Genomic DNA, 110,219 nt, shown 5'->3' on the forward strand with positions numbered 1-110,219 from the left:
GAGGGGGACGCGGTGACGAAGGGGCAAAAGATCGCCGAGATGGGTAACAGCGATGCCGACCGCGTGATGCTGCATTTCGAGGTTCGCCGGCAGGGTAAACCTGTCGATCCGCTGAAGTATTTGCCGCCTCAATAACCGAGACGACCATGCCGAAATCGAAGCGCCACGAGCCGCAAGCCGAGTCTGAGAAGATCAGTCGTGCCACGCAAGCATCGGCGGAGCGAGCTGGCGCTTCGACGGACGACGAAGACGACGTCGCGGAAAACGAACGTGATCTCGAGGCGCGCGACGCCGAAGCGGACGGCGACGACGAGCGCGAAGGCCGTGCGGAAGCCGCGCCCGACGTCGACGATTTCCGCGCATTGCTGCAGGCCGAACTCACGGCCGACACGATCCAGCATTACCTGAATCGCATCAGCGTGAAGCCGCTCCTGACCGTCGAGGAGGAGCAGCGCTATTCGCGTCTTGCGAAGGCTGGCGAATTCGAGGCGCGGCAGGTGATGATCGAGCGCAACCTGCGTCTCGTCGTCAGCATCGCGAAGGGTTACCTGAACCGCGGCGTGCCGTTGCTCGACCTGATCGAGGAAGGCAACCTCGGCCTGATGCACGCGATCGAGAAATTCGACCCGACGCGCGGCTTTCGTTTCTCGACCTACGCGACGTGGTGGATCCGCCAGAGCATCGAACGTGCGATCATGAACCAGGCTCGCACCGTGCGCCTGCCCGTGCACGTGATCCGCGAACTGAACCAGGTGCTGCGTGCGAAGCGCCACCTCGAAAAGAATTCGATGTCGACGGGCGAGGCGGCCGAGCGCCGCGAAGCCAGCATCGACGACATCGCCTATCTCACCGGCAAGACCGCCGAGGAAGTCACCGACATCCTCGCGCTCAACGAGCACACCGCGTCGCTCGACGCACCGCTCGATCTCGATCCCGCGAGCAGCCTGCTCGACCTGCTGCCCGACGACCAGAGCCAGTCGCCCGACGCCGAGGTGCAGCACCGCGAACTCGAGACGCTCACGCGTGCGTGGCTGTCGCGGCTGTCCGACAAGCATCGGCACGTGATCGAGCGCCGCTTCGGCCTGAACCACATCGAACCGGCCACGCTCGAGGAGCTGGCCGACGAGATGGGGCTCACGCGCGAGCGCGTGCGGCAGATCCAGCAGGAAGCGCTGGTGCGCCTCAAGCGGTTCTTTGCCTCCAACGGCGTGCGCAAGGACGCCGTTCTGTAACCGATGACTCCGATTCTCGTTTTTGACATCGAGACCATTCCCGATGTCGACGGCATTCGCCGTCTGGAAGACCTGCCCGCGACGCTCGACGATGCCGCGGTGGCCGAACATGCATTCGCCGCGCGTCGCGAGAAGACCGGCAGCGATTTCCTGCCGCATCACCTGCAGCGCATCGCGGCGATCTCCTGCGTGTTCCGCGACAACAACGGTTTTCGCGTGCGCTCGCTGGGCACGCCCCAGGACAACGAGGCGACGCTGGTCCAGTCGTTCTACCGCGTGATCGAGAAATACACGCCGCAGCTCGTGTCGTGGAACGGCGGCGGATTCGATCTGCCGGTGCTCCATTACCGTGCGCTCGTGCACGGGATCCCCGCGACGCGCTACTGGGATCTGGGCGAGGATGACCGCGACTTCAAGTGGAATAACTACATCTCGCGCTATCACTCGCGACACACTGATCTGATGGACGTGCTCGCGATGTATCAGGCGCGCGCGAACGCGCCGCTCGACGCGCTTGCGAAGCTGTGCGGTTTTCCGGGCAAGCTCGGGATGGACGGCAGCCAAGTGTGGCCCGCGTTCCAGGACGGCCAGATCGAGGAAATCCGCAACTATTGCGAAACCGACGTCGTCAATACTTACCTGCTGTATTGCCGGTTCCAGCTGATGCGCGGCGGCCTGACGTCGAGCGAATATGCTGACGAGATCCTGCTCGTGAAGAACGCGCTGGCACAGGAGCCCGCGTCGCATTGGACCGAATACCTAGCCGGTTTCGACGTGTGATGCGGGCGGCTCGCGCCGCGGCAGCGATCAATCGAGTTCGAGCACGACCGGTTGGTGATCCGACGCGCGCAGGTCACCGTTGATCTCGCAGCGCGTGACGCGTGGCAGCAGCGTATCGGTCACGAACACGAAATCACATGCGAGCGGTCCTTCCGACCATTGTGCCGTGTCATAGACGCCGGCAGTCGGCGGCGGCGTGCAGCCCGGGTGGCGGGCAATCCACGCATCGACGAACGGCGGCGCGTCGGCGATCGGCGCCAGCATCCGCCGGTACGCATCGCTGTCGAACGCGCTGTTGAAATCGCCGCAGATGATCGCGTCGCGCGGCTGGCCGGTCGCGCTGAACGGCCCCGTCGCATTTTCCGCCGGCGCGGGCCGGTCCGCGTGGCCGCAGGCCTCGCGATGCCGATCACGCAACGCATCGACCTGCGCGAGTCGCTGGCGCGCCGAATAGAATTCGAGGTGCGTCGTGACGACCCGCAGCGGGCCCGACCGGGTCACCAGCTCGACGTCCAGCGCGACACGCGGCATTGACGGCGCGACCGCGTCGGCCGGCCACGGCAGCAGGTGGCGCAGCACGCGCCGGACGGGTAGCCGGGACGCGATCGCATTGCCGAACTGGCGGCGCGGCGCGCCGGGTTCGAGCGCCGGCAAGTCGGCGCCGATCGCGTCGACGATCGTATAGCCGGGCAGCAACGCCGCCAGCTCGGCGAACTGGTCGGGGCCCGGCCGGCCGGGCAGGGCGCCGAAGCCGCGCGTCACTTCCTGCAGACAGAACACGTCGAAGTCGACGAGCCCGCGGGCGGCGGCGATGGTGCGGGGGAGGTCGACGACGCTGTCCGCGTCCCGACCCCATTGAACGTTCCAGTCGATCAGTCGCATGGTCGAGTCTCCTGAGTCTTCCGCGAGCAGAACCTGTGCCGCCCATGGCCTGGCTCGAGACGCGGCGCATGCGGGCCGGCGGCAGGCCGTTCCTGCATGACGCGGCGCGGTAGACGCATCCATCTCGACGCTTGCGCCACGAAAGCAGGCGATGCGGGCTTTCGTCGTCTACAATCTCGCCTTCTTCAACGTTTTGTCAGGAAAAGCTGGTGTCCGAAGCCGTCCCCACTTCTGCGCGCAAGTCGAAAAATGCGCCCGTCGCGCCCGGGCCTGCCCCGGTTCTCGAGATCGAATCGCTCGACATGGAAGCGCGCGGTGTCGGCCGCACGACGACCGAAGACGGCTCGCCGGGCAAGGTCATCTTCGTCGAGGGCGCGCTGCCCGGCGAGCGCGTGACCTATTCGAGCTATCGTCGCAAGCCGAGCTACGAGCAGGCGACCGTTGTCGATATTCTGCGCCCGAGCGTGCTGCGCACGCAGCCGAAGTGCAAATTCTTCGGCACCTGCGGCGGCTGCTCGATGCAGCACCTCGACATGCGTGCGCAGGTGGCGATCAAGCAGCGCGTGCTCGAGGACAACCTGTGGCACCTGTCGAAGCTGCGCGCCGAGACGGTGTTCGCGCCGATCCACGGTCCGTCGTGGGGCTACCGCTACCGTGCGCGCCTGACCGTGCGCAACGTCGCGAAGAAGGGCGGCGTGCTGGTCGGATTCCATGAAAAGAAGAGCAGCTATGTCGCCGACATGACGAGCTGCGAAGTGTTGCCGCCGCACGTGTCGGCGATGCTCGTGCCGCTGCGTCGGCTGGTGGAGGGACTGTCGATCCGTGACCGGATGCCGCAGATCGAGCTCGCGGTCGGTTCGCAAGTCACGGCGCTGGTGCTGCGCGTGCTGGAGCCGATCAATGCGGATGACGAAGCGCTGCTGCGCGCGTTCGCGGACGAGCACAAGGTGCAGTTCTGGCTTCAGCCGAAGGGCCCGGACACGGTCACGCCGTTCTATCCGCTCGACGTGCCGCTCGACTACACGCTGCCGGAGTTCGGTATCCGCATGCCGTTCAAGCCGACCGACTTCACGCAGGTCAACCATCAGATCAACCGCGTGCTGGTGGGCCGCGCACTGCGCCTGCTTGCGCCGTCGCGCGACGATCGCGTGCTCGACCTGTTCTGCGGGATCGGCAACTTCACGCTGCCGCTGGCGCGGCTGTCGCGCGAGGTGATGGGCATCGAAGGCAGCGAGACGCTGACGACGCGTGCGCTGGCGAATGCGCGCGAGAACGGTGTCGACGGCCACACGACGTTCGCGTGCCGGAACCTGTTCGAGGTCACGGGTGACGACCTCCGTGCGCTCGGCGCGTTCGACAAGTTCCTGATCGATCCGCCGCGCGAAGGCGCGCTCGCGGTGTCGAAGGCGCTGGCCGAAATCGCGCAGAGCGGCGAAGGCCCGCTGCCGAAGCGCATCGTCTACGTGTCGTGCAACCCGTCGACGCTCGCGCGCGACGCGGGCCTGCTCGTGCACGAGGCCGGCTATCGGCTGAAGGGTGCCGGGGTCGTGAACATGTTCCCGAATACGTCGCACGTCGAATCGATCGCGTTGTTCGAGCGCGATTGAGCGGGCGGGCGGCGGACGTAAAAAACCGGCCTCGAGGGCCGGTTTTTTTTATGGTGTACAGCGACCGTCAGTTGCGGTTGCCGCCGAAGATGCCCAGCAGCGCGAGCAGGTTCGTGAACACGTTGTACAGATCGAGGTAGATCGCAAGCGTAGCCGAGATGTAGTTCGTCTCGCCACCGTTCACGACGCGCTGGACGTCGAACAGCATGTAGGCCGAGAAGATCGCGATCGCGAGCACGGACACGGTGAGCATCAGCGCCGGCAGTTGCAGGAAGATGTTCGCGACCGAGGCAAGCAGGATCACGATCACGCCCATGAACAGCCACTTGCCGAGCCCCGAGAAGTCACGCTTGCTGACCGTGGCGATCGTCGCCATCGCGGCGAAGATGATGCCGGTGCCGCCGAACGCGAGCATGATCAGCGACGGGCCGTTCGAGAAGCCGAGGATGAAGCTCAGCAGGCGCGACAGCATCAGGCCCATGAAGAACGTGAAGCCGAGCAGCACGAACACGCCGGCCGCGCTGTTTTTCGTCCGCTCGATCGCGAACATGAAGCCGAACGCGATCGCGAAGAACGCGAGCAGGCTCATCATCGGGCTCGTGGCCGCGAACAGCGAGAAGCCCGTCGCGACGCCGACCCATGCGCCCAGCACCGTCGGCACCATCGACAGCGCGAGCAGCCAGTATGTGTTCCGCAGCACGCGATTGCGAACCTCCGCGGTGCTGACGGAGCCGCCGCGGCCGAAATTGTACGGATAGTCGTTCATGGTTTCTCCTAACATTGAACGCGTGGGCGTCCCGGGCCGGTTCGGCGCACGCGGTGTGCGGCGCAGCAAACCGGAGCAGCTATGGCTAAGATACGTTCCGCGCCGCGAGGTTTCAATGGCCGGGCGGCGCAAAAACATATGGATTCTGAACCTTTCACTCGTGTAAGGGTTCAATCGCAATGATACACGGGATCGTGCTACAATAGCGGATTCATTTGAACCTGTAACTTCTTAATTTCTTGGAGTTTTTATGGCAATCGAGCGCACCCTGTCGATCATCAAGCCGGATGCGGTGGCAAAGAACGTGATCGGCCAGATCTACAGCCGTTTCGAAGGCGCCGGCCTGAAGATCGTCGCATCGCGCATGGCACACCTGTCGCGTGCGGACGCAGAGAAGTTCTACGCAGTTCACGCAGCACGTCCGTTCTTCAAGGATCTCGTCGATTTCATGATCTCGGGCCCGGTGATGATCCAGGTTCTGGAAGGTGAAGGCGCGATCCTGAAGAACCGCGACCTGATGGGCGCGACGGATCCGAAGAAGGCGGAAAAGGGCACGATCCGCGCCGACTTCGCCGACAGCATCGACGCGAACGCCGTGCACGGCTCGGACGCTGCCGAAACGGCCGCGGTCGAAATCGCGTTCTTCTTCCCGGAAATGAACGTCTACTCGCGCTAAGCCCTGGCTGGCAACAAGTAGGCAGGATTCAGCGCACGCGGCAAGGCAGCACATCATGACGAGCGAAACTTCCGTCAATCTTCTCGACTTCGATGCCGAGGGTCTTGTCGCGTACTGCGGCAGCCTCGGCGAGAAGCCGTTCCGCGCCAAGCAGTTGCAGCGCTGGATCCATCAGTACAACGCCGGCGATTTCGACGGCATGACCGACCTTGCGAAGTCCCTGAGAGAAAAGCTCAAGGGCCGCGCGTCGATTGTGATGCCCGATATCGTCAGCGATCACGTTTCCACCGACGGCACGCGCAAGTGGCTGATCGACGTCGGAAACGGCAATGCGGTCGAAACCGTTTTCATCCCGGAAGAGACGCGCGGCACGCTGTGTGTGTCGTCGCAGGCCGGGTGTGCGGTCAACTGCCGCTTCTGCTCGACGGGCAAGCAGGGTTTCTCCCGCAATCTGTCGACAGCCGAAATCATCGGTCAGCTCCGGATGGCCGAATTTGCATTGCGTGCGTCGCTTGGTCGCGCGCCCGGTCCGAACGGCAAGGCCGAACGGGTCGTCACCAACGTGGTGATGATGGGCATGGGCGAGCCGCTGCTGAACTACAGCGCGGTCGTGCCCGCGATGCGGCTGATGCTCGACGACAACGCTTACGGCCTGTCGCGCCGCCGCGTCACGTTGTCGACGTCCGGCGTGGTGCCGATGATGGACCGCCTCGGCGCCGAACTGCCGGTCGCGCTCGCCGTTTCGCTGCACGCGCCGAACGACGCGCTGCGCGACGAGCTGGTGCCGCTCAACAAGAAGCATCCGCTTCGCGAGCTGATGGCCGCGTGCCAGCGTTATCTCAAAGTTGCGCCACGCGACTTCATTACTTTCGAATACTGCATGCTCGACGGCGTCAACGACACCGAAGCACATGCGCGCGAACTGCTGGCCGTCACGCGCGACGTGCCCTGCAAGTTCAATCTGATCCCGTTCAATCCGTTTCCGGAATCGGGCCTCATCCGCTCGAAACCGGAGCAGATCAAGCGTTTCGCACAGGTCCTCATCGACGCGGGTGTCGTCACGACCGTGCGCAAGACGCGCGGCGACGACATTGACGCCGCGTGCGGCCAGCTGGCCGGCGCCGTGAAGGATCGCACGCGATTGGCGGAGCGAACGGGCGCAGCAGCAAAAATCATCGAAGTTCGGGCGGTTTGACGGGGATGCCCGAACCTTTTGGCGGTACAACACGCGAATAGCGATCGGTCGCGGCGCCTCGGCGCCGCGCATGATATGGACGGTTGCGGGGGCCGGCGGCGCCCGCCAGTGAAGAAGAATCGACGCGAGGACAAGGATGAGTGAGCCGCAGCCGACAAACGGCGCAGAGACGAATGCCGCGAAGCCGGCGCAGGCAGGGCTTGAAACGCTGGCAGCCGTCGGCGGCCGGCTGGCGCAGCTCCGGGAAGCCAAGGGTTGGACGGTCGATGACGTGTCGGCGCGGCTCAAGGTCGCCCCGCAGAAGCTGCGTGCGCTCGAGGCAGGCGACATCAGCCATTTGCCCGGCGTGACGTTCGCGCTCGGCGTCGTGCGCAGCTACGCGAAGATGCTTGGTGTCGATCCCGAGCCGTTTGCGCAGGCATTGCGCCGCGAGCGGGGCGTGCCGGAGGTCGATCTGTCGATGCCTGCGTCGTCGGGGACGGATCTGCCGCGTGGTCGCGTGTCGATTCCGCTCGGTGGCTCGTCGCGCCATCATCCGTGGCTGTGGGGAACGGCGATCGTTGTCGTCGCGGTGATCGCGGTGCTCATGTGGCACACTGGCGGCGATTCGTCGAGCTGGCTCGCGCGCTTCAAGGGCGGCGGCGACACCGAACATGCGTCGGCGGCGAGCGCGCCGGCGGCGTCTTCCGCCGAAGAGGCGGCCGCGGGCGGCGCGTCGACGGCAGTCGGCAACGACGTCCCGGCCCAGGTTGCAGCATCCGCCGCGGCACCGCAGGTCGTTGCGTCGGCTGCTCCGGTTGCTTCAGCCCCGGCGCCGACGGCCGTCGTGCCTGCGTCGCAACCGATCGTCGCGACGGCAGCGGCGAGCAGCGCGGCCGTGCCGGTGCAGCCCGCGAGCGTCGTGGTGGCGGCAGGCCAGTCGATGGTCGAACTGAAGGTCAAGCAGGATTGCTGGTTCAGCGTGCGCGACAAGAGCGGCAAGGAGCTGTTCTCGGCGCTGGTGCGGGCCGGCGAGACGAAGCAGGTCGCCGGCGACGGGCCGTTCAAGGTGACGATCGGCAACAAGGCAGGTCTTGATACGGTCGCGTTCGACGGAAAACCTGTCGATCCGGCGAAATATTCGGCAGCGCGGGGTAACGTGGCGCGGTTCACGCTGCCCTGACGTCAAGCGCCGTGACGCAGGTCTGTCCTGGACAGGCCGCGAGGGCACGGCGCTTTTTCAATTCATGCGCCGCCTCGCGGCGCATTCCGCGTAAATGGATCTATCGATGCAATCCGAAGCTCAATCCCCACGCAGCAGTCAGATTTGTTCAACCGAGCCGGTGTTCGGCGGGCATCAGCCGCGTCGCGTGTCGCATGCGGTGGATGTTCGTTGGGGCGGGCAGCTCGTGACGATCGGCGGCGATGCGCCGGTGCGCGTGCAGTCGATGACGAATACCGACACGGCCGACGCAATCGGCACGGCGATCCAGATCAAGGAGCTTGCGAACGCGGGCTCCGAACTGGTGCGCATCACGGTCAATACGCCGGAGGCCGCGGCCGCCGTGCCGGCGATTCGCGAACAGCTCGACCGGATGGGCGTGACCGTCCCGCTCGTCGGGGATTTCCACTACAACGGCCACCTGTTGCTGCGCGACTACCCGGGCTGCGCGGAGTCGCTGTCGAAGTACCGGATCAACCCGGGTAACGTCGGTCAGGGCGCGAAGCGCGACACGCAGTTCGCGCAGATGATCGAAGCCGCGGCGAAGTACGACAAGCCGGTGCGGATCGGCGTGAACTGGGGCAGCCTCGATCAGGACCTGCTCGCGCGCATGATGGACGAGAACGGCGCGCGTTCGCAGCCGTGGGATGCGCAAAGCGTGATGTATGAAGCGCTGATCCAGTCGGCGATCGGCTCGGCCGAGCGCGCGGTCGAGCTGGGTCTCGGCCGCGACCGCATCGTGCTGTCGTGCAAGGTCAGCGGCGTGCAGGACCTGATCGCCGTGTACCGTGAGCTCGGCCGCCGCTGCGGCTTCGCGCTGCACCTCGGTCTGACCGAGGCCGGCATGGGCTCGAAGGGCATCGTCGCTTCGACGGCCGCGCTCGGCGTGCTGCTGCAGGAAGGGATCGGCGACACGATCCGCATTTCGCTGACGCCGGAGCCGGGCGCGTCGCGCACGGGCGAAGTGATCGTCGGCCAGGAAATCCTGCAGACGATGGGCCTGCGCTCGTTCGCGCCGATGGTGATCGCGTGTCCGGGCTGCGGCCGCACGACGAGCACGCTGTTCCAGGAACTCGCGATGCAGATCCAGACCTATCTGCGCGAGCAGATGCCGGTCTGGCGCAAGGAATATCCGGGTGTCGAGAAGATGAACGTCGCGGTGATGGGCTGCATCGTCAACGGCCCGGGCGAGTCGAAGCACGCGAACATCGGCATCAGCCTGCCGGGTTCGGGCGAAAACCCGGCCGCGCCCGTCTTCATCGACGGCGAGAAGGTCAAGACGCTGCGCGGTGAGCGGATCGCCGAGGAATTCCAGCAGATCGTCAGCGACTACGTCGCACGCAATTACGGCCGCACCGAGGCCCTGAACTAAATTCGTCCACACACACGAACGATGACTGAACAGAAACGCAAGATCGAGAAGCTCACCGGCGTCAAGGGCATGAACGACATCCTCCCGCAGGATGCCGGCCTCTGGGAGTTCTTCGAAGCTACCGTGAAATCGCTGCTGCGCGCGTACGGCTATCAGAACATCCGCACGCCGATCGTCGAACATACGCAGCTCTTCACGCGCGGCATCGGCGAAGTCACGGACATCGTCGAGAAGGAGATGTACAGCTTCATCGACGCGCTGAACGGCGAGAACCTGACGATGCGCCCGGAAAACACCGCGGCCGTCGTGCGCGCGTCGATCGAGCACAACATGCTGTATGACGGCCCGAAGCGCCTGTGGTACATCGGCCCGATGTTCCGTCACGAGCGTCCGCAGCGCGGCCGCTACCGCCAGTTCCACCAGGTCGGCGTCGAGGCGCTCGGCTTCGCTGGCCCGGATGCAGATGCCGAGATCATCATGATGTGCCAGCGCCTGTGGGACGACCTCGGCCTGACCGGCATCAAGCTCGAGATCAATTCGCTCGGCCTCGCCGAAGAGCGTGCCGCGCACCGCGTCGAACTGATCAAGTATCTCGAGCAGTTCGCCGATGTCCTGGACGAGGACGCGAAGCGTCGCCTGTATACGAACCCGTTGCGCGTGCTCGACACGAAGAACCCCGCGCTGCAGGAAATCGCGCAGAACGCGCCGAAGCTGATCGACTTCCTGGGCGACGAGTCGCGTGCCCACTTCGAAGGGCTGCAGCGCCTGCTGCTCGCGAACAACATCCCGTTCAAGATCAACCCGCGTCTCGTGCGCGGCCTCGACTACTACAATCTGACCGTGTTCGAGTGGGTGACCGACAAGCTCGGCGCGCAGGGCACGGTCGCGGCCGGCGGCCGCTACGATCCGCTGATCGAGCAGCTCGGCGGCAAGCCGACCGCCGCGTGCGGCTGGGCGATGGGCATCGAGCGCATTCTCGAGCTGCTGAAGGAAGAGGATCTCGCGCCCGAGCAGGAGGGTGTCGACGTGTACGTGGTGCACCAGGGCGAGACGGCGCGCGAACAGGCGTTCATCGCGGCCGAACGTCTGCGCGATACGGGCCTCGACGTGATTTTCCACTGCAGCGCCGATGGCGGCCCGGCAAGCTTCAAGTCGCAGATGAAGCGGGCCGATGCGAGCGGTGCCGCGTTCGCGGTGATCTTCGGCGAAGAAGAGGTCGCGAACGGCACGGTCGGCGTGAAAGCGTTGCGCGGTGCGGGCGAGGACGGGGAAAAGAACGTTCAGCAGACCGTACCGGTCGAAAGCTTGACCGAATTCCTAATCAATGCGATGGTTGCATCCGCCGAAGACGGCGACGACTGATCGCGCTGGCATTCGCTCGACAAGAAAAGCCTGAAAAGGAAGGAATCGCTCGCCGATGAGTTATCACGACGAACAAGAATCGATTGAAAGTCTCAAGGCGTGGTGGGCCCGCTGGGGCAACCTCACCACGTGGATCGTGCTCGCGGCGCTGGTCGTCGCGGCCGGTTTCAACGGCTGGAATTACTGGCAGCGCCGTCAGGCCGCCGAGGCTTCCGGGTTGTACGAGCAGGTGCAGAAGGCCGCCGCCGCGAATGACAAGGCGACGATGGCCCGCGCGGCCGCCGACATGGAAAGCAAGTTCGGCAGCACGCCGTATGCGCAGATGACCGCACTGTCGGCGGCGAAGACGTTGTACGCGGCCGGCGACGCCGCAGGCGCGAAGGCGCAGCTTCAATGGGCCGTCGATCACGCCAAGGACGACGAGTACAAGCAGATCGCGAAACTGCGTCTCGCATCGCTGCTGCTCGACGAGAAGGCGTACGATGCGGGCCTCGCGCTGCTGTCCGGCACGCCGGTCGATGCATTCAAGGGCCTCGTGGCCGATCGCCGTGGCGATCTGCTTGCGGCGCAAGGCAAGACCGACGATGCGCGCGCCGCGTACAAGCTCGCGCTCGCCGGCCTGTCGCAGGACGACCAGTCCGCGCGTCAGCTCGTGCAGTTCAAGCTAGATGCGCTCGGCGGCTGATCCCGGCCCCCTCAACCCCTTAACTCTGCTTCGCTAACCGATGAATTTGCTGAAACGTTACGCTGTGCCCGTAGCCTGCGCGGCGGCTGTCCTGGCATTGGCGGCCTGCTCGTCGTCGAAGGACGCGCGCCGCGTGCCGACGCCGCTCACCGAGTTCAAGCCCGTCATGGACGTGCAACAGGTCTGGAAGGCGAGCGTCGGCAAGGGCGGGCGCTATCTGTTCTCGCCGGTGGCCGTTGGCGACGCCGTCTACGCGGCGGGCGAGAACGGTTCGGTCGAGAAGATCGACGCGAAGACGGGCCAGACGCTGTGGCGCGCGAAGGTCGGTTCGGACCTGTCGGCCGGGGTCGGCAGTGATGGCAACCTGACCGCGGTTGGTGCGTTGAAGGGCGGCGTGTTCGTGCTGGGCCCCGACGGCAAGCAGCTGTGGAAGACGAGCGTGCAGGGCGAGATCTTCTCGCCGCCGCTGGTCGGCAACGGTCTCGTGATCGTGCGCACGATCGACGGCCAAGTGATCGCGTTCAACGCGCAGACGGGCGAACAGAAGTGGAACTACCGCAACCGCGCGGTGCCGCTGAACCTGCGCGTGTCGGCCGGCATGACGTTCGCGGGCGATGCGGCCGTGCTGGCGGGCTTCCCCGGCGGCGGTCTCGTCGCGATTAACCTGCAGACGGGCGAGCCGTTCTGGCAGACGCCCGTGTCGTTCCCGAAGGGTGTGACCGAAGTGGAGCGCATCAACGACGTCAGCGGTCCGCCGACGCTCGTGGGTGCCGAAGCGTGCGCGGTCACGTTCCAGGGCCAGCTCGGCTGCTTCGACGCGAACTCGGGCCGTCCGCTGTGGGAAAAGGCGTTCTCGAGCCGCAGCGGTCTCGCGCAGGATGATTCGGTCGTCGCCGGCGGCGACGACTGGTCGGTCGTGACGGCTTACGACGCGGCGAGCGGCAATCAGCTCTGGCGTAACGACAAGCTGAAGAGCCGCGACGTCGGCGTGCCCTACCTGCTTGGTCATGCGGTCGTGGTGGGCGACTACCAGGGCTTCGTGCACTTCCTGTCGCGCGAGGACGGCAGTTTCATCGCCCGAATGAAGACCGACGGCAGCGCGATTACCGCGGCGCCGGTCCTGGCGGGCAATACGCTCGTCGTGCAGACGAAGGACGGCGGCCTGTACGGGTTCCGTCCGCGCTGACGCGCACGTAACAGGCGCGAACGCGGCGCGGCGGGCTCGTCCCGCGCGCCGCGGTCGCGCGACATGAAGGCGGCCGGTGTCCCCGGCCGCTCGGTATTTGAAAGGCAGTTCGAAACGAAAGACGACGGCGCGCAACGCGCGCCCGGCGCGCGCATCCGGCGCGGCGCGAATTCGTGATATTTTCATTCAGCGCAGCCGCCCGCAGCAGCGGGCCTCCCGCTGCTGCGCATCACCGTAGAAAACACAGATGAAACCGGTCATTGCCCTCGTTGGGCGCCCCAATGTGGGGAAATCCACGCTGTTCAACCGGCTCACGCGTTCGCGCGATGCGCTGGTCGCCGACTTGCCGGGCCTGACGCGCGATCGCCATTATGGCGAAGGGCGGGTCGGCGCACGGCCGTATCTGGTCGTCGATACCGGCGGCTTCGAGCCCGTCGCGAAGGACGGCATCCTGCACGAGATGGCACGTCAGACGCGGCAGGCCGTCGAGGAAGCCGACGTCGTCGTGTTCATCGTCGACGGCCGTAACGGCCTCGCGCCGCAGGACAAGTCGATCGCCGACTACCTGCGCAAGACCGGCCGGCCGATCTTCCTGGTCGTCAACAAGGCCGAGGGGATGAAGTACACGGCGGTCGCGACGGACTTCTACGAGCTCGGGCTCGGCGATCCGCGCGCGATCTCGGCCGCGCACGGCGACGGCGTGACCGACATGATCAACGAGGCGCTGGAAGTCGCATACGCGGGCCAGCCCGAGGAAGCGGACGAGGACGATCCGTCGCGCGGCATCAAGATCGCGATCGTCGGCCGGCCGAACGTCGGCAAGTCGACGCTCGTGAACGCGCTGATCGGCGAGGACCGCGTGATCGCGTTCGACATGCCGGGGACGACGCGCGATTCGATCTACGTCGACTTCGAGCGCAACGGCAAGAAATATACGTTGATCGACACAGCGGGCCTGCGACGCCGCGGCAAGGTGTTCGAGGCGATCGAGAAATTCTCGGTCGTGAAGACGCTGCAATCGATCTCGGACGCGAACGTCGTCATTCTTCTGCTGGATGCGCAGCAGGACATTTCCGACCAGGACGCGCACATCGCCGGCTTCGTCGTCGAACAAGGCCGCGCGCTCGTGATCGGCGTCAACAAGTGGGACGGTCTCGACGATCACGCACGCGATCGCGCGAAAGCGGATTTGACCCGCAAGCTGAAATTCCTCGACTTCGCGAAATCGCACTACATTTCGGCCGCGAAGAAGACCGGCATCGGCGCGCTGATGCGCTCGGTCGACGACGCGTACGCGGCGGCGATGGCGAAACTGCCGACGCCGAAGCTCACGCGCGCGCTGATCGAGGCGGTCGAGTTCCAGCAGCCGCGGCGTCGCGGTCCGGTGCGTCCGAAGCTGCGCTACGCGCACCAGGGCGGCCAGAATCCGCCGCTGATCGTCATCCACGGCAACGCGCTCGACGCCGTGACGGAAACCTACAAGCGTTACCTCGAAAACCGATTCCGCGAAACTTTCTCACTGACCGGGACTCCATTGCGCATAGAGTTCCGTTCGTCGAACAACCCGTACGCGGACAAGGGCTGAAGCATGTCCTGCAAGGGATAGGCCGCATGGCCTACGCCCGGGCGGGGCATGCAAAATCGGCTATAGTGTAGCGATTGGCGCCGGATCTCTTTTTCTTCGTCGCCAATCCAGATCAACCTGCAAAAAAAGATGGAGTACGCCATGAGCAACAAAGGGCAATTGTTACAAGACCCGTTTTTGAACGCACTGCGCAAAGAGCACGTTCCCGTTTCGATCTATCTCGTCAACGGCATCAAGCTGCAAGGGAACATTGAATCGTTCGACCAGTACGTCGTGTTGCTCCGTAATACGGTGACCCAGATGGTCTACAAGCACGCCATCTCGACGGTCGTGCCGGCGCGCCCGGTGAATTTCCACCCGGACGCGGAAGCCTCGTCCTAACCCATCGCAGCGGCCGGCGTCCGGTCGCCGCGAGCGACCGATGCCAGCCGCCTTATCTTGACACCCGATAATTTGATCAACGCAGCGCTCGTCGGCATCGACTTCGGCAAGACCGATTTCGAAGCCAGCCTCGAAGAACTCAGTCTTCTCGCATCCAGTGCGGGGGCCCGTCCCGCCGTCACCCTCACCGGTCGTCGCGCCAGTCCCGATGCCAAGATGTTCATCGGCAGCGGCAAAGCCGAAGAATTGCGGCTTGCCTGCGACACGCACAACGTCGAAATCGTCATCTTCAACCACGCACTGGCACCGGCCCAGCAACGCAATCTGGAGCAGGCGCTTAACAGGCGGGTGGTCGATCGCACGAGCCTCATCCTCGATATCTTCGCGCAGCGTGCCCGCAGTCATGAAGGCAAGCTGCAGGTCGAACTCGCGCAGCTGCAATACCTGTCGACCCGCCTGATTCGCGCGTGGACCCACCTGGAGCGGCAAAAGGGCGGTATTGGCCTGCGCGGCCCCGGGGAAACCCAGCTCGAAACCGACCGTCGGTTGATCGGCGAGCGCATCAAGATGCTGAAGTCGCGGCTCGACCGGTTGCGCAGGCAGCACAGCACGCAGCGTCGTCAGCGCGCGCGCAGCGGCACGATGTCGGTGTCGCTCGTCGGCTATACGAACGCGGGCAAGTCGACGCTGTTCAATGCGCTGACGAAAGCGCAGGCCTATGCGGCCGACCAGCTGTTCGCCACGCTCGATACGACGTCGCGGCGCGTGTACCTCGGCGACGAGGCGGGTCAAATTGTCGTATCCGATACGGTAGGGTTCATTCGCGAATTGCCTCACCAGTTGGTTGCCGCGTTTCGCGCGACCCTCGAGGAAACGATTCATGCGGATCTGCTGCTGCACGTCGTCGACGCGTCGAGCGCGGTGCGGCTCGAACAGATCGAGCAGGTGAACGGCGTGCTGCACGAGATCGGTGCGGACACGATCCGGCAGGTGCTGGTGTTCAACAAGATCGACGCCGTGCCCGAGCTGGCGGCCCGCGGCGACGCGGTCGAGCGGGACGAGTATGGTAATATTTCGCGCGTCTTTTTGAGCGCACGCACCGGTCAGGGTCTTGATGCGTTGCGTGCCGCCATCGCCGAGATCGCCTCTGCGGAACACCTTTCCGGCGCGACGTTACCCAACGGCGCGCTCGACGGCGCACCCGCTGAACCACACGAAGACCACACGATTTCCGAACACGGGCGCTAACCGGTCCCGGCCGGTTCGCCGGCGTCTAATCTGGTGAACAAACTCTGGTGAACGAATACAACGAGCGGAGTACCTGGCGGCGGATGCGCGCCTTGCTGTCGATCAACGATCCCCGCTGGGGGCGCGGCGAAGGCAAGGGCAACGACGGATCCCGTCCGCGTGCGAATGAATCGAAGCGTCCGCCCGGTGGCGACGGTGACGGTCCGCCCGATCTCGACGAGATGTGGCGCAACTTCAACCGGCGTCTGAGCGGCCTGTTCGGCGGCAAGGGCGGCAACGGCTTCCGGCCCGACAATGGCCGGGCCGCGCGCGTCGGCGTCGGCATCGTGATCGGCGTGCTGGTCGCAGTCTACGCGGGCAGCGGGTTGTTTGTCGTGCAGGACGGCCAGACGGGCGTCGTGCTGCAGTTCGGCAAGCTGTCCGGCACGGTTGGCCAGGGCGTGCACTGGCGCGCACCGTATCCGTTCGCGTCGCACGAGATCGTCGACACGTCGCAGGTCCGTTCGATCGAGATCGGCCGCAACAACGTCGTGCGTCTCGCGAACGTGAAGGAAGCGGCGATGCTGACGCGCGACGCCGACATCGTCGACGTGCGTTTCATCGTCCAGTATCGGATTCGTTCGGCAACCGACTACCTGTTCCGCAGCGTCGATCCGGAGCGCAGTGTGTCGCAGGCCGCCCAGGCCGCGGTGCGCGCGATCGTCGGCACGCGCAGCGCGGCCGACATGCTGAACCAGGATCGCGATGCACTGCGCGAGCAATTGTCCGCCGCGATCCAGCGCGATCTCGATCGCTACCAGTCGGGCCTTGAGATCACGGCCGTCACGATGCAGAGCGTCGCGGCGCCCGAGCAGACGCAGGCCGCGTACGCCGAAGTCGCGAAGGCGCGCGAAGATCGCGAGGCCGCGAAGCGTGCTGCGCAGGCCTATGCGAACGACCTGCTGCCGAAGGCGCAGGGCAATGCCGCGAAACTCGCCGACGAAGCGAAGGCGTATGCCGATCGCGTGGTCACGGAGGCAGAGGGCGACGCCGACCGGTTCAAGCAGGTCTATGCACAGTATTCGAAGGCGCCCGCGGTGATCCGCGAGCGGATGTACCTCGAGACGATGCAGGAAATCTATTCGAACGCGACGAAAGTATTCGTCGGCAACAAGGGTGGCAACAGCGTCGTGTATCTGCCGCTCGACAAGCTTGTCGAGCAGGGGCGACAAGATGCCGCGAATGCCGCGACGCCTGCCGGTGCATCCGCGCCCGTCGCAGCGTCGGCCCCGGCCGCCGCTGCGTCGAGCGCACCCGCGAGCGCGGCTTCGGGCGCAGCGGCGCCCGCACCGGGCAGCGACGTGCTGCGGTCGCGCGAAGCGTTCCGCAGCCGCTCGCGTGAAGACGATACGAAGTAACGGAGAGCGCAGAACATGAACCGAATCATTGCGCTCGTCGTCGCAATCGTGATCGCCGCCTTCGCGGCGTCGTCGACCGTCCTGACCGTCGACCCGCGCCACACTGCCGTGCTGTCGGGCCGCGACGGCGCGCAACCCGAACTCGCGGGCCCCGGCATCCATTTCAAGCTGCCGCCGCCGCTGCAAACGGCGACGCTGATCGACACACGCGTGCAATCGCTCGAGTCGTCGGATCCGCTGCAACTGGCGACCGAAGACAAGCACGACCTGCTCGTCGCGTATGCGGTCAAGTACCGGATCAGCGATCCGATGAAATATTTCACGGCGACGGGCGGCGACCCGGTGGCCGCCACCGAGCGGCTGGCCGGCGCGCTGAAGAGCGCACTCGGCGACGCGTTCGGCAAGCGCGCGCTCGACGACGCGCTCGGCGGCCAGCGCGACATCGCCAATGCGGCGCGCGAGGCGGTGCGCGCGAAGGCGTCGGGCTTCGGCGTCGACGTGGTCGACGTGCAGTTGACGCGCGTCGACTTGCCGGCTGCGCAGACGGATGCCGTCTATCAGCGGATGATTGCCGCGCTGCGCGACCAGGCCGCACGGGTGCGCGCGGATGGCGCCGCCGATGTCGAGCAGATCAAGGCCGACGCGGAACGCGAACAGCAGGCGGTGCTCGCAAATGCGTACAAGTCCGCGCAGACGATCAAGGGCGAGGGCGACGCGAAGGCCGCGTCGATCGCCGCCGATGCGTTCGGCCGCGATCCGCAGTTCTACCAGTTCTACGCGAGCCTGCAGGCTTACCGGAATACCTTCAAGCGCAACGACATCATCGTCGTCGACCCCGACAGCGAGTTTTTCCGTTTCATGCGCAGCCCGACGGGCGGTGCCGCACCGGCGGCACCCGCTCCCCGCAAACACTGACCTTGGGGCGCCGCGTCGAGCGGCGCCGTCGCTCGCATGGATTTGGCTGGCTCGTTGTTGCTCGCGGTAGCACTGATGCTGATCATCGAGGGGGCGTTCCCCTTCGTGTTTCCCGTCGCCTGGCGCGACACGTTTCGTAGAATAGCGGAGCGGCCGCCGCATCATATCCGGATCGGCGGGCTCATCGTGATGGCGCTCGGGCTCGTCCTGCTGCTGCTGGCCACCTGATCCGGACGGCGCACCCGCCGTTCGTTCCGCCCGATTTCCGATTTCCGATTCATCTCGCGGCGCGCGTGTCGCGCCCTGTTTCCTGTCGTAGGACCGTAACGATGTCGACCTGGTTACTTCCCGAGAATATCGCCGACGTACTGCCGTCGGAAGCGCGCAAGATCGAGGAGCTGCGCCGCAGGCTGCTCGATCGCTTCCGTTCGTACGGCTACGAAATGGTGATGCCGCCGCTGCTCGAATATCTCGAGTCGCTGCTGACGAGCGGCGGCGCCGACCTGCGCTTGCGTACTTTCAAGCTGGTCGATCAGCTGTCGGGCCGCACGCTCGGCCTGCGCGCGGACATCACGCCGCAGGTTGCGCGTATCGACGCGCATCTGCTGAACCGCCAGGGCGTGACGCGTCTCTGTTATGCGGGCCACGTGATGCATACGCGTCCGCGCGGCCTGCATGCGACGCGCGAGCAGATCCAGATCGGCGCCGAAATCTACGGACATGCCGGACTGGAAGCCGATCTCGAGATCCAGCAGCTGATGCTCGACGCGCTGCACCTCGCGGGGCTGTCGCGGATCCGTCTGGATCTGTGTCACGCGGGCGTGCTCGCGGCGCTGCTCGCACGCGACCCGCAAGCCGCCGAGCGCGGCGAGGCGCTCTACGACGCACTGTCGGGCAAGGACGTGCCGCTGCTGAACGAACTCACCGACGATCTCGGCGCCGATACGCGCGCGGCGCTGCGGACGCTGCCGCATCTGTACGGTGACGCGAGCGTGCTCGACGAGGCACGTGCACGCCTGCCGGTGCTGCCCGAGATCACGCGCGCGCTCGACGATCTCGCGCAGCTCGCCGCGCAGGCGAAGGGTGTCGAGGTGGCGATCGATCTCGCCGACCTGCGTGGCTACGCGTACCACAGCGGCGCGATGTTCACGGCGTACATCGACGGCGTGCCGAACGCGATCGCGCGCGGCGGCCGTTACGACCACGTGGGCCAGGCCTACGGTCGCGCCCGCCCGGCGACGGGCTTCTCGCTCGACCTGCGCGAGCTTGCGCGGATTTCGCCGATCGAGGCGCGCGGTACCGCGATTCTCGCGCCGTGGGCACAGGACGACGCGCTGAGCGCGGCCGTTGCGGCGCTGCGCGATGCGGGCGAGGTCGTGATCCAGGCGTTGCCGGGGCACGACCACGTGCTCGACGAGTTCGCCTGCGACCGTTCGCTTGTCGAGCGTAATGGCGCATGGGTGGTCGAACCCCGTTAAACAGGCGTTCGCGGGCCGTCGTTCGACGTGCATATCGTTGAAGCGAAACGGAAAAATTCGGAATCGCCCGCGAACATAGGTAGAATACGTTTTTAACCAGCTAACGAATCAACATGTCTGCCAGCGCAGTGAACGTGACTCCCGGGCGCAATGTCGTCGTCGTGGGAACGCAATGGGGTGATGAAGGCAAGGGCAAGATCGTCGACTGGCTGACGGACCACGCTCAGGGCGTCGTGCGTTTCCAGGGCGGTCACAACGCCGGCCACACCCTCATCATCGGCGGCAAGAAAACCATCTTGCGCCTCATTCCGTCGGGCATCATGCGTGAAGGCGTCGCCTGCTACATCGGCAACGGCGTCGTCCTGTCCCCCGAGGCACTGTTCAAGGAAATCGGCGAGCTGGAAGAGGCCGGCGTGAACGTGCGCGATCGCCTGTTCATCTCCGAAGCCACGACGCTGATCCTGCCGTACCACATCGCAATCGACCAGGCGCGCGAAGCGCGCAAGGGCGCCGGCAAGATCGGTACGACCGGCCGCGGCATCGGCCCCGCGTACGAAGACAAGGTCGGCCGCCGCGCGCTGCGCGTGCAGGACCTGTTCGACGCGAAGACCTTCGCCGACCGCCTGCGCGAAAACCTCGATTTCCACAACTTCGTGCTGACCCAGTACCTGGGTGGCGCGGCCGTCGATTTCCAGGCCACGCTCGACACGATGCTCGGCTATGCCGATCGCCTGAAGCCGATGGTGGCCGACGTGTCGCGCCGCCTGTACGACGCGAACAACGCCGGTCAGAACCTGCTGTTCGAAGGCGCGCAAGGCACGCTGCTCGACATCGACCACGGCACCTATCCGTTCGTCACGTCGAGCAACTGCGTCGCGGGTGCGGCATCGGCCGGCGCCGGCGTCGGTCCGCAGAAGTTGAACTACATCCTCGGCATCACGAAGGCGTACTGCACGCGTGTCGGCTCGGGCCCGTTCCCGAGCGAGTTGTACGACGCGGACAATCCGCAGCGCCAAGACCAGATCGGCGTTACGCTGGCGAACGTCGGCAAGGAATTCGGCTCGGTCACCGGCCGTCCGCGCCGCACCGGCTGGCTCGACGCAGCGGCGCTGCGCCGCTCGATCCAGATCAACGGCGTGTCGGGCCTGTGCATGACGAAGCTCGACGTGCTCGACGGCCTCGATGAAGTCAAGCTGTGCGTCGGCTACAAGATCGACGGCAAGGACGTGGACATCCTGCCGCGCGGTGCCGCCGACGTCGCGCGCTGCGAGCCCGTGTACGAAACGTTCGCCGGCTGGAAGGAAAGCACCGTCGGCATCAACACGTGGGACGCGCTGCCGGCGAATGCTCAGGCATACCTGACCCGTGTCCAGGAAGTGGCCGGCGTGCCGGTCGACATGGTTTCGACGGGGCCGGATCGCGACGAGACGATTCTGCTTCGCCATCCGTTCAAGGTGTAATTCTCAGCATGACGCAGCAAATCACGATGACGGCGGCAGACTTGATGACCGATCCGCGCAACGACGACAAGAACCTGTGGGTAGGCTGGGACGAATACCATCGTCTGATCGAGCTGCTTGCGCTCCAGGTGCATGCATCGGGCTGGAAGTTCGACCAGATCCTGTGCCTCGCGCGCGGCGGTCTGCGCGTCGGCGATCAACTTTCGCGCATCTACGACGTCCCGCTCGCGATCCTCGCGACGAGTTCGTATCGCGAAGCGGCCGGCACCGAGCAGGGCGAGCTCGACATCGCGCAGTACATCACGATGACACGTGGCAACCTCGAGGGCAACGTGCTGCTGGTCGACGATCTCGTCGATTCGGGCGTTACGCTCGCGCGCGTGCAGGAGCACCTGAAGGAGCGCTATCCGGCGGTCAAGGCCGTGCGCTCGGCGGTGCTCTGGTACAAGGGTTGCTCGAAGGTCAAGCCTGACTATCACACGCAGTATCTGCCGACGAATCCGTGGATTCATCAGCCGTTCGAAGAGTGGGACACGGTTCGTCCTCACAATCTCGAGGCGTGGATCAAGCGCGGTCGCGCGCAGCGCGACGGCTCGGGCGCGTAAGCGGCCGGTCGATCGAAGGAAAGCCTTGTACGGCGCCGCTTGCGGCGCCGTTTTTTATTGCGGCGGCGGGCCGGTGGGCGCCACAATCGGTGTTCGCGGTAGGCAGACGGCGCGTCCCCGGCTATGATGGCAGCCCTGCCACAGCTTGCGCGGGATTGCATGCGCGGCGTGGATCACGTGGCTTCAGGGCAACAGGGCAGCACGGTTTTTCAGGGGGGCGCGAGTAGAATAGCGCTCGTTTTGTCCGAACCGGACCCGATTATTAAGCTTCATATGAACGACACGATCCAGGCGACCGACGCAGCCCATGCGCATTCGACGCACCAACACTCGATGCGGGCGCTTGCGATAGCGGCCATCGGCGTCGTGTTCGGCGATATCGGCACGAGCCCGCTGTATTCGCTGAAGGAGGCATTCAGCCCCGCACACGGCATTCCGCTCACCGAAGGTTCGATTCTTGGGGTGATCTCGCTGCTGTTCTGGGCGATCATCCTGGTGGTCGGCATCAAGTATTTGCTGTTCGTGATGCGGGCCGACAACAACGGCGAAGGCGGCGTGCTCGCGCTGATGGCGCTGTCGCTGCGGCCGCTCGACTCGAAAACCCGCGTCGCGGGCGCGCTGATGGCGCTCGGGATCTTCGGCGCGTGCATGTTCTACGGCGACGCCGTGATCACGCCGGCGATTTCCGTGATGTCGGCGGTCGAAGGTCTGGAGATCGCGACGCCGCACCTGTCCCATCTCGTGATGCCGATCACGATCGTGATTCTGATCGCGCTGTTCTGGATCCAGCGTCACGGTACCGCGATGGTCGGCAAGCTGTTCGGGCCGATCATGGTGCTGTGGTTCATCGCGATCGCGGCGCTCGGCGTGTATCACATCGTGCGCGTGCCGGGCATCATCGCGGCGATCAATCCGTATTACGCGGCGTCGTTCATGTCGGAGCATGTGCTGCAGGCCTATGTCGTGCTCGGTTCGGTCGTGCTGGTGCTGACCGGCGCGGAAGCGCTCTACGCGGACATGGGCCACTTCGGTGCGAAGCCGATTCGCCTCGCCGCATACGGGCTCGTGATGCCGTCGCTCGTGCTGAACTACTTCGGCCAGGGCGCGCTGCTGATCCAGAACCCGAAGGCGATCGAGAACCCGTTCTTCCTGTTGGCGCCGGAATGGGCGCTGCTGCCGCTCGTCGTGCTGTCGACGGTCGCGACCGTGATTGCTTCGCAGGCCGTGATCTCGGGCGCGTATTCTCTGACGTCGCAGGCGATCCAGCTCGGCTACGTGCCGCGCATGAAGGTGCTGCATACGTCCGAATTGGCGATCGGCCAGATCTACGTGCCGGTCGTGAACTGGCTGCTGCTGTTCGTGATCCTCTGCATCGTGATCGGCTTCAAGAGCTCCGACAACCTCGCCGCAGCGTACGGTATCGCAGTGACGGCGACGATGGTGATCACGACCGTGCTCGCGGCCGTCGTGATGGTGAAGGTGTGGAAGTGGAACAGGCTGCTCGTCGGCGCGATCATCGCGGTGTTCCTTGCGGTCGACCTGGGCTTTTTCGGCGCGAACCTGCTCAAGGTCGCGCAGGGCGGCTGGCTGCCGCTCGGCATCGGCGCGCTGTTGTTCTTCCTGCTGATGACCTGGTACACGGGCCGCCACATCGTCAAGGAGCGTACGGCTGCCGACGGTATCCCGCTCGAGCCGTTCTTGCAGGGGCTGCTCGCGCATCCGCCGCACCGTGTGTCGGGCACCGCGATCTACCTGACCGGTAACGACAAGCTCGTCCCCGTCAGCCTGCTGCACAACCTGAAGCACAACAAGGTGCTGCACGAGCGGACCATTTTCCTGACGTTCGTCACGCGCGACATCCCGTATGTGCGCGACGACAAGCGCCTGAGTGCGCGCGACGCGGGCGGCGGTCTGTACATCGTCAAGGCCGAATACGGCTTCAACGAGACGCCGGACGTGAAGGCCGTGCTCGAGGAATTCGGCCGCACGCACGACATGACGTTCGAACTGATGGACACGTCGTTTTTCCTCGCGCGTGAAACGGTCGTGCCGACGCATCTGCCCGGCATGTCGATCTGGCGCGAACGCGTGTTCGCATGGATGCATCAGAACGCGGCGAAGCCCACCGACTTCTTCTCGATCCCGGCGAACCGCGTGGTCGAGCTCGGCACCAAGATCGAAATCTGACCCGCACGCGGGCCGCATATGCGGCCCATGCCGGTCCGGCCGCGCTTGCCGAGGCCATGAAAAAGCCCGCCTTCCGGCGGGCTTTTTTTCGTGCGTCGACAGCCTTCGCGTGCTCAGCGCTTCAGCTTCGCGAACGCCGCGGCCATCGCGCCGGCCGGTTCCGGCTCGCGCGAACGCTGGGGGCGGGCCGCGCCGCGGCCGGCATTGCCGCGATCCTGACCGGCGCGCGGCGCCAGGCCCGGTGTGGCCGCTTCGTCGTCCAGACGCATCGTCAACGAAATGCGCTGACGCTTCACGTCGACGTCGAGCACCTTGACCTCGACGACTTGGCCGGCCTTCACGACTTCGTGCGGATCCTTGATGAACTTCGTCGACATCGCGGACACGTGGACGAGGCCGTCCTGGTGCACGCCGACATCCACGAATGCGCCGAACGCCGCGACGTTCGTCACGACACCTTCAAGCAGCATGCCCGGCATCAGGTCGGACACCTTTTCGACGCCGTCACGGAACGTTGCGGTCTTGAATTCGGGGCGCGGGTCGCGACCCGGTTTTTCGAGTTCGGACAGGATGTCGCGCACGGTCGGCAGGCCGAAACGTTCGTCGACGAATTCGGCGGGCGACAGGCCGGACAGCGCATCGCGGCTGCCGAGCACGTCGTCGATCCGCTTGCTGATCTTCGCGAGGATCCGTTCGACGACCGGATAAGCCTCCGGGTGGACCGACGAGCGATCGAGCGGATTCTCGCCGCCGTTGATGCGCAGGAAGCCGGCTGCCTGCTCGAAGGTCTTGTCGCCGAGGCGCGGCACCTTGCGCAGGTGATCGCGCGACGGGAACGGCCCGTTCGCGTCGCGGTAGTCGACGATGTTGCGCGCGAGCGTGGCGTTCAGGCCAGAGACACGCGCGAGCAGCGCGACCGACGCGGTGTTCGCGTCGACGCCGACCGCGTTCACGCAATCCTCGACCACCGCATCGAGCGAGCGGGCGAGTTCGCGCTGGTTCACGTCGTGCTGGTACTGGCCGACGCCGATCGCCTTCGGCTCGATCTTCACGAGCTCGGCGAGCGGGTCCTGCAGGCGGCGGGCGATCGACACGGCGCCGCGCAGCGACACGTCGAGCTCCGGGAATTCCTTCGCGGCCAGCTCGGACGCCGAGTAGACCGACGCGCCGGCTTCCGACACGACGATCTTCTGCAGCCGCAGTTCCGGATGCTTCGAGATCAGCTCGCTCGCGAGCTTGTCGGTTTCACGGGACGCGGTGCCGTTGCCGATGCTGATCAGCTCGGCCTGCGTCTGCGCGGCGATGCGCGCGAGCTTCGCGAGCGAGCCGTCCCAGTCGCGGCGCGGCTCGTGCGGGTAGATCGTATCGGTCGCGAGCAGCTTGCCGGTGCGGTCGACCACGGCAACCTTCACGCCCGTGCGCAGGCCGGGGTCGAGACCGATCACGGCCTTCGGGCCGGCCGGCGCGGCCAGCAGCAGATCCTTCAGGTTGCGGGCGAACACGCGGATCGCTTCGGCTTCCGCCGTTTCGCGCAGTTGCGTGAGCAGTTCGTTCTCGATGTGCGGCTGCACCTTCACGCGCCAGCACCAGCGGCACACGTCCGACAGCCACTTGTCCGCCGGGCGGCTCTGGTTCGCGATCCCGAAATGGCGCGCGATCATCGCTTCGCCGGGATGCGGGACTTGCGCGTCGAGCTCCTCGCCGAGCCCGAGCTTGACGGTCAGCACGCCGGCATTGCGACCGCGGAACAGAGCCAGCGCGCGGTGCGACGGGACCGTCCGGATCGTTTCCGCGTAGTCGTAGTAATCGCGGAACTTCTCGCCTTCCTCGTTTTCCTTGCCTTCGACGACCGCAGAGGATACGACGCCCTGGCTGTGCAGGTAGTCGCGCAGCTTGCCGAGCAGTTCGGCCGTTTCGCCGAATTGTTCGGACAGGATGTCGCGCGCGCCGTCGAGCGCGGCCTTCACGTCGGCGACACCCTTGTCGGCATCGACGTACGCGGCGGCTTCCGTCTGCGGGTCGAGCAGCGGATTCGCGAGCAGCGCCTGCGCGAGCGGCTCGAGGCCGGCTTCGCGCGCGATCTGCGCGCGCGTGCGGCGCTTCGGCTTGTACGGCAGATAAAGGTCTTCGAGCACCTGCTTGCTGTCGGCCGCGTCGATCGCGGCGCGCAGTTCGTCGGTCAGCTTGCCCTGTTCGTCGATGCTCGACAGGATCGCCGCGCGGCGGTCCTCGAGCTCGCGCAGATACAGGAGGCGTTCCTCGAGCTGGCGCAGCTGCGTGTCGTCCAGGTTGCCGGTCACTTCCTTGCGGTACCGGGCAATGAACGGAACGGTCGAGCCTTCGTCGAGGAGTTGCACTGCCGCCGCGACCTGGCGCGGCTGGACGGACAGTTCGGTGGCGATGCGCTGTACGATCTTGAGTGCTACGGTTTCCGTCATGTCGTGGATGATCTGCCTGCTGAAATCGCGGCGCGGGCCGGCAGGCCGCGCGGCGCGGGCTGCTAGACGGGCCCGCCGGACCAGATGCCGCGGGTGAGTGAAGCGGGGCATTTTGCCATAAATGGCGGAGCGTCCAGCCGGGGGTGATAGAATTTGACACATGTCCCGCAGCTTTCCTACGACGTTGCCAACTTCCCGCATTTCTCTCGTCGCGCTCGGCGCAGCGCTTGCCGCGGCTTTGTCCGCCGGGTCTACCGTCGCGTACGCACAGGCATCGGGCGCAACCGCGCCGGACGCCGCAGTGGCCGCGCCCGTCGCACCCTCCGCCACGCAAGATTTTGACGCCCGTCAAAAAGTGCTTAATCAACGTTCCGCGGAAAACGATTATCGTTATGCCGTGGCGGAGCACGATTGCTACAGCAAGTTCTTTGTCAATCATTGTCTCGGCAATGCGCGCGACCGGATGCGCGAGGAGCGGGCGAGCATCCGTCAGGAGCAGCTCGCGCTCGACGACGAGCAGCGCGCGGTGCGGGCGCAGCAGCGCGACCAGCAGCAGGCGTTGAAGCAGGCGCAGAATGCGGCGGAAGCGCCGCAGCGCGCGGCGAACGATGCGGCGAACGCGGCTGCGTTCCGCGACAAGCAGGAGCAGAATGCACTGAAGCAGGCGCAGCGCGGCGCCGAGGGGCCGCAGCGCGCCGCGAACAAGCAGGCATACGACCAGAAGCAGGCAGACTTCCAGCGCAAGCTCGACCAGGCGCGCCAGCAGGGCGCGCAGAAGGCGCAGGAGCGGGCGGACAACGCCGCGCGCTACGAGCAGAAGCAGAAGGAAGCTGCGCAGCACAAGGCCGATGTCGAGCGGCGTCAGCAGGAAGCGGCCGACAAGGCCAAGCAGCAGCAACAGCAGGGGCAGTAACGTGTTGGATTGATCCGGAGTCAGTCTCGTGCGTGCCGGCACGCCAGTCGGCGCGCTGCTTCGATGAGGAGGCGCATATGCAAAACCGTCCCACGGAACAGCAGCAGGAATTGCACAACCGTTTGGCTGCGTTGCAGGAGCAGCACCAGCAGCTCGCTCGGGAGATCGAGCTGAAGGAAGGACACTCCGACATCGACGACATCACGCTGCACCGGCTGAAGAAGGAAAAGCTGGCGGCCAAGGACAAAATCATTTTGCTGCAATCGCAGCTGGAACCGGATAAGCGCGCCTGAGCGCGGCCTGGCAAGCGCCGGCGCCGCCCGGGCGCTGGACACAGGAACGCTTGCCTTGAATTCACCGCTTGAAGCCAACCCCGATGCCCGGCGTGACGCGTCGTCCGCCGGGCGCGTTCGTGCGCCCGAAGGCACCTTCGAGCTGAGCCGCAAGCGCGTCGACGAACTCGACACGATCTTCGGCGACGGCGGATTGCTCGCGCGCGCGCTCGACGGCTATCACCCGCGTCAGTCGCAAATCGAGATGGCGCGCGCGGTCGCGTCCGCGATGGAGGCGTCCGCGCGCCGGATGCCCGAGCCGGAAATCTTCGAGACCCGCAAGCGGCCGGCACGCCGCCTCGGCGAAGGCGACAAGGCGGCCGAATCCGCCGCGGAGGGGGCTGCGGTCGAAGCCGACGGCGACGCCGGCGACAACACGCTGATCGTCGAGGCCGGCACCGGTACCGGCAAGACCTATGCGTATCTGGTGCCCGCGATGCTGTGGGGTGGCAAGGTGATCGTGTCGACCGGCACGAAGCACCTGCAGGACCAGCTGTTCCAGCGCGACATCCCGACGGTGCGCAACGCGCTCGCGGTGCCGGTAACGGTTGCGATGCTCAAGGGCCGCTCGAACTACCTGTGCCATTACTACCTGCAGCGCACGGCCGACAACGGCCGCCTGCCGTCGCGCCAGGACACCGCGTATCTGCAGGAAATCGTCCGGTTCGCCAAGGTCACGAAGAGCGGCGACAAGGCCGAGCTCGCGAGCGTGCCGGAGACGGCGCCCGTGTGGTCGATGGTCACGTCGACGCGCGACAACTGCCTCGGCCAGGAGTGCCCGCATTACAAGGAGTGCTTCGTGATGCAGGCGCGCCGCGAGGCGCAGCAGGCGGACGTCGTCGTCGTCAACCATCACCTGTTCTTCGCGGACATCATGCTGCGCGACACCGGGATGGCCGAACTGCTGCCGAACGCGAACACGGTGATCTTCGACGAAGCGCACCAGCTGCCGGAGACGGCCACGCTGTTCTTCGGCGAGACGCTGTCGACCACGCAGATCCTCGAACTCGCGCGCGACACGGTCGCCGAAGGCCTGAGCCATGCGCGCGATGCGGTCGAGTGGGTGAAGCTCGGCGGCGATCTCGAACGTGCGGCGCGCGACCTGCGTCTCGCGTTCGCGAACGACCAGATCGTGCGCATGTCGCTCGCGCAACTGGGCGACGATCACCCGATGTTCGGCGCGCTCGACGCGCTCGAAGTGGCGCTCGATGCGCTTGCCTCGGCGCTCGCGAGCCAGGCCGAGCGGGCGGAGTCGCTCGGTGCGTGCCTGCGGCGCGCACGCGAGCTGCAGGACCTGCTCGCGGGCTGGGTCGCGCCCGGCGCGGCGGAAGCGGCCGCGAAGGCCGATGCCGCGGTCGCCGGCGACAAGGCGGCCACCGACGACCCGAACGAGAAGGTGCGCTGGGTCGAAGTGTTCGCGCATACCGTCCAGCTGCACGAGACGCCGCTGTCGGTTGCGCCGATTTTCGCGAAGCAGCGTGCCGGCGTGCCCCGCGCGTGGGTGTTCACGTCGGCGACACTGTCGGTGCGCGGCGACTTCACGCACTACGCGGCCCAGATGGGCCTCAGCTCGCGGCGCTCGATGACGCTCGCAAGCCCGTTCGACTATCAGACGCAGGGCCTGCTGTATGTGCCGCGCAACTTGCCGCAGCCGTCGTCGCCGGCGTTTACCGATGCCGTGTTCGATGCCGCGTTGCCGGCGATCGAGGCATCGGGCGGCGGCGTGTTCATGCTGTGCACGACGCTGCGCGCGGTCGACCGGATCGCGTCGAAGCTGCGCGACGTGATCGAGTCGCGCGGCTGGAACACGCCGCTGCTGGTGCAGGGCGATGCCAGCCGTACCGAACTGCTCGATCGTTTCCGTTCGTACGGCAATGCGATTCTCGTCGGCAGCCAGAGCTTCTGGGAAGGCGTCGACGTGCGCGGCGACGCGCTGTCGCTCGTCGTGATCGACAAGCTGCCGTTCGCGCCGCCCGACGATCCGGTGCTGGCCGCGCGGCTCGATGCGTTGACCAAGAAGGGCTTGAGCCCGTTCGCCGTTCACCAGCTGCCCCAGGCCGTGATCACGCTGAAGCAGGGCGCGGGCCGGCTGATTCGCGCGGAGACGGATCGCGGCGTGCTGATGATCTGCGACACGCGGCTCGTCGACAAGCCTTACGGTCGACGGATCTGGCAGAGCCTGCCGCCGTTCAAGCGCACCCGCGAGATCGCGGTCGTGCAGGATTTCTTCGACGAGCATCGCGCCGCAAAGCGCGCGTGACCGCGCTGCTGCCTGCTGCGGGCGGCACCAACAAAAAACCCGGCTCGATGGCCGGGTTTTTTGTTGGTGCTTGGGCGTCGCTCAGAACTGCCACCACGACTTCTTCGTGCCGGGGCGCGAATGGCCGGTGATGTACGGGCTGTCCGGGAAGGTTCCGGCGAGCACGCGCTTCGTGTCTTCCGCGAGTTCCGGCTGGTTCAGCTTGCCGTACGACAGGATCATGATGTGCAGCGCGTCCTCGATCGCCGGCGCGCCCTTGTAGTCCTTGATCGCGAGCTGCGCGCGGTTGATCGCCGCGACATAGGCGCCGCGCCGATAGTAGTAGTCGGCCGCGTGCACTTCGTGCGAGGCGAGCGCGTTGACGATGTAGCGCATCCGCGCGGCGGCGTCAGGCGCGTACTTGCTCTTCGGGAACCGGTCGACGACGACCTTGAACGCGTCGTACGATTCGCGCAGTGCCTGCGGATCGCGCTCGCTCATGTCCTGGCCGGAGAAGCGGCCGAACAGGCCGAGATCGTCGTTGAAGTGGATCATCCCCTTCAGGTAGTACGCGTACGGGATATCCGGGTGATCCGGATGCAGCTGGATGAAGCGGTCGACGGCCTGATCGGCGGCTGCCGCTTCGTTGTCCTTCCAGCTGCAGTACGCGACGTTGATCTGCGCCTGTTGCGCGAAACGGCCGAACGGATCGCGACCCTGCAGCGATTCGAAATATTTCGCGCACTTGCCCCAGTCGCCGCCGGACAGTGCGTCCTGGGCCTCTGAGTATAATTTGTTGTTCGACCAGGTAGCCGTCTCGTCCTGCTTCTGCGGCAAGCCGTGGCAGCCGGCGATGAGGGCCGCGGCCGCTACCACCGCAGCTCGGGCGGCGACGGTTTTGGCCGTACGTTTGGTCGAATTCATCATGCTCGCATGTCCTAGCTTCAAGTCTCGGTGACCCAGTCTAAATGACCCGTTCAAGTTCGCAGAATGCCCCGCGGGGCAAGTCAAATCGCGAAGATTATAGCCCAAGCGATCGGCCCGCCGACGCTGCGTCGGGGGATTCTCCCGACGACGATCTCGCTGCAGACGCGATGCAGCCGCCTGTCGTGCCGTCCGCGGCGGCCGACGAAGCGCCGCGCGTCGTCGAAGTGCCGCTGTCGCTCGCGGGTGAGCGCCTCGATAAAGCGCTTGCCCAACTGTTCCCAGAATTCTCCCGCAGCCGCCTGCAGAGCTGGATCGAGGCGCAGCGCGTGCTGGTCGACGGCGCGCCGGCGAAGATCCGCCAGCCGGTGCCGCTCGGCGCGAGGATCGAGCTCGTGCCCGACCTGCTGCCCGAGCAGCTGGCGTTTACGCCGGAGCCGGTGCCGCTCGACGTGATCTACGAGGACGACGCGCTCGTCGTCATCAACAAGCCGGCGGGCCTCGTCGTCCACCCGGCTGCCGGCAACTGGAGCGGCACGATCCTCAACGGCCTGCTGCACCGTTACGGCGACGCGGCGGCCGGCCTGCCGCGCGCGGGCATCGTGCACCGGCTCGACAAGGAGACGTCCGGCCTCATGGTGGTTGCGCGCACACTCGCCGCGCAGACCGACCTCGTGCGCCAGCTGCAGGCGCGCACGGTGAAGCGCCGCTATTTCGCGCTCGTGTGGGGCATGATGCCCGAAGACGGCACGATCGACGCGCCGATCGGCCGCGATCCGCGCGAGCGCACGCGCATGGCCGTCGTCACCGGCGCGTCGGGCAAGCCCGCGCGCACGCATTTCCGCACGGTTGACACATGCATGTGGCAACGTCAGCCGGTGTCCGCGATCCAGTGCGATCTCGAAACCGGCCGCACGCATCAGATCCGCGTGCACTGCTCGCATGTCGGGCATCCGCTGCTCGGCGATCCGGTGTATGGGCGCGCGCGGGGCAAGCGCTCGGTCGCGCCGCTGCCGGGCGGGTTCGCGCGGCAGGCGCTGCACGCCTGGCGGCTCGGCCTCGTGCATCCGGTCACGGGCAAGACGATGCAGTGGCGTTGTCCGTTGCCGGACGACATGAACGCGCTCGTCGCGGCGCTGGGCTTTGGGCAGGGTGACGAGGAATTCGACGATGAAGACGGTGTCTACGACGATGACGATTTCGCCGGCGATTATCAGGATCACGACGACGATTACGACGATGAGGAGGAGTGAGTGTCGATGACGAACCTGGCGCCGTTGACGTGGCAGGACTGCGTGCAGCCCGACTGGCAGGTGGCGCCGCGCGTGCGTGCGCTGATCACGACGCGCGACGGCGGCGTGAGCGAGGGCCCGTACGGGCGCTGGCAGGATGGCGCGGCGTTGCCGGGCGGGATGAATCTCGGCCTGCATACCGGTGACGATCCGGCCCATGTCGCCGCGAATCGCGCGCGCTTGCTCGCGCTGGCGGGCCAGTCGCGAGCGGCATGGCTCGAACAGGTTCACGGCGCGCGGATCGTGCGCGCGGACGAGGTGATCGAGGCCGCGCCGGGTGCCGAGGCGCCCGTGCAGGCCGACGCGAGCGTGACGGACCGCGCGGGCGCGGTCTGTGTCGTGATGGTCGCGGATTGCCTGCCGGTGCTGTTGTGCGACGCGCGGGGTCGCGCGGTGGGTGCCGCGCATGCTGGCTGGCGCGGGCTCGCGGCCGGCATCGTCGAGCAGACCGCGGCTCGCGTCGCGGCACTCGCCGGCGGCGCGACGGATGAACTCCATGCGTACCTCGGGCCCGCGATCGGCCCGCGGGCATTCGAAGTCGGCGCCGATGTGCGCGAGGCGTTTCTCGACACGGCTCCGCAGTCGGAGCATGATGAGACGCGGCAAGCGTTCGTCGCGATCGACGGCGCGCCCGGCAAGTACCTCGCCGACCTCTATGCGCTTGCGCGCCTGCGCCTCGCGCGTGCAGGCGTGGCGCATGTGAGCGGCGGGACCGCCTGCACGGTCACCGAGCACGCGCGCTTCTATTCGTACCGGCGCGACCGCGTGACCGGCCGCATGGCGGCGGCGATCTGGCTGGCAGATTGATGGCTGACCGCGCGCGCTCGCGCGCGGCTTGGTTTGTTGCGCTGCGAAATCGGTTATTTCGATATTGGCGCGGCAATGCGGCGTTGCATGGACAACCGAATGAATAATCGCGAAGTCAAGTCGATCAAAATGTTTTATGTTTCGCCGGAAGCCTTGTCCCGCTTGTTGCGCACGGATTATCTCCGAGCAGAAATGTTCGGTGGTTTGACGCAGTGCTTCACATGGGGAAAACGATAATGATAAAAATACCGCACTGCGGCAGAATCTGGAGACGCCTCTCCAGAGCATGACGGCCCGGCTCGCAGCCGGCACGCCGCGCGCGAGCAGGATTTCACGATTGACGCTCACGAATCACCGGTAAGGCAGGTAATGACAGCATCGAAAAATTCGTCGACGTCCGCTCAGGCGGGCACTTCCGCAGGCAGCACCGGATTCGACCAGGCTACCCAGCCGATGCAGCAGATGTTCGAGGCATGGCTGAACGCCTGGCGCGGTTTCGCCGATCCGGCGCGCGCCGCAACGGCGGCGACCACCGCGAATCCGTTCGCCGCATTCCAGTTCCCGACATCCGTTCCGTTCCAGATGCCGTCGATGCCCGATCTGGGCGCCTTCGGCGGCCTGGCTTCGCCGTTCGCGGGGCTGAAGCTGCCGGTGGCCGCGGTCCCGCCGGAGCGGCTCCAGAAGCTGCAGGCCGACTACGCGCGCGATTGCATGACGCTGATGCAGCAGGCCGCCGCGGCGAAGCTCGAGTCGCCTGAACTGAAGGACCGCCGCTTCAGCGCGGATGCGTGGAAGGCTTCGCCCGCGCATGCGTTCGCCGCTGCGTGGTATCTGCTCAACGCGCGCTACCTGCAGGAGCTGGCCGACGCGCTCGAGACTGATCCGAAGACGCGCGAACGTATCCGTTTCTCCGTCCAGCAATGGACCGCCGCCGCCGCGCCGAGCAACTTCCTGGCGCTCAATCCCGATGCGCAGAAATCGATCCTCGAGACGCAGGGCGAAAGCTTGCGGCAGGGGATGATGAATCTGCTCGGCGACATGCAGCGCGGCAAGATTTCGCAGACCGACGAATCGCAATTCGTGGTCGGCAAGAACCTCGGGTGTACCGAAGGCTCGGTCGTCTACGAGAACGACCTGATCCAGCTGATCCAGTACGCGCCGAAGACGGACAAGGTGTTCGAGCGGCCGCTCCTGATCGTGCCGCCGTGCATCAACAAGTTCTACATCCTCGACCTGCAGCCCGAGAATTCGCTCGTCGCGCATGCGCTGTCGAACGGCCATCAGGTGTTCCTCGTGTCGTGGCGCAACGCCGATGCGTCGGTCGCGCACAAGACGTGGGACGACTACATGAACGAAGGGCTGCTCGCGGCGATCGACGCCGTGCAGCAGGTCAGCGGCCGCGAGCAGATCAACACGCTCGGCTTCTGCGTCGGCGGCACGATGCTCGCGACCGCGCTCTCGGTGCTCGCCGCGCGTGGAGAACATCCGGCCGCGTCAATGACGCTGCTGACCGCGATGCTCGATTTCACCGACACGGGCATCCTCGACGTGTTCGTCGACGAGGCGCACGTGCAGATGCGCGAGCAGACCATCGGCGGCAAGAACGGCGCGGCGCCGGGGCTGATGCGCGGCGTCGAGTTCGCGAACACGTTCTCGTTCCTGCGGCCGAACGACCTCGTGTGGAACTACGTCGTCGACAACTACCTGAAGGGCCACACGCCCGCCGCGTTCGACCTGCTGTACTGGAACAGCGACTCGACGAGCCTGCCGGGCCCGATGTACGCGTGGTACCTGCGCAATACCTATCTCGAGAACAAGCTCCGCGTGCCGGGCGCGCTGACCGTGTGCGGCGAATCCGTCGACCTGTCGCGCATCGACGTGCCGACCTTCATCTACGGGTCGCGCGAGGATCACATCGTGCCGTGGCAGACGGCCTACGCGTCGACGTCGATCCTGACGGGCCCGTTGAAGTTCGTGCTCGGCGCGTCGGGCCACATCGCGGGCGTGATCAATCCGCCGGCGAAGAAGAAGCGCAGCTACTGGGTCAACGACAACGATCTGCCCGAATCCGCTGACGACTGGTTCGCCGGCGCGACCGAGCAGCCGGGCAGCTGGTGGACGACTTGGGTCGAGTGGCTCGACCAGTACGGCGGCCGCAAGGTGGCGCCGCCCGCCAAGGCCGGTTCCGTGCAGTTCCCGGTGATCGAACCGGCGCCGGGTCGCTACGTGTTGCAGCGCGATTGACGAAAGACGGACAGCGGCGCACGCTGTCCGGTGCACCGCAGTTTTTTTAACAGGGCCGGTAGCGATGCGCCGTGTCGTGCGGGCCTGGAGGAAAGGGAAATGACGGACGTAGTGATCGTATCGGCCGCGCGGACCGCGGTCGGCAAATTCGGCGGCTCGCTCGCGAAGATCGCGGCACCGGAGCTGGGCGCGACGGTGATTCGCGCGGTGCTGGAGCGTTCGGGCGTGAAGCCCGAGCAGGTGAGTGAAGTGATCATGGGCCAGGTGCTGGCGGCGGGCTCGGGGCAGAACCCGGCGCGCCAGTCGCTGATCAAGGCCGGCCTGCCGAACGCGGTGCCGGGCATGACGATCAACAAGGTGTGCGGCTCGGGCCTGAAGGCGGTGATGCTGGCGGCGAACGCGATCGTGGCGGGCGACGCGGACATCGTGATCGCGGGCGGCCAGGAAAACATGAGCGCGGCGCCGCACGTGCTGCCGGGCTCGCGCGACGGGTTCCGGATGGGCGACGCGAAGCTGGTCGACACGATGATCGTCGATGGCCTGTGGGACGTGTACAACCAGTACCACATGGGCATCACGGCAGAGAACGTTGCGAAGGAATACGGGATCACGCGTGAGGAGCAGGACGCGTTCGCGGCGCTGTCGCAGAACAAGGCGGAAGCCGCGCAGAAGGCCGGGCGCTTCGATGCCGAGATCGTGCCGGTGTCGATTCCGCAGCGCAAGGGCGAGCCGCTGCAGTTCGCGACCGACGAGTTCGTGCGTCACGGCGTGACGGCGGAATCGCTGGCGGGGCTGAAGCCGGCGTTCTCGAAGGACGGCTCGGTGACGGCGGCGAACGCGTCGGGGCTGAACGACGGCGCGGCGGCAGTGCTGGTGATGTCGGCGCAGAAGGCGGCGGCGCTCGGCCTGACGCCGCTTGCACGGATCAAGGCATACGCGAACGCGGGCGTGGATCCGAGCGTGATGGGCATGGGTCCGGTGCCGGCATCGCGCCGCTGCCTGGAGCGTGCGGGCTGGACGCCGGGCGACCTGGACCTGATGGAAATCAACGAGGCCTTCGCGGCGCAGGCGCTGGCGGTGCACAAGCAGATGGGCTGGGACACGTCGAAGGTGAACGTGAACGGCGGTGCGATCGCGATCGGTCACCCGATCGGCGCGTCGGGTTGCCGGATCCTGGTGACGCTGCTGCACGAGATGGTCAAGCGCGACGCGAAGCGCGGGCTGGCGTCGCTGTGCATCGGCGGCGGGATGGGCGTCGCGCTTGCGGTCGAACGTCCGTAACCGGTCGTCCGTCACGGCCAAACCAATCCGGGCGCCGGCCGATTGCGGCTTCGGTCGGCGTTACGTGAAGTCAGAGGGGGCCTCCGGCGGCTCTCGAAACCAAAAAATGGAGTGAGATTTATGTCTCAGCGAATTGCGTACGTAACGGGCGGGATGGGCGGCATCGGCACCAGCATCTGCCAGCGTCTGTCGAAAGACGGCTTCAAGGTGGTCGCGGGTTGCGGCCCGAACTCGCCGCGCCGGGTGAAATGGCTCGAGGACCAGAAGGCGCTCGGCTACGATTTCATCGCGTCGGAAGGCAACGTGGGCGACTGGGACTCGACCAAGGCAGCGTTCGACAAGGTCAAGGCCGAAGTCGGCGAGATCGACGTGCTGGTCAACAACGCGGGCATCACGCGCGACGTCGTGTTCCGCAAGATGACGCATGAAGACTGGACGGCCGTGATCGACACCAACCTGACGAGCCTGTTCAACGTGACGAAGCAGGTGATCGACGGGATGGTCGAGCGCGGCTGGGGCCGGATCATCAACATTTCGTCGGTGAACGGCCAGAAGGGGCAATTCGGCCAGACGAACTACTCGACCGCGAAAGCCGGCATCCACGGTTTCACGATGTCGCTCGCGCAGGAAGTCGCAACGAAGGGCGTGACGGTCAACACCGTGTCGCCCGGCTACATCGGCACCGACATGGTGAAGGCGATTCGTCCGGACGTGCTCGAGAAGATCGTCGCGACGATCCCGGTGCGTCGTCTCGGCGCGCCGGAGGAAATCGGTTCGATCGTCGCGTGGCTCGCGTCGAACGACTCCGGCTTCGCGACAGGCGCCGACTTCTCGCTGAACGGCGGCCTGCATATGGGCTGAACGTCCGGCTGCGCGGGCCGCTTCGGCCGCGCGGCCCGGCGTTTCCGAAGGCCCCCGCCTCCCGGATCCGGGAGGCGGGGATTTGTCACTTGCGCTACGCTGCACCCAAAGGCGTTACATGACTACTACAAAGAAAACGGCCGAGCGGCTCATCAAGAAGTACCCGAACCGCCGGCTCTACGATACCGAGACGAGCACGTACATCACGCTGACCGACGTCAAGCAGCTCGTGCTGGAACAGGAGGACTTCAAGGTCGTCGACGCGAAATCCAACGAAGACCTGACGCGCAGCATCCTGCTGCAGATCATCCTCGAGGAAGAGAGCGGCGGCGTGCCGATGTTCTCGTCGTCGATGCTGTCGCAGATCATCCGTTTCTACGGTCATGCGATGCAGGGCATGATGGGCACGTACCTGGAAAAGAATATCCAGGCGTTCATCGACATCCAGAACAAGCTCGCGGATCAATCGAAGAACCTTTACGAAGGTAACGCGATGAATCCGGAAGTCTGGTCGCAGTTCATGAACATGCAGGCGCCGATGATGCAAGGGATGATGACGAGCTACATCGAGCAGTCGAAGAACATGTTCGTGCAGATGCAGGAGCAGATGCAGAACCAGGCGAAGTCGATGTTCAGCACGTTCCCGTTCAAGCAACCGGGCGCGCCGGAGCCGGAGAAGAAGTAACGCTTGCGCGGCAGGCCGGTCGCGGCGGCACCCGCCGCCCGACGCCTGGCTTGGCGCCGCGATGCGCGGCGGTGCGATGCGGCCGATCGTGTGCTCGGGCACGACGATGGCCGCTGGCCGCCGGCGCAAGATGTTGCCGACGGTCGTTCCTGATCGTCGGCACCGAATGCCTGTGCCCTCGCGTGGGGGCCGGTGCGATCGTGGTCCGGTCGCCTTTATCTAATTCCAGAGAGTCATCAGCAAATCGACACCCGGGCGTGTCGCGCCGCACGCCGTGCGTTTGTGCCAGTGCGACCGATCGCCGTTGCGTCGGGCCGCGTCACAACGCGCAGCGGCAAAGCCTGCGCGTACGCCGGCTTGGCTCAAAGTGCCGGATCGAAATCCTGGTGATCGTCCGCGGGAGGAAGGTCGAGCACGAGCTTCACCGCGCAGTAGTTCGCCTTCAGCGAAAACACCCGGCCGATCACAAGAAACGTCTGCCGCGAATTCTCGAGTTCGACGAAGTCGCCCGGCTGCGGCACGTGGGCGCCCTGGTCATAGGAAAAGCTGGTGCTGGTCTGCTCGCCGATGGTCTCGGCGGCGTGCTCGGTGAATTCGATCGTGATGTGGGTGGTCATGCGAAGGCCGTTGGGTAAGTGAAGAAAGCGGATGTTGCGATTTTCGCATAGGGGCGGGGTGAGGCCGGGGGCGATTGTCGTGCATGACGGGCGGTGATCGCATTCATCGTTTCATCGTCGCCGGTCTGAAAGGCTGGATCAGCTGCCGGTTCCGCCGGCGCGTGCTGGGTATTGAGGGTGCCATCCACGGCGTCTTGAGCGCCGGTTTTGCCTCCCTGACCCATAAATAGCTGTAAACTCACGCTTTTGCCGCCACGCCCCCACATTCCAGATGTCCCAGTCCCCCAAAGTAGGCTTCGTGTCGCTCGGGTGCCCGTAGCACAATCAATCTATACCAAGCGCGAATAGGCCTCGAACGTACCGATGGCTTGTACTCTGTGGAAGTTGTTATGCTACTGCGATGATCTAGGATCTTGCCGGGAGGCGCGAATGGGAGTTTTCGACGAGCTGTTGGAAGTGCGCTTGCCGCCAATCGCGATCCAGTTCTTCCATGTCTTTTCGCGATTCGAATGCGCTCTCAAGCGATCCGGTAAGTATGCAAGAGGGGACGGACAATGGGTTACGCCCCGATGGGCAAGCTTTGCTGATGACCTTGGTGCGGAGTTCTTGTCTGATGTGGTCAAGAGCGGCCAAGCTAAAACTCTTATTGAGCGGCCTCCAAACAAGCAAATTCTCGTGCACGAGGGACAGCTCGGGTGGAAAGTCGGCGAGCCGATTCAAACCACCCGTGACTTAATTGATGCTGTTCGCACCGTGAGGAACAATTTGATGCACGGGGGGAAATATCGAGAGGCTGGATACGGTAGTCCAGCGATGGTTGAGGGATCTGAGCGCGATGAAAAGCTCTTGAGCGAGAGCCTTAACGTACTCGCCATGGCGTTGGAACGAAGCCCCCTGGTACGCGAACACTTCGGTCGCATATAGTCGACCGTCTCTCATCAAAGCATCGAAAGGCGAAGCATTGTGAGGATTCTTCGCTTCGTTGAAGGAAGTTGCTGGGGTGATGGGCGACGTAATCGCATAATCCCTTGGCGGCGGCTCCGGCAGTTGCCGCATAGAGCATGTCGCCCTACAATGGTCGCAAAACAATTCGTTCTAATCGACCTACTACGGGGTAGTCATGGACTGGTTGACTCATATCATTGCGTTTCTCGCTGGTTTGGGCGGTGGATGGACGTTGAAGGCCGCTGTCTCAGTCCGTTCATCCAAGTCTCATCGCGAGTCGAAAGTTTCCCAAAATAGGAACTTCGCTGGCGGGGACATCGTGGCTGGTGATAAGAGCAACAACACCAGCAAGTAAGCGCCGTGGATATCATTCGTCAGAATAACAATCAGGCGCAAGGCGATATAATCGGTGGCAATAAAACCGAAACAACATTTAACTTCATTAATCAGCAGACGATCAGTGAGCTTACTCGCCTGTACGAGAAAATGAAGGCGAATGATGGCGTCGGAGAGCCGTCGGACAATATGTTCTGTGAGCAACTGGAACATTACATTAATGCCAGCACAGACGGCGATGTGCGTGGGCTCGAAGTTAAGCTCCAAGAAAGTGGAAGAAGTGAGCTAATTCCCGCGGCGACGCGAATGAAGGAGCGCGCGACGAAAGCGGTAATGCGCTACCAAACATCACGTACTGCGCAGCGGATTTATACAATCATTTTAGACGAGTTATATACCAATTTCTCGCTCACTGTTACGCCGGCAATTCAGTCTGGTGCAGACCGTGTTGAAATAGATCAGCGCATAAATCTCGTATTGCAAAATACTCGAGGGGTTCTGGGGGAAAATATATTGGAGCTCAGCGTAAAGGATTTGTGGGCTCTTTTGTATTTCCTTGGAGGAAATTGCCACATTAGGTGGGATAAATGTTAATTTATCACCCGGCTTTTGATGCATATCACTGTGCATTTCGCATGTTAGCGGTGGCGGAGAGTATACCGGAGCTTGAGGTTGATAAGGCTCGGTTGCTTGATTTTTATCTGCTTTTCCCATCGTCAGTTCAATTTGCTCGCCTACCGGTAGCGCTTCGTTCCGTGCAAAAAATTGCAAAATCATTTGCAAATGAATATCACGATCCTTTGAGTCCGGCGACAACATTTCGAGAGTTGCGGCAAATTCAGCAATCTGCGCTCAGGTGTATTGCTGCCTCTGGGCTGATAGATATTCGGCGTTTGGAGGTCGGTTTTGTTAGGCGAACGGACCTCCCAATACCTGGTAGCCTTCAGTCGAAGATTGATGGCTTTCTTTTGCAAAGAAAACCACTTGCTGAGACAATACTTTTTGATATTGGAAGTATTCCGCTTCGAGGTCATGATGGGTTGAAGCATCGCTCGAGGCTGATGGAATATAGATATGACGTTGCTTAAACCGACACTTCGAGTTAATCGCCTTGTCGTCTTTCAAGGTGGCCATAGGGCGTTTGACTGTGAGTTTCATAACGGGGTTAATATCCTTCGAGGTCGGAATAGCTCGGGGAAAACAACCATTATGGATCTCTTGGCGTTTTCTCTCGGAGCGGAAAATATTCGCTGGAAGCCCGAGGCGTTACTATGCTCGCAAACTGTCGTTGAAGTTCAATTGAACGATGGAGTTGCTTGCTTGAGCAGGGATATTAGTGAGGAATCCATGCGCCCCATGCAGATTTTTTGGGGTGGAATGGAGCAAGCTCTAGGAGCGGCTAGTCATCAATGGGAGCGGTACTCGTTCAGGCGAACTGAGAGTCAGAATAGTTTTTCACAAGTTTTATTTACTGCGTTGGAAATGCCGTTGGCTAAGGGGGATGGTGCGTCCAATCTCACGATGCATCAATTGCTGCGGGTTCTGTATGCGGATCAACCTTCTGTTCATAGCCCGATCTTTCGAGATGATATTTTTGATAGTGCCCTAACAAGAGAGATGGTGGGTGGGTACCTATCAGGTGTATATGATGATGAACTATATTCATCTCAATTAAAAACCCGTGAGCTCGAGGGTAAGCTTAATAAATGTGAGTCTGAGCTCAATGGCATTTATAGAGTGCTCGGTAAATCGGGGCAGACGCCTGATCTTAAATTCTCGGTTGATAAGATAGACGAGCTTAATTCGGTTCGGGGTGAGTTAACTGCGCAGATTGAGAAATTAAAGATCGAAAGGGTGCTTCCGCGTAAAGATGCAAATAAAGCGCGTGCTAAAGCTGATGTGTTGCGAGCAAATTTAAATGATGCTCGAAGAAGGCAGTCGGAGATGGCTGATGAGCTGTCGGCTTTGGAGTTGGATATCGGTGATTCTCTTTTGTTCATTCAGGAAATCGATGCGAGAATCCAAAATCTCGACGAGTCGAAGGAGACTCGAGCGTATTTGGGGAATCTAGCGTTCCGGTTCTGCCCCAGCTGCCTTAGCGAATTGAAAGATGATCGTGTTATGGAGCATCAATGTCATTTATGTACCAGTTCTATTGATAATGGACGGTCGGATGGACAAATGCTACGTATGCGAAATGAGCTTGCCATCCAGTTGAGCGAGTCAAGAAAGCTTATTGGTGAATATGAGGCGAGCGCCGAGGCGTTGCGTCGAAATATTCCTATTGTTAGCGAAGAAATTAAACGTTATGAGCAGGAGTACAAGACGGTTGCGTCATCCTGGTCGAGTGAGGTCGAAACAGTCCTTGAGGAGATGTCCAGAAAACTCGGTGCACTCGATGAGGAGATTCGGCAAGCATACGAACGCCAAAAGCTCGCATCTGTAATAGCTGACCTACAGGCAAATCGTGACTCAGTTACATCTGAATTGGCAGCGCTTGAGAATAAGATTTCTGCACTTAAGCAGCAGCAAGGTGCACGTCAGTCTGAGGTGGATGGGGCAGTCGAGAAGGCCATGACTCGACTTCTTAAGCAAGATCTGCCGCTACAACCGGAATTTATCGATCCGAAAAATATTACGTTTTCGTTTCATAACAATGCAGTTTACGTAAATAAGACGCGAAATTTTTCGGAAAGCTCAGCGGTTGTATTGCGACATATCTTCCATTTGGCGCTCCTTACCGCCAGCATGCAAAAACCCTATATGCGTTTGCCTCACTTTATGATGTTGGATGGAATTGATGATGGTGGTATGGAAAAAAATCGCAGCCATAAGCTCCAGGAAATCATTGTTCACGAATGCGAGACGTATAAGAGCGATTTTCAAATAATATTTGCTACATCTGATATTAGTCCGGAACTTGAGGGGACGGATTATGTTGTTGGTCGTCCGTTCACTTCGGATAGCCGTTCGTTGGATGTGAGGCCAATCTAATATGTGTAAAAACGACGCTCTTGCGTCGTTTTTTTACTACTTAGTCAGGTTTGTTTAATACCCGGAGGTGTCCGCTACCGATCAGGAAATTTCGATAAGACCTGATCGCCACCTCCCACACGGCACGTACGACGTTCGGCCCCGAGTCGATGATGCGGCCTTGCATGTCGATCACCGCGAGCGTTGCAGGCTCGCCGTCCGGTGTCGAGATGCTCAACCCCTGAAAGCTTACCGCGCTGATCGTGCTAGAGATCGGGGCGACGACCTGCACGTCGGCCGTCGGTGTTTTGGGCTTCGGATGTTTCTTCATTGTCGTCGCGACCTCGCAAGCATGCAGAGCGCCGCGCGGGCGCGGATCTCGCGGTCGTATCCAGTTAGCGTCGATCGCCAATTCGACGCGTAGGCCGGCCCGGCCACAGACGTCGACGCGCGCAGCGCGACCTCCGCGTCGGTCGGCCGGACGTATGCCGGGCAAAGGCGTTCGCCGTGCCGGCGCGCGCCGCGGGTCAGGCGGCCGGATTCGACGAGAGCTTCGAGAAGCGGTTTCATCTGTGCGACGTTGATACGGAATTTGCCGGCGACCGTACTGGCTTCGTATTTGGTGCCTGCGGTCATACGCGCGAGGATCTGGTCGGGGGTGGGGCGACGCGTGGTCATGCTGCCTCCCACGCATTGTAGATTCCTACGACACGATTGCACGTCGCGAGGTCAAACCATCCGATGTGGCATTCCTCGACGTTCTCGATACCAAGCTGCGCAGCGAGCCAGGCATACGCGTCGGTGCGCGTCATGCCGCCGGTTTCCCATACCGGGTTGAAGGCGGCTTTGGCGCGCTTGCGGGCCTCGCGCGTGGGCGCGTCGGCCAGGGTGCCAAGAGGGATGCCCGTGAACGGATGCATACCGACGTACGCGCGGCAGGTGCGGCACAGGAAGACCCACGGCCAGTCGCCGTACTCGCGGCCGTAGATCTCGGCGTTGCTCACGATTTCGACCGGGCCGCCGTCGTAGTGGCAGGTTGTCGGTTGCGGGAGGGGATTCTTCACGCGCGCGGTAGCGCGGCGGGAAGGATTCCACGGAGTTTTTTTCGTTTGAGTCGGTTGCATGTCGGGTCCAAAAAAACGGGCGCTGTACAAGCCGCCCCGAATGCGCCGCGCAATCCGAGGCACGGAAGGCGCGCGGCGGTGAGCAATAAAAAGCGGGCGCTCGTGCGGGCCGCCCCAAACCGGCGCGCGGGGTGCACGCCGGCGACCAGATCAGGCGGCGGCCGACGCGTCGGCGCGCACGGGGGTGACACGGCTGTTCTCGATCCAGAACGCCTCGATGCTTTCCGGCAGCGCCTTGGGCGGCGCCTTCAGGCTCATGAACACGAGTGCGGTGTCGATCTGGTTCGTGAAGGCCAGGTCGTCGAGCCAATACAGCAGGCGGTCGCGCTCCTCCGCGATTAGCAGGTCGGCGCGATCGAGGACTAGCAGCCGCAGGCCGGACAGCAGCGTGATGGCGGCTGCAATGTGCGCGTCGGCGCGCCAGCGTTCGGATTCCGACAGCAGGCCGTAGGGGCGGCCGCCGGCGAAGATAGACATATCGGCCTTCACGAGCACGTGGTCCCACTCGCTCATTTCCGCGAGGCCCGCGAGCTTTTCGTTCATTGGCCCGATCGCCTCGTTCAGCAGATCGGCGGGGATGCCGTCCGGCCCGAGCGCTTCTGCGATACGGTCCCATTCCGTCACGTCCGCATGGTGCGCCTGCGCCTTCATTTCCACGTCGGCGGCCGCGGTGGCACGCCGCTGACGCTCGCGAGCTGCGTTGACGTCGGCGGCGATCTTTCCGCGCTGCTCGGTCAGCGCGGCTAGGCGCGCGCGCATCTCGTCGATCTCGGTCGATGAAACGAAGTCGGCCGCTTCGGCCTCAAGCAGGGTGAGCTGCGCCGCGGCTGCCTCGGCCGCGTCGAGATCCGCGCGGCGATTCGCGGCGGCGCGCTCGAGCATCGCGAGGCTTGCCTCATACTCCGGCAGCTTGTCGCGCGCTTCCTCGTCGATCGCATTGCTGGCGCCGACGGCCGACAGCACACCGTGCAGGTAGCGCAGCAGCGCGCCGCATTCCGGGCACGTGCATTCGACGCCGGCAGGCGCAGCGCCGGCGCTCGCGCGCAGCGCGTCCACCTTCGGCTGGAATTCCTTCACCTGCGCGTCGGCGTAGTTGAACGAATCGGTTCGTTTCGCGTGCTGCGACGCGACTGCGCGCAGCTCGGCAATCTTCGATGCGCGCGTGTTGGCGGCCGTGCGGCTGGCCTCCGCCGCGCCGATCAGCTCCCGCACGTCGCCGATTTCGCCGTCGACCGATTCGAGCTCGCTTTCGAGCTTGATCGTCACGGCTTCATCGAACTCGACGCGCTCGGGGCGCCACGTCGCCGCTTTCTGGCATCCGTATGTCTCACCCGTGACCGCCTTCCACGCGGCGCGCGCGGCCTTCGTGCGATCGACCGCATCCTTCTGCGCGGCGTCAAAGCCTGCGCGCAACAGCGGAGTGATCGTCTTCAGCCGAGCGGCTGCGGCGGCCGGCAGCGCGGCGTCGTATCCGAGCCGCGACACGAGTCGCTGGCGCATCTCGTCGTGGCCGATCTTCACGCCCAACAGGTCGTACAGGAACGCGCGGCGGTCGGCCGGCACGAGGCGCGCGAAGCGCTGCGCGTCGAGCACGAGCGGCATGCGGGGATCGTCCGGCAGGCCGCGCGTGAGCTTGCCGGCGGGGAGGGTGATGGTGTTGTGGGCGTCGCCGGCGGCGACCGTGATCTGGCCGCCGGTCGCGCCGACGTTCAGCAGCGCGTCGTACTCCTTCTTCCGCTCGACGCGCGTGGCGTCGCCGGTCAGCGCCAGGCGCACGGCTTCCTCCATGCTGCTCTTGCCAGCGCCGTTCGCGCCCCCGAACAGGGCTACGGGTTTGTCGAGCACAATGTCGGCCTCGCGGATGCCGAGGAAGTTGCGCACGAGGATATCGGTGATCTTCACGCTTCACCTCCGTCGCTGTCGGTCGACTTCAGCACCGTGCGCTGACCCTTGTCGTCCATCGCGCTGACGACGCCGCGCACTTCAAGCGCCTCGATCAGCTGCGCGGCGCGGTTGTAGCCGATGCGGAAGTGGCGCTGGACGAGCGAAATCGATACGCGCTGCTTTGCAATCACGAACATCTCGACCTCCGCGATCAGCGGGTCGTCGTCCGTCTGCTCGTCGTGCCACGATTTCCAGCCCTTGACCCACGCGATGCACAGCTCGCCGCCCATGATCGGGCATTCGCTTTCCGACTTACCTTCCTCGGCGGCGCGCCGGCCAGCCTCGTGCTGCTCGTCGAGCTGCGCCTGCGTGGGGCCGTCGCCGAGCTTCGGCACTTCGCGGAATTCCGCGTCGACGATGTCATCGCCCTCGGGGGGCTGGCCGTCCATGCCGTCGCCATCCTCGTCGGTGTACTCGCGCCCGAGATCGAGCCCGCGCTGATCGGACTCGCCGCGCACCTCTTCCATCCCGCCGGTGTGATCTGCAGGGTTCGCGACGACGACGAGCACGGATTTACCGCTCGCGTCGTACAGCTCGTGCAGGTTCGGCGCAGTGCCACCGAACTTCACGACGGCCTTCACGCCGTCCTTGATCGTGATCTGGTCGAGGTCGCCTTGCACGACGATTCGGCCGTCGCTCGCGATCAGGTGCACGGCCATCTTCACGAGGTTGTCGACGCGCTTGCGCAGCCGGTCGATCACGTCGTTTTGCTTCTTCTCGGAGAGCTTCACCCACACGTCGGGAAGCATCTTCATTTCCAGCGCGACGGCCGACAGCAGATCGCGGCCGATCGTGCCAGCGGTCATGTTGAGGACGTTCTTCGCGTCGTTGTTCTCGGTCACGGTCGATTCCTTATGATGGTGGGAGGGTTACTCAGCGCTGATCGGCGCGCGGTGGCGGCGCTGCGTGCTGGCGCGCTGCTGTTGCGCCTGCTCGTCGGCCGCCGCGGTGATGGCACGCATTCGCGCCGATGCGGCTGCGTTCAGGTCGGCTTTGGTGGCTTCGTCAGATACGCCTGAGATCGCGCTGCGCGCGAGGTCGAGATCCTCAGGGGTGGCAGCGGAGGCGATGTCCTCGCGGATGCCCTGCACGAGGCCGGACTCGTCGAACTCGAAACCGCCTTGCTGGCGTTCGTCCTCGGGCTGGCCTATGCCGTCGTCATGCGACGGCGGCGTAGCGGCAGGCGATTCGCCGGCGGCCGCAGAGGTCGCAGCGGCGGTGTGGGGCTGGCGTACTGTCTGCGACGGATCACGCGCCGCGTCGAACGTGCCGTTTTGCCAACACGGCTGCGGATCGGCTTGTGCCGCGGTCGTGCGGCCGACTTCCTCGGCCGGCTGCGCGCGGCCGGCGCGCATTTCGTCGATGGTCGTGCGGTTGACCGAGTACGAGCCGTCTGGGTTGATATCGACGATGTCGGCGGCTTCCTCGACGGTCGTCAGGCCCATCAGCAGTTCGGGTGCGTACAGCTTCCCGAAGAACGACGCGGTGCGGTAGCGGAGCATGACCTCGGGCATGGTTTGCCATTTGCTACCGTTCTTCGTGTACCAGCCTTCCTTGACTGCCAGTTCGACCGACACGGGCGGCGATTCCAGGCGCGCGTCGCTCCCGCGCTCGAGCGCCCATGCGATGCACACCATGTCTTCGATTTCGACGTCCTGCTTGCGCTCTTCGCGCACGCGGCGGCCGTTGGCGCCGTCCTTCCATTCGAAGAACGTATACGCGACGGCCTTTCGGCCGAGCTTCTGAATGTCGAATCGAAGCGGCGAGAAGCGGCCGCAGCCGTTGATCGCGGCGATGATCCACTGCGAGGACCACGACGGCCGACCTTCGACGATGTACAGGTTCTGCATGACCATCAGCGGGTCGGCACCCATGCGCTGCGCCATGTTGAGCGCGACGACGGCGTTCGCGAGCGCGTTCGGGTTTTCGCGCGTCTCGGTGATGTTGCCGTAGCGGTCGGTCTTCTCGATCGTCTTGCGGTATGCAACGGGCACGAGCGTCGACGACGCGAGCAGGTTCGCCGCGCGCTGCATCAGCTCGAACGACTGCAGCGAACCGAAGCCCGGCGCGACGGCGGGCAAGCTCGCCTCGCGCGGCTGCGGCGTGCGGACGGCTTCGAGCGTGGTGGGGGCGTTGGTAGATGCGTTCATGGTGGCCTCGGAATTCAGTCGTGGAAGATGCAGGTGGCGAAACGCGGGCAGTACTTCTCCGCGCACAGGAGGGATTTCGGGTTGGGGTAGAAGTCGCCCGAGCGGAACATGTCGGAGGCGAACTGGATCAGGCCGGGCGTCTGCTCGGTGCCAACCATCGCGCGCTTTGCGTTTTTCAACGGCGCCGATGCGATCTCGGGCGTGCCCTTTGTCTTGAGCCCGATGATTTCTGCGTCGTCGCCGATGGTGTCGCCGGTCGAATGTTCGTAGAGCAGCTCGTACGTACCGACCTGCGGTCCGTGCCCCTTCGTGTTGGCGGCGCCCTTCTGGACAGCCGATGACCCGCTCTTCAAGTCGGCGATGCCGACGCCGTGCGCCGCCTTGCGCACACGTGCGCGGTCCATCGTGCCGGTCAGGCGCACGATGATCCCGCCGCCGCAATCGATATCCAGCGGCTTCGTTTCCATCTCGACCGCGACGAACTCGTAATGCGGCGAGACTTCGAGGCAGTACTTCGTGAGCAGCACCAGACCGATGCGCTCCGCGTCCGGCAGGCTCAGGTCGTCTGCGAACGGGTTGTATTCGTTCTCCGGATCGTGGAGCTTGTCGATGAACGCGCCGGCTGCGTCGTCGGCCGTCAGGCCGCTGCCCTCGATCCGCGCCTGATCGAATATGGCCGTGCCGGCATGGATTGCGGTGCCGAGCGCGGCGCGCAGGCCGACGACGTTCCGCATTTTCAGGAGGTGGATACCTTCCCACCGGTAGCTGCAGTCAAATAGGGCGCCCCAGCTAGACGCGCGGACGGTATAGACGGAAGATTTCATATAGGAATCCAAAATATCGTGAAAGGTGGTCGGGTGACGTGGCCGGATCGGGTTACTGCAGGCGCGCCTCGCCGATCAGGTACGCGACGTAGAGGACGAGCCCGGCGGCCGCGCCATAGAGCAGCATCCAGAACGTGGCCGCGATTGCGCGGCGGATGCGTGATAGACGTGGCGCCTCTACACGCGGCAGCGGAATGCGAATCGAGTTCATGCGCTACCTCGGATTTCTTGTACGACGCGCTCGGTGCGTGCCGCGTCGGCTTCGTCGCTCGCGCCTACGTAGGCGTAAAGCGCAAGTACAAACGCGACGCACAGGCAGAACGGGCCGATGATGCTGGTGCGCCGGCCGGCCGCCGTGCGCAGGTTCATGCGGCACACGCTGACCGCGGCGAGCATCCACGCGGCGCAAACGATGGTCAGGTCGATCGTCATGCGCCACCCCGCGATGCGGCATCCTGTTGCGCGTCTTCGTCAAGGCGTTGCACTTGGGTAGTTGCGATTGCGTGGGCGAGGCCGCCGACATACGCACGGAATCGCGAGCTGACGAAGTTGTAGAGACTTTCTCGTCCCAATTGATATGCGGAGAGAAGGTCAGCCGCTTCGCCGTCGCAGATCGCGCCGAGGGCATCGGCGAACTCGGTGGCGTCCGGCGCATTGAGCTTGCGCCGCTCGATGACGCTGGCGAGCGAGTCGACCAACTCGGCGCGTGCGGCCGCGTCATCGAGTTCGCGCTCGACGCGGGCCAGGCCGCGCTCGATGAACGCGTCATACGCGGCACTGGTAGCGATGACAGGTATCGTGTTCAGCATGTCGGTCCCGCCTTACGAGTGCAGCGTTTCGGGCACGTCCACGTAGACGAACGTGCCGCATTCTGCGTCTGCCTCGACCGTCGCGACGGCCATCGGCGAGAAGAAGCGCGCGACGCGCGCGCCGGCGGCGGGGTCGTACTCGTCGAAGGAAAAGGTGAATGCGCGGGCGCCGCGGATCGTGAGTTCGAGCGGGCGGCCGGCGATGGCGTTCAGCTGTGCCTCGAGGGCGGTGAGCTGGGTTGCTGCGGTGCTGGTCGTGATCATGTTCGTCCATCGGTTGGGTAGCGATGGAATGGATGGTAAAGCAATGCTTTTAGATAAGCAAGCGGTGCTTTATTTTCTGAACGAGTGCTTTAGAAGCCCAACAGGGGATCGCTGCGGATGAGCCGAGCCAGTACTTCGGCGAGGCAGTAGCGGGTGAGTGCGTCATTGCCTTCGAGATCGCCGGCGCGATTGAAGTACAGGTCGCCACTTGAGATTGTGATGACTAGCTGGCCATTTGGCCCATCAGGATCCGATGAGTCGGTGCGCGGCGAGAGGGGCGCGCGGAACTTAAGCAGCGTTGCGCGCCGGCCTTTGCCAGTGGCCGGTATGGAGGTAGGGCGTGTTGAACCGGAACCGCCGTGTGCGGCCCGGTATTCGGCCATGTCAATAAGGTTCGGCAAGACCAGAAAGACGATCATCGCAGCATAGGGGAAATCTCAAAAACCCCATCGACGATTGGGAATAGCTATTGAAATGGCGAGAAAATAGCCGCTTCCGCGGCTTTGGCGTCTTAGGCTGCCCGAGTGCTCTTCTTCGCGGGCCGGGGAATCATGAACTCGCTTTTCGTTAGATCGGTAGACCCAGCTCCGAGTCGGAGCAGCGCGTCAAGCGCGTTTGCGATGGCCTCGACCTCTTCAGCACTGCGGCCGCCGACCACCCGAATCAGCTTCTCGATCGCTGCGTCACGCGGTGAACCGGCTGATTCCGCCTCATCAATCCCCAGCCACCATGACAACGGACGCCCGGTCAACTGGGCCAACTTCGGCAGTTGATCTTTACCGATGCGCCCGGTCCTTTTCCAACCGTTGACGGCCTGCGGGCTCACGCCGCACGCGGCCGCTACTTCGGCCAGCGGGAGCGGAAGCTCTTCGAGCGCCTGGGTGATGCGGCGCGCCATCTCAGCGGTGTCATTGGTCGACTTCATAGGCAGATTAAATCATTGCTTTAAGATTAGCGGCAATGCTTGATATTGATGAAGCATTGCTTTATTCTTGGGCCATGAACACGATCAAATCCCATGTTCTTGCCGCGGTTCGAGAGGCGGTGGATGTCGCCGGCGGCCCGAGCAATTTCGCGCGAGCACTTGAAGTGTCACCTCAGATGGTGTCGCAGTGGGTCAGCGATAACCCGACGCGAAACCGGCCCGTCGCCGCACGCCACTGCAAGCTGATTGAGAAACTGTACGGTATCAGCCGGCGTCGATTGCGGCCCGACGATTGGCACCGGTACTGGCCCGACCTCGCGGACGTCGTTGAGGCTCCGGTGAACGAGGGGACGTGATGCGCCGCGCAATCCTTTTCTGCCTCGGCCTCATTGCGTCGATCGGCGCGCTGCCGGCGGCCGGCTTCGGCCTCGATCCCATCTGCCTCCACTTCGCGGGCCGCGAGTCGACGACAAGCGAGGCGCTCGTCGTCGGGTTTCTCGTCGGCTTGCTACTCAACCTTGCGCTCATGTCCGTCATGGACGTCGCGTCGAAGCGGAACGGCTGATGGCTGACAAACTTCCGATTCCGCCGGCCGTCCGGTACTGGGTGCTCAATCAGCGTCGAACGATGGCGCGAAAAGCTCGCGCATCAGCGCTACCTGTTCGAGTTGCCGATCAACGTCGACGCCGGCCGTTCCGAGCATTGCTGCGATCAGTGCTTCGCATTGCGATTCGAATTCCGCTTTCACTTTTTCTCGCTGCTCTTGCGAAAGCGCCTGCAGCGAGCTGGAGGCGAGGGCGATGAGAACGGTGATCTCGACTTGATGGTCGGTCTGCCGGACTTCGAGTTCGCGTAGTCGCCGTTCGAGATCGGTCAGATTGTGGTTCACGCGTGCTCCCTTCGTGAATGGTTGCTGAAGTGAAGAGCAACGAGTCTCCCACGTCAGCGAGCACGCCTATCTCGTTAAGGCCGCCTCGGGCAGCTGTGTGTTTCGTGTCCATGCCGCCAGCGTATTCGACGCTGAGTTCATGGGCATTCCTTAGTTTTTGAATTGGTGGTGAACTCCCATGAATCAGCCGATTTCATTGATGATGCGTTCCAGTATCGCGGCAGCGATTCGCGCCGCGCTCAACGATCCGAAGAAGAAGCAACGCCTGCTGGAGGCGACCGGGTGGGACGAATCCATGCCGTCGAAGCTCGTGCAGGAAAAGCCGGCCGGCATCACCCTCGACAAGCTCGACGCGTTGCTCGCCGCGCTCGACCACGTCGTCGTGACGCGCGACTACCTCGACGCGATGTGCACGATGGGGAAGGTCGGCATGTTCTGCGAATGCGCGCGCGCCGGCGGCGGCGAGTGCGGCGCGGGGCGTTGACATGGAAGCCTTGTTCGTGAGCGCGGCGTTCCGCGCAGGTTGGCGTGCGGCGCGCGCCGGTATCCCGTTCCACGAAAACCCGCTTACGCACGGCGCGCTCGCGCGGTTCGCCCGTATCTGGGGTTGCGGGTGGGCGGCGGCAAATGATCGCGAGGTGGCCGGATGGTGATCCGTCGCGAGTACAACACGTTCGGCTTCTGCTGCGGCCTCGGCGGTGGGGCGAAAGGGTACATCGAGGCCGAGTCCCGCGTCGGGAACATGAGTGCGACGTGGCGCTGCATCGGAGGGATCGACAACGACCCGGCCGCGGCGCGCGACTTCGAGCAGCTCGTCGGCACGCCGTGCACGGTGATGGACTTGTTCACGCGCGAGCAGTACACGGCGTTCAACGGGGCCGAACCGCCGCCCGGCTGGAGCGAGGCAACGCCTGACAATATCCGTCGCGCGGCCGGCTACGAGCATCCGCATTGCGTGTTCATCTCGTCGCCGTGCAAGGGCGCGTCGGGGCTGTTGTCGGAGAGCAAGTCCCGGACGCCGAAATACCAGGCGCTCAACGAGCTGACGCTCCGGTGTGTGTGGCTGATGTGCGAGGCGTGGAAGGATGACCCGGTCGAGCTGATCGTGTTCGAGAACGTGCCGCGCCTCGCGTCGCGCGGCCGACATCTGCTCGACCAGATCGTGCAGCTGCTGCGACACTACGGCTACGCGGTCAACGAAACCACCCACGACTGCGGCTTGATCGCCGGGCTCGCGCAGAGCCGCAAGCGCTTCCTGCTGGTCGCGCGCCATACGGCCAAGGTGCCGGCGTTCCTGTACGAGCCGCCGCTCAAGCGCCTGCAGGGCGTTGGGACGGTCCTCGGCCGCATGCCGTTGCCTGGCGACCCGACGGCGGGCCCGATGCACCGCGTGCCGTCGCTGCAGTGGAAAACGTGGGTGCGTCTCGCGTTCGTCGAGGCGGGCAGCGACTGGCGCAGTCTTGAGAAGCTGGTGGTCGAAAACGGCCACCTGCGCGATTACCTGATCCTGCCGGAACGCCGCGGCGGCCACATCGGTGTGGTCGACTGGAACGAGCCGGCCGGCACTGTCGCGGGAGAGTCTCGGCCGACGAACGGTGCCTTCTCGGTGGCCGATCCGCGTCACGTCGTCGGGGCGGCTCAATATCAGCAGTATGGCGTGTTGCGCTGGGACGAAGCCTCGGGCGCGATCACTGCGGGCACGAATCCCGGGCAAGGAACGTTCAGCGTCGCGGATCCGCGCCACGCTGGCCCGGCCAAACACAACAACGAATTCCGAATCGTGCCGTGGGACGGTGCCGCTGGCGCTGTCACGAGCGCGCACGGCACGGGGCAATGCGTACAGGACCCGAGGTCGGGCATGCGCCGCGAGCGCGGCGACGCGTATCTGACCGGCGGCCATTACGGGGTCGTCGGGTGGGAGCAGCACTCCGGCGCGGTGTCTGCGGCCGCGGGCCACGACAACGGTCGATGGTCGGTGGCCGATCCGCGCCTCCCGGCGGCGTCCGACAAGCTCGTTGCGATCATCCGCGCGCTCGATGGAACGTGGCACCGGCCGTTCACGACGCTCGAGCTGGCCGCGCTGCAATCGCTCGTCGAACCCGAGGAGTATCTCGAGCTCGACGGCCTATCCGATCAGGCGTGGCGCGAGCGCATTGGCAACGCAGTGCCGCCGAAAGCGGCGCGTGCGATCGCAGAGGTGATGGGCACGACGCTGCTGCTTGCGGAAACGGGCGAGACGTTTCAGCTTTCGGCGACGCCGGTCTGGGTGCGGCCTGTTGCCGTCGCTCTTTCCGTCGATTCGCCAGCGGAGGTCGCATGATCTACGCCTCGGAGACGCGACCACCGCCCTCGCGGCTTGGTCAGCTCATTGATTTCGTAAGTACACGTCTCAGCGGCAGATGTCACGAGTTTGGCGATTTCTGCGAGAACCTTTTTTACATCCTTGAGGTGCCGAATCTGTGGGATGGGGCGTTCTTCGTTGAGCGCGTCGACGATTTCCTCGTCCGCTTCCATCATCAAAACTCGGGCTTTCATGATGTTCGCGGCGCAGTTTTTAGGCAGGGCCGCGATCTTCTCGATTTCGGTGGGGACAATCAAACCGTCGCAGCGTCGGATTATGACCCGCATCTGCTGCAACATTGCGTATCGCGGTCCGGACCTGACGTCGTCTTCAAGAATCGCCTTTGTAACTGGGTGCAGGCCAAATACGAGCTTGTTCTCGGGCACGTCTTCTCGATCGACGCTCGCGTAACCCGCGCGGATGTCTTCTCGGATTGCTTTGAGCTTGGGCTCGATCCCGATCGCAGCCAATCTTGCGCTCGCCCGTTCGGTCGCGGCGATTCGGCGTTGGTCAGCCACCGCGATTCCGAGCGCGACGACAGCAGCTGCGAACGTGCTGACGGCAGTTGCTGCATTCCAGAACAGAGTTGCGTCCATGCTTTCCCCACTGCGAATTGGGGGAGGATCGTAGCATGACCGAACAGCCGGCGTCGCTCGCTCACATTCGCGACAGGTGGGCGCCATGATCTTCTACAAGCGCTTTCCCGGCGACTACACCCGCGACACCATCCACCTGTCCATGATCGAGGACGGTGCCTATGGCCGTCTGATGGATTTCTATTACTCGAGCGAGAAGCCGCTGCCGCCTGACCGCAAGGCGGTGTATCGCATCGCACGCGCGACCGACCGAGCGGAGCAGCGCGCGGTCGACAGCGTTCTCGGCCAGTTCTTCGATCTGACGGATGACGGCTACCGGCAGAAGCGCATCGACATCGAGATCGAGAAGGCGCAGCCGAAAGCGATTGCGAACCGAGAGAACGGAAAGAAGGGCGGCCGGCCCCGCAAAAATCCGCCTCCCGACAACCCACCGGATAATCCACTACAAAACCCAATGGGTTTTCAGTCGGAAACCCAATCGGAACCCAGCGGACAACCCGCGCTGGTTAACCATAGCCATAGCCATATAAAAAACCTAAGCGGCGGCGGCACAGCAGAGGTTGGTGGTTGCGCGCGCGACGAATTGCCGCCTGCCGCCGCACTGTTCGAAACGCTCGCCGCGAACGGCGTCGACGCGGAGCCGAACGATTCGCGTGTCGCTGCGTGGGTGGTCGCCGGCATGACGCCTGACATGCTCGCGACCGCGATTGCCGAGGCTCGCCAGCGGCGAACGAAGGCGCGGTCGCAGCAGCCCGTGAACGTCGGCTTGCTCGACGCGATCGTCGGCGACGCGCTCGCCGCGCGTGCCGCGCCGTCGGCTGCGACGGGACTGTCGGCCGGGCCCTGGCACACGTCATGGTCGGGCATCGTCGCGAAGGGGGGCCAGCTTGGCTTGGCGCAGGGCGCCGATGAGCCGGACATGGATTTTCGGATTCGCGTGTACCGCGCCGCGGGCGACGGGCCGTGGTGGGACGAGCTCGATCGGCGTTTCCGCTCGCCTGGCCTTGTGCCGGCCGGCGCAATTCTCAACCAACCGAAGGAGGACCGAACCGATGGCCGGTGAGCAGCAACCGTTGATCGCGTCGTCACCCGTGGCACGCCGCATTGAGTTCGTCGTGCCCGGTACGCCGGTCGCGAAGGGCCGACCACGTTTCGCGCGCCAAGGCGCGCACGTTCGCGCATTTACGCCGGAGAAGACGGAGCGTTACGAAAACCTCGTGAAGATCGCCGCCAACGTGGCGATGCGCGGCGCGGCGCCGTTCGACGGGCCGGTGCGCTTCGTGGTGCACATCGGCGTGCCGATCCCTGCGAGCTGGTCGGCGAAGCGCCAGGCGTCGGCTGCCGCGGGGCTGATCGGCGCGACGAAGAAGCCGGACTGGAGCAACGTGGTCAAGGCTATCGAGGACGGCCTCAACGGAGTCGTGTACGTCGACGACGCGCAGATCATCGATGGATGGATTTCGAAGCGGTACACGCGCACGCCGGGCGTGCGAGTCGAAGTGATTGAGCTGAATTTGCAGAAGGCGTGAAGGGGGAAACGATGAGCGATCTGGAGCAGTTGATGATGATCCGCGGCGCGGTCGCGATGATGGGACCGGACGAGGCCGCGAAGGTGGAGACGGCGCTGGCCGACCTGCGCGAAGTGCTGGCGAAACATGGCGAATCCGGCATGCTGGCACTGGCGATCGCCGGTGCCGAACTCGCGGCGAAGGGGGCGTGAGTATGTCCGACGTCCAGTTCAAGAGCGGGTTCGACGCAGTGCGCTTTGCGTTGTGCTACTCGCTGCAGCAGTATGGCGAGACGATGTTGGCGAAGCGCTTGCGCGGCGAGTCGGTCGGCACGGGCGTGGGGCTCGTCGGGCTCGACGGAGCCGGGCAGGCCGGCCAGATCCGCCGGGAAATGTGGGTGCTGCCCGACCTACATCTCGCGGTGCTGATCGCTCGCGCCGCGCCGCACGACATCTCGTGCAGCTGCGGTCATGCGTGTTGCTCCGGCCGCCGGCCGAACGCCGAATGGAAGGCGGCCATCCAGTGGCTCACCGAGGCATCGGCGGCGTATGCATCGGGTTTCTCGCACTACCGCGTGCGGCGCGCCATCGTCGAGCGGATCTTCGGCGTGAAATGCAATCTGGCCGATATCGCGAAGGACTGCGACGCGAGCGAGCGCACGGTCGCGTACCACATGGCCGCCGTGCGTCGCTGGCTCGACGGTGACCGGAAAACCGGTGAGCCAGGTGTGATTCAGGTCGCGTGGAGCGTCGTCGAGCGGCGCTTTGACGAGCTAGGTTGGATCGGTGCCGAGGCCGCTACCTGATGCCATCTTCTTGCGGTTGCAGGTTTTACCTGCAATAATCCACCGTATTCGATACACGTCATACGTGCGTCTGAAGCAAAGAAGCCCGCGAAAGCGGGCTTTTTTGTTAGTGCGTCGCAACAATGAGTCTCCAGCGAATCGTGCCTTGCTGTGCCGTGTGCTGATGGTGATTCTGAGGCGGAAGGGGATGGCTGTGCGTAGAAACTTCATTTTGGCCACATCCTTCGCATCGGTAGATCCCTGAATGTGGGGTTAGCGATCCGGGTGAAAGGATTGCGTCAAATGCAACATGATTACTCTGCTGCAAATAATTCTCATTCTTGTAGATGGCCATTTTGGTCTCCAACTCCCGTAGTGGGATTACGATCCTCACATAACTGGATGGCACCGAAATTCAGGTAAACCCGGGCGCGGAGATTGGCTCATTTGCTCCCGTTCACGTAAGCCCGCTTAGTGAGAGCAAACGGGACTTTTCACGTCTGGTCCTTGAATATGCGCGGTTCGCCCAGATGTCAGTGGATCGTTAAATCTACGAGGAGACTCAGATGTTCACGAAGGGTGATACGGTCGAACTGAAAAGCGGTGGCCCGAAGATGACGGTTGCTGGAGTTGTCACTAATCCTGCTCTGATCAAGGCGCTGAAAACGAAATACCCGAGCGTTGAGGTGCCGGTTCAGTGCACGTGGTTCGACGGAAACGTTGTGCAGGAAAGCATTTTCGATCAGGAGATGCTGAAGGCGGTGTGAGTCGCGCCCACGCCGTTCGACTTGCTGTATTCGGCCCGCCCGGGTTCTCCGGAGCGGGCCTTTTTTGTTTGTGCTCTCGGGTTGCGCAGTTTGCTGTTGTGACCGTTTTTTTCATCTATAAAAAAGGTCCAACCTTGCAAATTTCCACCTGCTCGATCGACAGCCTGATCCCATACGCGCGCAACGCGCGCACCCACTCCGAAACGCAAATAGCGCAGATCGCCGCCAGCATTGAGGAGTTCGGCATGGTCGGCGCGATCGTTGTGCGCGACGGGGTGATCGCGAAAGGCCACGGCACACTCGCTGCGATCCGTATGCTATACGGCGCCGGCAAGCGCCTGTATCCGCCGCCTGGCCGCTCGAGCGGCGCCGAGCCGTTTCCCGACGGCGAGGCGCCCGTGCTCGATGCGTCCGGGTGGACCGAGACTCAGTTCCGCGCGTTCGTGATCGCCGACAACCAGCTCGCGTTGCTCGCCGGGTGGGACGACGAGCTGCTGCGGCTCGAAGTGACCGAACTGCGCGACGGAGGCTTCGACGTGGACCTACTCGGGTTCGAGGCGGTCGAGCTCGACACGCTGCTCGGCGGCGGCGCCGCAGGTGCTGCGGTCACCGTGGCGCGCGAGTCGTTGGCCGACAGGTTCCTGATCCCGCCGTTTTCGGTGTTCAACGCTCGCGACGGCTGGTGGCAGGACCGAAAGCGTTCGTGGATCGCGCTCGGCCTCGAATCGGAAACCGGCCGCGACGGAAATCTGACGTATTCGGACTCGTCGCAGCCGCCCGCCGTGTACGCGGCGAAGAATGCATATGCGGCGGCGGTAGGGCGCGACGTGACGTGGGATGAGTTCTACGCGGCGAACCCGGACGTGAACACGCAGGGTTCGACCAGCATCTTTGACCCGGTGCTGTGCGAGATCGTCTATCGGTGGTTCTGCCCGGCGGGCGGCATCGTCCTCGACCCGTTCGCCGGCGGTTCGGTGCGCGGCGTGGTGGCCGCGCTGCTCGGCCGGCAATACGTCGGTTGCGATCTGCGCGGCGAGCAGGTCAGCGCGAACCGCGAGCAGTGGGCGGAGGTTGGTCGAGACGATTGCCCGCCGCCGGCGTGGCATGTCGGCGACAGCCGTGAGCTTGCGCGCCACGTCGGCGACGTCGATGCGGATCTCGTGTTCTCGTGTCCGCCGTATGCCGATCTGGAGGTGTACAGCGAGGATCCGGCCGACCTGTCGAACATGGACTATCCGGACTTCCTAGCCGGCTATCGGGCTGTGATTGCCGCGACGGCCGCGCGGCTACGCGACGACCGCTTCGCGTGCTTCGTGGTCGGGGATGTTCGTGACCCGAAGGGCATCTATCGCAACTTCGTGTCCGACACGATTGCGGCGTTCCGCGACGCGGGCCTGCGCTACTACAACGAAGCGATTCTCGTGACGCAAGCGGGCTCGTTGCCGATCCGTGTCGGCCGTTCGTTCTCGGCGACGCGGAAGTTAGGGAAGACTCATCAAAATGTGTTGATCTTCGTGAAGGGCGATCCGCGCGCGGCCGCCGATGCATGCGGCGTTGTTGATGTGGCGATGCCGGAAGCGGATGAGCTGGAGGAAACGGCTTAGTCGCCATACTTCATGACGAGCGCACGCTGGCCGGCGAGCTTCATCGATTCGACATCCTTGCCGAGCTGCGAGCAGAAGCGCGGGTTCGTGTAGGCGCCGTGCGCATCGAGGATCGCCGCGCGTTCCTCGCCAAGCTGCGGGAAGCGTGCTGCGATGCGGATTGCTTCCTGCCAACGGTCGGCGGCCATGTGCTCGCGCACGATCGAGATTTTCGTTTTCATGACGGGCTCCTGATGAATGGCTGCGACTCTACGCGGAGCGCACGTCGAAGCAAGCCCCATTCGCTATGGCACGACCGAGTTTCAATTCAACGGCTGCACAGCGCGCGCTCGTTGAGCAGCTCGCCGCGTTCGGCATTCCCCAGGAAGACATGGTGATGCTCGTCCTCGACGCGAAGGGCAAGCCGATTTCGGTGCCGACGCTGCGAAAGCACTTCCGCCGCGAGTTGACCGAAGGGCTCGTGAAGGCGAACACGAAGGTCGCGCAGGCGCTGTTCAAGAAGGCCGCCGGCGGCAACGTGGCGAGCATGATTTTCTGGTTGAAGACCCGCGGCGGGTGGAAAGAATCCCCCCAGTCGGTCGAACTGACCGGGCGCGATGGAGGCCCGGTCGAACAACGGACGCACATCGTGGATGAACGGGAAGTCAAAGAGGCGCTCGACAAGCTCCAGCGCGAATACTGAGAGCGTCCACCCGGCCGTCGAGCGTGCAGTGGCAAAGCAGCTGTGCGAGACGGACCACCTGTTCTTCACGCGGTATTTTTTCAAGCACCGCCAGGGCATCAAGTTCCGCGTCAACTGGCATCACGTGCTGATCGCGGACGTGATCCAGCGTGTCATCGACGGCACGACGAAGAATGTCGTCATCAACGTGTCGCCAGGCTCGTCGAAAACCGAGATGGTGGTGATCAACCTGATCGCGCGCGGGCTCGCGTTGAACCCGTGGGCGCGGTTCCTGCACATCTCGTATTCGGACGACCTCGCGCTGCTGAACAGCGAGACGGCGCGCGAGGTTGTCGAGTCCGACGAGTACCAGGAAAAGTGGCCGCATGCGATCGCGTCCGACGCGAAGTCGAAGAAGCGCTGGAACGTCGTCGTCAACGGGAAGAAGGCTGGCGGCGTCTATGCGGTGTCGCTCGCCGGCCAGATCACCGGGTTTCGCGCCGGACATATGGCCGAGGGCTGGCAGGGCGCCATCATCATCGACGACCCGCTGAAGGTCGAGGACGCGTACAGCAAGACGTATCGCGACAAGGCGAATCGAAAGCTGCTGTCCACGGTAAAGAGCCGGAAGGCGATCCCCGACACGCCGATCATCGTCATCATGCAGCGCCTGGCCGAGGAAGACCCGACCGGGTTCATCAAGCAAGGCAACCTGCCGGGCGAATGGGAGTATGTGGAGATCCCGGCGCTGATTACCGACGAATACGTCGCCGCGCTGCCGGAGCACGTGCGGAAGCTGGTCGAACTGTCAGAGAAGGATGCCGACGGTCGCTTCAGCTATTGGCCGTACAAAGAGCCGCTGTCCGACCAGCTCGAAATGGAGCGCGTCGCGCCGTATGTGCACTCGGGGCAGTACATGCAGCGTCCGTCGCCGCTCGGTGGCGGGATCATCAAGGGCGCGTGGTTCCCGCGGTACAAGGTGCTGCCGCGCATCCTGTATCGGAAGATTTTCGTCGACACGGCACAGAAGACCACCGAGCGAAACGATTACTCAGTGTTCCAGTGCTGGGGCGCGGGCGACGACGGGCACATCTACCTGCTCGACCAGATTCGCGACAAGTGGGAGGCGCCGGACCTTCGGCAGGCGGCGCTCGACTTCTGGGCGAAGCACAAGCCATACGACCACCGCGCGGGCGGCCCGCTACGCGAGATGGTTATCGAGGACAAGGCAAGCGGCACGGGGCTGATTCAGGACATCAAGAAGCACGGCCTTATTCCCGTGCGTCCGCTGCCGCGCGACACCGACAAGCTGCGCCGGGTGATGGACGTCAACAGCTACTGGGCGGCCGGCCTCGCGGTGATTCCCGAGAGCGCGCCGTGGGTGCTGGATTTCGTGAATGAGCTGAACGCGTTCACGGCGGACGACACGCACGCGCACGACGACCAGATCGATCCGCTGGTCGATGCGACCACCGACATGCTGGCGAACGCCTCCGACTGGAGCGCATGGAACTGACGAATGTTCGAGAAATTTAAGGTGCCGTTCACACGGCGCAACGCGCGCGTGCGCACCAGTGACGCACTGTCGAATCTGGTCGCCGGCATGATGACCTCGCGCGATAAGCGTGCGCATAGCAAGTTCCGGCGGGGCGACAACATCGACCGCGAGGAACTTACAGTCATGTACCGCCACAACTGGCTCGCGCGGAAGATTGTCGACGCACCGGCCGAGGACATGACGCGCGAGTGGTTGCGCCTCGAGACCGATGACGAGGGCGCGAAGTCGAAGCTCGAAAAGGCCGAGAAGCGCTATGGGGTGATCGCGCGCGTCGGCGACAACCTGAAGTGGGGGCGACTGTACGGCGGATCGGCGCTGTATATCTCGATCGCCGGCGACGATCCCGCGCAGCCGCTGCGCGTGGATCGGATCCGCAAGGGCTCATTGCTCGGCTTTGTCGTGCTCGACCGGTGGCAACTGACGCCCGACACGCTGCTGATGCAGATCGATTTGGAGCGCCCAGACTACTGGCGGCCGTCGCGGTTTCGCGTCGCCAACACGAGTCAGTCGATCCACAGTAGCCGTCTCATTTTCGCGGACGGTGCGCTGTTGCCGTGGGACGAGCTGCGCCGCAACCAGTACTGGCACGACAGCGTGCTGCAGGCCGTGTACGACGAGCTGCGCAATGATGAAACTGTCGCGGGCGCAACGGCGTCGATGATGTTTGAGGCGATCGTCAATGTGTTGCAGGTCGAGGGGCTGCGCGACATGCTCGCGACCGACGAAGGTACGGAGCGCGTTCGAAAGCGCTTCGAGCTCGTCGCGCTGATGAAGTCGTTTGTCGGCATGACGCTGCTCGATAAGAACGATCAGTACGAGCAGAAGGCGATCTCGTTCTCTGGCATCGACGGCATCGGCGCGATGTTCCAGCAGCGCGTGGCGGGTGCGTCCGATATTCCGGCGACGCGGCTGTTTGGCCAGGCACCGAAGGGAATGAACGCGACGGGCGACAGCGACATCCGCAACTATTACGACGGCCTGAAGGCGCGGCAGGAGCAGGAGCTGCGGCCGCAGGTCGAGACGATCTACGACGTCATGTCCATGTCGGCGCTCGGTCGCCGCCTCGACGATCTTGTGATCGAGTTCAACCCTCTGTGGCAACTGTCCGAGGCCGAGCAGGCCGCGGCCGAGAAGACGCGCGCTGAGACGGACAAGATTTACGCGGTCGATATCGGTCTACCGATCGATCGCCAGATCATGACCCGCCTGCAGGCGAACGACACCTACCAGATCACCGACGAGGACATCAACCTCGCAGCGGAGCTGAACGAGCCGCTTGACGACGACCCGGACGAACCCGATGGAGATGACCCTAGCGAACCTGGCACGCGTGAACCGCGTGCGCCGGCGTCGTCTGTCGCGCGTTCGACCGAGCCGACCAAACCGGCGAGCTGAAAGCTGGTATCGCACGCAGTTGCTGGCGATCGTGCACGCGTGCTCCGACGCGGTGCGCGCCGACGTGCTGCCGGTTCTGCAGCGTGACGAGGCCGAGTACAGCTACACGGCCGACGACATGGCGAGCGCGTTCGTGCGCGCGCTGAACGAGGCGCTCGACGCGGCGGCCGCGCGTGTCGCCACGCACGTTGCGGCGCGTGCGCGGCTGCTCGCGCGGCGCATGACAGAGATCTGCGACGAGAGCGCGACCGAGGCGCTGCGCGCGTCGGTGAACGCGGCAATCGGCGTCGATATCCGCGCGGCGCTCCAGATGCAGAACCTCGGGGGCGTGCTGGAGGCTGCGGCTGCGACGAACGTGCGGCTGATCAAGTCGGTGCCGCAGCAGTACTTCGAGCGCGTCGCGACACAGGTGATGGTGTCGGTGCAGCAGGGCCAGCGTTACAGCGCCATCGTCGAATCGATCGCGGACGAGACAGGTGTGACCGAGAGGCGCGCGAAGCTGATCGCTCGCGACCAGACCGCGAAGCTGAACTCGGGCGTCACCGAGGCTCGACAGACCTCGCTCGGCATCGAGGAATACGAGTGGCAGACGAGCGGCGACGAACGTGTGCGCGACAGCCACGCGGAGAACGACGGGAAGGTGTTCCGGTGGGACTCCCCGCCGCCCGAAACCGGCCACCCGGGCCATGACGTGAACTGCCGCTGCGTGGCGCTGCCGCGCTTCAAATTGGACGACGAGGAATGAGCAAACGCATACAGCACACGTTCGACGCGGCGTTGGGCGAACGTCGGCGCACGCCCGAGGGGTATCTCGTGGCACCCGCGGTCATCGCACGCACGGGCATCCAGATCTATCTCGCGCACGAGCTTGGTCTCGACGGCGATCCGATGCGCGAGGTGCGGATCTATCGTCCACCCGAGGAAGTGTTTCACCCGGATGCGATCGCGTCGTTCGACAACCAGCCGATCACGATCGACCACCCGCCGGACGGCGTGACCGCCGACAACTGGCGCGAACTGTCGGTCGGTCTGATGCGCGCGCCGCATCGTGCTTTGAATCTCCTGAACGGCGAAGCGTGGGTCATGGATGCCGACGCCATCGATCAGGTCGAGACGAAGGTGCGTGAGGAACTGTCGGGCGGCTATACCGCGGTGTACGACTGGACGCCCGGCGTCACGTCGGATGGCGAGGAATACGAAGGCGTCCAGCGCGACATTCGAGGCAACCACACGGCGCTTGTGCGCCGCGGTCGGTGCGGGCCGGTGTGCCGCGTCGGCGATTCACAACCAACCAATCACAAAGGAGCAACAGCAATGCCGATCCAGATCACGATCGACGGCATACCGTTCAGCCTCGACGAGGCTGCGGCTGCCGCCGTGAACAACCTGACCAAGCGGCTGGCCGATTCGACGGCCACAGTCGCGGACCTGAATTCGCGGCTCGACCGGAAGATCAAGATCCGTAACAAGACCATCGCGCTGCGCGACAGCGAAGAGCTCGAGGACGAGGTCGAAGAGCTGGAGGACGAGCTCGAAGAGGCGCAGAAGGACGCCATGACGCCGCAGCAGCGCGACGCGATGGTCGCGGACTGGGCCGAGATGCTCGAAGGCGGCAAACGGCTCGCACCGACCGTCGACTCGAAGGGCAAGACGTGCGCGCAGTACCGCCGTGAGGTCATCAAGGCGCTGTACAGCGACCACAAGCCGGTCGTCGACGCGGTGCTCGGTGGTAAGGCGCTCGACGCGGCAGACGACGCGACGCTGCGCCAGGCGTTCGGCGTGCTTGCCGCAACGGTCGGCACGACGCCGACGGGCGACAGCTACGTGCGCCGCGACCCGGTCATCGACTCGCTGAACCAGTCGAAGCAGGTCAATGACGCGTCTGGTGGCGGAGGCCAGAAGACGGCCGATGCGGCGCGTACCAGCTTTATCGATCGGATGAACGGCCGCGGGCAGTAACGCGGATCACAACCAACCGGAGCAATCCACATGAATCGCATCAATTTGAGCGACTACGCGCCGGCGCAGTTCGAGCGCGGCATTCCGGGCCTGATCGTCGACAACAACACGGCGACGATTTTCAACAGCACGAACCGCGGCGCGACGCCGATCGAGTTCGGCGTGGCCGTTTTCTACACCGATGTCGGTGGCGAATACGTGTTGCCCGGCGACCCGCGCGCGAAGGCGTTCGCGGGGATCTCGGTTCGGCACGTCACGTTCACTGCCAACCTCGAGGGCGAGGTGTTCTACGAGCCCGATGTGACGCTGCCGGCGCTGCAGTCCGGCCGCATCTGGGCCACGTGCAAGGACGGCTGCAACCCGCGTGATCCGGTGAAGTATGCGGGCGACGGCACGCTCGCCACTGGCGCCGGCACACAGATCGCGGGCGCCGAGTGGGAAACGAAAACGGAGCCGGGTCAGGTCGGCGTCGTCGTTATCAACCGTGTACCGGGCATGAAGACGCCGGTCGCAGCCCCGTAAAGGAAGGGAGAGCAACGAAATGGATCGCAAGAAATTGATTCTGGACGGCCTGCGTCGTATGCCGGCGCTGGCGATTGACTCGGAGCCGGGCCTCGCGTTTCTGACCTCGCAGCTCGAATACTACGAGACGCAGGTCTACGAGAAGAAGCGGGAACCGCTCGATTACGAGGCGCTGATCCCGATCTCGACCGAGGCCGGGCCGCACGTGACGGCGATCAACTACCGCATGAAGGACTTCGCGGGCCGCGGCAAACGCCATTCCGGCCAAGGTGGAGATATCCCGCGCGTCGATGTGTTCTACGGCGAGAAGTCGGTGCCCGTGGTCGGCAGCGCGATCGGTTATGCGTACACGTTCGCCGAACTGCGCACGGCCGCCGCGCTGCAGCAGTCGCTCGACGGCGATCGTCAGGAAACCGCGATGAAGGCCTGGCGCTCGCACATGAACGAGGTTGGCCTGTACGGCGAGGAAGAGCTCACGGGCCTGTTCAACTGCCCGGCCGTGCCGCAATCGAGCGCGGGCGTGAACCTGCTGACGGCGACGCCGGCCCAAGCGCTGAAATTCGTCAATGACCAGATCACGCAGGTCTGGACCACGACGAAGCGCAACAGCGTTGTCGATACCGTCGCGATGCCGGGCACGGTGCTGGCGCACCTGTCCAGCACGCCGCGCTCGGACAACTCCGACACGACGATCCTCGAATACATCCGGCAGAACAACATCTCGAAGACCGAGCGCAACATCGAGATCACGTTCCGCGCGGCGGCGGATCTCGAAACGGCCGGCAAGGGCAAGACCAGCCGCATGATGTTCTACGAGAAGTCGCGCGAGAACATCGCGTTCCACATCCCGATGCCGCTCATGTTCCACACGCCGGAGCAACGTGGGCTGGAGATGCTGGTGAACGGTGAATACCGCTACTCGGGCGTTGAGTTCCGCTACCCGAAGACGGCGTTCTACGTCGACGACGTGATGGGATAAGGGGGTGTCATGCTGGACATCAAGAACACGACGCGCGCCAGCTCGGTGATTCGTGGCGCTGATTTCACCGTCGAGATTCCGCCGGGCGCAACGCGTCCGATACCGATCGGGGTGTGGGAAGCCTTCGCGCGCGGGCGCGCCGCGCGCGCACAGATCGCGGATGGCGAGCTGGTGGTCGTCAAAGTTGAAGAGCCGCTCGCGCCGGCGGCGCCCGTGCTGCCGGGGGGCGGCGAATTTGGGGCGTCCACGGGCGCAGGTGTCCCGGAGCAGCCGGAGCAGCCGGAGCAGCCGGAGCAGCCGGAGCAGCCGGAGCAGCCGGAGCAGCCGGAGCAGCCGGAGCAGCCGGAGCAGCCGGAGACGGACGAAGCCAGGGAAGGTTCCGCCGAAACGCCGACGCCGGCGCAGAGGCGGGGCCGCAAAGCGACGTGAGCGCGCGCTCGTCGCGCGGGGCACCGATCACAGTTGCCGACGTCCGAGCCCGGTTCGCCGCGCTGTCCAAGCCGTTCGACGACGACATTGTCCTGCTCGCGATCGGGGACGTACTGCCGTTTCTCGACCGCGAGCGCTGGGGCGGCTTCTACCAGCGCACCGCGTGCGGGCTGGTGATGCACTTCCTCGTGATGGCGCGCGCCGCAGAGCGGACAGGCGGCAAACCGGTGCTCACGGCCACGTCGAAGAAGGCCGGCGAAGTGCAGGCGAGCTATGCGGTGCCGACTGCGCTGACAGGTGATGACGCGTGGCTTGCGGCGACCACATGGGGGCAGGAGTATCTGAAGCTGCGCCGCATCGTTGGTGCGGGAGGACTGGTCGTATGAGCGGATCGAACTTTCCCGGCCTCGACCGGTTGATTGCGATGCTCGAGCGGACGACGAAGCGTGAGGTTGTCGTCGGCTATCCGACGGCGACTGGCGCCGAGCTCCATCCCGGCTCCGGCATCACGAATGCGCAGCTCGCCGCGCGCCTGTCGTTCGGTGATCCCGAGAAGGGGCTCGAAGCGCGTCTGTTCATCCAGCAGGGCATCGAGAACGGTCAGAAGCAGATACAGGGCGTTCTCGCGAACGGGTTGCGCCGCGCCGCACGCGGCGAAGGGTCGGTCGATGCCGCATACGAGGCGGCTGGCGTGGCCGCTGTCGGCACGGTGCAGGCCGAGGTGCGGAAGGGGAACTTCGCACCGAACAAGCCGGAGACGATCGCGCGCAAAGGCAGTAGTCGACCGCTGATCGACGAGGGCAACCTGATCCAGTCCACTACGTCGGAGGTGCGTGATGCTCGATCTCAGTGATGTCGTAACAGATCCGGACCTCGGCGCGCACGAGATCGCGATCGAGCGCGCGGTGGGCGCGCGGGCGTCGTCTGGCGAGTGGGAGGAAACCTACGAGCCGGGCAGCGTTACCGGCGTCGTCCATCCGGCGAGCAAGGCGCAGCTCGAATCCCGTCCTGAGGGTGAGCGGCATTTTCCAACCATCGCCGTGTTTTCCGGCGCGCCGCTGGCCGCATCCGATTTCGTGCTGCACCACGGCGCGCGTTGGCGCGTCACGGCGGATTCTGACTGGTCCGACTATGGCTATTACTACGCGCTCGCAACTGAACACAAAGCCACTTCGCGACCTCGTGCGGGAGCTTTTGTCGTTACCTGACGGTGCAGTGCGACCGACATGGGACGCTGGGCCGACCGGCGGCGACCCGTTCGTCGTAGTGACGGCGAACAACGACACGCCTATCGGTTCCGCGCACCGGACCTACGACGGCGACCGCGAGGTCGAGATCCTGCGCCGCTCGCTGCTCACCGATGTGCAGTTCGAGGCATTCGGGACGAATGCGTATGCGCTGCTGTCGAAGCTGCAGCTCGCGTTCGAGTCGAGCGAGGCGCTGTCGGCGCTGAGGAACCGCGTCGGCGCCGCGATCCTGCGATTTCGTCCCGTGATCGACGTTTCGGCCGCCATCGGCGGCGGGCCGGAAGAGCGTGCGCAGTTCACGGCGACGCTCGCACACACACATTCGGTTGAGCGGCCGCTGGCGCCGATCGAGCGCGTCAGTGTTTTCGCCCGCACCGACCTGGCCTTCGAGCAGGTCACCATCGAACCACCCCATACGGAGCAATAGATGCTGCCCATTGATGATGTCGTAAATGTCCAGCTCAACACGCAGCCGCAGGCGCCTTCGCGTCGTGACTTCGGCATGACGCTGCTGCTCACGCCGGAGGCCGGTAACGTGTTCAACGACACGAGCACCCTGTACATCGATGCAGGGCTGCAGTCCGACGTCGAGGCCGCGTTTGGCACGAATTCGGAAACGGCGCGGGCGACGCGGCGATTCATGGCGCAGCAGCCGCGCCCGAAGCAGATGATGATCGGCCGATGGCTGAAGACCGACCGCTCGCTGCCTGCGACGGCCGCCGCGCTGATCGGGTCGCCGGTCACCGCGCCGCTGTCCGAATTCCGCAGCGCGAGTGCCGGCTATCTGACCATCACCCGTGGTGATGTCGCGACGCAAATCGGCCCGCTGGACCTGACGAACGTCGCAACATTTGCGGATGTCGTAGACGCGATCAACGCGGCGGCCGACGAGAATGTCGGCTGGGAATGCTCGTTCGACGAGACCGGCAACCGGTTCGCGTTCACCGCGGACGAAGCCGGCGCCGGCCCGTCATTCCGCTTTGTGTCGGATGACAGCCAGGTCGGCACGTACCTTGGCGCACTGATGAAGCTGGAGAACGGGCAGGGACGCGTCGTTGCCGGCGCGGCCGCCGTCGAGCTGCCGGCCGAGACGATTACCGAGGCAGCCGCAGCGATTCAGGACAAGCAGCCGGGCTGGTACGCGCTGGCGGTCGCCGCGCAACTGAGCGACGACCAACTGAAGGAAGTGTCGGATTGGACGCAGGCCGCGCGCGGCAAGATCTTCGGCGTGACGACCACGAATCCGCAGCACATCGAGTTCGCTGCAGGTAACGTGTTCAAGCGCCTGTACGACAAGAGCAACTACCGGACGGTCGCCACGTACGACAAGACTGATCCGTACGCGATTCTGTCGTTCCTCGCGCGCGGGCTGTCGGTGAACTTCGCGGCGAACAACTCGACGCTGACGATGAAGTTCAAGACGCTGCCGACGGTCGAGGCCGACAACCTAGGGCTCACGGAGGCGAACAAGTGCCGCCGGCTCGGCCTTAATTTCTACACGTATTTCGATGAAGCGGCGATGGTGGCCGAGGGTACGGTGGTCGGCGGCCGCTTCTTCGACGAGATCCACATTCTCGACTGGTTCGTCGACGCGGTGCAGAAGGAGGTTTTCGCCACGCTATACCGCAGCCCGACGAAGATTCCGCTCACGGATCTCGGCACGCCGCAGGTCATCGCGGCGGTGGAGCGGGTGTGCAAAGAAGGGCGAAAGAACGGAGCCTTCGCACCCGGCGTGTGGAATGGCGATTCGTTCGGCACGCTTGCGAAGGGCGACTATCTCGAGGACGGGTTTTACGCCTGGTGCGACAGCGTCGACACCCTGTCAACAAGCGACCGTGAGAAACGGAAGATGCCCCCGATCCAGACCGCACTCAAGCTCGGCGGCGCCGTGCACGGCGTCGATGTGATCGTCAACTTCGACCGCTGATCGGTCGGTTCCTCAACGCCAGCCCCCCGCTTCGGCGGGGGTTTTTATTGGAGCCTGAGAAATGGCAGTTTTTGACCCGAAACAGGTTTCGGTTCTGATCAACGGTGTGCCGATCGACGACTGGTCGGATGGCGCAGACGTCATCCAGGCCGAATACAACACGGACGCGGGCGCTACCACGATTGGCGCGAACGGCAAGGGCGTGTTCGTCGCGTCGGCAAACCAGTCCGGCAAGGTGACGCTGAAGATCAAGCAGCACAGCCCGGACAACAAGTACCTCAACGGGCTCCGAACCCAGCAGGAGACGCGCCTGAAGTCGTTCACGCCGCTCGAGCTGAACATCCGCGACCTGCTCAATGAGGACGTCGTGACGGCCAGCAAAGGTTTTTTCACCACGCGTCCCAAGTTCGCGCGCGGTGACGGCCACAACCCGACCGAATGGGTGATCGAGTTCGAGACACTCAATATGGAACTGGAAAAGGGGCTCTGGAACTGATGGAAAAGCAACACGAGATCGAACTGGACGACGTGCGCTACGTGATGACGCCGGCCGACGCGGTTGCCGCGTGGAACGCGCTGAAGAACGCCGGTGCGTTGCTGAACGGGATGAAGGCCGGCGGCTTCGGCTCGGCCGACGACGTCGACGCGACTGCAATCGCGACCACCTGCATTTCCACGATCTTGTCGAACCTCGGGCGGCCCGAGGTCGCACAGCTCGAAAAGATCGTGTGGGCATCGACGGTCGCCTCGGTCGGCGGTCGCGAATACCGCATTCGCGACAAGTTCAGCGAGCATTTCAACGAGCACCGCGGGCACATGCTCCCGCTGCTGATGGCCGGAATTAAGTATCAGTTCTCCGATTTTTTCGGCGCAAGCGCCTTTTCGAGTCTCTTCCGGGATCTGATGGCGCGATTCCAGAAAGGGAAGACGACGGAATCGACTGGTTCGTCTGGGGGCCAATTGCCCGACGATTTAATGGCGTAACACTCGACCAGCTGCGCACGGTGTACACGCTCGCGGACCTGTGCGATATGCACGAGGCGATGCGGGCGTGGGACCAGGCGGAGGACGTGGCCCGGCGCGAGCATGAAGCAGAGACGAAAGCAGGCAGGAAGCGATGACTCTTGACGAATTCGTGGTGAAGCTAGGCGTCGCGGCCGACGTGAACCAAGCGAAAGCCTTCCGCGAGCAGCTGTCGGGCATCGTCACAGTCGCCGGCGCGGCCAGCGCGGCCGTGGCCGGACTGGCCGCTGGCGTGACGACATGGTTTGCGAAAGCGCTGGATGGTCTCAACGACCTGAAAGATCTGGCAAGCGAGACGGATGAAAGCGTCGAGTTTATTCAACGCCTCGGCTACGCGGCCGAGCAGAGTGGATCATCGCTCGCTGGCGCAACAGCTACCGTCAAGGGCGTGTCGAAGGTGATCGGTGAGGCCGCTTCCGGCGTTGGCCGCGGCGCTAAGGCGTTCGAGCAATATGGATTGAAAGCGAAGAACGCGGACGGAAGCGTCAAGCGGTTCTCCGACATCCTCGGAGACGTGCAGGACAAGATGGCGAAGATGTCGTCGCAGGAGCAGTCCGCGTTCCTTTCGAAAATCGGCGTTGACGCCTCATCGATCCAGATGCTTCGACTCACCCGCGACGAGTTGCACGCATTGTTCGATGAGGCTGACTCGTGGGGCGTATCGACTACGGAGCAAGCGGAGGCAGTCGGCGCGTGGAAGGATCAGATGGCCGACCTCGCGTTCGGGTTTGATGCGCTGCGCACTGACATTGCTGTCGGCATCCTGCCGCAGTTGAAGGCGCTGACCCAGGGCCTGAAGGATCTGATGCGGAACAACCGCGCTTTGATTCAGGAGGGCATCAGCCGGTTCATCAAGGTCGTGTACGCGGTCGGTCAGGTGCTTGTAAACGTGTTCCGCTTCATCGTGCGCGTGACCGACGGTATCGGTGGCATGCGCGTCGCGCTGCTGCTGGTCGGCGCGGCGCTCGCGTGGTTCAAGCGTGCAGCGCTGCTCGCGTTCGCGACGAACCCCGTGTTCTGGCTCGTTGCGGCGGTCGGTGTGCTGTTGCTGCTGATCGACGACTTCATGACGTACCTCGACGGCGGCGAGTCCCAGTTCGGTGAGTTCTGGGAGTCGCTGCGCGAGCCGATCGCAGTAGTGCGCGCTGAGATTGAGGCGTTCCTGCGTGACCTTGAGCGTTGGTGGGAGCGAAACGGGGAGACGGTGATCGCGATCGTCAGCGAGGTGTGGGATTACCTGCAGCTCGGGTTCGCGCAGACGGTCGCGGTAATAGGTGCAGTGCTTGGGCAGCTCTGGGATCTGTTCTCGACGGCGTTCGGTGTGATGGCAGACCTGCTTGACTGGTTCTTCGCCTTCTTCACGGGCGACTTCGAGGCTGCCGGCGAGGCCGTCGATCGGATGCTTAACCGCGTCGCGGATCTGTTCATCAAGACATTTTCGCGCATCGGTGACTTCGTGCGCACCACGATCGAGCGGATCAAGAAATATTTTCCGAGCCTTGGCGCGCTGATCGAGAAGACGATCGGCGCGGTCGCTCGCCTGTTTGGCGGTGGCACCGTCGACGTGAACGGTTCCGTTGCCGGTGCCGGCGCGATCGCCGATGCCGCACGCGCAGCGGCCGCTATGCCGAAGCAAGTGCAGAGTGCGTCTGCGGGAGCGGCGCCGATCGCCGGCACGCCACGCGGGATGACGAACAGCCGTACGGTCAACGCGAACGTCACGAACCACACGACCGTCAACGTGCAGAGCGACGACCCGCGCGCGACTGCGCGCGAGCTCGAAGCGATGCAAAAACAGCAGAACCGCGCGGCGATTCAGAATGCCGCAAGCGCGGTTGTCGGCTAACGGGAGAGGGTAATGGCAGTAGGCGCGCAGGTGCTGCGGACGGCGATCGGCACGATCACGCTCGACGTTGTGCAGGAGGAGTCGCATACGAGCGATCTGGAGATTACTGAGAACCCGGTCGAGTCGGGTGCGGAGGTGGCCGACCACGCGTTCCTGAAACCCTCCGAGGTAGTCGTTTCTGGAATGGTCGTGTCGTATGAACCGCCGAGCGATTCGTCGCTGCTGGCGCGTGCGGTGAACATTCGCGGCGTGACCGACTTCCTCGATGTGATCGGCGCGCCTACGTCATTCGAGTCGTTCACCGCTGACACATTGGCGCGCGCGCAGCGCGAACTGACCTCGTTCGCGGGTACATCGGCAAACGCGGTTGTGGCGCGCGTCACACCGCGCGCGCTCGCGCCTTGGCTTCCCGATTTCTCATCGTGGATCGCCGGCGACGAGAGCAGAGGCGAGAACCGGATCGGCCAGATCTACGACTCGCTGGTCGCGCTGCAGAAGAGCGGCTCGCCCATCGAGGTGCAGACCATGTCCAAGCTGTACACGGACATGCTGATAAGGACGGTAGCGATGCAGCAGTCGAGCATCCACGGCGCCGTGCTGACCGTGACGTGTCGACGCATCTTCATCGTCGAGACCAAGAAAGGCACAGGGTTGTCGGTGCCGAGCGGCGCGAAGAAGTCTGGCCGGTCTGGCAGGCAGTCTGCCGGTGTGACGCAGAAGGGGAATGTGCAGGGCGCCGACGCATCCGGCAAGCGGTCGGCGGTGCGGCAGGTGATCGATTTTGTAATGGGGAAGTGATGATTCGACTACCTATCGATTCGACGCCGCTGCAGGTGATGACCGCCGATCCCGGCGACGGGAGCGCGCTCGCGCTGACCATCCGCTACAACTCGATCGGCGACCACTGGGAGATCGATGTTCAGGACCGGGATACCGATGCGGTGATCGCGCAGGCTGTGCCGTTGGTGCTCGGACCGCCGATCTTCTGGCGCGACCCGGTCGATTTCTTTCTCTGGCTCGAAGACCTGAGTGGCGTTGGTCTCGATCCCATAGGCGGCAACGATATGGGCGAGCGCTTCGCGCTGTATCTCGGACTGAAAAGCGAGGTGAGCGACGCGGCGGCGCCAAAGGAAAACCGGTAGCCGAGCCCCGCGAAAAGTGTGCGGCGTGATGGGCTCCGGCCAATCTGAATCGACCAAACCGGTTTTGGAAAACCGTAAGAAAGCCCCCAAATTTTCGGCCGTATGCTTTCGGGAACCGCCCCGGAGCTGCGCCGCACAAAAGCGAAAGCCCCGGACTGTTGGCGCAGCCGGGGCTTTCTGTTGTTCACCCCTTGACACCGCAAGAGGCAAAACCTTGTTCAAGTATACGCCGAAGCATCGGCTGAAAGTGGAGGGAAAGATGAACGCACATGATGCAGGAATCGTTGGCCGGCGATTGGCGCTCGCAGCGAATATTTGCGCGCTCGGCGTGCTGCTGGCGGGCGTCGCTGCTGTCCTAAAAGTGGCTCTTTGATGGCGGCGCCATGACTATCCAATTCGGCCGCCGGTGGCGGTTGGAGATCGGCAATCGATCGGAGTCGATCGCGATCGAGTCACTGCGTGTCAAGTTCGAGATCGTGAAAAGCCTCGACGAGAAGCCGAACCCGGCGAAGCTGTCCGTCTACAACCTGAACCGCGACCACATGACCCGGCTCGTCTCGAAGGGGTTCAACCTCGCGCGCCTGTCGGTGGGCTACAACGAGCTGCGGCTGCTGTACCAGGGCGACATCCTGAAGCCGTCGACGAAGCGCGACAAGGCGGACTGGATCACCGAGTTCGAGTGCAGCGATGGCGGCATCGACTACGCCGGCGCGCGCGTGTGGACGACGTTGCAGTCCGGCGCGACAGATGCTGACGTGCTGGCCGAGGCAACAAAGGCCATGACGCGGACGAAGGCCGGTGTCGCGGATCTGGCGAGCGCGCGCACGCTGCCACGCGGCAAGGTGCTGATGGGCAATGCGCGCGATGTCGTGCGCAACGTCGCGCGCAACAGCGGCGCCGACTGGTCGATTCAGGATGGCGAGCTGCTCGTGCTGCCGGCCGACAAGGTGCTGCCCGGCGAGGGCTTCGTGCTGTCGCAGGACAGCGGGATGATCGAAAGCCCGAAGGTTTCGGACAAGGGGCTGGAGGTGAAATGCCTACTAAATCCGGCGATTCGCGTCGGTGGGTTGGTGCGCGTCGTGTCGATGATCGAGTCGTACAACGGTGATTACAAGGTCGTGCAGGTGAAGTACGTGGGCGACACGCACACGGCGGACTGGTACAGCGATCTCGTCGTGCGCGGCGGGAAGTTTCAGAAGGTCGAGAAGCCGAAAGCCAGCAAGGGTAAGACGAAGAAGGTGGGGGGCGGCGACGATGGGGACGTTTGACGAAGAGATGCCGTCCGGGGAACTGGCGCGTGCACGCGAGGTGCGCGGCGAGCTGCTGAAGGTTCGGACGGCGTTTCCAGGCATCGTCGAATCGTTCGACGGGGATACCCGTACGGCGACAGTTCGCCCGGCGATCGACGCGCTGCTTGCCTGCGGCGACGGTGCGGAGCTGCCTCTGCTCGTCGATGTGCCGGTGTCGTTCCCGACGGGCGGCGGGTTCGTGATCGAGTGGCCGCTGAAGCGCGGCGACGAGGGGCAGGTCACGATCAGCGACCGGTGCATTGACGGCTGGTTCGTCTCGGGCCGCAACGGGCCACCGCTCGATCTGCGTATGCACGACCTGTCCGACGCGATGTTCACGCCGGGCATCCGGTCGCGGCCGAACGTACCGGGCGGGTTCGACATGGACGCGCTGGTGTTGCGCCAGATTGACGGGCCCGCGCGGTTCCGGATGAGCAGCGACGGCATCATCGAGCTCGACGGCGCGCTGTTGCGCGTGAAGTGTCCGGCGATCTTCGAGCAGTTGCTCACGTACCAGGCGGGCATGGCCGGCGAGGGCGGAGGTGCCGGTACAAAGATCACCGGCAACATCAACCACAGCGACGGCACGATCACGTCGAACGGCGTCACAGTGGACCAGCACCACCATCGTGATTCGATGGGCGGCGACACGGGAGGGCCCCAAGGATGAGGGTAAGACGACTCGACGCCAACGGCGACTGGACCTTTGGGCGCGGCCGTGCCGATTACGCGGACCGGTCGGAATCGGTTGCGCAGCGCGTCGTAACGCGGCTGCGCTCCTTTCGCGGCGACTGGTTCCTCGATCTCGACCACGGTATCGCGTGGATCGAGCGCATGGAGCGCGGCAACGAGCGCCAGCGGCTCGAAGACGATGTGAAGCGCCAAATCCTCGGCACGGACGGCGTGGAGCGCATCCTCGCGTTCGATATCGCCTTCGACGGCAAAACACGGCGCATGGCCATCAGTGCTTCGCTGCGCGACATCTACGGCAACGAATTCGATATCAGCACGCCGGTCGGCGTCTGACCTCCGCGCGCGCGGCGCGCACTTCTCCAGCAGGACAATTCATGGGGCAACTTACACCGCAGGGCTACATAGCCGAGCGGCTCGACGCCATTCTCATGAGGATGGAGGCCGGCCTTCGGCGCATCTACGGCGAGGATATCGACCTGAGCCCGGACAGCCCGGACGGCCAGGCCGTTGGACTGTTCGCGCAGGGCCTGGCTGACATCAACGAGCTCGGCGCCGCAGTCTACCGGGCGCTGGACCCGGATTACGCGGGAGGGAAGTGGCTTGAGCAGCGCGTCGCGTACTCGGGGCTGAAGCGCCGAGGCGCGCGATACAGCCGCATGCCGAGCGTAATTCTGCAGGGCACGCCGCACAGGACGATTCCGGCCGGCGCTGTCGTTTCGGATCCGCAGCGCGTGCGCTGGCAGTTGATCAGCGATGTGGTGTTGAACGCCGCCGGCTCTGGGCGCGGCGACTTCCAGAGCGAGGAACGCGGCGGCTTCACGAACCCGATCGGGGCGACACTGAAGATCGAGACGATCGTGAACGGATGGGATTCGGCAACCACGTTCACGGCCGCCGAACTCGGTGAAGCTGAAGAACTCGATCCGGAGCTACGCGCGCGCGGCGCGCGCTCGCGAGCACGGTCAGCGCAGAACTCCGCGGAGTCGATCGAGGCAAAGATCAGCGAGCTACCTGACGTCCGGGAGGTGATCTGCCTTGAGAACTGGACCGACGTGACGGACGAGAACGGGGTGCCGCGCAAGAGCATCAACGTGATTGTCGACGGCGGCGACGACGGAGCGATTGCGCAGATCATCTTCGACAACAAGCCGTCCGGCACGGGTATGCGGGGCGATGTCGAACGTGTTGTCATCGACAGGAAAGGGCGCGAGCGGATGGTGCTGTTCGACCGTCCGGAGATTATCGACTGCACGGCCTATCTGGAGCTTAAGCGCTCCCGCGGGCAGCAGGCCATCGATGAAGATGGGATCAAGACGGCGCTGACGAAGTATCGCTACGGCATCGGCGAGCCGGTCACCGTTTCGCGCCTGTATACACCGGTCAACACGGTGCCGGGTTTCTCTATCGAGACCTTCACCATCGGCGTGATCAACGGTATCCAGTTCCCGAATGATCTCACCTTAGGGCCGCGTCAGCGGGCGCGGTTCCTGCCCGAAAATATCGAGATCGTTCCGCTATGAGCTACGACCGTCTTCTGATCTGGCAATACAAAGGCAAGTCTCGTGCGGTGGCGCATGCGAAGCTGATCGACGACGAGATTCGGCGCGCATGGGAGGGCATTGCGGCGCTGCCGGAAGCGCTCGATATCGATAACGCACGCGGCGTGAACCTCGATCTCGTCGGGAAGCACGTGGGCCAGTCGCGTGTGCTCACGGACATCGTGCCGCGCGACTACTTTGGTTTCTTTGGTGAGGGCGGCGGCGGGTTCCGGGTGCAGGGCGCGGGCGGTTCGAAGTTCTACCGCCTCGGCGACCCGCTGAACGGTTCGGTCGAGCTTGACGACGACGATTACCGATTCCTGATCCGCTGCCGCATCGCGAAGAACTTCGTGGTCGGCACGATCCCGGAAATGATGGACGCGCTCGACTTCATCTTTAACGGCCATGCGGATGTGTCGGACAACTACGACATGTCGATCTCGATCGTGATCGGTATTTCCGCGCTGTCTGATTTCCTAATTTACGCGGTTCGAAACCTTGATGTGCTACCGCGCCCGGCGGGCGTGGGCGTGTCGCTTTATTTCACGATCACCGAACGGCCGTTTGGATTTGCCGGCTCGCCTGGCACGTTCGGGTTCGGTGACGGTGCTTTTGCGAGGATTTTGCGATGACGATTTTCGAACGTCCGGACGAGGACGTGTTTGCTGATGGCGCGCGACCGGGTGAAGTTGATGAGTTCCCGAATGTCGCGCGCGGCTGGGGCGTTGCGCTCGACCAGACCGGTGGTAAGCCCCCGATGGAGTGGTTCAACTGGCTCGGTCGGCGCATCGATCGAGCGATTCGTTACTTCATGCAGCGCGGCCTCGCGGAGTGGTCGTCCACCGAGACGTATCCCGTCGGCGCGGTGGTACAGCACAACGGCATCATTTACCGCGCTGACGTTGAGAACGAAGGCCGTGCGCCTGACGGCTCACCGGGGCACTGGGGTGCGCCGTGGGCGCCGACCGTGGCAGCCGACGATTCATCGAAGCGAGTCGTGAATACGGAGCTCCTTGCGAAGAGGCTGGAAAAATATGTATCCGAGGACGATCTCGGTACCTACGCGACGCAGGAGTGGGTGAAGGGGTACGCGGTTAAGGGCGATACCGCCCGCTACGTACTCACTACGAATCCCGACAGAAGCGCAGCAGGGCTTACCGTCGACGGGAAATATATCGGCAAGATCTGGACCGACATGAGCTTCGATCCCGGTACGAAGGTCAACCGCGGCGGCGACACCATTACCGATCGCCTGACGCTCGGACGGGACGGATGGCAAGCAGACCTCGCTCTCCAGAATCGGCGGCCAGGACAAAACGTCACGATGTACATCCGCGCTCGGGACGGAGGCGGCATCGAGTTTATCAACAACGCTTACAACGGCGTCCCGTGGAGCATGAGTGACGCCGGCACGACGTGGCAGGCGGGCAACCTGAATGTGGGTGGGTCCACTCTGCAAACGGACGGCAACCTTCTCTGCAATTTCCGCGGCGCATGGTTGAACTCGATTCTCGATGACCTCTACGCCCGTTCCGAAAATCGAGCAGTTGCAGGCGCGCGCGTACAGTGGGATTCCGGTCTCGCGGAGTTCGATTACGTGGGTTCAGTGAGCAGTAATGTTCATGGACAGATCGATTTGCCCGCGCCGTGGGTTGTGACCGGGATGCGCGTCAATGCGGACAACAGATCGATCACGGCAATTTGGCAGCGCGGCGTCGTCCTGCGAAACCAATAAGGAACGGAAATGGATTTTAGTAAATATACGCATGATCACATGGTGCTTGCGCTGAAACGTATGTATCCAGAACTCGTGCCGGGCAAAGACTACCGCGCGGCTCAACCAGTCGAGCGAAACGGGGGGCAGAGTGGCCCGCCGTTTATCGCGTATTGGGTGAGCGAGTCAGTGCAGCAACCTGAGGATGCCGAGGTGCACGCATTTTTTGTGGCCAATGAGGAGTCTATTCGAAGCGAACACGTGCGGATCTTCCGCGACATGGCGTTGCGCAACTCCGATAGCATGACGGTAGCGCCGCCGGACGCACCGAAATCTGTGCGGACGCTGGCCGAAAAGTGGGTGACGTACCGCGAGAATCTGCGAAAGATTCCTGAACAGGAAGGGTTTCCGTTCAGCGTCGTGTGGCCGGAATCACCGGCCGATCTTTGAATTTTTGACGCACGACGAGGCAGTGGCGTTTTAGTTGCGCTTCTGGTTGCGGTCGAAGTCCTCACGATGCACAAGATATGTTTCCCACTGCTTCACACTCCAAAGGTGCCAATAGCGCGGGAGATATATCATCGAAAAGAATGACATGGTGCGTGCGCGGGGGATTTTTTTACAGACTTTTGTCATTTGCTCCACGCGAAAATGGTGTGCTAACAACGGTATGGAGCAGGCAATTATGAGTAATTCGAGCCAGTAATTATCAACCATATATTAATTGAATGTGAGGGGTTGGATTGGTCAAGGTCCCGTAAATGGTTTGCGACGGGGTTGTTTGAAGTTTCCGTGCCTGCGGGTCTCGGTCATTGTGTCTTTTCGAAAATCAGTATTTGTGTTCGACCGAACATCAGTTTGAACCCAGTCAAGAGGCGGCCAAGGCTCTTTACGCCGGGATAGGTGTCGGCGGTCGTGCCGCTGGCAATCTTGCGTGTCCACAGGAGCGACAGCGGTCTCAGCAACAGGTAGATCGGGACCAGTGCTATGCGCTTGCGGCGATCGATGCGGACATCCTTGAGCGTGCAGCCCATCGCACCGAACACGTAGATCAGTTGAAGCGGAGTGAACGGGCTCACGTGACCACGATCTACGGGTCTTCCGTGTGTCTGTCGTGCGCCACGCGCATCGAACTGGAAGAACGTCCCCGTGAAGAGGAATTGCAGTCGCGAATAGAGATTCGAAATGTTCGGCGTCGACACAATGATCTTGCCGCCCGGCTTTGTTGTTCGGACAAGCTCTTCGATCAGCCCGACAGGATTCAACACATGCTCGATCCCTTCGAGGCACGTGACTGCATTGAATTCGTTGTTCGCAAATGGTAGCGCTGCCTCCATGTTGGCGACAACTGATCCATCTTCTCCGTGAATGTCAGCGCGCGTTACGTCATGTCCTATTGTGGTAAGGGCTGCGGCAAATACACCCGAGCCTGACGGTATGTCCAGTATTTTCGATGGGACTGGCTGATTCGCATCGATATAGCGAACTACTTGTGCCATGTACTCGGTGATTCCATTCCGGTAGTAACTGTAGTCTCGGTGTTGCATGTGGTTCGAATGAAGTAATTTTGCGATTTGAACTGCGCCTTTATATCAGTGTTGATTGCACTTAAATATAGGATTTGTCTGAAATTGGATTGATTTTATTGATGGGCTCGGTGAGTTTTTCGGATCCATTGACCGCCATGGTCGAAGTTGCCGGCCATGGATAAAAGGACGAGGTGGCCGCTCGATTGAGTGGCCGTTTTCATTTACGGTCGCCGCGTGCGGCCATTTTTGTGTGGAGATGTAGATGAAGCTGACTGATCATTTCGCGCTGTCGGAGCTGACGCAAAGCGAGACGGCCACCCGCCGTGGAATTGGCAATTCGCCGCCGCTGACGATCGTCGAGAACCTGAAGCGCACGGCGCAGACGCTCGAAAAGGTGCGTACGTTGCTCGGCGCAAAGCCGATTCTCGTGTCGTCCGGCTACCGTTCGCCGGCGCTGAATAAGGCGGTTGGCGGTGCCGCGAACAGTGCACATGTGCAGGGGCTGGCGGCCGACTTCATCTGCCCCGGGTTTGGATCACCGCTCGAGATCTGCAAGCGCTTAGTCGAGGCCCGGGTCGAGTTCGACCAACTGATTCAGGAAGGTACGTGGGTGCACATTGGCTTGGCGCCGGCCGGGCAGCGGCCGCGCCGGCAGGTGTTGACGGCGCACTTCGGCGGCGGGGCGACGAGGTACTCGACGGGCCTGCCGGCATAAGGAGGGTGCATGCAGTTGAACCCACAAGAAAAAGAGCTTCTGACGCTCGTCACGCTCGGCGCGGTGATCGGCTTGGGGAAGCTGCTCGTCGGTGGCGAGCGGTTGACCGTTCGCATCCTGCTCGGCCGAATGATTATCGGGGCGGGCTTGTCGTCCAGCGCGGGCGCGATCCTCATCATGTTCAAGGAACTTGAGCCGACCGCGCTGATCGGGTTCGCGTCGGCAATCGGCATCCTCGGGCAGTCGGTCCTCGAAGCGGCGGCGCAGCGCTTCCTCGGTCGCCGGCCGGGGCAATCGGAAAACGGCGATGGACGGTAAGTTCATTGTGGCCGTCGCCGTGGCTGTAGTCGTGAGCGCGGCCGGCGGTTACATCAAGGGGCTTCGTGACGCCGATCAGGCGGCTACGGTGGGGGCCCAGGCGACGCTCATTCGCGAACTGGTCGCGGAGCGCGATGAGAGCGACCGCATCGCTCGTACACAACATGGAAACGCTGAAGATGCTGCAAAACAACGTGATGCGGCGCGCGCCGATCTTGCTGCTGCCAATGCTGCTCGTGACGGCCTGCGCAAGCAAGTCGCCGAGCTCGTCGAGCGGGCCCGCCATTCCGCAGCTAAGCCCGGAAGCCCGGCAGCCGGCGACGCCCTCGATCTGCTTGCCGACGTGCTCGGCCGCGCTGACCAGCGCGCGGGCGAATTGGCAAAAATCGCTGACGAGCGCGGCATCGCTGGCCGACAGTGTGAAGCCGACTATGACGCCCTGACGGTTACTGCGCACTAGCGCATGCCGGCGCGCCTCATCTCGTTTCGAAGTAGGTGCATGAGTCGATGCAGTGTAAGCCGTCAATAAACGACGCCCTACCAATGGTAGGCAGAAGGTCAGATGCTAAGTGTCCGCGTGGACACATGCACTCAGACCGTGATGACAGAGAAACAGGACCTTCGAAGCAGACTGGTGGTTGGCCGCAGACGGGATGGCCGGCGGGAATTTGATGAAGATGCCGTGCGGGAGCTGGTCGAGTTTTGCCTGAGGCCGGGGGTATCGATCGCCCGGGCGGCCATGGACCATGACGTTAATCCGAACCAGTTGCGTCGCTGGATCTCGCGCCATCAGCAGCATACGCTGCAAACCCCGACGAGGCCGGACCCGCTGGTGATCGACGGCGTATCGATCGACATTCCGGGCACTGCACATCGGGTTCCAATGAGTGAAGCGCGAGCATTCGTTCCTGTCGTCACGACTGCGTCGACTGTGCCTGCCGCTTCCCCAGTATTGCCACCAGCCCCGTCGTTGATGGCGCTCTCGTTACATGTGCGCTTGTCCAATGGTGTCGAATTCGATCTCGGCGAGGCGAGTGTCGATGAGCTGGCCACGGTGATCCAGATGCTCGGGAGGCTGCCGTGTTCCGGTTCGACGAAGGGCTGAAGGTCTACCTGCATCGCGATCCCGTCGACTTCCGCATGGGCATCAACGGGCTGTCGATCCTGGTCGAACAGGCGATGCGCCTGAACTCAATGACCTCGGCGCTGTTCGTCTTCGGCAACCGCCGTCGTGATCGAGTCAAGATCCTCGGCTGGGGCGGCAACGGCTTCTGGTTGCTGCTCAAGCGACTCGAAGCCGACCGCTTCGTCTGGCCGAACGGCGGCGACACGATCACGCTCAGCACTGAGCAGTTGCACTGGCTGCTCGACGGCATCGACCTGGCCGTGATCCAGAAGCATCCCCAGCGATATTACGCGCGGATGAGCTGAACACTACGCAGATGGCATGGTCTAATCGGCCATGCCGAATAGCCCCGTCATGTTGAGCGCGGAGGAATACGAAGCGCTGATTGCCGCGAGCGCCGAACGCGACGCGCTGCGCGGTGAGCTTCGACTCGTGACGGCCCAGCGCGATCTGGCCGAAGAGAAGCTGCGGGCCTACAAGCACGAACTGTTCGGTGCCTCTAGCGAGGCGCGCCATGCCGACCAACTCGGCCTGTTCAACGAAGCTGAAGCATTGGCCACCACTACCGATGCGCCCGCGCGCGAGGACGCGCCCGGCACGTCTGTCGCCGCCCACACGCGAGGCAAGCGCGGACGCAAACCACTCGATCCGAACTTGCCGCGCGAGGTCGTGCGGCACGAACTACCCGAGTCTGAACGATTCTGCGCGCATGATGGCCAGGCTCTCGTCGAGATCGGCGTCGAGACGAGCGAACAGCTTGACGTGATTCCCGAGCAGGTCCGCGTCGTTCAGCACCAGCGCGTCAAGTACGCGTGCCCGTGCTGTGATCTCGGCATCAAGGTCACGCCGGCGCCAGCGCGTATCATCCCGCGCGGGTTGCTCACGGAATCCGCGCTGGCGTGGATCATCACTGGCAAGTACCAGTACGGTATGCCACTGTATCGCCAAGCCACGCTGCTGCGTCGCTTCGGCGGCGACATCTCGTCCAACACGCTGGCCGCCAGCGTGGTGCGGGTGGGACTGGCCACGCAGCCGGTGATCAACCTGATGCGCGACGCGCTGCTCGAGTCGGACCTGATCTACGGCGACGAGACAACGTTCCAGGTGCTGAAGGAACCGGGACGAAGGCCGCAGGCGAAGAGTTACCTGTGGGCGCAGGTCAACGGCTCGGGGCCACCAGTACGGATGTTCTCGTACTCGCCGGGGCGCGGCGCCCAGCATGCGCAGAAGCTCTATGCTGGCGTGCAGCCTGGCACCGTGCTGATGACTGACGGGTACGAGCTCTACAACGGAATCGCCCACGATCACCAGCTCGTGCATCTCGGATGCTGGGCACACGTGCGCCGCAGCTTCATCAAGGCCGAGGAGTCGGTGCCGAAGGCGGCACGCTCGCCGGATCTGCTGGCCACGCGCTTCGTCGTGCTGATCGGCAAGCTGTTCGCGGCCGAGGTGCGCAGCGCGAAGTGGAAGTCTGAACGTCGGCAACGACTGCGCGCTCGGTACAGCGCCCGCGTGCTCGCCATCATCGAGCGCATGCTGGTTGAGCATCTGCCGGGCGTCGTGCCGTCGAGTCTGCTCGGCAAGGCATTGCAGTACATGAGCGGACAGTGGCCCAAGCTGGTCCGATACGTCGGTAACGGCAACTGGCCGATCTCGAACAACCTGTGCGAGAACGCGATCCGGCCGTTCGTCGTCGGCCGCAAGGGCTGGCTGTTCTCCGATACTGTCGCTGGCGCGCAGGCCAGCGCCAACCTGTACTCCCTCGTCGAGACGTGCAAGGCGAACGGCGTCGAGCCGTATCGCTATCTGGTCTGGCTGTTCACCAGGTTGCCGCTCGCCGCAACCGCCGACGACTATGCCGCCCTCATGCCATGGAGCATGCCTGCCACTCCCAACCTCTGATGGGCGTCGTTAAAAGACCGCATACGATGCAGTTGGCCCTGCGCGCCGGCCAAGTCCCCCTTGTTGGCGATGTTCGTGTTGGTGTACTCATACCATTCCTCGATCCGCTCAAGCGATTTGCGAAGCGCTCGAATCTCAAGAATGAGCCAGCGCACTTGAAGATCGGTGTACTCGCGCCACAGGACGCGCAGCTCGGCGTCGGTTGGGGCGTCGAACTCCGGCATCATTGGCTTGATCTTGAAGCGTGGATCAGTGAGCGGCACGCGATTGCGATCGATCCGCGTTGCCTCGATGGGGTGGCAAGGGGCCAGGAAGACCGACCTCTCGTCGTTTTCGATCCAACATTCAAATTCACGTTTCGTGAGCTCGATAGGGGTCCTCAGGCGGTTCTTGTCGCCTTGGAAACCATACTCCCAGATGTAAGCCCACTGAGGCTTGATCACGTCGCCGCCACTGTATAAAAACACAGTATATTTCGAGATAAGCTATCGTCGTCAAGATCGGGGAAATGGGGGCGGACGATGTGCACAAATTACCGAGCGCCGCACGAGGACTTCGAACTCCGCGAACTGCGGATCGAGCCGTTCAGCGACCTGTACCGCGATTTCCCATGGAAACCTGAGATCTACCAGGACTATGACGCTCCGATCGTCGCGAATGTCGACGGACGGCTCAAGCCGTTGATCGCTGGCTTCGGCTTCTGGCCACGGGCGCTTCAGAGGGCCAATATCGAGAAGGCGAAGGAGCAGGGCCGCAAGCCGCCGATCATGCGCAGCACGATGAACGTGCGAGACGACAACCTTGGGAAGTCACCCCTATACGGGCCGGCGTGGCGCGCCGGCCGCCGCTGCCTGATTCCGGCCGACTGGATTTACGAGCCTTGCTACGAGACGGGGACGAACGTGTGGCACCGGATTGGCCTGACCGACTGGAAAACGATGTGCGTCGCCGGCATCTGGCGGACGCTCCAAGATCCGGACGGCGCTGAGCATCATACGATGTCGATGATCACTGTGAGCGGTGAGGGGCACCCGATCTTTTCCCGAATGCACAAACCTGGCGACGAGAAGCGGGCCGTTGTGGTCATGCGGCCGGACGACTGGGAGGAATGGCTGACGACGTCGAATGTCGAGGCGGCGCGCGCGATGCTGCAGCTCTATCAGGCAGATGAAATGGTCGCTGAACCTGCCGTCGCGGTAGCTACCAACGGCAAAACGAATCAGGCGTAGTAATGATCCGGGCGCAAGCGAACACCCGGTTCCGGTTTGAATCCATCAGGCACCGAATAAATGCCTTCGCGGAGCATGACGGCTTCCAAGATGTCGCCTTGAAACTTCTGATCAATAGACCACACTTGCTTCTGATCCAGCGCTTCCAACACCGTTAGTGTTCCATCGATCAAGTGCTGGATTGCCTTGCCGGTCGTTGGAACGGCTAGAAGTCGGACCAATTCATCGGACAAGTCAAAGGTCGACTCGTAAACGAGAAATACACGATCATTCACAACCGACACGAACAACTTCGGGCCATCGGCCTCATACAGGACATCGGATACTGGCAAGTCTCCGAATTGGCCGGGATCGTCTCGCTTTCCTACCGCAGTCCACATGGCGCTCTCCCCACGTTCAAGTGAACAGGGATTCTCGATTTATACCATCTGCCGGCCACCACGTGTGATGGGAGTTCGGCATTCGCAAAGGGGCCGGATGTGCGGGAGTATGCGCAATAAATCCGTCGGTCTGCGCAAGGTCTGCCTTGGCAATGAAATTTCCGCCGCCGTTCGGCTGCATCTGCAACAAATGCTGAGCGTCTGCAATGCTAGTAAAAACACTCAGGCCATGGCTTTTGCAGGCGGATGTCGGATTGTTGTGAAGCAGTGGGCGCCCCTGCTCAGCGTACGATTTCATGTCCGCGTCAGTTGGCGGATTGCTCTGAGTCACACGAAAGACCGTGTCGTTGTTGCACGACCGTACACCTCGCATGGTGTGAGGGCATCCAGACGGCAGTGTGGAGTTGTTGGTCATTGTTGGAAATTTGGTCGACGTCTACCTTGATCGAGTATAGCCAGTCAATTTTGTACGCGAGGGCGTGTATACCCGGAACGTCTTCGCGTTCGCTTACACCGGGGGCTTTGAACAAAACCGATCAGAGATGCCATCAAAATTTGCTGAGAACGGTCGAATTGATCTACGTCGCACAAGATAGTGCGGGGGCTCTTATTTCAATGGCCTATTGCAACCCTTTGACTTTTCATGTAAATGCATAATTCCTGTGATTCCTGTCGTCGTGGGTTCGAGCTCCGTTGGAGGATCGTTTCTCGGTGCGCATGTCTGGCGACGAGGTGGCGCGCGCGTTGCTTCAACTCTATCCTGGTGATGAATTCCTTGTCGAACAAAAGTGATTTGTCGCCCGATGGCTCCAAAGTCGGTGGATTTTCCGGTCTGTTATGACTGCTTTAAGCTGTAGTCAAAGAAATATGGGATTTTAAAATCTTCTATTTTTTCCATGGGAAATTTTCGCGAAGTTTTTAATTTAAGTTTCATTGATGGAGGGGTATCTATTTTTTGAAATGATGAAATGAATGCTCCGATGCACTCGCTTATAAATATAGACAATTTATCTGTTATCGTGACGGCATCCTGATACATGGTCTCTACGCCGTGCTTCCAGTCACCGCTACCGCTTTGCATGTAGTATGCCATTTCTGCAATCTGGTCTGCTGTCTCGAAGAAGAAGTCGCCCATGGCCATTCCAGTAAAAACAACGAACGGATCCTTGGTGTTGTTGATCGCGTTGAGTGTATTCCTCCATTCGGCAAGAGGGGAGTAGTGCATTCCATGCTTATTTCTGGCATCTTTTAGCCATTTGCAGTCGGATATGGCTGATGAAAACTCTTTTCTAAATTGTTCGCCATGCCCGGGTTCCATTTCTGGAAAGCATTTTAATTCAATGAAGTTTTTTATTTCTTTCGAATGAAATATTCTCTCTTTCGCCTCGTATATCTTGGAGAGAAGGAGGCGAGTCATGAAGGTTGTTTGGCAAACGGCGCCAGATCGCTCGAGGGGTGGCATATCTAGGTGAGGATGGCAGCCGTGAGCCAATCGCTGCAGAATCATTGTTTCATTGAAAATGTGTCCGAGAATAGCAAGAGCATACTGGTCTTCGATTGAAATGGAGCGCCACGCATCTCTCGGGAGTTCTACCTTCGTGATCTGATAGGTCATTTTGAATATTTGGTGTGGTCAGATTTATACGATGTTCGCAAAATCCTCTGCCATACGCCAGTCTCCTGTTTTTCGATCGACGTTCAGCAGTCGGGTCGTACCTCGCTTCGCGACGAGAACCACGCCGATAGTTCCATCGGCGACGTCCGGAGTAAAACCGGACTGGTAGATCACGATTCGCGAGAATGTGTCAGCGACGAGTTGGCGGGCCAGCATGCGGGCGTCGTAGTCGAGGTGCTCGACGCCGTGCACCAACTCCCTCCACGCGTCTGCTGCGGCCGGCGCAACGTTCGATGCCGACGCGGTGAGGTGATGCTCAAACGAGTCGACGTCGCGGCGCTCGCTCGCGAGCTGACTTTCGAGTTCGCGGACGCGGCGCAACACGGCAGCCGGCGCGTCGCCATCGTCTAGCAACAGGGCATCCGTGACGCGACGAACCTGCGCCTCGAGCTCGGCGACACGCTGGCGCGCGCTCGCCAACTGCGCGCTTACTGCCGCCGTGCCGGAGTCGCCATCGAGCAGACGAGTCAAATTTATCTGATCTGAGCAATACAGCATCAGGGCGCGCTCGACTGGGACGACACTGCAGCTTCCACTAACCTTGCAGCCGGCACCCTGGCTGTACGTGACGCAGTGCAGTCTGCGGTGGCCCGGAGAAGGGCGTCCATCCGGCATACGCCGGCGCCCCATGAGGTTCTGCGCGACGACCGCGGCCCCGCAGTATCCGCAGTACGTGATGCCGAGGCCGGTTACGACGCCGGGAATTTCTCCCTTGCCCTTGCGCCGGCCTCGCTGCTCGGCCGAGTATCGAAGATCGGCGAATTCGGCCGCCGTCAGCAGCGCGGGGTAGTAGCCTTCAAGGCGAAAGGTTTCGCCGTCCACCTCGACCGACTTCTCACCGATCAGCATCCGGTTTGCCAGCAGCCGATAAATGTGGCTCGACGCCGAGCGGCCGCTGTCGGTTATCTTGAGCCCGCGATCGGCGAGCTCGCGCACGATCCGGACCGCGCCGTGACCCTGTTTGAACATTTCGATGACGAGCCGCACTGCGGACGCCCGGTCGTCGGCGAGTTCGAACCCGCCGGCTTCGGTTTCTCGCACCCAGTGCGGATCCTTCCCAACACGGATCGGTGCTCGCCACGTGCCGGCAATCCAGCCCTGACATTGCCGACGGATTGCCGCCTTGACGCGCTTGCTTTTTGTGTCCGATTCCTCGTGCGCGCGGATCATCACCAGCAGGCTGTATACGAGGTCCATCGGCTGCGCCTTGAGGCGCTCACGGTTGTATTCGCGGCCGTCGCTTGCCGTCACGACCGTGATGCCGGCGTTTACGATCTGCGCGAGCTGCGCCTGAGCCTGTAGCGGCTCGGCCCGGCTCAAACGATCCAGACCCTCAACGATCAGTACGGAGCCGACCGGCACTTGGCCGTCCTCGACCGCGCGGAGGAACACACCGAGCGCACCTTGTCGGACGTGGCGCTGGTGATATGCCGACAACCCCTCGTCGCGGAGTGAAAGGGATGAATCAAGCTCCAGCTCGTGATCGGCCGCCCACCGGGCCGCGTATTCAAGCTGGCGGTCTATGCTGCCGCCGGCCGCTTGTTTTGGGTCGCTGAACCGTAAATAGCTGTAAACTCTCGCTTTTGCTGCCAAGCCCCACACTCCAAGATGTCTCAAAAAATTTCATCGGCACCGCGTATAGGTATGGTATCCCTCGGGTGCCCGAAGGCGCTCGTCGACTCCGAACAAATCATCACCCAACTGCGCGCCGAAGGTTATGAAATCTCCGGCACCTACGACGGTGCCGACCTCGTCGTCGTCAACACCTGCGGCTTCATCGACGAAGCCGTGCAGGAAAGTCTCGACGCGATCGGCGAAGCGCTGACCGAGAACGGCAAGGTGATCGTCACCGGCTGCCTCGGCGCAAAGTCGAGCGCCAGCGGCTCGAACCTGATCGAGGAAGTCCACCCGAAGGTGCTCGCCGTCACCGGCCCGCACGCGGTGGGCGAAGTGATGCAGGCCGTGCACTCGCACCTGCCGAAGCCGCACGATCCGTTCGTCGACCTCGTGCCGGCCGCCGGCATCAAGCTCACGCCGCGCCACTATGCGTACCTGAAGATCTCCGAAGGCTGCAACCACCGCTGCACGTTCTGCATCATCCCGTCGATGCGCGGCGATCTCGTGTCGCGTCCGGTCGCGGAAGTGATGCTCGAGGCGGAGAACCTGTTCAAGTCGGGCGTGAAGGAACTGCTCGTGATCTCGCAGGACACGAGCGCGTACGGCGTCGACGTGAAGTACCGCACGGGCTTCTGGAACGGCAAGCCGATCAAGACGCGCATGACCGACCTGGTCGCCGCGCTCGGCGAACTCGCCGCGCAGTACGGCGCATGGGTGCGCCTGCACTACGTGTATCCGTACCCGAGCGTCGACGAAGTCATTCCGCTGATGGCCGAAGGCCCGTTCAAGGGCCACGTGCTGCCGTATCTCGACGTGCCGTTCCAGCACGCGCATCCGGAAGTGCTGAAGCGCATGAAGCGCCCGGCGAACGCCGAGAAGGTGCTCGAGCGCGTGCAGAAGTGGCGCGAGATCTGCCCGGACCTGACGATCCGCAGCACGTTCATCGCCGGCTTCCCCGGCGAGACGGAAGAGCAGTTCGAAACGCTGCTCGACTTCATCCGCGAGGCGGAACTCGATCGCGTCGGCTGCTTTGCCTATTCGCCGGTCGAAGGCGCGACCGCGAACGACCTGGACGGCGCACTGCCGGATGACGTTCGCGAAGAACGCCGCGCGCGCTTCATGGAAGTCGCCGAGGAAGTGTCGGCGCGGCGCATCCAGCGCAAGGTCGGCAAGACCCTCAAGGTGCTGATCGACGAAGTCAGCGAGGAAGGCGGCATCGGCCGCACGGCGGCGGATGCACCGGAGATCGACGGGGTCGTCTACGTCGAACCGGCGACGAAGGCGTCGAAGCGCTACAAGATCGGCGATTTCGTGTCGGTGAAGATCACCGGCGCGGACGGCCACGACCTGTGGGGCGAGGTCTAAGCGATGACCGCAGCGTTTCCGCAGATCCTCGCGCTCGGCGAGGCGATGATCGAATTCAACCAGTCGCAGCCGGGGCGCCCGGAGTTCCTGCAGGGCTTCGGCGGCGACACGTCGAACTTCTGCATCGCCGCGGCGCGTCAGGGCGCGTCGACGGGCTTCGTGTCGGCGATCGGCGACGATCCGTTCGGCCGCTTGCTGGCCGACATGTGGGCGGCGGAGGGCGTCGACACGACGTACGTGCGGATCGACCGCTCGGCGCCGACCGGCGTGTATTTCGTCACGCACGGCGCGGATGGCCACCAGTTCGACTATCTGCGCGCGGGCTCCGCAGCGAGCCGCTACGCGGTGGCCGACCTGCCGCTCGATGCGCTGGCCGCGGCGAAGGCCGTGCACCTGTCGGGCATCAGCCTCGCGATCAGCACGGCCGCATGCGACACCGCGTTCGCGGCGATCGACCACGCGCGCGGCAGCGGCGCGCAGGTCAGCTTCGATACGAACCTGCGCCTGAAGCTGTGGCCGCTGCCGCGCGCCCGCGCGGTGATGCGCGAGGCGCTGCGCCAGACGGACATCTGCCTGCCGAGCTGGGACGACGTCACGGCGCTCACGGGCGCGAACGATCGCGACGCGATCGTCGACGCGATGCTCGAACACGGGCCGCGGGTCGTCGCGCTGAAGCTCGGCAAGGAAGGCGCGTATGTGGCGACCCCGAACGAACGGCGTGTGGTGCCGGGCTTCGCGGTCGAGGCCGTCGATGCGACGGGTGCGGGCGACTGCTTCGGCGGCGCGTTCGTTGCACGGATCGTCGCGGGTGACGATCCGTTCGCGGCGGCGCGTTATGCGAATGCGGCCGCGGCGCTGTCGACAACGGGTTACGGCGCCGTCGCGCCGATTCCGCGCCGCGAGGCGGTGGAACGCCTGATGCAGGGCTGACGCCGATCACGCACGCCGGTCGTGACCTCGCTCGCATGACGCACGCATCCGCAATCCCTGGATGACGGGCGACATGCAACGTGAAGGTGGCAAGCGGCGTGCGTACATCGGTGTTTGCGCACGCGCGATCGCTACGCGCGCGTGACGACGACCATCGGCGGCAGGCAGCATGTCGCCGTGTTTTTTCGAGCGAATCTGAAGCAAGGAGCAACACAAGGTGGGTCGATATTCGGAATGGCAACGTGCGCTGGTGGTCGCCGGTGCGCTGGCGGCGGGCCTCGCGATGCCGGGCGTGGTCGCGGCGCAGGCCGCCGCGCCGGGCGTGCAGCAGGATGAAGCGACACCCGCGCGGCCGCTGCGGTCGAATCCGGAGTTCGCCCGCCTGCCGCGCTACGAAGGCACGCTCGGCGACCGGCCGATCGTCGTGCATCTCGGGCCGAAGACGGACGAGGAAGGCGTGCACGGCGAATACCAGTTCGCGGACACGGGTGAGGTCGTGCTGCTCGCCGGCGATCGCGACGGCGACACGCTCGAAATCGAGGAATCGAACGACGGCACGAACATCACGGGCGTGTGGATTGGCCGCTTCGACGCGACGGGCGACCTGAAGGCCGACCGGATGAACTCGGACGAATCGGATCCGCAGCCCGTCGTGCTGCGTCTGGCGCCGGGCAAGCGCGCGGCGCTGCAGGTGCGCGACGGCCGGATACGGGAAATCGAGACGGTCGGCGGCATCGTCAACCTGCGCACCGACGACTGAGCGCGCGCTGGCTCGGTGCGCGCGGCGCGCATTGTACCGGGCCAAGCGCGCCGATTTTGGCTAATCTAGCGACACATTCCGCAACCGAACGGCCTTTCCCCCGGCCTCCTGCCATGACAGCATCCAATCCGAAGCGCGCACTCCAGACCCGCATCGTTCAACCCGACGACATCATTCCGGAAGGCTTCCGCTCGTTCGTCCCGCCGGTCGCGCGGGCATCGACGGTCGTGTTTCCCGATCTCGCAACGATGCGCGCGCTGGTCTGGCACAACGACAATCAGTGGCGCTATGGGCTGCACGCAACGCCGACGTCGCTCGCGCTCGCGCAGCGGCTCGCCGAGATCGAGGGCGGCACGCATGCGCTGCTGCAGCCGTCGGGCCTCGCGGCGATCATGAATGTCTATTTCGGGATCGTGAAGGCGGGCGACGACGTGCTGATCCCGCACAACATCTACGGGCCGAACGCCGATTTCGGCAACTGGCTCGCGAAGGATTTCGGCATCACCGCGCGCTTCTACGATCCGCTCGTCGGCGCGGGCATCGCCGACCTGATCCAGCCGAACACGCGGCTGATCTGGATCGAGGCGCCGGGCTCGGTGACGATGGAAGTGCCCGACGTGCGCGCGATCACGACGGTCGCGCAGGCGCGCGGCATCGTCACCGCGATCGACAACACGTATTCGGCCGGCCTCGCGTTCAAGCCGTTCGAGCATGGCGTCGACATCTCGGTGCAGGCGCTGACCAAGTATCAATCGGGCGGCAGCGACGTGCTGATGGGCGCGACGATTACCGCGAACGCGGAACTGCACGCGCAACTGAAGCTCGCGCGGATGCGCTGCGGGATCGGCGTGTCGGTCGACGATTGCTCGCTCGTGCTGCGCAGCCTGCCGAACATGCAGGTGCGTTTCGACGCGCACAGCAAGAGCGCGCTCGCGCTCGCGCAATGGCTGAAGGCGCGGCCGGAAATCGCCGCCGTGCTGCATCCGCAACTGCCGGACTGTCCGGGGCACGCATCGTTCGTGCGCGACTTCACCGGCGCGGGCGGGCTGTTCTCGGTGGTGTTCGACGAACGCTACAGCAGCGAGCAGATCGATCGTTTCGTCGAGGCGCTCGAGCTGTTCGCGATCGGCTGGAGCTGGGGCGGTGCATGCAGCCTCGCGATGCCTTACGACGTGGCGTCGATGCGTGCGCAGTGGCCGCATCGCGGCACGCTGGTGCGCTTTTACGTCGGTCTCGAAGACGAAGCCGACCTGCGTGCGGACATCGAGCGCGCGCTGCAGGCTACGCTCGGCCGATAACGGAACCGCAGCGGAAAAACGAAACGCCCGCGCGATGCAATATCGCGCGGGCGTTTTTTCATGGACGGCGTGCGCAGACCGGAAATCAGAACAGCCGCAGCAGCCCGTCGAGGCCCACGTGGTCGAATGCGACGGTGGCCGCATCGCGCACGACGGGCTTTGCGTGGAACGCGACCGACAGCCCCGCTTCGGCCATCATCTTCAGATCGTTCGACCCGTCGCCCATCGCGATCGCGCGGCTCGGCTCGAGGCCGAGCGATGCGCAGGTATCGCGCAGCATGCGCGCCTTCACGTCCGCGTTGACGATTTCGCCGAGCACCTTGCCGGTCAGCTTGCCGTCGACGATCTCGAGCGTGTTCGCGTGCGCGTAGTCGAGGCCGAGGCGCGCCTTCAGGCGCTCGGTGAAGAACGTGAAGCCGCCCGACACGAGCAGCGTCTTCAGTCCCGCGGCTTTCACGCCGGCGAGCATCGTCTCCGCGCCCGGCGACAATTGCAGCCGTTCCTCGTACACGCGCTCGAGCGCCTGCGCGTCGAGCCCCGCGAGCAGCGCGACGCGACGCGTGAGGCTTTCGTTGAAGTCGCGGATCTCGCCGCGCATCGATGCCTCGGTGATCTCCGCAACCTGCGTCTTCAGCCCGCAGAAATCGGCGATCTCGTCGATGCATTCGATCGTGATCAGCGTCGAATCCATGTCCATCACGACGAGCCCGAACTCGCCGAGCGTACGGCCGGCTTCGACGAAGCCGAAGTCGAGCGCGTGCGTGCCGCAGTACGCGTCGATGTCGAGCCGCTGCGCGGGGTTTGCGTTTTCGATACGCAGCGCGTGATCGTCGGTCTGCACGATGCGGGTGCCGCGCGACAGCGCGAGCAGCGGTTTGTGATGCGCGTCCGACAACGGCGCGAGACTCTGGATGACGAGGTTGTGGGTCATGACGGAATGATTGGAAGCGAATGAAACGCGTGCGCGGCCGGCATGCGGCCGCCTGCGAACGCGGGCCCCGTCCGGCGTCGGGCCGTCGCGTCGCGAACGCGCCATTGTAGCCGGTTGGTGTCAGGGCGCGACCGGATCGCCGCGGATACCCGGCCGGCGCCGCCGCAAGCTCCGCTCACGGGATGGCGCCTATCGTTCACCCGCGCCATCCCAGTAAGGCGGATCGCCGAAATGTTCGGCCAGGAACGCGATGAACGCGAGCGTCTTGAGCGGCACGTGCGCGCGGCTCGGGTAGACGGCCCAGATCGCGACGTCGTTCGCGAACGGGTAATCGTCGAGCACCGTGACGAGCGCGCCGCTCGCGAGCAGCGGGCCGACGTCCCAGGTCGACTTGATCGCGATGCCGAAGCCGTCGACGAGCGCTTCGCGGATCGCCTCGCCGTTGCTCGCGACGAGCCGGCCGCCGACGCGCACGGTGAGCGCGCCTTGCGGCGTGACGAACGACCAGTCGCGCTGGTCGCCGAGAATCACGCATTCGTGCTGTGCGAGGTCGGCGGGATGGCGCGGCGTCCCGTGTTCGGCGAGATACGCGGGCGAGCAGCACAGCACGCGCCGGTTGGCGGCGAGCTTGCGCGCGACCAGCGTCGAGTCCTTCAGCGCGCCGAGGCGGATCGCGACGTCGTAGCCGTCGTCGACGAGGTCGACGATCTCGTCGGATAGCCGCAGGTCGAGCGACACGGACGGGTAGCGGCGCAGGAATGCGGGGATCACGGGCGCGACGTGCTGGCGGCCGAATGACGACGACATCGACACCTTCAGCCGTCCGTACGGCTCGCTGCGGCCGTGGCCGACCGACGCGCGCGCGGCGTCGGCGGCCGACAGCAGTGCCTCGGCGCGGGCCATGAAGATTTCCCCGTCCTGCGTGAGGCTGATGCGGCGCGTGGTGCGATGCAGCAAGCGCGCGCCGAGCTGGCGCTCCAGCTGCGCGATGCGCGCGCTTGCGACCGCGGCCGACACGCCGAACTCGCGTCCGGCCGCGCTCACGTTCGCCAGCAGCGCCGCGCGCACGAACAGGCCGACGTCGAGCAGGTCGAGCGGCTTGTCGGGGGCCGGAATCGGATCGGATGCCATTGTTCTGAAATTCCTGAAAATGTTTCAGGAAATATAGCGGTTTTCTCGAATGATCGGGCCGCCTACGATGGCAGGCATGGGGCTGCGCCGCGGCCCGCCCGATTTCCCTGAAGGAGTTTCCTGATGAAAGCCGTTGGACTGACCCGTTATCTGCCGATCGACGACCCGCAGGCGCTCGTCGACGTGGAGCTGCCGCAACCCGTGCCGGGCCTGCGCGACCTGCTCGTGAAGGTCGAGGCGATCTCCGTGAACCCGGTCGACACCAAGGTGCGCGCGCCGAAGCCGCAGGTCGAGGAGGCCCCGCGCGTGCTCGGCTGGGATGCGGCCGGCACGGTCGTCGCGGTCGGTGCCGAGGTGACGATGTTCCGGCCGGGCGACGAGGTGTTCTACGCCGGCAGCATCACACGCCCCGGCGCGAACAGCGAATTTCACACGGTCGACGAGCGGATCGCGGCGATCAAGCCGCGCTCGCTCGATTTCGCGGCGTCGGCTGCGTTGCCGCTCACCGCGCTGACCGCGTGGGAGGCGCTGTTCGACCGGCTGCGCGTGTCGCCGCAGGGCGCGGACGCGGGCAAGTCGGTGCTGATCGTCGGCGGCGCGGGCGGGGTGGGTTCGATCGCGATCCAGCTTGCGAAGACGCTCGGCAAGCTGCACGTGATCGCGACTGCGTCGCGGCCGGCGTCGGCCGAATGGGTGCGCTCGCTCGGCGCGGACGACGTGGTCGACCATTTCGGCGACTTGCCCGCGCAACTGCGCGAGATCGGTCATGCGAACGTCGACTATGTACTGATCTTCAACGACACGGATCGTCATTTCCCTGCCGCGGCGGAAGTGATCCGGCCGCAGGGCGGCATTTGCACGATCGTCGAGAACGAGAAGCCGATTCCGGTCGAGTTGCTGAAGGCGAAAAGCGCCGCGTTTCACTGGGAGTTCATGTTCACGCGCGCGATGTTCGAGACGCCGGACATGGTCGAACAGCACAAGATCCTGAGCGAGGTGGCGAGGCTCGTCGACGGCGGCACGCTGCGCACGACGCTCGGCGAGCAGCTCGGCACCATCAACGCCGCGAACCTGCGGCGCGCGCACCAACTGCTCGAGGCCGGGCGCGCGATCGGCAAGCTGGTGCTGAGCGGATTCTGACCTCGAGGTCGGGGCGGAAAACCCGAGGTCGCCCGGCGTTTTCTCGAGAGGCGGCATCGCCCGTACGGGATACGGCGTCGCGAACGCAAGCGGGGTAACACCCGATGCGTTTGCGGCGCATTGCATGCCGCTTGGCGGTAGACTGGCAACGCATCATGCATCGAAAACCGCGCGGCACGCGCGTGCCGCCGCATTACAAGGAGGTCAGCATGAGCCAACGCAGCTTGTCAGTCGCCGCATCGTGGTCTGCCGTGTTCGCGGCGGCGTGCGTCAGCGCGAGCGTATTCGCGGCGCCGCCGGTCAAGGGCAGCCTGAAGGGCGGCGGGACGGGGCAACTCGAATACACCGTCAAGGTCGACTCGAAGGCCTTCGGCAATACGCAGGAGACGCGCAAGATCCGCTCGGGCGAAACGGACGACTTCAACTGGAAGTCGGTGCCGCCCGGCGGCGCGGTCGCGATGCCCGACGGTTGCCCGAACGCCGACAACCTGCCGCGCGACGCGAACGGCGCGATGGTGCGCCAGACCCAGGTGCGGCTCGCGCCGTCGGTCGACGCGAAGGGGATCGCGAACGTGCAGATGAGCTTCCAGGCCGCCGCGCCGAAAGGCACGCGCAACGTGAGCGCGGGCGGCAAGTCGCTGCAGTGCCCGGACGTGGTGTCGGTGAGTCAGGTCAAGTGGGTGTCGATTTCGACCAATGGCGGGTCGAAGTCCGTCACGATGAGCGACGGCACGAAGGTGACGGTGTCGATCAAGCGCTGAGCGGGGCGCGCGTGCCGGCAAGACGTCCGGTGCGCGCGCAACGATCGCGATGCGCATCAGGGCGATCCGGGCAGCGTCGCGCGTGACGGTTTTCCTGGCGCGCGTCTTCGGGCCTTTCCGTTGAGCGATGTTTGACTTCGTCACGCCTGGCGCGCGCCAATGGCGCGGTCATTCGCACAGGCGGCCTGCGTGACGTCCCGCGGATGTCACGCTATCCTTCCGGCATCCTCCATCTTCCCCGAACGACATTCCGATGAAACATTACATGCGCGTGCTGCTGTCGGCTGCTGCGTTCGTTGCTGCCCATGCGCAGGCGGCCGACGATTGCAGCTTCGTGAAGAAGGTCGAGCTGCCGTCGCGACAGCAGGTCGCCGTCGTGTCGAGCGGCGCGCTCGAACCGTGCTCGACCGGCAGCTACGCGGTGCGCGTGTATTCGACCGCGCATGCCGCCCCCGGCTTCGATACGGACGACTACGTGACCGGCGTGCTACATGCACGTGACGGCACCGTCGCCGATGCCTTCACGGCCGACCTCGGCGCGCGTGCGCCGCAGGCGCTCGTCGTCACGACGCGCTCGGCCGGCAGCGGCGGTTACGTCGGTGCGCAGGCCTATGTGACGACGCCGCGCGCGGTGCGGCTCGTCGCGTCGGTCGACGGGCTCGCGCCCGACGCCGACGTCACGGTCGCGTTGCGCCAGGCCATCGGCAAACGCCGCGCCGCCCGCTGACCGCACGCCACGCGGATGCCGCGTGCGCCGCAGGTCAATGCGCGCGTTCCTCGAGCCGCGTTGCAAGAAAGCGGTGATCGGCCGAGAACAACCGGCGATACGTCATCAGCACCGCGCCCACGGTGCCGAGCGCGGACGCCGCGGCGATCAGGAACATGATCACGATCTGGTAGCGCACGGCCTGCAGCGGCGACTGGCCGGCCAGCACCTGGCCCGTCATCATCCCCGGCAGGCTCACGACGCCGACGACGGCCATCTGGTTGAGCGTCGGCAGCATGCCCGCGCGCACGGCCTGGCGCGCGGCGTCCTGCGCGGCTTCCCAGCGCGTCGCACCGAGCGCCAGTACCGTCTCGACGCGGTCGCGTCGCGCGGTCAGTTCCTCCATCATCCGTTCGACGCCGAGCGACACGCCCGTGAGCGTATTGCCGAGGATCATCCCGAGGATCGGGATCGCATATTGCGGCGTGTACCACGGATGAATGCGGATCACGGCGAACAGACCGACGGCCGCGACGAACCAGCTGCTGAACCAGATCGACGCGATGCTGTCGACGCGCTGTCCGCGATACGTGTGCTTGCCGCGGCCGGCGCCCGCGAAGCCGGCAATCAGCGTCATCAACGCGGTGAGCGGCAGCACGACGGTCCAGTGCGGATGACCGAACACCCAGCCGAGCACGTAGCCGATCGCCAGCAACTGCACGACGGTGCGCACGGCGGCGAGCGCGAGCTTGCGCCCGAGACCGAGCGACAGCGCGGCCGAGATCGCACCGTTGACCGCGACGAGCGCGGCGGCGATGCCAACGTCGACGAGACTCAGATTCTGCAGAGCGGGGCTCATGGCTGCGCCTCCATCGCGTTCGCGGCGTGCAGCACGCCGGCCTGCATCACGAGCCGCATCGTGCCGATGCGGGCGGCTTGCGCCGGATCGTGCGAGATCCACATGTAGGCGCGTGCATCGGGGGCCGCGTCGAACCAGGCGCCGACGAGCGCTTCGATCGCGCGCGTCGAGTCGGGGTCGAGCGCGGACGTCGGTTCGTCGAGCAACAGCACGTCGGGGTCGAGCTGCAGCACGCGCAGGAGCGCGGCGATCTGCGCTTCGCCGCCCGACAGTTCGCTCGCCCGCTTGTCGAGAAAATCGGCGCCGCGACCGGCGCGTGCCGCGAGCGCTTCGGCGCGGGCACGGTCGAACGTCACGTCGCGATAGATCGCGAGTGAATACGGATAGCGCAACTGCGCTTCGACGGTCCCGTCCATCTGCGCGGGCCGCTGCCGCACGTAGGCGACGCTGCGCCGGTATCGCGGAATCGCGCCGCGCCTGATCCGGTTGCCGCGCCACAGGATATGCCCGCCGTCGAGCGGGTCCAGCAACGCGAGCGCGCGCAGCAGCACGCTCTTGCCGGAGCCCGACGGTCCCGTGATAGCAATTCGCGATCCCGCGGCGAGACTGAAGTCGGTCGGCGCCAGCAGTGTCTTGCCGCTGCTGGCGTCGCGGCGCGTGATGTGCTGCGCATCGATGAGACCGGAGGGGACTGTCATGTCACAAATGAAAAAAAGCGTTAATGGCGCCGAAGCGTTACTGCAGCGTGCGCCATAATACCTATTGAAAAGCCGCCGGTGTCGTGCTCCGTTCACTCACGCAAGTGGCCCGACATGGCGCGCAAACTCTGCAGAACAACAACGGAACCGCCATGACGCTAGCACGAGCCATCGGCAAATCGGCTGCATGGATCGTCGGTATCGTCGCACTGATCCTCGCGGCGGCCGGCATCTTCATTTTCACGTTCGACTGGAACCACGCGAAACCGTGGGTCAACGAACATGTGAGTACCGCACTTGGCCGCCCGTTCGCGATCAACGGTGATCTCAAGGTCGGCTGGCGCCGCCCCGACGGCGAGACCGGCTGGCGCGCATGGGTGCCCTGGCCGAGCTTCTCCGCCACGCAACTTGAGATCGGCAACCCGGACTGGGCAAAGGGGCCGAAGTTCGTCACGCTCGATGCCGCGCATTTCGATCTCGCGATTCTTCCGCTCCTCGCGCACGAAATCGTCATTCCGTCGATCGATGTCGTCAATCCCGCGGTCGACCTCGAGCGGCTCGCCGATGGCCGCAATACGTGGACCTTCCAGTTCAAGCAATCGTCGCAGCCGTCGCCGTGGAAGGTGCGGCTCGACAGCTTCGGTTTCGCGAAGGGCGTCGTCACGTATCGCGATGCGATCACGAAGGCCGATCTCACGGTCGCGATCGATACGCTCGGCCAGCCGATTCCGCTCGGCGACGTGCTGAAGGAGCAGGAGCAAACGTCGCGCGCGGCGTCGGCGCAGCGTGTCGGCAAGAGCGGCGCCGCCCGACTGAGCGCGCAGGCGAGTGCCGAGGCTGCGTCGGGTGCGTCGGCGGCGCAAGGCGCGAGCGGGGCGTCCGCCGCAACGGCGTCGGGTGCCTCCGCCGCCGCGCCGGCTACTTCGGTTTCCTCCGCATCCACGGCCGTGCCGGCATCCGGCGCGAGCGGTGCGTCCGCTGCGTCGGGTGCCGCTGCGCCCGCGAAGCCGGCCGGCCCGACGTATGCGTTCGGGCTCAAGGTCGACGGCCGCTACAAGAACGTGCCGATCAGCGGCACCGGCAAGGTGGGCGGCGTGCTGGCGGTCGAGAACGCGACGCAGCCGTTCCCGCTGCAGGCCGACGTAAAGGCCGGCGACACGCGGCTGGCGATCGTCGGCACGCTGACCGACCCGATGCATCTCGCGGCACTCGACCTGCGTCTGTGGCTGCAAGGCACGTCGATGTCGCACCTCTACCAGATCACCGGCATTACGCTGCCGGACACGCCGCCGTATGCGACCGAGGGGCGCCTGATCGGCAACATCAAGCAGCACGCGAGCACGTTCCGCTACGAGAATTTCAACGGCCGCGTCGGCGGCAGCGATCTCCGCGGCACGCTCACCTGGGCGCAGCGCGAGCCGCGGCCGAAGCTGTCGGGCGAGCTCGTGTCGAACCTGCTGCAGTTCTCCGACCTCGCGCCGGTGATCGGCGCCGATTCGGCCGCGAGCAAGGCGAAGCGCGGCGATACGACGCGCCAGCCGCCGGACCGCGTGCTGCCGGTCGCGACGTTCCGCACCGAGCGCTGGAGCGCGATCGACGCGGACGTGAAGTTCACCGGGCGCAAGCTGATCAAGAGCCCGCAACTGCCGATCACCGACCTCTACACGCACATCCTGCTGCAGGACGGCGTGCTGTCGCTCGAACCGCTGCAGTTCGGCGTCGCGGGCGGCACGCTCGCGACCAACGCGCATCTCGACGGCAGCCGCACGCCGCTCAAGGGCCGCTTTACACTGGCCGCGCGTCACTTGAGGCTGAAGCAACTGTTCCCGACGCAGAAGGTGATGCAGACCGCGCTCGGCGAAATCAACGGCGACGCGTCGCTGTCGGCGACCGGCAACTCGCCGGCCGCGCTCGCGGCGACGTCGACCGGCGAAGTGAAAGCGCTCATCACGGATGGCCGCATCAGCCTGCTGCTGATGGAGGCGGCAGGGCTGAACGTCGCGAATGTCGTCTACGAGAAGCTGTTCGGCACCCGCGACGTGAACATCAATTGCGCGGCGATCGACTTCGTCGCGAACGACGGCATGCTCGACCCGAAGGTGTTCGCGCTCGATACGGACGACGCGCTGATCAACGTCGACGGCCCGGTCAACCTGCGCGATGAATCGATCGATCTGAAGATCCATCCGCATACGAAGGGTTTCCGGGTCTTCTCGTTGCGTTCGCCGTTGTACGCGAAGGGCACGTTCAAGAACCCGAAGGTCGGCGTCGACGCCGGCGCGCTCGCGCTGCGCGCGGGCGCAATGGTCGGGCTGGGCCTGATCAACCCGTTCGCGGCGCTGATTCCGCTGATCGCGCCGAGCAATAACCGCGACGTGCCGTGCTCGGAGCTGTTCGGGCAGATGAAGGCCAAGGCGGCGCAGAAGGAGGCGCTGAAGGCCGGCAAGTGAGGATGTCCGGGGCAGGGCCGGCGCCGCGCGCGGCGGCCCGGCTGGCGGGGCCGGAACGGGGCGGTCGGCAGTTTCTCCGATACCTGCTAAAATACACGGTTTTCCGTCGATTTCTCTCTTACGGGACCTGCCGTGCTTTCTACTGCCAACATCACGATGCAATTCGGGCCGAAGCCCTTGTTCGAGAATATCTCGGTCAAATTCGGCGAGGGCAACCGCTATGGTCTGATCGGCGCGAACGGCTGCGGCAAGTCGACCTTCATGAAGATCCTCGGCGGCGACCTCGAGCCGAGCGCCGGCAACGTCGCGCTGGAGCCGAACGTGCGCTTGGGCAAGCTGCGCCAGGACCAGTTCGCGTACGAAGACGTGCGCGTGCTCGACGTCGTGATGATGGGCCACACCGAGATGTGGGCTGCGATGACCGAGCGCGACGCGATCTACGCGAACCCGGATGCCACCGACGACGACTACATGCACGCGGCCGAGCTCGAAGGCAAGTTCGCCGAATACGGCGGCTACGACGCCGAGGCGCGCGCGGGCGCGCTGCTGCTCGGCATCGGCATCGAGGAGAAGTTCCACAACGGCACGATGGCCGATGTCGCGCCGGGCTGGAAGCTGCGCGTGCTGCTCGCGCAGGCGCTGTTCTCGAAGCCGGACGTGCTGCTGCTCGACGAACCGACCAACAACCTGGACATCAACTCGATCCGTTGGCTCGAGCACACGCTCAACGAGTACAACTCGACGATGATCATCATCTCGCACGATCGTCACTTTCTGAACTCGGTGTGCACGCACATGGCCGACATGGACTTCGGCACGCTGAAGGTCTGGCCGGGCAACTACGACGACTACATGCTCGCATCGGCACAGGCGCGCGAGCGCCAGGCCGCGGCGAACGCGCGCGCGAAGGAGCGCGTGGCCGAGCTGCAGGACTTCGTGCGCCGCTTCTCGGCGAACAAGTCGAAGGCCCGCCAGGCAACGAGCCGCGCGAAGCAGATCGACAAGATCAAGATCGAGGAATTCAAGCCGTCGTCGCGTCAGAACCCGTTCATTCGCTTCGAGTTCGAGAAGAAGCTGCACAACGTCGCGGTGGTCGCCGAAGACATCACGAAGAAGTACGAGCGCACGATCTTCCAGAACTTCAACCTCTCGGTGCAGCCGGGCGAGCGCATTGCGATCATCGGCGAGAACGGCGCGGGCAAGACGACGCTGCTGCGTTCGCTGCTCGGCGCGCTGCAGCTCGATCACGGCACGGTGAAGTGGTCCGAGAACGCGAATGTCGGCTACATGCCGCAGGACACGTACGAGGAGTTCCCGAACGACATCACGCTGATGGACTGGATCGACCAGTACCGCAAGGACGGCGACGACGAAACGATGGTGCGCGGCACGCTGGGCCGCCTGCTGTTCTCGTCGGACGACATCAAGAAGTCGGTGAAGGTGCTGTCGGGCGGCGAGAAGGGCCGCATGATCTGGGGCAAGCTGATGCTCGGCCGCCACAATGTGCTGCTGATGGACGAGCCGACCAACCACATGGACATGGAGTCGATCGAGTCGCTGCAGATCGCGCTCGAGCAGTTCGAAGGCACGCTGATCTTCGTGTCGCACGACCGCGAATTCGTGAGCGGGCTGGCGAACCGGATCATCGAAGTGCGCACGGACGGCACGCTGTTCGACTTCGGCGGGAATTACGAGGAGTTCCTCACGAGCCAGGGGCAGGAGTAATTGTCCGGGCAGCCATGCCCGATCTGATGTACCGGAAGCCCGCCAGGTGGAAGCCTGGCGGGCTTTTTCGCATCCAGGCCGACCAAGTGAGCGCGTGCCGCGCCAGCCCGGCGGCCCGATGAAGGGAAAATGTCAGGTCGGGCGTGGCGCCCGCGATCACGATTCGACGCGGCGGCGCCGTTCTCCGCCGGCAGCCGCTTGCACCACCTCGCGCGCCGCCCGGCGCGTCAATCCGCGAGCCGCTTGTCGGCGAGCGCCTTGCAGCAGTCTTCGTACACCCATTGCACGAGTTTCGCCCGGTAGTCGAGATCGTCGGTATCGACGATTTCCTCGACCGCGTCGCGCGCCCACGACGCGTCGACGAAATCGGCGTGCCGCTTTGCGATGTCCTGCGCCAGCGCGGCCAGCTTCGCGATCGCGAGCCAGTCTGACTGCCGGTGGTGGCGGTCGAGCCAGCGGTGTGCGGCCTGCACCTGGAACGACGCATCCGGCCAGGATTCGTTCAGGTAAAACGCGCCGAGATTGCCGCAGGTGAGCCAGCACAGCAGCTCCAGGCGATCTTGCGAGCCGAGGATATGGGGTGCGTCGGTCATGGCAGCGCTCACGAAAGCATCGATTCCGGGTGGCGCGGCCTGCAGCAGCCGGCGCCGATAGTAAAAACATAGCACGATGCGGGGCGCGAGGTGCGACCTCGTGACGCGCCGGCGCGGCGCGGATGCCGCAGTGGCGGGAAGCGGGCGGCCGGCGCCCGGTCCCCGGCGTCCGCGCGGGCCGTTCGGCGACGCTCGAAGTCACGTTCTGCGTCGTCGCGGAGCCGCGCCGCACTCGTTAGAATGGCCGTTTTCCGGGAGACAGGAAGCGATGAAAATCTACGATCAGTTCTATATCGACGGCGCATGGCGCAAGCCGGCCGGAACGGGCACGATCGACGTGATCGACTCGGGCACCGAGGCCGTGATCGGCCGGATTCCCGAGGGCGTGGCGTCGGACGCGCAGGACGCGATCCGCGCGGCGCGCGCGGCATTCGACGCATGGGCCGCGACGCCGGCCGCGACGCGCGCGGCCTATCTGCGCAAGATCGTCGAGCGTCTGCAGGCGCGCAGCGAGGAACTCGCGCAGTCGATCACAGGCGAAGTCGGGATGCCGATCAAGCTGTCGCGCGCGATCCAGGTCGGCGGTCCGATCTACAACTGGAAGGCATACGCGAAGCTCGCCGAATCGTTCGAATTCGAGGCGAAGGTCGGCAACTCGCTGGTGGTGCGCGAGCCGGTCGGCGTCGTCGCGGCGATCACGCCGTGGAACTACCCGCTCAACCAGATCACGCTGAAGGTCGCGCCGGCGCTGGCGGCCGGCTGCACGGTCGTCCTGAAGCCGTCCGAAGTCGCGCCGCTCAACGCGTTCATGCTCGCCGAGGCGATTCACGAAGCGGGCCTGCCGGCGGGGGTGTTCAACCTCGTGTGCGGTTATGGCCCGGTCGTCGGCGAGGTGCTGGCGACCGATCCGGACGTCGACATGGTGTCGTTCACGGGTTCGACGCGCGCCGGCAAGCGCGTGGCCGAACTCGCGGCGGCGGGCGTGAAGCGCGTCGCGCTCGAACTGGGCGGCAAGTCGGCGTCGGTGATTCTCCATGACGCCGATTTCGCGGTGGCGGTGAAGGGTACGGTCAACGCGTGCTACCTGAACGCGGGCCAGACCTGTTCGGCGCACACGCGGATGCTGGTGCCGGAGGCGCGCTACGACGAGGCGCGCGCGATCGCGAAGGCGGCAGCCGAAGCGTATGTCGCGGGCGACCCGCGTCAGGAAACGACGCGCCTCGGCGCACTCGCATCGGCCGTGCAGCAGCAGCGCGTGCAGGCGTACATCCAGCGCGGAATCGACGACGGCGCGGAACTCGTGACCGGCGGCACGGGCTTGCCGGAAGGGCTCGCGAAGGGCTTCTTCGTGAAGCCGACGGTGTTCGGCCGCGTCGATCCGAAATCGACGATCGCGCAGGAAGAGATCTTCGGGCCGGTGCTGTCGATCATCACGTATCGCGACGAAGACGAAGCCGTGCGCATCGCGAACGATTCGCCGTACGGGCTCGGCGGCGCGGTATGGGCGGGCAGCGACGAACGCGCGATGCGCGTCGCGCGCCGCATCCGCACGGGGCAGGTCGACATCAACGGCGGCACGTGGAACGGCGCCGCGCCGTTCGGCGGCTACAAGCAGTCGGGACACGGTCGCGAAAACGGTGTGTACGGGCTCGAAGAGTATCTCGAATACAAGTCGATGCAGCTCAAGCCGGTGAATCCGGCCTGAGCGTTTCACGCCGCATGACCCGGAACGGCACGCTCGCGTGCCGTTTTTTTATTGACCGCCGTCAAGGTGCGCGCCGGTGGATCCGTCGATCATCGCGTTTCCGATTTCCGATGTTTCGACGAGGTTCAGATGACCGCACGCACTTCCTTCCCGCCGCTCACGATTCGCGGCCGCACCTTGCTGCCCGTGGTGCAGGGCGGCATGGGCGTCGGCATCTCCGCGCACCGCCTCGCGGGCAGCGTCGCGCGCGAAGGCGCGCTCGGCACGATCGCGAGCATCGACCTGCGTCACCACCATGCGGACTTGCTCGCACGCTGTCGCGCGAATCCCGATCGCGCAACGCTGGAGGCCGCGAACCTCGAGGCGCTCGCGCGCGAGATTCGCCTCGCGAAGACCTACAGCGAAGGACGCGGGATGATCGCGGTCAACGTGATGAAGGCGGTGAGCGCGCATGCGGACTACGTGCGCGTCGCGTGCGACGAAGGCGCGGACGCGATCGTGATGGGCGCAGGCCTGCCGCTCGATCTGCCCGATCTCACGCAGGGTTATGACATCGCGCTGATCCCGATCCTGTCGGACAGCCGCGGGATCGCGCTGGTGCTGAAGAAGTGGATGAAGAAGGGGCGGCTGCCCGACGCGATCGTGATCGAGCATCCCGCGCATGCGGGCGGCCATCTCGGCGTCACGCAGATCGACGACATGCACGACGCGCGCTTCGATTTCGCGCGCGTGCTCGACGAGACCGCGCAGGTGATGGCGTCGCTCGGTCTCGCACGCGACACGATCCCGCTGATCGTCGCGGGCGGGATCAACAGTCACGACACGGTGCGTGCGGCGCTCGCGGCCGGCGCGAACGGCGTCCAGGTGGGAACGCCGTTCGCGGTGACGGAAGAGGGCGATGCGCATCCGAACTTCAAGCGCGTGCTGGCCGATGCGCTGCCCGAGGACATCGTCGAATTCGTCAGTGTGACGGGGCTGCCGGCGCGCGCGGTGAAGACTCCCTGGCTCGATCGCTACCTGCGCAACGAAACGCGCATTCGCGACAAGCTCGGCGCGTTCAAGCAGCGCTGCCCGACCGCGCTCGAGTGCCTGAGCGTCTGCGGACTGCGCGACGGCATCGAAAAGTTCGGCCATTTCTGCATCGACACGCGGCTCTCGGCCGCGTTGCGCGGCGACGTCGCGAACGGCCTGTTCTTCCGCGGCCGCGAAGCGCTGCCGTTCGGCAACGCGATCCGCAGCGTGCGCGATCTGCTCGACCTGCTGCTGACGGGCCGTGCGACGGAGCCTGCGACAAACCGTCCAATGTTTACGCTGGCTTGACGGATATCAAGACGACGCAAAGACCCTACATGGAGAATGGAATAAATTCTACAAGGGGTCCGTACCATGCACAAAACGATTCGAACATGCATCACCGCTGCCGCCGTGGCGGCGAGCCTCGTCACGCTGCCCTCGCTGTCAAACGCGGCGTCGGCGGGAGACGGGATCAACCAGGGTGACGTCCTGGTCCGGCTGCGCGCGATCAGCATCCAGCCGAACGAGCGCGCGAGCGATACGCTCGGCGCGATCAATACAGGCGTGAACAACGCGATCGTGCCGGAACTCGACTTCACCTACATGATCCGCGACTACCTGGGCGTGGAGCTGATTCTGGGCACGTCGCGGCACCAGATGACATCGAGCCTCGGCAATCTCGGCGGCGTGGGCGTGCTGCCGCCGACGCTGCTGCTGCAGTACCACTTCAACCATGCAGGCAAGGTGCGGCCGTACGTCGGCGCGGGCCTGAACTACACGTACTTCTACAACAACGGGCTCAACGTCGGCGGGGAAGGCGTGTCGATCAACAAGAGCAGCTTCGGTCCCGCGCTGCAGTTCGGCGTCGACGTGCAGTTGACGAAGAAGGTGTTCATGAACGTCGACGTGAAGAAGATCTGGATGAGCACCGATGCGACGCTCGGCGACAAGGGCATCGGCACGCTGCACATCGATCCGCTGATCGTCGGCGTGGGCGTCGGGATGAAGTTCTAGACGCGAGCGAAAAAGAACAGAGTTGGGGTTGGCGGCATGGCAGTCGGCATGCCGCTCTTTTTTTGTGCGACGGATTTACAGCTTGTCGTACTGAAAGCGCATCGCGGTGCCTTCGCGCGTGATGCGCTCCCACACCGCGCGTTTCTCGTCGTCGCTCAGGAACACCCAGTTCGACACTTCGCCGGCCGTGCGGCCGCAGCCCTTGCAGACTTCGTCGAAGAGGGTCGAGCACACGCCGATGCAGGGGCTGTCGGGCAGGTCGTGGAGGTTGGAGGCCATCGGAAGGGTTCGCGCGTTGAATCGTCAGGGCGTCATTTTAATGCATCGCGACGACGCGCCCCGGCCGCGATCCCGGCGGCGCGACGGTCACCCGTCCGGACGGTTTCGCGGCCGCCTTCTTTTCCTGATGGACAGACGCCGATTACCCGATAGAATTCCCCCGGAACGCCCCGCTGCGCGGGCCGCCCGAGCGGCCGGCGGCGGCAATCTGTTCCGTTTGCGCGACACCGGCATGATTTTTTTGTGACGGAGCGCGAATGGTGGTAGCGTTCGGGGTTTTCGAGGGGCGGCGTGCCGGGATGCGCCGCCATGACGAGGCAGACGGCAGCCGGACACGGGTTCGGCCGGAGGGAGAACGGGATGAAAGCAAAGGTAGTGGGCCGGTTCGCAGCGCTAGCGCTGTGCGTGGGTGCATCGGCGGCGGCGGCGAAGGATACGCAGCTCAATGTCTATAACTGGTCCGATTACATTGCGAAGGACACGATCCCGAACTTCGAGAAGCAGGCGGGCGTCAAGGTTCGCTACGACAACTACGACAGCGACGACACGCTGCAGGCGAAGCTGCTGACGGGTAGCTCGGGCTACGACATCGTCGTGCCGACCAGCAACTATGCGGGCAAGCAGATCGCGGCCGGCATCTTCACGCCGCTCGACAAGTCGAAGCTGCCGAACCTCAAGTACCTCGATCCGCAACTGATGGCGCTCGTCGCCGGCGCGGACCCGGGCAACAAGTATTCGGTGCCCTGGGCGTACGGCACGACCGGTCTCGCGTACAACCTGACGAAGGCGCAGCAGGCGCTCGGCAAGGTTCCGCTCGACAACTGGGACATC

Annotated in this window: 124 protein-coding genes (2 of these 124 cut by a window edge); 92 read left to right on the top strand and 32 right to left on the bottom strand. The window is 64.1% G+C overall.

Annotated features, from left to right (window positions below; translation table 11 throughout):
• The 3 genes in view from WS87_RS08630 to WS87_RS08640 are tightly spaced (at most 11 nt apart) and all read left to right on the top strand, a layout consistent with a single transcriptional unit that may run on beyond the window.
• Positions 1-135, top strand: partial view of a peptidoglycan DD-metalloendopeptidase family protein gene (locus tag WS87_RS08630; RefSeq protein WP_059817535.1) — the end only. Its footprint begins 747 nt before the window's first position; the window shows 135 of its 882 coding nt (coding positions 748-882); its start codon lies beyond the left edge, outside the window; the stop codon is at positions 133-135.
• Between the two features lie 11 nt (positions 136-146).
• On the top strand, positions 147-1,232 hold the full coding sequence (gene rpoS / locus WS87_RS08635) for an RNA polymerase sigma factor RpoS (protein WP_059817533.1): 1,086 nt from the start codon (positions 147-149) through the stop codon (positions 1,230-1,232).
• A gap of 3 nt (positions 1,233-1,235) precedes the next feature.
• Entirely contained in the window at positions 1,236-2,012 is a 777-nt protein-coding gene (locus WS87_RS08640) for a 3'-5' exonuclease (protein WP_059817531.1), read from the top strand.
• A gap of 27 nt (positions 2,013-2,039) precedes the next feature.
• Here WS87_RS08640 and WS87_RS08645 read toward each other — a convergent pair whose 3' ends face one another.
• On the bottom strand, positions 2,040-2,894 hold the full coding sequence (locus tag WS87_RS08645) for an endonuclease/exonuclease/phosphatase family protein (RefSeq protein ID WP_059817530.1): 855 nt from the start codon (positions 2,892-2,894) through the stop codon (positions 2,040-2,042).
• Positions 2,895-3,103: 209 nt separating this feature from the next.
• Here WS87_RS08645 and rlmD point away from each other — a divergent pair, with 209 nt between their 5' ends.
• Positions 3,104-4,501: a 23S rRNA (uracil(1939)-C(5))-methyltransferase RlmD gene (rlmD, locus tag WS87_RS08650; RefSeq protein ID WP_082721843.1), complete on the top strand. Its 1,398-nt coding sequence runs from the start codon at positions 3,104-3,106 to the stop codon at positions 4,499-4,501.
• A 67-nt stretch (positions 4,502-4,568) separates the two neighbouring features.
• On the opposite strand, the gene WS87_RS08655 is transcribed toward rlmD, so the two are convergent.
• Entirely contained in the window at positions 4,569-5,267 is a 699-nt protein-coding gene (locus WS87_RS08655; RefSeq protein ID WP_006761414.1) for a Bax inhibitor-1/YccA family protein, read from the bottom strand.
• Positions 5,268-5,517: 250 nt separating this feature from the next.
• Here WS87_RS08655 and ndk point away from each other — a divergent pair, with 250 nt between their 5' ends.
• The 17 genes from ndk (at position 5,518) to WS87_RS08750 (ending at position 24,200) form a co-directional block, all read left to right on the top strand.
• Positions 5,518-5,943 (top strand): nucleoside-diphosphate kinase, encoded by a 426-nt coding sequence (ndk, locus tag WS87_RS08660; RefSeq protein ID WP_006478674.1) that lies wholly within the window; start codon positions 5,518-5,520, stop codon positions 5,941-5,943.
• Between the two features lie 55 nt (positions 5,944-5,998).
• Positions 5,999-7,138 carry a 23S rRNA (adenine(2503)-C(2))-methyltransferase RlmN gene (gene rlmN / locus WS87_RS08665; protein ID WP_014896906.1) on the top strand — a complete coding sequence of 380 codons (1,140 nt, stop codon included), beginning with the start codon at positions 5,999-6,001 and terminating at the stop codon, positions 7,136-7,138.
• Positions 7,139-7,274: 136 nt separating this feature from the next.
• Positions 7,275-8,300, top strand: a complete 1,026-nt coding sequence (locus WS87_RS08670) for a helix-turn-helix domain-containing protein (RefSeq protein ID WP_059817528.1) — start codon at positions 7,275-7,277, stop codon at positions 8,298-8,300.
• Between the two features lie 106 nt (positions 8,301-8,406).
• Entirely contained in the window at positions 8,407-9,711 is a 1,305-nt protein-coding gene (gene ispG, locus WS87_RS08675; protein ID WP_027787235.1) for a flavodoxin-dependent (E)-4-hydroxy-3-methylbut-2-enyl-diphosphate synthase, read from the top strand.
• Positions 9,712-9,732: 21 nt separating this feature from the next.
• A complete protein-coding gene (hisS, locus tag WS87_RS08680) occupies positions 9,733-11,073 on the top strand; it encodes a histidine--tRNA ligase (RefSeq protein WP_059817526.1) in 1,341 nt (446 codons plus the stop codon).
• A 55-nt stretch (positions 11,074-11,128) separates the two neighbouring features.
• A complete protein-coding gene (locus WS87_RS08685) occupies positions 11,129-11,758 on the top strand; it encodes a tetratricopeptide repeat protein (RefSeq protein WP_059529930.1) in 630 nt (209 codons plus the stop codon).
• Positions 11,759-11,798: 40 nt separating this feature from the next.
• Positions 11,799-12,944, top strand: a complete 1,146-nt coding sequence (gene bamB, locus WS87_RS08690) for an outer membrane protein assembly factor BamB (RefSeq protein ID WP_059817524.1) — start codon at positions 11,799-11,801, stop codon at positions 12,942-12,944.
• 247 nt (positions 12,945-13,191) lie between these two features.
• Positions 13,192-14,529 (top strand): ribosome biogenesis GTPase Der, encoded by a 1,338-nt coding sequence (gene der / locus WS87_RS08700; protein WP_044848985.1) that lies wholly within the window; start codon positions 13,192-13,194, stop codon positions 14,527-14,529.
• A 141-nt stretch (positions 14,530-14,670) separates the two neighbouring features.
• A complete protein-coding gene (hfq, locus tag WS87_RS08705) occupies positions 14,671-14,910 on the top strand; it encodes an RNA chaperone Hfq (RefSeq protein WP_006399927.1) in 240 nt (79 codons plus the stop codon).
• A 72-nt stretch (positions 14,911-14,982) separates the two neighbouring features.
• A complete protein-coding gene (gene hflX / locus WS87_RS08710; protein WP_179952339.1) occupies positions 14,983-16,158 on the top strand; it encodes a GTPase HflX in 1,176 nt (391 codons plus the stop codon).
• 47 nt (positions 16,159-16,205) lie between these two features.
• Entirely contained in the window at positions 16,206-17,555 is a 1,350-nt protein-coding gene (gene hflK, locus WS87_RS08715) for an FtsH protease activity modulator HflK (protein WP_059817520.1), read from the top strand.
• A 15-nt stretch (positions 17,556-17,570) separates the two neighbouring features.
• On the top strand, positions 17,571-18,470 hold the full coding sequence (gene hflC, locus WS87_RS08720) for a protease modulator HflC (RefSeq protein WP_059817518.1): 900 nt from the start codon (positions 17,571-17,573) through the stop codon (positions 18,468-18,470).
• Positions 18,471-18,506: 36 nt separating this feature from the next.
• Positions 18,507-18,698 carry a DUF2065 domain-containing protein gene (locus WS87_RS08725; protein WP_009687995.1) on the top strand — a complete coding sequence of 64 codons (192 nt, stop codon included), beginning with the start codon at positions 18,507-18,509 and terminating at the stop codon, positions 18,696-18,698.
• A 101-nt stretch (positions 18,699-18,799) separates the two neighbouring features.
• Positions 18,800-19,948, top strand: coding sequence for an ATP phosphoribosyltransferase regulatory subunit (locus WS87_RS08730; protein ID WP_059817516.1), 1,149 nt, complete (start codon positions 18,800-18,802; stop codon positions 19,946-19,948).
• Positions 19,949-20,061: 113 nt separating this feature from the next.
• Entirely contained in the window at positions 20,062-21,408 is a 1,347-nt protein-coding gene (locus WS87_RS08735) for an adenylosuccinate synthase (RefSeq protein WP_059817515.1), read from the top strand.
• An 8-nt stretch (positions 21,409-21,416) separates the two neighbouring features.
• The gene (locus tag WS87_RS08740) at positions 21,417-22,013 is read left to right on the top strand and encodes a phosphoribosyltransferase (RefSeq protein WP_059464415.1); all 597 of its coding nucleotides are present in this window, start codon (positions 21,417-21,419) and stop codon (positions 22,011-22,013) included.
• A 273-nt stretch (positions 22,014-22,286) separates the two neighbouring features.
• Positions 22,287-24,200: a potassium transporter Kup gene (locus WS87_RS08750; RefSeq protein ID WP_059693222.1), complete on the top strand. Its 1,914-nt coding sequence runs from the start codon at positions 22,287-22,289 to the stop codon at positions 24,198-24,200.
• 113 nt (positions 24,201-24,313) lie between these two features.
• Here the strand turns inward: WS87_RS08750 and WS87_RS08755 are convergent, their stop codons facing one another.
• On the bottom strand, positions 24,314-26,638 hold the full coding sequence (locus tag WS87_RS08755; protein ID WP_059817513.1) for a Tex family protein: 2,325 nt from the start codon (positions 26,636-26,638) through the stop codon (positions 24,314-24,316).
• A 160-nt stretch (positions 26,639-26,798) separates the two neighbouring features.
• Here WS87_RS08755 and WS87_RS08760 point away from each other — a divergent pair, with 160 nt between their 5' ends.
• From WS87_RS08760 to WS87_RS08770, 3 genes are all read left to right on the top strand, one after another.
• Positions 26,799-27,551, top strand: a complete 753-nt coding sequence (locus WS87_RS08760; protein WP_059817511.1) for a hypothetical protein — start codon at positions 26,799-26,801, stop codon at positions 27,549-27,551.
• A gap of 77 nt (positions 27,552-27,628) precedes the next feature.
• Positions 27,629-27,844: a YdcH family protein gene (locus WS87_RS08765; protein ID WP_006755091.1), complete on the top strand. Its 216-nt coding sequence runs from the start codon at positions 27,629-27,631 to the stop codon at positions 27,842-27,844.
• Between the two features lie 55 nt (positions 27,845-27,899).
• The gene (locus WS87_RS08770) at positions 27,900-30,143 is read left to right on the top strand and encodes an ATP-dependent DNA helicase (RefSeq protein WP_059817509.1); all 2,244 of its coding nucleotides are present in this window, start codon (positions 27,900-27,902) and stop codon (positions 30,141-30,143) included.
• Between the two features lie 81 nt (positions 30,144-30,224).
• On the opposite strand, the gene WS87_RS08775 is transcribed toward WS87_RS08770, so the two are convergent.
• Complete coding sequence (locus tag WS87_RS08775; protein ID WP_059526052.1) at positions 30,225-31,049, bottom strand: outer membrane protein assembly factor BamD; 825 nt, start codon at positions 31,047-31,049, stop codon at positions 30,225-30,227.
• A 41-nt stretch (positions 31,050-31,090) separates the two neighbouring features.
• On the opposite strand from WS87_RS08775, the gene WS87_RS08780 reads away from it, so the two are divergent.
• From WS87_RS08780 to phaR, 6 genes are all read left to right on the top strand, one after another.
• Positions 31,091-32,299 carry an RluA family pseudouridine synthase gene (locus WS87_RS08780; protein ID WP_059693216.1) on the top strand — a complete coding sequence of 403 codons (1,209 nt, stop codon included), beginning with the start codon at positions 31,091-31,093 and terminating at the stop codon, positions 32,297-32,299.
• A 6-nt stretch (positions 32,300-32,305) separates the two neighbouring features.
• The gene (gene pgeF, locus WS87_RS08785) at positions 32,306-33,145 is read left to right on the top strand and encodes a peptidoglycan editing factor PgeF (protein WP_059693606.1); all 840 of its coding nucleotides are present in this window, start codon (positions 32,306-32,308) and stop codon (positions 33,143-33,145) included.
• A 369-nt stretch (positions 33,146-33,514) separates the two neighbouring features.
• The gene (gene phaC / locus WS87_RS08790; RefSeq protein ID WP_059817507.1) at positions 33,515-35,389 is read left to right on the top strand and encodes a class I poly(R)-hydroxyalkanoic acid synthase; all 1,875 of its coding nucleotides are present in this window, start codon (positions 33,515-33,517) and stop codon (positions 35,387-35,389) included.
• A 99-nt stretch (positions 35,390-35,488) separates the two neighbouring features.
• On the top strand, positions 35,489-36,670 hold the full coding sequence (locus WS87_RS08795) for an acetyl-CoA C-acetyltransferase (RefSeq protein ID WP_107938120.1): 1,182 nt from the start codon (positions 35,489-35,491) through the stop codon (positions 36,668-36,670).
• Positions 36,671-36,790: 120 nt separating this feature from the next.
• Positions 36,791-37,531 carry a 3-ketoacyl-ACP reductase gene (locus tag WS87_RS08800; RefSeq protein WP_059537451.1) on the top strand — a complete coding sequence of 247 codons (741 nt, stop codon included), beginning with the start codon at positions 36,791-36,793 and terminating at the stop codon, positions 37,529-37,531.
• Positions 37,532-37,649: 118 nt separating this feature from the next.
• Entirely contained in the window at positions 37,650-38,216 is a 567-nt protein-coding gene (phaR, locus tag WS87_RS08805; protein ID WP_011549704.1) for a polyhydroxyalkanoate synthesis repressor PhaR, read from the top strand.
• Positions 38,217-38,578: 362 nt separating this feature from the next.
• Here the strand turns inward: phaR and WS87_RS08810 are convergent, their stop codons facing one another.
• Complete coding sequence (locus WS87_RS08810) at positions 38,579-38,833, bottom strand: hypothetical protein (RefSeq protein ID WP_059537455.1); 255 nt, start codon at positions 38,831-38,833, stop codon at positions 38,579-38,581.
• An 83-nt stretch (positions 38,834-38,916) separates the two neighbouring features.
• Here WS87_RS08810 and WS87_RS33505 point away from each other — a divergent pair, with 83 nt between their 5' ends.
• From WS87_RS33505 to WS87_RS08835, 5 genes are all read left to right on the top strand, one after another.
• On the top strand, positions 38,917-39,063 hold the full coding sequence (locus WS87_RS33505; RefSeq protein WP_159085643.1) for a hypothetical protein: 147 nt from the start codon (positions 38,917-38,919) through the stop codon (positions 39,061-39,063).
• A gap of 199 nt (positions 39,064-39,262) precedes the next feature.
• On the top strand, positions 39,263-39,757 hold the full coding sequence (locus WS87_RS08815; RefSeq protein WP_107938121.1) for a hypothetical protein: 495 nt from the start codon (positions 39,263-39,265) through the stop codon (positions 39,755-39,757).
• A gap of 381 nt (positions 39,758-40,138) precedes the next feature.
• Positions 40,139-40,708, top strand: a complete 570-nt coding sequence (locus tag WS87_RS08825; protein ID WP_236873217.1) for an ABC-three component system protein — start codon at positions 40,139-40,141, stop codon at positions 40,706-40,708.
• On the top strand, positions 40,702-41,202 hold the full coding sequence (locus WS87_RS08830) for an ABC-three component system middle component 5 (protein WP_082750594.1): 501 nt from the start codon (positions 40,702-40,704) through the stop codon (positions 41,200-41,202). The genes WS87_RS08825 and WS87_RS08830 overlap by 7 nt, the downstream gene beginning before the upstream one ends.
• Entirely contained in the window at positions 41,189-43,108 is a 1,920-nt protein-coding gene (locus WS87_RS08835) for an ATP-binding protein (protein WP_082750595.1), read from the top strand. Before WS87_RS08830 ends, WS87_RS08835 begins: the two co-directional genes overlap by 14 nt.
• A 40-nt stretch (positions 43,109-43,148) precedes the next feature.
• Here WS87_RS08835 and WS87_RS08840 read toward each other — a convergent pair whose 3' ends face one another.
• From WS87_RS08840 to WS87_RS08895, 13 genes are all read right to left on the bottom strand, one after another.
• A complete protein-coding gene (locus tag WS87_RS08840; protein ID WP_059817398.1) occupies positions 43,149-43,418 on the bottom strand; it encodes a hypothetical protein in 270 nt (89 codons plus the stop codon).
• Positions 43,415-43,765, bottom strand: a complete 351-nt coding sequence (locus WS87_RS08845) for a hypothetical protein (RefSeq protein ID WP_059817400.1) — start codon at positions 43,763-43,765, stop codon at positions 43,415-43,417. Before WS87_RS08845 ends, WS87_RS08840 begins: the two co-directional genes overlap by 4 nt.
• A complete protein-coding gene (locus WS87_RS08850; RefSeq protein WP_059817403.1) occupies positions 43,762-44,211 on the bottom strand; it encodes a zinc-finger-containing protein in 450 nt (149 codons plus the stop codon). The genes WS87_RS08845 and WS87_RS08850 overlap by 4 nt, the downstream gene beginning before the upstream one ends.
• 150 nt (positions 44,212-44,361) lie before the next feature.
• Positions 44,362-46,113, bottom strand: coding sequence for an AAA family ATPase (locus WS87_RS08855; protein WP_059817405.1), 1,752 nt, complete (start codon positions 46,111-46,113; stop codon positions 44,362-44,364).
• Entirely contained in the window at positions 46,110-46,997 is an 888-nt protein-coding gene (locus WS87_RS34515) for a DNA translocase FtsK (RefSeq protein ID WP_269467395.1), read from the bottom strand. The genes WS87_RS08855 and WS87_RS34515 overlap by 4 nt, the downstream gene beginning before the upstream one ends.
• Before the next feature lie 27 nt (positions 46,998-47,024).
• Complete coding sequence (locus WS87_RS08865; protein WP_059817408.1) at positions 47,025-48,305, bottom strand: hypothetical protein; 1,281 nt, start codon at positions 48,303-48,305, stop codon at positions 47,025-47,027.
• Between the two features lie 14 nt (positions 48,306-48,319).
• The gene (locus WS87_RS08870; protein ID WP_059817410.1) at positions 48,320-49,129 is read right to left on the bottom strand and encodes a RecB family exonuclease; all 810 of its coding nucleotides are present in this window, start codon (positions 49,127-49,129) and stop codon (positions 48,320-48,322) included.
• A gap of 52 nt (positions 49,130-49,181) precedes the next feature.
• Positions 49,182-49,340, bottom strand: a complete 159-nt coding sequence (locus tag WS87_RS33510; RefSeq protein WP_159085644.1) for a hypothetical protein — start codon at positions 49,338-49,340, stop codon at positions 49,182-49,184.
• Positions 49,337-49,561 carry a hypothetical protein gene (locus WS87_RS08875; protein WP_059817413.1) on the bottom strand — a complete coding sequence of 75 codons (225 nt, stop codon included), beginning with the start codon at positions 49,559-49,561 and terminating at the stop codon, positions 49,337-49,339. The genes WS87_RS33510 and WS87_RS08875 overlap by 4 nt, the downstream gene beginning before the upstream one ends.
• Positions 49,558-49,938 (bottom strand): hypothetical protein, encoded by a 381-nt coding sequence (locus WS87_RS08880; protein ID WP_059817415.1) that lies wholly within the window; start codon positions 49,936-49,938, stop codon positions 49,558-49,560. The genes WS87_RS08875 and WS87_RS08880 overlap by 4 nt, the downstream gene beginning before the upstream one ends.
• 12 nt (positions 49,939-49,950) lie before the next feature.
• A complete protein-coding gene (locus tag WS87_RS08885) occupies positions 49,951-50,202 on the bottom strand; it encodes a hypothetical protein (protein WP_059817417.1) in 252 nt (83 codons plus the stop codon).
• Positions 50,203-50,291: 89 nt separating this feature from the next.
• Complete coding sequence (locus WS87_RS08890; protein WP_059817419.1) at positions 50,292-50,621, bottom strand: hypothetical protein; 330 nt, start codon at positions 50,619-50,621, stop codon at positions 50,292-50,294.
• 92 nt (positions 50,622-50,713) lie between these two features.
• Positions 50,714-51,127, bottom strand: coding sequence for a helix-turn-helix domain-containing protein (locus tag WS87_RS08895; RefSeq protein WP_059817422.1), 414 nt, complete (start codon positions 51,125-51,127; stop codon positions 50,714-50,716).
• Between the two features lie 35 nt (positions 51,128-51,162).
• Here WS87_RS08895 and WS87_RS08900 point away from each other — a divergent pair, with 35 nt between their 5' ends.
• Positions 51,163-51,483, top strand: coding sequence for a transcriptional regulator (locus WS87_RS08900; protein WP_059817424.1), 321 nt, complete (start codon positions 51,163-51,165; stop codon positions 51,481-51,483).
• Positions 51,483-51,692 carry a hypothetical protein gene (locus WS87_RS08905; RefSeq protein ID WP_059817426.1) on the top strand — a complete coding sequence of 70 codons (210 nt, stop codon included), beginning with the start codon at positions 51,483-51,485 and terminating at the stop codon, positions 51,690-51,692. The genes WS87_RS08900 and WS87_RS08905 overlap by 1 nt, the downstream gene beginning before the upstream one ends.
• A 45-nt stretch (positions 51,693-51,737) precedes the next feature.
• On the opposite strand, the gene WS87_RS08910 is transcribed toward WS87_RS08905, so the two are convergent.
• Entirely contained in the window at positions 51,738-52,016 is a 279-nt protein-coding gene (locus tag WS87_RS08910) for a hypothetical protein (RefSeq protein WP_059817428.1), read from the bottom strand.
• A 199-nt stretch (positions 52,017-52,215) separates the two neighbouring features.
• Here WS87_RS08910 and WS87_RS08915 point away from each other — a divergent pair, with 199 nt between their 5' ends.
• The 3 genes from WS87_RS08915 to WS87_RS08920 are packed head-to-tail and all read left to right on the top strand — an operon-like array spanning position 52,216 to position 54,336.
• On the top strand, positions 52,216-52,500 hold the full coding sequence (locus WS87_RS08915) for a DNA-binding protein (protein ID WP_236873218.1): 285 nt from the start codon (positions 52,216-52,218) through the stop codon (positions 52,498-52,500).
• A 1-nt stretch (position 52,501) separates the two neighbouring features.
• The gene (locus tag WS87_RS33515; protein ID WP_159085645.1) at positions 52,502-52,669 is read left to right on the top strand and encodes a hypothetical protein; all 168 of its coding nucleotides are present in this window, start codon (positions 52,502-52,504) and stop codon (positions 52,667-52,669) included.
• Positions 52,663-54,336, top strand: a complete 1,674-nt coding sequence (locus WS87_RS08920) for a DNA cytosine methyltransferase (RefSeq protein ID WP_059817432.1) — start codon at positions 52,663-52,665, stop codon at positions 54,334-54,336. Before WS87_RS33515 ends, WS87_RS08920 begins: the two co-directional genes overlap by 7 nt.
• Here WS87_RS08920 and WS87_RS33520 read toward each other — a convergent pair.
• Positions 54,258-54,953, bottom strand: a complete 696-nt coding sequence (locus WS87_RS33520) for a hypothetical protein (protein WP_159085646.1) — start codon at positions 54,951-54,953, stop codon at positions 54,258-54,260. The genes WS87_RS08920 and WS87_RS33520 overlap by 79 nt on opposite strands.
• An 85-nt stretch (positions 54,954-55,038) precedes the next feature.
• Here WS87_RS33520 and WS87_RS34215 point away from each other — a divergent pair, with 85 nt between their 5' ends.
• The 6 genes from WS87_RS34215 (at position 55,039) to WS87_RS08960 (ending at position 59,616) form a co-directional block, all read left to right on the top strand.
• Positions 55,039-56,016, top strand: a complete 978-nt coding sequence (locus tag WS87_RS34215) for a YdaU family protein (protein WP_082750596.1) — start codon at positions 55,039-55,041, stop codon at positions 56,014-56,016.
• Positions 56,006-56,482: a RusA family crossover junction endodeoxyribonuclease gene (locus tag WS87_RS08935; RefSeq protein WP_059817436.1), complete on the top strand. Its 477-nt coding sequence runs from the start codon at positions 56,006-56,008 to the stop codon at positions 56,480-56,482. Before WS87_RS34215 ends, WS87_RS08935 begins: the two co-directional genes overlap by 11 nt.
• An 11-nt stretch (positions 56,483-56,493) precedes the next feature.
• Positions 56,494-56,673: a hypothetical protein gene (locus WS87_RS08940; RefSeq protein WP_059817438.1), complete on the top strand. Its 180-nt coding sequence runs from the start codon at positions 56,494-56,496 to the stop codon at positions 56,671-56,673.
• 2 nt (positions 56,674-56,675) lie between these two features.
• A complete protein-coding gene (locus WS87_RS08945; protein ID WP_059817440.1) occupies positions 56,676-57,266 on the top strand; it encodes a hypothetical protein in 591 nt (196 codons plus the stop codon).
• A gap of 545 nt (positions 57,267-57,811) precedes the next feature.
• Positions 57,812-58,012 (top strand): YodC family protein, encoded by a 201-nt coding sequence (locus WS87_RS08955; protein WP_059817443.1) that lies wholly within the window; start codon positions 57,812-57,814, stop codon positions 58,010-58,012.
• Positions 58,009-59,616, top strand: a complete 1,608-nt coding sequence (locus tag WS87_RS08960) for a ParB/Srx family N-terminal domain-containing protein (protein WP_236873219.1) — start codon at positions 58,009-58,011, stop codon at positions 59,614-59,616. Before WS87_RS08955 ends, WS87_RS08960 begins: the two co-directional genes overlap by 4 nt.
• Here WS87_RS08960 and WS87_RS08965 read toward each other — a convergent pair.
• On the bottom strand, positions 59,613-59,837 hold the full coding sequence (locus tag WS87_RS08965) for a hypothetical protein (protein WP_059817447.1): 225 nt from the start codon (positions 59,835-59,837) through the stop codon (positions 59,613-59,615). The genes WS87_RS08960 and WS87_RS08965 overlap by 4 nt on opposite strands.
• Before the next feature lie 155 nt (positions 59,838-59,992).
• On the opposite strand from WS87_RS08965, the gene WS87_RS08970 reads away from it, so the two are divergent.
• From WS87_RS08970 to WS87_RS09090, 26 genes are all read left to right on the top strand, one after another.
• Positions 59,993-60,298 (top strand): hypothetical protein, encoded by a 306-nt coding sequence (locus WS87_RS08970; protein ID WP_218929482.1) that lies wholly within the window; start codon positions 59,993-59,995, stop codon positions 60,296-60,298.
• The gene (gene terL, locus WS87_RS08975; RefSeq protein ID WP_059817451.1) at positions 60,249-61,793 is read left to right on the top strand and encodes a phage terminase large subunit; all 1,545 of its coding nucleotides are present in this window, start codon (positions 60,249-60,251) and stop codon (positions 61,791-61,793) included. The genes WS87_RS08970 and terL overlap by 50 nt, the downstream gene beginning before the upstream one ends.
• A gap of 3 nt (positions 61,794-61,796) precedes the next feature.
• The gene (locus WS87_RS08980) at positions 61,797-63,230 is read left to right on the top strand and encodes a DUF1073 domain-containing protein (protein ID WP_059817454.1); all 1,434 of its coding nucleotides are present in this window, start codon (positions 61,797-61,799) and stop codon (positions 63,228-63,230) included.
• Between the two features lie 19 nt (positions 63,231-63,249).
• The gene (locus WS87_RS08985; protein ID WP_059817456.1) at positions 63,250-63,975 is read left to right on the top strand and encodes a phage head morphogenesis protein; all 726 of its coding nucleotides are present in this window, start codon (positions 63,250-63,252) and stop codon (positions 63,973-63,975) included.
• A complete protein-coding gene (locus tag WS87_RS08990; RefSeq protein WP_059817458.1) occupies positions 63,972-65,189 on the top strand; it encodes a DUF2213 domain-containing protein in 1,218 nt (405 codons plus the stop codon). The genes WS87_RS08985 and WS87_RS08990 overlap by 4 nt, the downstream gene beginning before the upstream one ends.
• Before the next feature lie 30 nt (positions 65,190-65,219).
• Positions 65,220-65,711, top strand: a complete 492-nt coding sequence (locus WS87_RS08995; RefSeq protein WP_059817460.1) for a structural cement protein Gp24 — start codon at positions 65,220-65,222, stop codon at positions 65,709-65,711.
• 19 nt (positions 65,712-65,730) lie between these two features.
• Positions 65,731-66,690: a DUF2184 domain-containing protein gene (locus tag WS87_RS09000; RefSeq protein ID WP_059817461.1), complete on the top strand. Its 960-nt coding sequence runs from the start codon at positions 65,731-65,733 to the stop codon at positions 66,688-66,690.
• Between the two features lie 9 nt (positions 66,691-66,699).
• The gene (locus WS87_RS33895) at positions 66,700-67,119 is read left to right on the top strand and encodes a hypothetical protein (RefSeq protein WP_059817463.1); all 420 of its coding nucleotides are present in this window, start codon (positions 66,700-66,702) and stop codon (positions 67,117-67,119) included.
• On the top strand, positions 67,116-67,505 hold the full coding sequence (locus WS87_RS09010) for a DUF4054 domain-containing protein (protein ID WP_059817465.1): 390 nt from the start codon (positions 67,116-67,118) through the stop codon (positions 67,503-67,505). Before WS87_RS33895 ends, WS87_RS09010 begins: the two co-directional genes overlap by 4 nt.
• The gene (locus WS87_RS09015; RefSeq protein ID WP_059817466.1) at positions 67,502-67,972 is read left to right on the top strand and encodes a hypothetical protein; all 471 of its coding nucleotides are present in this window, start codon (positions 67,502-67,504) and stop codon (positions 67,970-67,972) included. The genes WS87_RS09010 and WS87_RS09015 overlap by 4 nt, the downstream gene beginning before the upstream one ends.
• A complete protein-coding gene (locus WS87_RS09020; RefSeq protein ID WP_059817468.1) occupies positions 67,956-68,327 on the top strand; it encodes a hypothetical protein in 372 nt (123 codons plus the stop codon). Before WS87_RS09015 ends, WS87_RS09020 begins: the two co-directional genes overlap by 17 nt.
• 7 nt (positions 68,328-68,334) lie before the next feature.
• Positions 68,335-68,793, top strand: a complete 459-nt coding sequence (locus tag WS87_RS09025; RefSeq protein WP_159085648.1) for a phage neck terminator protein — start codon at positions 68,335-68,337, stop codon at positions 68,791-68,793.
• On the top strand, positions 68,794-70,293 hold the full coding sequence (locus tag WS87_RS09030; protein ID WP_059817472.1) for a DUF3383 domain-containing protein: 1,500 nt from the start codon (positions 68,794-68,796) through the stop codon (positions 70,291-70,293).
• Positions 70,294-70,354: 61 nt separating this feature from the next.
• Positions 70,355-70,789, top strand: coding sequence for a phage structural protein (locus WS87_RS09035; RefSeq protein ID WP_059817474.1), 435 nt, complete (start codon positions 70,355-70,357; stop codon positions 70,787-70,789).
• Positions 70,732-71,277 (top strand): phage tail assembly chaperone, encoded by a 546-nt coding sequence (locus tag WS87_RS09040; RefSeq protein ID WP_082750600.1) that lies wholly within the window; start codon positions 70,732-70,734, stop codon positions 71,275-71,277. The genes WS87_RS09035 and WS87_RS09040 overlap by 58 nt, the downstream gene beginning before the upstream one ends.
• A gap of 133 nt (positions 71,278-71,410) precedes the next feature.
• Complete coding sequence (locus tag WS87_RS09045) at positions 71,411-73,162, top strand: hypothetical protein (RefSeq protein ID WP_159085649.1); 1,752 nt, start codon at positions 71,411-71,413, stop codon at positions 73,160-73,162.
• A 12-nt stretch (positions 73,163-73,174) separates the two neighbouring features.
• A complete protein-coding gene (locus tag WS87_RS09050) occupies positions 73,175-73,960 on the top strand; it encodes a phage baseplate protein (protein WP_059817478.1) in 786 nt (261 codons plus the stop codon).
• A gap of 38 nt (positions 73,961-73,998) precedes the next feature.
• Entirely contained in the window at positions 73,999-74,304 is a 306-nt protein-coding gene (locus WS87_RS09055; RefSeq protein ID WP_082750606.1) for a phage baseplate plug family protein, read from the top strand.
• Between the two features lie 214 nt (positions 74,305-74,518).
• Complete coding sequence (locus WS87_RS33940; RefSeq protein ID WP_179952340.1) at positions 74,519-74,677, top strand: hypothetical protein; 159 nt, start codon at positions 74,519-74,521, stop codon at positions 74,675-74,677.
• A 10-nt stretch (positions 74,678-74,687) separates the two neighbouring features.
• Entirely contained in the window at positions 74,688-75,572 is an 885-nt protein-coding gene (locus tag WS87_RS09060) for a phage protein (RefSeq protein WP_059817481.1), read from the top strand.
• Positions 75,573-75,612: 40 nt separating this feature from the next.
• Positions 75,613-76,263 carry a Gp138 family membrane-puncturing spike protein gene (locus WS87_RS09065; RefSeq protein WP_159085650.1) on the top strand — a complete coding sequence of 217 codons (651 nt, stop codon included), beginning with the start codon at positions 75,613-75,615 and terminating at the stop codon, positions 76,261-76,263.
• A gap of 164 nt (positions 76,264-76,427) precedes the next feature.
• On the top strand, positions 76,428-76,619 hold the full coding sequence (locus tag WS87_RS34220) for a hypothetical protein (protein ID WP_236873221.1): 192 nt from the start codon (positions 76,428-76,430) through the stop codon (positions 76,617-76,619).
• Between the two features lie 41 nt (positions 76,620-76,660).
• Complete coding sequence (locus WS87_RS09075; RefSeq protein WP_059817487.1) at positions 76,661-77,806, top strand: baseplate J/gp47 family protein; 1,146 nt, start codon at positions 76,661-76,663, stop codon at positions 77,804-77,806.
• Positions 77,803-78,456, top strand: a complete 654-nt coding sequence (locus tag WS87_RS09080) for a DUF2612 domain-containing protein (protein WP_059817488.1) — start codon at positions 77,803-77,805, stop codon at positions 78,454-78,456. Before WS87_RS09075 ends, WS87_RS09080 begins: the two co-directional genes overlap by 4 nt.
• Complete coding sequence (locus WS87_RS09085) at positions 78,453-79,559, top strand: hypothetical protein (protein ID WP_059817490.1); 1,107 nt, start codon at positions 78,453-78,455, stop codon at positions 79,557-79,559. Before WS87_RS09080 ends, WS87_RS09085 begins: the two co-directional genes overlap by 4 nt.
• 9 nt (positions 79,560-79,568) lie before the next feature.
• On the top strand, positions 79,569-79,988 hold the full coding sequence (locus tag WS87_RS09090) for an XkdW family protein (RefSeq protein WP_082750601.1): 420 nt from the start codon (positions 79,569-79,571) through the stop codon (positions 79,986-79,988).
• A 359-nt stretch (positions 79,989-80,347) separates the two neighbouring features.
• On the opposite strand, the gene WS87_RS09100 is transcribed toward WS87_RS09090, so the two are convergent.
• Positions 80,348-81,037: a class I SAM-dependent methyltransferase gene (locus tag WS87_RS09100; RefSeq protein WP_159085651.1), complete on the bottom strand. Its 690-nt coding sequence runs from the start codon at positions 81,035-81,037 to the stop codon at positions 80,348-80,350.
• 292 nt (positions 81,038-81,329) lie between these two features.
• Here WS87_RS09100 and WS87_RS09105 point away from each other — a divergent pair, with 292 nt between their 5' ends.
• The 6 genes from WS87_RS09105 to tnpC all read left to right on the top strand — a co-directional run bounded on the left by WS87_RS09105 (position 81,330) and on the right by tnpC (position 85,128).
• Positions 81,330-81,782, top strand: a complete 453-nt coding sequence (locus WS87_RS09105) for a D-Ala-D-Ala carboxypeptidase family metallohydrolase (protein ID WP_059817495.1) — start codon at positions 81,330-81,332, stop codon at positions 81,780-81,782.
• A 9-nt stretch (positions 81,783-81,791) separates the two neighbouring features.
• Complete coding sequence (locus tag WS87_RS09110; protein ID WP_059817497.1) at positions 81,792-82,100, top strand: holin; 309 nt, start codon at positions 81,792-81,794, stop codon at positions 82,098-82,100.
• Positions 82,090-82,560 (top strand): DUF2514 family protein, encoded by a 471-nt coding sequence (locus tag WS87_RS09115; protein WP_082750603.1) that lies wholly within the window; start codon positions 82,090-82,092, stop codon positions 82,558-82,560. The genes WS87_RS09110 and WS87_RS09115 overlap by 11 nt, the downstream gene beginning before the upstream one ends.
• 102 nt (positions 82,561-82,662) lie before the next feature.
• A complete protein-coding gene (locus WS87_RS09120) occupies positions 82,663-83,205 on the top strand; it encodes a transposase (protein ID WP_059531437.1) in 543 nt (180 codons plus the stop codon).
• Positions 83,181-83,531 carry an IS66 family insertion sequence element accessory protein TnpB gene (gene tnpB / locus WS87_RS09125; RefSeq protein WP_059531434.1) on the top strand — a complete coding sequence of 117 codons (351 nt, stop codon included), beginning with the start codon at positions 83,181-83,183 and terminating at the stop codon, positions 83,529-83,531. The genes WS87_RS09120 and tnpB overlap by 25 nt, the downstream gene beginning before the upstream one ends.
• A gap of 31 nt (positions 83,532-83,562) precedes the next feature.
• Complete coding sequence (gene tnpC / locus WS87_RS09130) at positions 83,563-85,128, top strand: IS66 family transposase (protein WP_059820731.1); 1,566 nt, start codon at positions 83,563-83,565, stop codon at positions 85,126-85,128.
• Here tnpC and WS87_RS09135 read toward each other — a convergent pair.
• Positions 85,080-85,595, bottom strand: a complete 516-nt coding sequence (locus WS87_RS09135; RefSeq protein ID WP_059814475.1) for a hypothetical protein — start codon at positions 85,593-85,595, stop codon at positions 85,080-85,082. The genes tnpC and WS87_RS09135 overlap by 49 nt on opposite strands.
• A 54-nt stretch (positions 85,596-85,649) precedes the next feature.
• Here WS87_RS09135 and WS87_RS09140 point away from each other — a divergent pair, with 54 nt between their 5' ends.
• Complete coding sequence (locus WS87_RS09140; RefSeq protein WP_059814472.1) at positions 85,650-86,357, top strand: SOS response-associated peptidase family protein; 708 nt, start codon at positions 85,650-85,652, stop codon at positions 86,355-86,357.
• Here WS87_RS09140 and WS87_RS09145 read toward each other — a convergent pair.
• From WS87_RS09145 to WS87_RS09155, 3 genes are all read right to left on the bottom strand, one after another.
• Positions 86,348-86,737: a hypothetical protein gene (locus WS87_RS09145; protein WP_059814469.1), complete on the bottom strand. Its 390-nt coding sequence runs from the start codon at positions 86,735-86,737 to the stop codon at positions 86,348-86,350. The two genes, WS87_RS09140 and WS87_RS09145, sit on opposite strands and share 10 nt — an antisense overlap.
• Positions 86,738-87,572: 835 nt before the next feature.
• The gene (locus tag WS87_RS33530) at positions 87,573-88,352 is read right to left on the bottom strand and encodes a hypothetical protein (RefSeq protein ID WP_159085652.1); all 780 of its coding nucleotides are present in this window, start codon (positions 88,350-88,352) and stop codon (positions 87,573-87,575) included.
• A 24-nt stretch (positions 88,353-88,376) separates the two neighbouring features.
• Positions 88,377-90,005 carry a recombinase family protein gene (locus WS87_RS09155; RefSeq protein WP_059814492.1) on the bottom strand — a complete coding sequence of 543 codons (1,629 nt, stop codon included), beginning with the start codon at positions 90,003-90,005 and terminating at the stop codon, positions 88,377-88,379.
• Between the two features lie 15 nt (positions 90,006-90,020).
• On the opposite strand from WS87_RS09155, the gene rimO reads away from it, so the two are divergent.
• The 4 genes from rimO (at position 90,021) to WS87_RS09175 (ending at position 94,382) form a co-directional block, all read left to right on the top strand.
• Positions 90,021-91,394, top strand: a complete 1,374-nt coding sequence (gene rimO / locus WS87_RS09160; RefSeq protein ID WP_179952341.1) for a 30S ribosomal protein S12 methylthiotransferase RimO — start codon at positions 90,021-90,023, stop codon at positions 91,392-91,394.
• Between the two features lie 3 nt (positions 91,395-91,397).
• Positions 91,398-92,324: a sugar kinase gene (locus tag WS87_RS09165; RefSeq protein ID WP_059814465.1), complete on the top strand. Its 927-nt coding sequence runs from the start codon at positions 91,398-91,400 to the stop codon at positions 92,322-92,324.
• A 217-nt stretch (positions 92,325-92,541) separates the two neighbouring features.
• The gene (locus WS87_RS09170; RefSeq protein WP_059814462.1) at positions 92,542-93,084 is read left to right on the top strand and encodes a hypothetical protein; all 543 of its coding nucleotides are present in this window, start codon (positions 92,542-92,544) and stop codon (positions 93,082-93,084) included.
• A gap of 113 nt (positions 93,085-93,197) precedes the next feature.
• The gene (locus tag WS87_RS09175) at positions 93,198-94,382 is read left to right on the top strand and encodes a cystathionine beta-lyase (protein ID WP_059814460.1); all 1,185 of its coding nucleotides are present in this window, start codon (positions 93,198-93,200) and stop codon (positions 94,380-94,382) included.
• Positions 94,383-94,467: 85 nt separating this feature from the next.
• Here WS87_RS09175 and serB read toward each other — a convergent pair whose 3' ends face one another.
• The gene (gene serB, locus WS87_RS09180) at positions 94,468-95,313 is read right to left on the bottom strand and encodes a phosphoserine phosphatase SerB (RefSeq protein WP_059524213.1); all 846 of its coding nucleotides are present in this window, start codon (positions 95,311-95,313) and stop codon (positions 94,468-94,470) included.
• A 189-nt stretch (positions 95,314-95,502) separates the two neighbouring features.
• Positions 95,503-96,444, bottom strand: a complete 942-nt coding sequence (locus tag WS87_RS09185; protein WP_059814456.1) for a LysR family transcriptional regulator — start codon at positions 96,442-96,444, stop codon at positions 95,503-95,505.
• Positions 96,445-96,567: 123 nt separating this feature from the next.
• Between WS87_RS09185 and WS87_RS09190 the strand changes: the two genes are divergently transcribed.
• The 3 genes from WS87_RS09190 (at position 96,568) to WS87_RS09200 (ending at position 99,072) form a co-directional block, all read left to right on the top strand.
• A complete protein-coding gene (locus tag WS87_RS09190) occupies positions 96,568-97,584 on the top strand; it encodes a zinc-binding alcohol dehydrogenase family protein (RefSeq protein WP_059814453.1) in 1,017 nt (338 codons plus the stop codon).
• A gap of 209 nt (positions 97,585-97,793) precedes the next feature.
• Positions 97,794-98,345, top strand: a complete 552-nt coding sequence (locus WS87_RS09195) for a DUF6013 family protein (RefSeq protein WP_059814486.1) — start codon at positions 97,794-97,796, stop codon at positions 98,343-98,345.
• A gap of 253 nt (positions 98,346-98,598) precedes the next feature.
• Positions 98,599-99,072: a PliI family lysozyme inhibitor of I-type lysozyme gene (locus tag WS87_RS09200; RefSeq protein ID WP_059814450.1), complete on the top strand. Its 474-nt coding sequence runs from the start codon at positions 98,599-98,601 to the stop codon at positions 99,070-99,072.
• A gap of 34 nt (positions 99,073-99,106) precedes the next feature.
• Here WS87_RS09200 and WS87_RS09205 read toward each other — a convergent pair whose 3' ends face one another.
• Together WS87_RS09205 and WS87_RS09210 are read right to left on the bottom strand one after the other, a co-directional pair.
• Entirely contained in the window at positions 99,107-99,910 is an 804-nt protein-coding gene (locus WS87_RS09205) for an ABC transporter permease (protein ID WP_059814447.1), read from the bottom strand.
• On the bottom strand, positions 99,907-100,608 hold the full coding sequence (locus tag WS87_RS09210; RefSeq protein WP_059814444.1) for an ABC transporter ATP-binding protein: 702 nt from the start codon (positions 100,606-100,608) through the stop codon (positions 99,907-99,909). The genes WS87_RS09205 and WS87_RS09210 overlap by 4 nt, the downstream gene beginning before the upstream one ends.
• A 152-nt stretch (positions 100,609-100,760) precedes the next feature.
• Here WS87_RS09210 and WS87_RS09215 point away from each other — a divergent pair, with 152 nt between their 5' ends.
• Positions 100,761-103,058: an AsmA family protein gene (locus tag WS87_RS09215; RefSeq protein WP_059814441.1), complete on the top strand. Its 2,298-nt coding sequence runs from the start codon at positions 100,761-100,763 to the stop codon at positions 103,056-103,058.
• 132 nt (positions 103,059-103,190) lie between these two features.
• Positions 103,191-104,783 (top strand): ABC-F family ATPase, encoded by a 1,593-nt coding sequence (locus tag WS87_RS09220; RefSeq protein WP_059524228.1) that lies wholly within the window; start codon positions 103,191-103,193, stop codon positions 104,781-104,783.
• Positions 104,784-105,010: 227 nt separating this feature from the next.
• Here WS87_RS09220 and WS87_RS09225 read toward each other — a convergent pair whose 3' ends face one another.
• Positions 105,011-105,376: a hypothetical protein gene (locus WS87_RS09225; protein WP_059467440.1), complete on the bottom strand. Its 366-nt coding sequence runs from the start codon at positions 105,374-105,376 to the stop codon at positions 105,011-105,013.
• 268 nt (positions 105,377-105,644) lie between these two features.
• On the opposite strand from WS87_RS09225, the gene WS87_RS09230 reads away from it, so the two are divergent.
• From WS87_RS09230 to WS87_RS09240, 3 genes are all read left to right on the top strand, one after another.
• Positions 105,645-107,081 (top strand): aldehyde dehydrogenase family protein, encoded by a 1,437-nt coding sequence (locus WS87_RS09230; RefSeq protein ID WP_059814438.1) that lies wholly within the window; start codon positions 105,645-105,647, stop codon positions 107,079-107,081.
• A gap of 129 nt (positions 107,082-107,210) precedes the next feature.
• Positions 107,211-108,401 (top strand): NAD(P)H-dependent flavin oxidoreductase, encoded by a 1,191-nt coding sequence (locus WS87_RS09235; protein ID WP_059814483.1) that lies wholly within the window; start codon positions 107,211-107,213, stop codon positions 108,399-108,401.
• A gap of 66 nt (positions 108,402-108,467) precedes the next feature.
• On the top strand, positions 108,468-109,109 hold the full coding sequence (locus WS87_RS09240; protein WP_059814436.1) for an OmpW/AlkL family protein: 642 nt from the start codon (positions 108,468-108,470) through the stop codon (positions 109,107-109,109).
• 75 nt (positions 109,110-109,184) lie between these two features.
• Here WS87_RS09240 and WS87_RS09245 read toward each other — a convergent pair whose 3' ends face one another.
• Positions 109,185-109,388, bottom strand: a complete 204-nt coding sequence (locus WS87_RS09245; protein WP_027784516.1) for a DUF1289 domain-containing protein — start codon at positions 109,386-109,388, stop codon at positions 109,185-109,187.
• A 360-nt stretch (positions 109,389-109,748) separates the two neighbouring features.
• Between WS87_RS09245 and WS87_RS09250 the strand changes: the two genes are divergently transcribed.
• Positions 109,749-110,219 carry the beginning of a polyamine ABC transporter substrate-binding protein gene (locus tag WS87_RS09250; RefSeq protein WP_059524232.1) on the top strand. It continues 624 nt past the right edge of the window, so 471 of the gene's 1,095 nt are visible here — the first part of the coding sequence; it begins with the start codon at positions 109,749-109,751; its stop codon lies beyond the right edge, outside the window.

This window comes from Burkholderia sp. MSMB0856 (assembly GCF_001524645.2).
In the GTDB taxonomy this organism is placed as follows: Bacteria; Pseudomonadota; Gammaproteobacteria; order Burkholderiales; family Burkholderiaceae; genus Burkholderia; species Burkholderia diffusa.

What these genes read in the sequence shown, in the direction of transcription:
- rpoS (WP_059817533.1), top strand. Translation starts at nt 147, where the DNA reads ATGCCGAAATCGAAGCGCCACGAGCCGCAAGCCGAGTCTGAGAAGATC.
- WS87_RS08640 (WP_059817531.1), top strand. Translation starts at nt 1,236, where the DNA reads ATGACTCCGATTCTCGTTTTTGACATCGAGACCATTCCCGATGTCGAC.
- WS87_RS08645 (WP_059817530.1), bottom strand. Translation starts at nt 2,894, where the DNA reads ATGCGACTGATCGACTGGAACGTTCAATGGGGTCGGGACGCGGACAGC.
- WS87_RS08655 (WP_006761414.1), bottom strand. Translation starts at nt 5,267, where the DNA reads ATGAACGACTATCCGTACAATTTCGGCCGCGGCGGCTCCGTCAGCACC.
- ndk (WP_006478674.1), top strand. Translation starts at nt 5,518, where the DNA reads ATGGCAATCGAGCGCACCCTGTCGATCATCAAGCCGGATGCGGTGGCA.
- rlmN (WP_014896906.1), top strand. Translation starts at nt 5,999, where the DNA reads ATGACGAGCGAAACTTCCGTCAATCTTCTCGACTTCGATGCCGAGGGT.
- WS87_RS08670 (WP_059817528.1), top strand. Translation starts at nt 7,275, where the DNA reads ATGAGTGAGCCGCAGCCGACAAACGGCGCAGAGACGAATGCCGCGAAG.
- ispG (WP_027787235.1), top strand. Translation starts at nt 8,407, where the DNA reads ATGCAATCCGAAGCTCAATCCCCACGCAGCAGTCAGATTTGTTCAACC.
- hisS (WP_059817526.1), top strand. Translation starts at nt 9,733, where the DNA reads ATGACTGAACAGAAACGCAAGATCGAGAAGCTCACCGGCGTCAAGGGC.
- WS87_RS08685 (WP_059529930.1), top strand. Translation starts at nt 11,129, where the DNA reads ATGAGTTATCACGACGAACAAGAATCGATTGAAAGTCTCAAGGCGTGG.
- bamB (WP_059817524.1), top strand. Translation starts at nt 11,799, where the DNA reads ATGAATTTGCTGAAACGTTACGCTGTGCCCGTAGCCTGCGCGGCGGCT.
- der (WP_044848985.1), top strand. Translation starts at nt 13,192, where the DNA reads ATGAAACCGGTCATTGCCCTCGTTGGGCGCCCCAATGTGGGGAAATCC.
- hfq (WP_006399927.1), top strand. Translation starts at nt 14,671, where the DNA reads ATGAGCAACAAAGGGCAATTGTTACAAGACCCGTTTTTGAACGCACTG.
- hflC (WP_059817518.1), top strand. Translation starts at nt 17,571, where the DNA reads ATGAACCGAATCATTGCGCTCGTCGTCGCAATCGTGATCGCCGCCTTC.
- WS87_RS08725 (WP_009687995.1), top strand. Translation starts at nt 18,507, where the DNA reads ATGGATTTGGCTGGCTCGTTGTTGCTCGCGGTAGCACTGATGCTGATC.
- WS87_RS08730 (WP_059817516.1), top strand. Translation starts at nt 18,800, where the DNA reads ATGTCGACCTGGTTACTTCCCGAGAATATCGCCGACGTACTGCCGTCG.
- WS87_RS08735 (WP_059817515.1), top strand. Translation starts at nt 20,062, where the DNA reads ATGTCTGCCAGCGCAGTGAACGTGACTCCCGGGCGCAATGTCGTCGTC.
- WS87_RS08740 (WP_059464415.1), top strand. Translation starts at nt 21,417, where the DNA reads ATGACGCAGCAAATCACGATGACGGCGGCAGACTTGATGACCGATCCG.
- WS87_RS08750 (WP_059693222.1), top strand. Translation starts at nt 22,287, where the DNA reads ATGAACGACACGATCCAGGCGACCGACGCAGCCCATGCGCATTCGACG.
- WS87_RS08755 (WP_059817513.1), bottom strand. Translation starts at nt 26,638, where the DNA reads ATGACGGAAACCGTAGCACTCAAGATCGTACAGCGCATCGCCACCGAA.
- WS87_RS08760 (WP_059817511.1), top strand. Translation starts at nt 26,799, where the DNA reads ATGTCCCGCAGCTTTCCTACGACGTTGCCAACTTCCCGCATTTCTCTC.
- WS87_RS08765 (WP_006755091.1), top strand. Translation starts at nt 27,629, where the DNA reads ATGCAAAACCGTCCCACGGAACAGCAGCAGGAATTGCACAACCGTTTG.
- WS87_RS08775 (WP_059526052.1), bottom strand. Translation starts at nt 31,049, where the DNA reads ATGATGAATTCGACCAAACGTACGGCCAAAACCGTCGCCGCCCGAGCT.
- WS87_RS08780 (WP_059693216.1), top strand. Translation starts at nt 31,091, where the DNA reads ATGACCCGTTCAAGTTCGCAGAATGCCCCGCGGGGCAAGTCAAATCGC.
- pgeF (WP_059693606.1), top strand. Translation starts at nt 32,306, where the DNA reads ATGACGAACCTGGCGCCGTTGACGTGGCAGGACTGCGTGCAGCCCGAC.
- phaC (WP_059817507.1), top strand. Translation starts at nt 33,515, where the DNA reads ATGACAGCATCGAAAAATTCGTCGACGTCCGCTCAGGCGGGCACTTCC.
- WS87_RS08795 (WP_107938120.1), top strand. Translation starts at nt 35,489, where the DNA reads ATGACGGACGTAGTGATCGTATCGGCCGCGCGGACCGCGGTCGGCAAA.
- WS87_RS08800 (WP_059537451.1), top strand. Translation starts at nt 36,791, where the DNA reads ATGTCTCAGCGAATTGCGTACGTAACGGGCGGGATGGGCGGCATCGGC.
- phaR (WP_011549704.1), top strand. Translation starts at nt 37,650, where the DNA reads ATGACTACTACAAAGAAAACGGCCGAGCGGCTCATCAAGAAGTACCCG.
- WS87_RS08810 (WP_059537455.1), bottom strand. Translation starts at nt 38,833, where the DNA reads ATGACCACCCACATCACGATCGAATTCACCGAGCACGCCGCCGAGACC.
- WS87_RS33505 (WP_159085643.1), top strand. Translation starts at nt 38,917, where the DNA reads ATGACGGGCGGTGATCGCATTCATCGTTTCATCGTCGCCGGTCTGAAA.
- WS87_RS08815 (WP_107938121.1), top strand. Translation starts at nt 39,263, where the DNA reads ATGGGAGTTTTCGACGAGCTGTTGGAAGTGCGCTTGCCGCCAATCGCG.
- WS87_RS08830 (WP_082750594.1), top strand. Translation starts at nt 40,702, where the DNA reads ATGTTAATTTATCACCCGGCTTTTGATGCATATCACTGTGCATTTCGC.
- WS87_RS08835 (WP_082750595.1), top strand. Translation starts at nt 41,189, where the DNA reads ATGACGTTGCTTAAACCGACACTTCGAGTTAATCGCCTTGTCGTCTTT.
- WS87_RS08840 (WP_059817398.1), bottom strand. Translation starts at nt 43,418, where the DNA reads ATGAAGAAACATCCGAAGCCCAAAACACCGACGGCCGACGTGCAGGTC.
- WS87_RS08845 (WP_059817400.1), bottom strand. Translation starts at nt 43,765, where the DNA reads ATGACCACGCGTCGCCCCACCCCCGACCAGATCCTCGCGCGTATGACC.
- WS87_RS08850 (WP_059817403.1), bottom strand. Translation starts at nt 44,211, where the DNA reads ATGCAACCGACTCAAACGAAAAAAACTCCGTGGAATCCTTCCCGCCGC.
- WS87_RS08865 (WP_059817408.1), bottom strand. Translation starts at nt 48,305, where the DNA reads ATGAACGCATCTACCAACGCCCCCACCACGCTCGAAGCCGTCCGCACG.
- WS87_RS08870 (WP_059817410.1), bottom strand. Translation starts at nt 49,129, where the DNA reads ATGAAATCTTCCGTCTATACCGTCCGCGCGTCTAGCTGGGGCGCCCTA.
- WS87_RS33510 (WP_159085644.1), bottom strand. Translation starts at nt 49,340, where the DNA reads ATGAACTCGATTCGCATTCCGCTGCCGCGTGTAGAGGCGCCACGTCTA.
- WS87_RS08875 (WP_059817413.1), bottom strand. Translation starts at nt 49,561, where the DNA reads ATGACGATCGACCTGACCATCGTTTGCGCCGCGTGGATGCTCGCCGCG.
- WS87_RS08880 (WP_059817415.1), bottom strand. Translation starts at nt 49,938, where the DNA reads ATGCTGAACACGATACCTGTCATCGCTACCAGTGCCGCGTATGACGCG.
- WS87_RS08885 (WP_059817417.1), bottom strand. Translation starts at nt 50,202, where the DNA reads ATGATCACGACCAGCACCGCAGCAACCCAGCTCACCGCCCTCGAGGCA.
- WS87_RS08890 (WP_059817419.1), bottom strand. Translation starts at nt 50,621, where the DNA reads ATGATCGTCTTTCTGGTCTTGCCGAACCTTATTGACATGGCCGAATAC.
- WS87_RS08895 (WP_059817422.1), bottom strand. Translation starts at nt 51,127, where the DNA reads ATGAAGTCGACCAATGACACCGCTGAGATGGCGCGCCGCATCACCCAG.
- WS87_RS08900 (WP_059817424.1), top strand. Translation starts at nt 51,163, where the DNA reads ATGCTTGATATTGATGAAGCATTGCTTTATTCTTGGGCCATGAACACG.
- WS87_RS08905 (WP_059817426.1), top strand. Translation starts at nt 51,483, where the DNA reads ATGCGCCGCGCAATCCTTTTCTGCCTCGGCCTCATTGCGTCGATCGGC.
- WS87_RS08915 (WP_236873218.1), top strand. Translation starts at nt 52,216, where the DNA reads ATGATGCGTTCCAGTATCGCGGCAGCGATTCGCGCCGCGCTCAACGAT.
- WS87_RS33515 (WP_159085645.1), top strand. Translation starts at nt 52,502, where the DNA reads ATGGAAGCCTTGTTCGTGAGCGCGGCGTTCCGCGCAGGTTGGCGTGCG.
- WS87_RS08920 (WP_059817432.1), top strand. Translation starts at nt 52,663, where the DNA reads ATGGTGATCCGTCGCGAGTACAACACGTTCGGCTTCTGCTGCGGCCTC.
- WS87_RS33520 (WP_159085646.1), bottom strand. Translation starts at nt 54,953, where the DNA reads ATGGACGCAACTCTGTTCTGGAATGCAGCAACTGCCGTCAGCACGTTC.
- WS87_RS34215 (WP_082750596.1), top strand. Translation starts at nt 55,039, where the DNA reads ATGATCTTCTACAAGCGCTTTCCCGGCGACTACACCCGCGACACCATC.
- WS87_RS08935 (WP_059817436.1), top strand. Translation starts at nt 56,006, where the DNA reads ATGGCCGGTGAGCAGCAACCGTTGATCGCGTCGTCACCCGTGGCACGC.
- WS87_RS08940 (WP_059817438.1), top strand. Translation starts at nt 56,494, where the DNA reads ATGAGCGATCTGGAGCAGTTGATGATGATCCGCGGCGCGGTCGCGATG.
- WS87_RS08945 (WP_059817440.1), top strand. Translation starts at nt 56,676, where the DNA reads ATGTCCGACGTCCAGTTCAAGAGCGGGTTCGACGCAGTGCGCTTTGCG.
- WS87_RS08955 (WP_059817443.1), top strand. Translation starts at nt 57,812, where the DNA reads ATGTTCACGAAGGGTGATACGGTCGAACTGAAAAGCGGTGGCCCGAAG.
- WS87_RS08965 (WP_059817447.1), bottom strand. Translation starts at nt 59,837, where the DNA reads ATGAAAACGAAAATCTCGATCGTGCGCGAGCACATGGCCGCCGACCGT.
- WS87_RS08970 (WP_218929482.1), top strand. Translation starts at nt 59,993, where the DNA reads ATGCTCGTCCTCGACGCGAAGGGCAAGCCGATTTCGGTGCCGACGCTG.
- terL (WP_059817451.1), top strand. Translation starts at nt 60,249, where the DNA reads ATGAACGGGAAGTCAAAGAGGCGCTCGACAAGCTCCAGCGCGAATACT.
- WS87_RS08980 (WP_059817454.1), top strand. Translation starts at nt 61,797, where the DNA reads ATGTTCGAGAAATTTAAGGTGCCGTTCACACGGCGCAACGCGCGCGTG.
- WS87_RS08990 (WP_059817458.1), top strand. Translation starts at nt 63,972, where the DNA reads ATGAGCAAACGCATACAGCACACGTTCGACGCGGCGTTGGGCGAACGT.
- WS87_RS08995 (WP_059817460.1), top strand. Translation starts at nt 65,220, where the DNA reads ATGAATCGCATCAATTTGAGCGACTACGCGCCGGCGCAGTTCGAGCGC.
- WS87_RS09000 (WP_059817461.1), top strand. Translation starts at nt 65,731, where the DNA reads ATGGATCGCAAGAAATTGATTCTGGACGGCCTGCGTCGTATGCCGGCG.
- WS87_RS33895 (WP_059817463.1), top strand. Translation starts at nt 66,700, where the DNA reads ATGCTGGACATCAAGAACACGACGCGCGCCAGCTCGGTGATTCGTGGC.
- WS87_RS09015 (WP_059817466.1), top strand. Translation starts at nt 67,502, where the DNA reads ATGAGCGGATCGAACTTTCCCGGCCTCGACCGGTTGATTGCGATGCTC.
- WS87_RS09020 (WP_059817468.1), top strand. Translation starts at nt 67,956, where the DNA reads ATGCTCGATCTCAGTGATGTCGTAACAGATCCGGACCTCGGCGCGCAC.
- WS87_RS09030 (WP_059817472.1), top strand. Translation starts at nt 68,794, where the DNA reads ATGCTGCCCATTGATGATGTCGTAAATGTCCAGCTCAACACGCAGCCG.
- WS87_RS09035 (WP_059817474.1), top strand. Translation starts at nt 70,355, where the DNA reads ATGGCAGTTTTTGACCCGAAACAGGTTTCGGTTCTGATCAACGGTGTG.
- WS87_RS09040 (WP_082750600.1), top strand. Translation starts at nt 70,732, where the DNA reads ATGGGTGATCGAGTTCGAGACACTCAATATGGAACTGGAAAAGGGGCT.
- WS87_RS09045 (WP_159085649.1), top strand. Translation starts at nt 71,411, where the DNA reads ATGACTCTTGACGAATTCGTGGTGAAGCTAGGCGTCGCGGCCGACGTG.
- WS87_RS09050 (WP_059817478.1), top strand. Translation starts at nt 73,175, where the DNA reads ATGGCAGTAGGCGCGCAGGTGCTGCGGACGGCGATCGGCACGATCACG.
- WS87_RS09055 (WP_082750606.1), top strand. Translation starts at nt 73,999, where the DNA reads ATGACCGCCGATCCCGGCGACGGGAGCGCGCTCGCGCTGACCATCCGC.
- WS87_RS09060 (WP_059817481.1), top strand. Translation starts at nt 74,688, where the DNA reads ATGACTATCCAATTCGGCCGCCGGTGGCGGTTGGAGATCGGCAATCGA.
- WS87_RS34220 (WP_236873221.1), top strand. Translation starts at nt 76,428, where the DNA reads ATGGAGCGCGGCAACGAGCGCCAGCGGCTCGAAGACGATGTGAAGCGC.
- WS87_RS09075 (WP_059817487.1), top strand. Translation starts at nt 76,661, where the DNA reads ATGGGGCAACTTACACCGCAGGGCTACATAGCCGAGCGGCTCGACGCC.
- WS87_RS09080 (WP_059817488.1), top strand. Translation starts at nt 77,803, where the DNA reads ATGAGCTACGACCGTCTTCTGATCTGGCAATACAAAGGCAAGTCTCGT.
- WS87_RS09085 (WP_059817490.1), top strand. Translation starts at nt 78,453, where the DNA reads ATGACGATTTTCGAACGTCCGGACGAGGACGTGTTTGCTGATGGCGCG.
- WS87_RS09090 (WP_082750601.1), top strand. Translation starts at nt 79,569, where the DNA reads ATGGATTTTAGTAAATATACGCATGATCACATGGTGCTTGCGCTGAAA.
- WS87_RS09100 (WP_159085651.1), bottom strand. Translation starts at nt 81,037, where the DNA reads ATGGCACAAGTAGTTCGCTATATCGATGCGAATCAGCCAGTCCCATCG.
- WS87_RS09105 (WP_059817495.1), top strand. Translation starts at nt 81,330, where the DNA reads ATGAAGCTGACTGATCATTTCGCGCTGTCGGAGCTGACGCAAAGCGAG.
- WS87_RS09110 (WP_059817497.1), top strand. Translation starts at nt 81,792, where the DNA reads ATGCAGTTGAACCCACAAGAAAAAGAGCTTCTGACGCTCGTCACGCTC.
- WS87_RS09115 (WP_082750603.1), top strand. Translation starts at nt 82,090, where the DNA reads ATGGACGGTAAGTTCATTGTGGCCGTCGCCGTGGCTGTAGTCGTGAGC.
- WS87_RS09120 (WP_059531437.1), top strand. Translation starts at nt 82,663, where the DNA reads ATGCTAAGTGTCCGCGTGGACACATGCACTCAGACCGTGATGACAGAG.
- tnpC (WP_059820731.1), top strand. Translation starts at nt 83,563, where the DNA reads ATGCCGAATAGCCCCGTCATGTTGAGCGCGGAGGAATACGAAGCGCTG.
- WS87_RS09140 (WP_059814472.1), top strand. Translation starts at nt 85,650, where the DNA reads ATGTGCACAAATTACCGAGCGCCGCACGAGGACTTCGAACTCCGCGAA.
- WS87_RS09145 (WP_059814469.1), bottom strand. Translation starts at nt 86,737, where the DNA reads ATGTGGACTGCGGTAGGAAAGCGAGACGATCCCGGCCAATTCGGAGAC.
- WS87_RS33530 (WP_159085652.1), bottom strand. Translation starts at nt 88,352, where the DNA reads ATGACCTATCAGATCACGAAGGTAGAACTCCCGAGAGATGCGTGGCGC.
- rimO (WP_179952341.1), top strand. Translation starts at nt 90,021, where the DNA reads ATGTCTCAAAAAATTTCATCGGCACCGCGTATAGGTATGGTATCCCTC.
- WS87_RS09165 (WP_059814465.1), top strand. Translation starts at nt 91,398, where the DNA reads ATGACCGCAGCGTTTCCGCAGATCCTCGCGCTCGGCGAGGCGATGATC.
- WS87_RS09175 (WP_059814460.1), top strand. Translation starts at nt 93,198, where the DNA reads ATGACAGCATCCAATCCGAAGCGCGCACTCCAGACCCGCATCGTTCAA.
- serB (WP_059524213.1), bottom strand. Translation starts at nt 95,313, where the DNA reads ATGACCCACAACCTCGTCATCCAGAGTCTCGCGCCGTTGTCGGACGCG.
- WS87_RS09185 (WP_059814456.1), bottom strand. Translation starts at nt 96,444, where the DNA reads ATGGCATCCGATCCGATTCCGGCCCCCGACAAGCCGCTCGACCTGCTC.
- WS87_RS09190 (WP_059814453.1), top strand. Translation starts at nt 96,568, where the DNA reads ATGAAAGCCGTTGGACTGACCCGTTATCTGCCGATCGACGACCCGCAG.
- WS87_RS09195 (WP_059814486.1), top strand. Translation starts at nt 97,794, where the DNA reads ATGAGCCAACGCAGCTTGTCAGTCGCCGCATCGTGGTCTGCCGTGTTC.
- WS87_RS09200 (WP_059814450.1), top strand. Translation starts at nt 98,599, where the DNA reads ATGAAACATTACATGCGCGTGCTGCTGTCGGCTGCTGCGTTCGTTGCT.
- WS87_RS09205 (WP_059814447.1), bottom strand. Translation starts at nt 99,910, where the DNA reads ATGAGCCCCGCTCTGCAGAATCTGAGTCTCGTCGACGTTGGCATCGCC.
- WS87_RS09210 (WP_059814444.1), bottom strand. Translation starts at nt 100,608, where the DNA reads ATGACAGTCCCCTCCGGTCTCATCGATGCGCAGCACATCACGCGCCGC.
- WS87_RS09215 (WP_059814441.1), top strand. Translation starts at nt 100,761, where the DNA reads ATGACGCTAGCACGAGCCATCGGCAAATCGGCTGCATGGATCGTCGGT.
- WS87_RS09225 (WP_059467440.1), bottom strand. Translation starts at nt 105,376, where the DNA reads ATGACCGACGCACCCCATATCCTCGGCTCGCAAGATCGCCTGGAGCTG.
- WS87_RS09230 (WP_059814438.1), top strand. Translation starts at nt 105,645, where the DNA reads ATGAAAATCTACGATCAGTTCTATATCGACGGCGCATGGCGCAAGCCG.
- WS87_RS09235 (WP_059814483.1), top strand. Translation starts at nt 107,211, where the DNA reads ATGACCGCACGCACTTCCTTCCCGCCGCTCACGATTCGCGGCCGCACC.
- WS87_RS09240 (WP_059814436.1), top strand. Translation starts at nt 108,468, where the DNA reads ATGCACAAAACGATTCGAACATGCATCACCGCTGCCGCCGTGGCGGCG.
- WS87_RS09245 (WP_027784516.1), bottom strand. Translation starts at nt 109,388, where the DNA reads ATGGCCTCCAACCTCCACGACCTGCCCGACAGCCCCTGCATCGGCGTG.